At 60.0% G+C, this 115,343-nt stretch carries 81 protein-coding genes, 7 pseudogenes and 2 riboswitches (2 of these 90 cut by a window edge); of the genes and pseudogenes, 52 read left to right on the forward strand and 36 right to left on the reverse strand.

What is annotated here, in order from left to right:
• The 3 genes and pseudogenes from V5B59_RS26275 to V5B59_RS16535 form a co-directional block, all read right to left on the reverse strand.
• On the reverse strand, positions 1 to 517 hold the 5' portion of the coding sequence (locus V5B59_RS26275; RefSeq protein WP_434735630.1) for a transposase. The gene continues 44 nt to the left of window position 1, outside the view; only the first 517 of its 561 coding nucleotides appear in the window; it begins with the start codon at positions 515 to 517; its stop codon lies off the left edge, out of view.
• Positions 518 to 846: 329 nt separating this feature from the next.
• A pseudogene (locus V5B59_RS16530) lies at positions 847 to 1,947 on the reverse strand (DEAD/DEAH box helicase family protein); the annotation flags it as partial.
• 213 nt (positions 1,948 to 2,160) lie between these two features.
• Positions 2,161 to 2,535: pseudogene (locus tag V5B59_RS16535) on the reverse strand (DNA polymerase); the annotation flags it as partial.
• A gap of 221 nt (positions 2,536 to 2,756) precedes the next feature.
• On the opposite strand from V5B59_RS16535, the gene V5B59_RS16540 reads away from it, so the two are divergent.
• The 5 genes from V5B59_RS16540 to V5B59_RS16560 all read left to right on the forward strand — a co-directional run bounded on the left by V5B59_RS16540 (position 2,757) and on the right by V5B59_RS16560 (position 11,905).
• Positions 2,757 to 4,307 (forward strand): class I SAM-dependent DNA methyltransferase, encoded by a 1,551-nt coding sequence (locus tag V5B59_RS16540; protein ID WP_332352202.1) that lies wholly within the window; start codon positions 2,757 to 2,759, stop codon positions 4,305 to 4,307.
• Positions 4,304 to 5,503, forward strand: coding sequence for a restriction endonuclease subunit S (locus V5B59_RS16545; RefSeq protein ID WP_332352044.1), 1,200 nt, complete (start codon positions 4,304 to 4,306; stop codon positions 5,501 to 5,503). Before V5B59_RS16540 ends, V5B59_RS16545 begins: the two co-directional genes overlap by 4 nt.
• Positions 5,504 to 5,613: 110 nt before the next feature.
• Entirely contained in the window at positions 5,614 to 6,792 is a 1,179-nt protein-coding gene (locus V5B59_RS16550) for a Fic family protein (protein ID WP_332352045.1), read from the forward strand.
• Positions 6,789 to 10,205 (forward strand): DEAD/DEAH box helicase family protein, encoded by a 3,417-nt coding sequence (locus tag V5B59_RS16555; RefSeq protein WP_332352046.1) that lies wholly within the window; start codon positions 6,789 to 6,791, stop codon positions 10,203 to 10,205. The genes V5B59_RS16550 and V5B59_RS16555 overlap by 4 nt, the downstream gene beginning before the upstream one ends.
• Positions 10,206 to 10,600: 395 nt before the next feature.
• Positions 10,601 to 11,905, forward strand: a complete 1,305-nt coding sequence (locus tag V5B59_RS16560) for an IS701 family transposase (protein ID WP_332351419.1) — start codon at positions 10,601 to 10,603, stop codon at positions 11,903 to 11,905.
• A gap of 365 nt (positions 11,906 to 12,270) precedes the next feature.
• Here V5B59_RS16560 and V5B59_RS16570 read toward each other — a convergent pair.
• The 3 genes and pseudogenes from V5B59_RS16570 to V5B59_RS26490 form a co-directional block, all read right to left on the reverse strand.
• Positions 12,271 to 12,387 (reverse strand): annotated as a pseudogene (locus V5B59_RS16570) (recombinase family protein); the annotation flags it as partial.
• Entirely contained in the window at positions 12,341 to 12,562 is a 222-nt protein-coding gene (locus V5B59_RS26280; RefSeq protein ID WP_169070480.1) for a DUF5615 family PIN-like protein, read from the reverse strand. The gene V5B59_RS26280 and the pseudogene V5B59_RS16570, both read right to left, overlap by 47 nt.
• Positions 12,559 to 12,642, reverse strand: a pseudogene (locus tag V5B59_RS26490) (DUF433 domain-containing protein); the annotation flags it as partial. The pseudogene V5B59_RS26490 and the gene V5B59_RS26280, both read right to left, overlap by 4 nt.
• A 371-nt stretch (positions 12,643 to 13,013) precedes the next feature.
• On the opposite strand from V5B59_RS26490, the gene V5B59_RS16580 reads away from it, so the two are divergent.
• Complete coding sequence (locus V5B59_RS16580; protein ID WP_308240113.1) at positions 13,014 to 14,561, forward strand: Ppx/GppA phosphatase family protein; 1,548 nt, start codon at positions 13,014 to 13,016, stop codon at positions 14,559 to 14,561.
• Between the two features lie 169 nt (positions 14,562 to 14,730).
• Positions 14,731 to 15,939, forward strand: a complete 1,209-nt coding sequence (locus tag V5B59_RS16585; RefSeq protein ID WP_332352047.1) for a hypothetical protein — start codon at positions 14,731 to 14,733, stop codon at positions 15,937 to 15,939.
• Between the two features lie 84 nt (positions 15,940 to 16,023).
• Here V5B59_RS16585 and V5B59_RS16590 read toward each other — a convergent pair whose 3' ends face one another.
• Positions 16,024 to 17,223, reverse strand: coding sequence for an MFS transporter (locus V5B59_RS16590; RefSeq protein ID WP_169070476.1), 1,200 nt, complete (start codon positions 17,221 to 17,223; stop codon positions 16,024 to 16,026).
• 60 nt (positions 17,224 to 17,283) lie between these two features.
• Entirely contained in the window at positions 17,284 to 18,189 is a 906-nt protein-coding gene (locus V5B59_RS16595) for an ROK family protein (protein ID WP_169070475.1), read from the reverse strand.
• A 123-nt stretch (positions 18,190 to 18,312) separates the two neighbouring features.
• Here V5B59_RS16595 and V5B59_RS16600 point away from each other — a divergent pair, with 123 nt between their 5' ends.
• The 3 genes from V5B59_RS16600 (at position 18,313) to V5B59_RS16610 (ending at position 19,637) form a co-directional block, all read left to right on the forward strand.
• The gene (locus V5B59_RS16600; RefSeq protein ID WP_332352048.1) at positions 18,313 to 18,816 is read left to right on the forward strand and encodes a hypothetical protein; all 504 of its coding nucleotides are present in this window, start codon (positions 18,313 to 18,315) and stop codon (positions 18,814 to 18,816) included.
• 124 nt (positions 18,817 to 18,940) lie between these two features.
• Entirely contained in the window at positions 18,941 to 19,231 is a 291-nt protein-coding gene (locus V5B59_RS16605) for a type II toxin-antitoxin system Phd/YefM family antitoxin (RefSeq protein WP_169070473.1), read from the forward strand.
• 19 nt (positions 19,232 to 19,250) lie between these two features.
• Positions 19,251 to 19,637 carry a type II toxin-antitoxin system RelE/ParE family toxin gene (locus tag V5B59_RS16610; protein ID WP_169070472.1) on the forward strand — a complete coding sequence of 129 codons (387 nt, stop codon included), beginning with the start codon at positions 19,251 to 19,253 and terminating at the stop codon, positions 19,635 to 19,637.
• 129 nt (positions 19,638 to 19,766) lie between these two features.
• Here the strand turns inward: V5B59_RS16610 and V5B59_RS16615 are convergent, their stop codons facing one another.
• The 3 genes from V5B59_RS16615 to V5B59_RS16625 form a co-directional block, all read right to left on the reverse strand.
• Positions 19,767 to 21,686, reverse strand: coding sequence for a polysaccharide biosynthesis protein (locus V5B59_RS16615; protein WP_169070486.1), 1,920 nt, complete (start codon positions 21,684 to 21,686; stop codon positions 19,767 to 19,769).
• 55 nt (positions 21,687 to 21,741) lie between these two features.
• Positions 21,742 to 22,410 carry an NAD-dependent epimerase/dehydratase family protein gene (locus V5B59_RS16620; protein WP_308240112.1) on the reverse strand — a complete coding sequence of 223 codons (669 nt, stop codon included), beginning with the start codon at positions 22,408 to 22,410 and terminating at the stop codon, positions 21,742 to 21,744.
• A 226-nt stretch (positions 22,411 to 22,636) separates the two neighbouring features.
• Positions 22,637 to 23,551, reverse strand: a complete 915-nt coding sequence (locus V5B59_RS16625; RefSeq protein WP_211203390.1) for a glycosyltransferase family 2 protein — start codon at positions 23,549 to 23,551, stop codon at positions 22,637 to 22,639.
• Between the two features lie 265 nt (positions 23,552 to 23,816).
• On the opposite strand from V5B59_RS16625, the gene rfbA reads away from it, so the two are divergent.
• The 5 genes from rfbA (at position 23,817) to V5B59_RS16650 (ending at position 30,957) form a co-directional block, all read left to right on the forward strand.
• Complete coding sequence (gene rfbA, locus V5B59_RS16630) at positions 23,817 to 24,704, forward strand: glucose-1-phosphate thymidylyltransferase RfbA (protein ID WP_169070469.1); 888 nt, start codon at positions 23,817 to 23,819, stop codon at positions 24,702 to 24,704.
• A gap of 100 nt (positions 24,705 to 24,804) precedes the next feature.
• The gene (rfbC, locus tag V5B59_RS16635; RefSeq protein ID WP_034914710.1) at positions 24,805 to 25,350 is read left to right on the forward strand and encodes a dTDP-4-dehydrorhamnose 3,5-epimerase; all 546 of its coding nucleotides are present in this window, start codon (positions 24,805 to 24,807) and stop codon (positions 25,348 to 25,350) included.
• Between the two features lie 159 nt (positions 25,351 to 25,509).
• Positions 25,510 to 26,340: an ABC transporter permease gene (locus V5B59_RS16640; protein ID WP_034914714.1), complete on the forward strand. Its 831-nt coding sequence runs from the start codon at positions 25,510 to 25,512 to the stop codon at positions 26,338 to 26,340.
• On the forward strand, positions 26,330 to 27,775 hold the full coding sequence (locus tag V5B59_RS16645) for an ABC transporter ATP-binding protein (protein ID WP_169070468.1): 1,446 nt from the start codon (positions 26,330 to 26,332) through the stop codon (positions 27,773 to 27,775). The genes V5B59_RS16640 and V5B59_RS16645 overlap by 11 nt, the downstream gene beginning before the upstream one ends.
• Positions 27,772 to 30,957, forward strand: coding sequence for a methyltransferase domain-containing protein (locus tag V5B59_RS16650; protein WP_169070467.1), 3,186 nt, complete (start codon positions 27,772 to 27,774; stop codon positions 30,955 to 30,957). Before V5B59_RS16645 ends, V5B59_RS16650 begins: the two co-directional genes overlap by 4 nt.
• Before the next feature lie 33 nt (positions 30,958 to 30,990).
• On the opposite strand, the gene V5B59_RS16655 is transcribed toward V5B59_RS16650, so the two are convergent.
• Positions 30,991 to 32,016, reverse strand: a complete 1,026-nt coding sequence (locus V5B59_RS16655) for a glycosyltransferase family 2 protein (protein WP_248594849.1) — start codon at positions 32,014 to 32,016, stop codon at positions 30,991 to 30,993.
• Positions 32,017 to 32,238: 222 nt separating this feature from the next.
• On the opposite strand from V5B59_RS16655, the gene V5B59_RS16660 reads away from it, so the two are divergent.
• The 6 genes from V5B59_RS16660 to V5B59_RS16685 all read left to right on the forward strand — a co-directional run bounded on the left by V5B59_RS16660 (position 32,239) and on the right by V5B59_RS16685 (position 38,700).
• Positions 32,239 to 33,000, forward strand: coding sequence for a methyltransferase domain-containing protein (locus V5B59_RS16660; protein WP_169070466.1), 762 nt, complete (start codon positions 32,239 to 32,241; stop codon positions 32,998 to 33,000).
• Positions 33,001 to 33,006: 6 nt separating this feature from the next.
• Positions 33,007 to 33,780 (forward strand): sulfite exporter TauE/SafE family protein, encoded by a 774-nt coding sequence (locus V5B59_RS16665; protein WP_034908577.1) that lies wholly within the window; start codon positions 33,007 to 33,009, stop codon positions 33,778 to 33,780.
• 89 nt (positions 33,781 to 33,869) lie between these two features.
• A complete protein-coding gene (locus V5B59_RS16670; RefSeq protein WP_169070465.1) occupies positions 33,870 to 35,024 on the forward strand; it encodes an ABC transporter substrate-binding protein in 1,155 nt (384 codons plus the stop codon).
• 102 nt (positions 35,025 to 35,126) lie between these two features.
• Positions 35,127 to 36,161, forward strand: coding sequence for a branched-chain amino acid ABC transporter permease (locus tag V5B59_RS16675; protein WP_034914550.1), 1,035 nt, complete (start codon positions 35,127 to 35,129; stop codon positions 36,159 to 36,161).
• Positions 36,158 to 37,933 carry a branched-chain amino acid ABC transporter ATP-binding protein/permease gene (locus tag V5B59_RS16680; RefSeq protein ID WP_332352049.1) on the forward strand — a complete coding sequence of 592 codons (1,776 nt, stop codon included), beginning with the start codon at positions 36,158 to 36,160 and terminating at the stop codon, positions 37,931 to 37,933. The genes V5B59_RS16675 and V5B59_RS16680 overlap by 4 nt, the downstream gene beginning before the upstream one ends.
• Positions 37,930 to 38,700, forward strand: a complete 771-nt coding sequence (locus V5B59_RS16685) for an ABC transporter ATP-binding protein (RefSeq protein ID WP_169070464.1) — start codon at positions 37,930 to 37,932, stop codon at positions 38,698 to 38,700. The genes V5B59_RS16680 and V5B59_RS16685 overlap by 4 nt, the downstream gene beginning before the upstream one ends.
• On the opposite strand, the gene V5B59_RS16690 is transcribed toward V5B59_RS16685, so the two are convergent.
• Positions 38,651 to 39,211, reverse strand: coding sequence for a hypothetical protein (locus V5B59_RS16690; protein ID WP_332352050.1), 561 nt, complete (start codon positions 39,209 to 39,211; stop codon positions 38,651 to 38,653). The genes V5B59_RS16685 and V5B59_RS16690 overlap by 50 nt on opposite strands.
• Before the next feature lie 235 nt (positions 39,212 to 39,446).
• On the opposite strand from V5B59_RS16690, the gene V5B59_RS16695 reads away from it, so the two are divergent.
• Positions 39,447 to 40,358 (forward strand): LysR substrate-binding domain-containing protein, encoded by a 912-nt coding sequence (locus tag V5B59_RS16695; RefSeq protein ID WP_169070463.1) that lies wholly within the window; start codon positions 39,447 to 39,449, stop codon positions 40,356 to 40,358.
• Here the strand turns inward: V5B59_RS16695 and V5B59_RS16700 are convergent.
• The 3 genes from V5B59_RS16700 to ahpC form a co-directional block, all read right to left on the reverse strand.
• Complete coding sequence (locus V5B59_RS16700; RefSeq protein WP_034915190.1) at positions 40,355 to 42,076, reverse strand: response regulator; 1,722 nt, start codon at positions 42,074 to 42,076, stop codon at positions 40,355 to 40,357. The two genes, V5B59_RS16695 and V5B59_RS16700, sit on opposite strands and share 4 nt — an antisense overlap.
• Before the next feature lie 102 nt (positions 42,077 to 42,178).
• Positions 42,179 to 43,738 carry an alkyl hydroperoxide reductase subunit F gene (gene ahpF, locus V5B59_RS16705; RefSeq protein WP_169070462.1) on the reverse strand — a complete coding sequence of 520 codons (1,560 nt, stop codon included), beginning with the start codon at positions 43,736 to 43,738 and terminating at the stop codon, positions 42,179 to 42,181.
• A gap of 121 nt (positions 43,739 to 43,859) precedes the next feature.
• Entirely contained in the window at positions 43,860 to 44,423 is a 564-nt protein-coding gene (gene ahpC / locus V5B59_RS16710) for an alkyl hydroperoxide reductase subunit C (RefSeq protein ID WP_169070461.1), read from the reverse strand.
• A gap of 192 nt (positions 44,424 to 44,615) precedes the next feature.
• Between ahpC and mnmG the strand changes: the two genes are divergently transcribed.
• From mnmG to V5B59_RS16775, 13 genes are all read left to right on the forward strand, one after another.
• Positions 44,616 to 46,538, forward strand: coding sequence for a tRNA uridine-5-carboxymethylaminomethyl(34) synthesis enzyme MnmG (gene mnmG, locus V5B59_RS16715; protein WP_169070460.1), 1,923 nt, complete (start codon positions 44,616 to 44,618; stop codon positions 46,536 to 46,538).
• Positions 46,535 to 47,170, forward strand: coding sequence for a 16S rRNA (guanine(527)-N(7))-methyltransferase RsmG (gene rsmG / locus V5B59_RS16720; RefSeq protein ID WP_034911601.1), 636 nt, complete (start codon positions 46,535 to 46,537; stop codon positions 47,168 to 47,170). The genes mnmG and rsmG overlap by 4 nt, the downstream gene beginning before the upstream one ends.
• 13 nt (positions 47,171 to 47,183) lie before the next feature.
• On the forward strand, positions 47,184 to 47,996 hold the full coding sequence (locus V5B59_RS16725; RefSeq protein WP_034911604.1) for a ParA family protein: 813 nt from the start codon (positions 47,184 to 47,186) through the stop codon (positions 47,994 to 47,996).
• Positions 47,993 to 48,832, forward strand: a complete 840-nt coding sequence (locus V5B59_RS16730) for a ParB/RepB/Spo0J family partition protein (RefSeq protein ID WP_034911606.1) — start codon at positions 47,993 to 47,995, stop codon at positions 48,830 to 48,832. Before V5B59_RS16725 ends, V5B59_RS16730 begins: the two co-directional genes overlap by 4 nt.
• A 145-nt stretch (positions 48,833 to 48,977) precedes the next feature.
• Complete coding sequence (locus V5B59_RS16735) at positions 48,978 to 49,334, forward strand: ATP synthase subunit I (protein WP_169070459.1); 357 nt, start codon at positions 48,978 to 48,980, stop codon at positions 49,332 to 49,334.
• Between the two features lie 17 nt (positions 49,335 to 49,351).
• Positions 49,352 to 50,122, forward strand: coding sequence for a F0F1 ATP synthase subunit A (gene atpB, locus V5B59_RS16740; RefSeq protein ID WP_169070458.1), 771 nt, complete (start codon positions 49,352 to 49,354; stop codon positions 50,120 to 50,122).
• A 101-nt stretch (positions 50,123 to 50,223) separates the two neighbouring features.
• Positions 50,224 to 50,475: a F0F1 ATP synthase subunit C gene (gene atpE, locus V5B59_RS16745; protein ID WP_372703636.1), complete on the forward strand. Its 252-nt coding sequence runs from the start codon at positions 50,224 to 50,226 to the stop codon at positions 50,473 to 50,475.
• A gap of 35 nt (positions 50,476 to 50,510) precedes the next feature.
• Positions 50,511 to 50,981, forward strand: a complete 471-nt coding sequence (locus V5B59_RS16750; RefSeq protein ID WP_169070457.1) for a F0F1 ATP synthase subunit B — start codon at positions 50,511 to 50,513, stop codon at positions 50,979 to 50,981.
• A 4-nt stretch (positions 50,982 to 50,985) separates the two neighbouring features.
• A complete protein-coding gene (locus V5B59_RS16755; RefSeq protein ID WP_169070456.1) occupies positions 50,986 to 51,522 on the forward strand; it encodes a F0F1 ATP synthase subunit delta in 537 nt (178 codons plus the stop codon).
• A gap of 10 nt (positions 51,523 to 51,532) precedes the next feature.
• On the forward strand, positions 51,533 to 53,071 hold the full coding sequence (atpA, locus tag V5B59_RS16760) for a F0F1 ATP synthase subunit alpha (RefSeq protein WP_169070455.1): 1,539 nt from the start codon (positions 51,533 to 51,535) through the stop codon (positions 53,069 to 53,071).
• A gap of 18 nt (positions 53,072 to 53,089) precedes the next feature.
• Positions 53,090 to 53,953 (forward strand): F0F1 ATP synthase subunit gamma, encoded by an 864-nt coding sequence (atpG, locus tag V5B59_RS16765; protein WP_169070454.1) that lies wholly within the window; start codon positions 53,090 to 53,092, stop codon positions 53,951 to 53,953.
• A 37-nt stretch (positions 53,954 to 53,990) separates the two neighbouring features.
• Positions 53,991 to 55,391 (forward strand): F0F1 ATP synthase subunit beta, encoded by a 1,401-nt coding sequence (atpD, locus tag V5B59_RS16770; RefSeq protein WP_169070453.1) that lies wholly within the window; start codon positions 53,991 to 53,993, stop codon positions 55,389 to 55,391.
• Between the two features lie 68 nt (positions 55,392 to 55,459).
• Entirely contained in the window at positions 55,460 to 55,882 is a 423-nt protein-coding gene (locus V5B59_RS16775) for a F0F1 ATP synthase subunit epsilon (protein WP_034916659.1), read from the forward strand.
• A gap of 88 nt (positions 55,883 to 55,970) precedes the next feature.
• Here V5B59_RS16775 and V5B59_RS16780 read toward each other — a convergent pair whose 3' ends face one another.
• The 7 genes from V5B59_RS16780 to V5B59_RS16810 all read right to left on the reverse strand — a co-directional run bounded on the left by V5B59_RS16780 (position 55,971) and on the right by V5B59_RS16810 (position 64,866).
• Positions 55,971 to 56,543, reverse strand: a complete 573-nt coding sequence (locus V5B59_RS16780) for a ubiquinone biosynthesis accessory factor UbiJ (protein ID WP_169070452.1) — start codon at positions 56,541 to 56,543, stop codon at positions 55,971 to 55,973.
• A 7-nt stretch (positions 56,544 to 56,550) separates the two neighbouring features.
• Positions 56,551 to 57,429 (reverse strand): Tim44 domain-containing protein, encoded by an 879-nt coding sequence (locus tag V5B59_RS16785; protein WP_169070451.1) that lies wholly within the window; start codon positions 57,427 to 57,429, stop codon positions 56,551 to 56,553.
• A gap of 16 nt (positions 57,430 to 57,445) precedes the next feature.
• Positions 57,446 to 58,186: a bifunctional demethylmenaquinone methyltransferase/2-methoxy-6-polyprenyl-1,4-benzoquinol methylase UbiE gene (ubiE, locus tag V5B59_RS16790; protein WP_034916672.1), complete on the reverse strand. Its 741-nt coding sequence runs from the start codon at positions 58,184 to 58,186 to the stop codon at positions 57,446 to 57,448.
• Between the two features lie 30 nt (positions 58,187 to 58,216).
• Positions 58,217 to 58,642 carry a gamma-butyrobetaine hydroxylase-like domain-containing protein gene (locus V5B59_RS16795; RefSeq protein WP_169070450.1) on the reverse strand — a complete coding sequence of 142 codons (426 nt, stop codon included), beginning with the start codon at positions 58,640 to 58,642 and terminating at the stop codon, positions 58,217 to 58,219.
• A gap of 99 nt (positions 58,643 to 58,741) precedes the next feature.
• Positions 58,742 to 60,346, reverse strand: coding sequence for a hypothetical protein (locus tag V5B59_RS16800; protein ID WP_169070449.1), 1,605 nt, complete (start codon positions 60,344 to 60,346; stop codon positions 58,742 to 58,744).
• A 19-nt stretch (positions 60,347 to 60,365) separates the two neighbouring features.
• A complete protein-coding gene (locus V5B59_RS16805; RefSeq protein WP_308240111.1) occupies positions 60,366 to 60,797 on the reverse strand; it encodes an HIT family protein in 432 nt (143 codons plus the stop codon).
• A 193-nt stretch (positions 60,798 to 60,990) separates the two neighbouring features.
• Positions 60,991 to 64,866 (reverse strand): DUF3683 domain-containing protein, encoded by a 3,876-nt coding sequence (locus tag V5B59_RS16810; protein ID WP_169070448.1) that lies wholly within the window; start codon positions 64,864 to 64,866, stop codon positions 60,991 to 60,993.
• Positions 64,867 to 64,969: 103 nt separating this feature from the next.
• Between V5B59_RS16810 and ilvA the strand changes: the two genes are divergently transcribed.
• From ilvA to cphA (V5B59_RS16845), 7 genes and pseudogenes are all read left to right on the forward strand, one after another.
• On the forward strand, positions 64,970 to 66,481 hold the full coding sequence (gene ilvA, locus V5B59_RS16815; RefSeq protein WP_169070447.1) for a threonine ammonia-lyase, biosynthetic: 1,512 nt from the start codon (positions 64,970 to 64,972) through the stop codon (positions 66,479 to 66,481).
• A 30-nt stretch (positions 66,482 to 66,511) separates the two neighbouring features.
• Positions 66,512 to 67,444, forward strand: coding sequence for a cysteine synthase A (gene cysK / locus V5B59_RS16820; RefSeq protein WP_169070482.1), 933 nt, complete (start codon positions 66,512 to 66,514; stop codon positions 67,442 to 67,444).
• A gap of 4 nt (positions 67,445 to 67,448) precedes the next feature.
• Positions 67,449 to 68,591, forward strand: coding sequence for a MalY/PatB family protein (locus V5B59_RS16825; protein ID WP_248594847.1), 1,143 nt, complete (start codon positions 67,449 to 67,451; stop codon positions 68,589 to 68,591).
• 133 nt (positions 68,592 to 68,724) lie between these two features.
• On the forward strand, positions 68,725 to 71,037 hold the full coding sequence (locus V5B59_RS16830) for an ABC transporter ATP-binding protein (RefSeq protein ID WP_169070446.1): 2,313 nt from the start codon (positions 68,725 to 68,727) through the stop codon (positions 71,035 to 71,037).
• Positions 71,034 to 71,507, forward strand: coding sequence for a DUF1854 domain-containing protein (locus V5B59_RS16835; protein ID WP_034913575.1), 474 nt, complete (start codon positions 71,034 to 71,036; stop codon positions 71,505 to 71,507). The genes V5B59_RS16830 and V5B59_RS16835 overlap by 4 nt, the downstream gene beginning before the upstream one ends.
• A gap of 147 nt (positions 71,508 to 71,654) precedes the next feature.
• Positions 71,655 to 73,814: pseudogene (gene cphA, locus V5B59_RS16840) on the forward strand (cyanophycin synthetase); the annotation flags it as partial.
• An 82-nt stretch (positions 73,815 to 73,896) separates the two neighbouring features.
• Complete coding sequence (gene cphA / locus V5B59_RS16845; RefSeq protein WP_169070444.1) at positions 73,897 to 76,479, forward strand: cyanophycin synthetase; 2,583 nt, start codon at positions 73,897 to 73,899, stop codon at positions 76,477 to 76,479.
• Positions 76,480 to 77,105: 626 nt separating this feature from the next.
• On the opposite strand, the gene V5B59_RS26285 is transcribed toward cphA (V5B59_RS16845), so the two are convergent.
• Both V5B59_RS26285 and V5B59_RS26290 read right to left on the reverse strand, forming a co-directional pair.
• Positions 77,106 to 77,297, reverse strand: a complete 192-nt coding sequence (locus V5B59_RS26285) for a hypothetical protein (RefSeq protein ID WP_408612939.1) — start codon at positions 77,295 to 77,297, stop codon at positions 77,106 to 77,108.
• Between the two features lie 166 nt (positions 77,298 to 77,463).
• Positions 77,464 to 77,865: pseudogene (locus tag V5B59_RS26290) on the reverse strand (ISNCY family transposase); the annotation flags it as partial.
• A gap of 440 nt (positions 77,866 to 78,305) precedes the next feature.
• Positions 78,306 to 78,392, forward strand: a riboswitch (cyclic di-GMP riboswitch).
• Between the two features lie 29 nt (positions 78,393 to 78,421).
• Between V5B59_RS26290 and V5B59_RS16855 the strand changes: the two are divergent.
• The 4 genes from V5B59_RS16855 (at position 78,422) to V5B59_RS16870 (ending at position 93,231) form a co-directional block, all read left to right on the forward strand.
• The gene (locus tag V5B59_RS16855) at positions 78,422 to 88,276 is read left to right on the forward strand and encodes a pre-peptidase C-terminal domain-containing protein (RefSeq protein WP_332352051.1); all 9,855 of its coding nucleotides are present in this window, start codon (positions 78,422 to 78,424) and stop codon (positions 88,274 to 88,276) included.
• A gap of 138 nt (positions 88,277 to 88,414) precedes the next feature.
• Positions 88,415 to 88,636 (forward strand): hypothetical protein, encoded by a 222-nt coding sequence (locus V5B59_RS16860; RefSeq protein ID WP_169070441.1) that lies wholly within the window; start codon positions 88,415 to 88,417, stop codon positions 88,634 to 88,636.
• A 36-nt stretch (positions 88,637 to 88,672) separates the two neighbouring features.
• A complete protein-coding gene (locus V5B59_RS16865; RefSeq protein ID WP_332351424.1) occupies positions 88,673 to 89,887 on the forward strand; it encodes an ISAzo13 family transposase in 1,215 nt (404 codons plus the stop codon).
• Positions 89,888 to 90,015: 128 nt separating this feature from the next.
• A complete protein-coding gene (locus V5B59_RS16870; protein ID WP_332352052.1) occupies positions 90,016 to 93,231 on the forward strand; it encodes an Ig-like domain-containing protein in 3,216 nt (1,071 codons plus the stop codon).
• A 237-nt stretch (positions 93,232 to 93,468) separates the two neighbouring features.
• Here V5B59_RS16870 and V5B59_RS16875 read toward each other — a convergent pair whose 3' ends face one another.
• Positions 93,469 to 94,128: a GNAT family N-acetyltransferase gene (locus V5B59_RS16875; RefSeq protein ID WP_332352053.1), complete on the reverse strand. Its 660-nt coding sequence runs from the start codon at positions 94,126 to 94,128 to the stop codon at positions 93,469 to 93,471.
• A gap of 132 nt (positions 94,129 to 94,260) precedes the next feature.
• Positions 94,261 to 95,205 (reverse strand): transposase, encoded by a 945-nt coding sequence (locus V5B59_RS16880; protein WP_332352054.1) that lies wholly within the window; start codon positions 95,203 to 95,205, stop codon positions 94,261 to 94,263.
• Positions 95,206 to 95,434: 229 nt separating this feature from the next.
• Here V5B59_RS16880 and V5B59_RS16885 point away from each other — a divergent pair.
• Positions 95,435 to 95,929, forward strand: a pseudogene (locus V5B59_RS16885) (IS4 family transposase); the annotation flags it as partial.
• 85 nt (positions 95,930 to 96,014) lie between these two features.
• Here the strand turns inward: V5B59_RS16885 and V5B59_RS16890 are convergent.
• The 9 genes from V5B59_RS16890 to V5B59_RS16930 all read right to left on the reverse strand — a co-directional run bounded on the left by V5B59_RS16890 (position 96,015) and on the right by V5B59_RS16930 (position 111,240).
• Positions 96,015 to 96,347 (reverse strand): hypothetical protein, encoded by a 333-nt coding sequence (locus tag V5B59_RS16890; RefSeq protein WP_332352055.1) that lies wholly within the window; start codon positions 96,345 to 96,347, stop codon positions 96,015 to 96,017.
• Positions 96,328 to 97,632 (reverse strand): IS701 family transposase, encoded by a 1,305-nt coding sequence (locus V5B59_RS16895; RefSeq protein WP_246149239.1) that lies wholly within the window; start codon positions 97,630 to 97,632, stop codon positions 96,328 to 96,330. Before V5B59_RS16895 ends, V5B59_RS16890 begins: the two co-directional genes overlap by 20 nt.
• A 202-nt stretch (positions 97,633 to 97,834) precedes the next feature.
• Entirely contained in the window at positions 97,835 to 102,085 is a 4,251-nt protein-coding gene (locus V5B59_RS16900) for a beta strand repeat-containing protein (RefSeq protein ID WP_332352056.1), read from the reverse strand.
• A gap of 217 nt (positions 102,086 to 102,302) precedes the next feature.
• Positions 102,303 to 106,661 carry a Calx-beta domain-containing protein gene (locus tag V5B59_RS16905; RefSeq protein WP_332352057.1) on the reverse strand — a complete coding sequence of 1,453 codons (4,359 nt, stop codon included), beginning with the start codon at positions 106,659 to 106,661 and terminating at the stop codon, positions 102,303 to 102,305.
• Positions 106,662 to 107,933: 1,272 nt separating this feature from the next.
• A complete protein-coding gene (locus V5B59_RS16910; protein WP_169072209.1) occupies positions 107,934 to 108,212 on the reverse strand; it encodes a hypothetical protein in 279 nt (92 codons plus the stop codon).
• Between the two features lie 75 nt (positions 108,213 to 108,287).
• A complete protein-coding gene (locus V5B59_RS16915) occupies positions 108,288 to 108,500 on the reverse strand; it encodes a hypothetical protein (protein WP_169072237.1) in 213 nt (70 codons plus the stop codon).
• A gap of 19 nt (positions 108,501 to 108,519) precedes the next feature.
• Positions 108,520 to 109,365: an ExeA family protein gene (locus V5B59_RS16920; protein ID WP_169072236.1), complete on the reverse strand. Its 846-nt coding sequence runs from the start codon at positions 109,363 to 109,365 to the stop codon at positions 108,520 to 108,522.
• Positions 109,362 to 110,804, reverse strand: a complete 1,443-nt coding sequence (locus tag V5B59_RS16925; RefSeq protein WP_169072235.1) for a DDE-type integrase/transposase/recombinase — start codon at positions 110,802 to 110,804, stop codon at positions 109,362 to 109,364. The genes V5B59_RS16920 and V5B59_RS16925 overlap by 4 nt, the downstream gene beginning before the upstream one ends.
• Positions 110,805 to 110,901: 97 nt before the next feature.
• Positions 110,902 to 111,240, reverse strand: coding sequence for a hypothetical protein (locus tag V5B59_RS16930; protein ID WP_308240219.1), 339 nt, complete (start codon positions 111,238 to 111,240; stop codon positions 110,902 to 110,904).
• A 757-nt stretch (positions 111,241 to 111,997) separates the two neighbouring features.
• Positions 111,998 to 112,070, forward strand: a riboswitch (S-adenosyl-L-homocysteine riboswitch).
• Between the two features lie 106 nt (positions 112,071 to 112,176).
• On the opposite strand from V5B59_RS16930, the gene ahcY reads away from it, so the two are divergent.
• The 5 genes in view from ahcY to V5B59_RS16955 are tightly spaced (at most 45 nt apart) and all read left to right on the forward strand, a layout consistent with a single transcriptional unit that may run on beyond the window.
• On the forward strand, positions 112,177 to 113,583 hold the full coding sequence (ahcY, locus tag V5B59_RS16935; RefSeq protein WP_169072033.1) for an adenosylhomocysteinase: 1,407 nt from the start codon (positions 112,177 to 112,179) through the stop codon (positions 113,581 to 113,583).
• A gap of 24 nt (positions 113,584 to 113,607) precedes the next feature.
• The gene (locus V5B59_RS16940; protein ID WP_034915577.1) at positions 113,608 to 113,967 is read left to right on the forward strand and encodes a phage holin family protein; all 360 of its coding nucleotides are present in this window, start codon (positions 113,608 to 113,610) and stop codon (positions 113,965 to 113,967) included.
• The gene (metF, locus tag V5B59_RS16945; RefSeq protein WP_169072034.1) at positions 113,964 to 114,821 is read left to right on the forward strand and encodes a methylenetetrahydrofolate reductase [NAD(P)H]; all 858 of its coding nucleotides are present in this window, start codon (positions 113,964 to 113,966) and stop codon (positions 114,819 to 114,821) included. The genes V5B59_RS16940 and metF overlap by 4 nt, the downstream gene beginning before the upstream one ends.
• Positions 114,822 to 114,866: 45 nt before the next feature.
• A complete protein-coding gene (locus V5B59_RS16950; protein ID WP_169072035.1) occupies positions 114,867 to 115,145 on the forward strand; it encodes a DnaJ domain-containing protein in 279 nt (92 codons plus the stop codon).
• Positions 115,142 to 115,343: the start of a hypothetical protein gene (locus V5B59_RS16955; RefSeq protein ID WP_169072036.1), read on the forward strand. The gene runs 362 nt beyond the window's last position; only the first 202 of its 564 coding nucleotides appear in the window; its start codon is at positions 115,142 to 115,144; its stop codon lies off the right edge, out of view. The genes V5B59_RS16950 and V5B59_RS16955 overlap by 4 nt, the downstream gene beginning before the upstream one ends.

Here is a 115,343-nt window from a genome sequence, read left to right on the forward strand (position 1 = left end):
GCAGGGGCATAATCGCCGCGGTCACGACAAACCGTCCCTCGCGGCAATGGGGACAGCGCGCCCACTCGGCGCGGCCGACGCGCTGCAGGAACTCCTCCACCGATGCGGTGATCACCGGATCGGGTTGGGGCGCCGACAAGGCCTGGCGGGCGAGAGCGAGGTGCGTCGCCTTCGCGGCCGGAGCGAGCAGGCCGTAATGGCGAATTCGCTTGAAACCGCTCGGCAAGACGTGCAGCAGGAAGCGATCGAGGAACTCCTCCGCCGGCAAGGCGACCACGCGTCTGCCCGACTTCGCGCGCACGCGCAAACGGACCGTCGTGTCGTCCCTGGCGACGAGACGCTCGTTCGAGATCGCGACGCGATGATAGATGGGTCGCGTCACCCCGCAACAGTCGCAGGTCTCGACGTGGCCACCGAGGAGGACCGTGCGACAGGCAACGATCGCCCGCCACACTTTGGCCTTGGCCGACGACAGGACGTGCTTCGCGAGGTACGCCGGCCCGTGCCGGCGGAAGATCTCGGCCAGCGTCACCCCTGGGGCTCAGGGACGCGGCGGGAGCCGGTCGAGCGGGGAGGTGTTTCCGGTGAGCGACGAACGCGCCAGATGCAGATACCGCGCGGTCGTCGACAGATGGCCATGGCCCAGGAGGCGGCCGATGCTGAACAGATCAACGCCGGCTTCGAGCAGGTGCGTGGCGGAGGCGTGGCGAAGACTGTGGATGCCGCCCTCGGCGGCAATGCCCGCCGCGTTGCGCGCAGCCTAGTAGCTCCGCTGAGCCGGTCTGGCTGGCCGGTGCCCTGCCGGGCCTTGAGGCGCCTGGCGGTTTCGAGATACGCGCCGCGGAAGGCTTTGAGCTGGTCTTCGGGCATCACGGCGGCAATGTTGGCCTGCTCGACCTCGGTGAGATCGGTGTACTGGTCGAGCCTGGTCTTGAGGCGCTGCACGTCCTTGTCGCCTTCGGCCGGTGGCGAGAATACGCAGGCGATATTGAGTGGGCGAAAGCTCGGGTCTGCCGCCAAGCGCCTGGCCTGGGTTTCCTTGAAAAGTTCGTGGTAGGCAATGGCGTGGTTGATGCTGGCGCAGGCCAGCAGGGCGTTGAACTTGCGCCCGGCGGTGGCGGTGTCATGCTTGGCTAGAATGGTGTCCGCCACGGCTTGCTGCTTGAGTTCGCCAGTGGCCTTGTCTTTGTCCTTGCCGTCGGCCTTGAAGTAGTCGACGTGAAATTGCAGCACGTTGCGGTCTGCAATGGCGTGGGTGATGGTGTAGGCGTGCAATTGCTTCTCGAAGACGTCTTCCGTGGTGATGTCGTTGGCTTGCTGGTCTTGCACCTTCACTTTGCTGGCGTTGTCGCCAAAGATGGGCGTGCCGGTGAAGCCGAAGAGCTGTGCATTCGGGAAGAAGTCTTTGATGGCCTTGTGGTTGTCGCCAAACTGGGAGCGGTGGCATTCGTCGAAGATGAAGACCACGCGCTTGTTGCGCAGCGCCTCCAGGCGTTCCTTGTATTTGCGCTTTTGGGTGCCGTCGAGCGCGATACCCAGCTTCTGGATGGTGGTGACGATCACCTTGTCGGTGTAGTCGGTGGATAGCAGCCGTCGGACCAGGGTCTCGGTGTGGGTGTTTGCTTCGACGCAACCGGCCTGGAAGGTGTTTTTGCACCAGTCCTTGATATTGACCAGTGTGTAGAACAGCGGCGTGCCATCGTCGCGCTCGAAGCTGTTGATCTCGCGCAGACGGCGGGATGCGGCAAAGACATCGGCCGTAACCAGATCGTCCTTCAGCCGTTCAAATTCGCTGTTGCTCAGGCTAACGCGGTTCAGTTTCTGGAATTTTTCGCGGAAATTTGCCTCCAGCGATGCCCGATCACAAATCTCCGGTCGATAGTCGTATTTCAGCGCTTCAAGCTTGGCGATCAGATCCTGCTCAATCTGGCTTTCTGTCGTTGTCATTGGGATTCACTGATGAGTTCGCTGCCGTTCGTCCGGCTCGATTTCTTGGGCTGCTACGGCCGGCTCTGGCCGATAGTAGCCGTTGAGAGCGTTTTCCGCAAAGCAGCCACACGGCGTCGTCGGGGGGCGCACCGTACGACCGTCGGCCACGGGCCGATTGGCGGGGGTGATCTTTCTCGTGCGGAGATCTCCGGTCCAACCAACAGCCGACGACGGCAGTTCCCCGCGCACACGCGCCAGTTCGTCGTCCGGCACTTCGAGGATGAGTTCGTCGTGCGCCTGCATCAAGAGGCGTGTCTGCAGGCGCTCGGCGTCGAGCCAGCCCTGCACGGCGATCATCGCCGACTTGATGAGATCGGCCGCCGAACCCTGCATCGGGGCGTTGATCGCCGCCCGCTCGGCGCCTTGGCGGCGACCGGCCTGGCTCGAGCGGATTTCCGGCAGTCACAGCCGGCGGCCGAAAACCGTTTCGACATAGCCCTGCGTCCTGGCGGCCTCGCGCGTCGTCGCCATGTAGCGCGCCACCCCAGGGTAACGCGCGAAATAACGCTCGATGTAGGCCTGCGCGGCGCCGCGTTCGAGATCGAGCTCGCGCCGCCCGGCGAACGCGGGATGCCGGTCAATCTGTACTACAATCGCTGCTCCTCCTGTACAAGCAGTGGACCACGGCACCCGTGATGCTCCGGATCTACAGGACCCTGGCGACCACGGTATGGATGCTGATCACCTCGGCTGGCGCGTTTGGGTACCTCGGCGAAGGCGAGCATGCCGCCAAGGCTCAACGAGACCACCATTCGGAGCATCTCCTCATGATCACCGGCAACATCAAGAGCCAGATCGACCAGATCTGGAACGCCTTCTGGTCGGGCGGCATCTCCAACCCGCTCGAGGTGATCGAGCAGATCACCTATCTGCTCTTCCTGCGCCGGCTGGACGACCTGCACACGCTGGAAGAGAACCGCTCCGCCCGGCTCGGAACGCCGATGACGCGCCGGATCTTCCCCGCGGGCAACGACGGCATCGGCAGGAACGGCGGCCACTCCTTCGAAAACCTGCGCTGGTCGCGCTTCAAGCACTTCGCCGCGAGCGAGATGTACGCCGTGGTCAGCGAGCACGTCTTTCCCTTCCTGCGCACGCTCGGCGGCGACGGCTCCACCTACGCGCAGCACATGCAGGATGCACGCTTCACCATTCCGTCGGCGGCGCTGCTGGCCAAGGTGGTGGACCTGCTCGACGCCGTGCCGATGGAGGATCGCGACACCAAGGGCGACGTCTACGAATACATGCTCGGCAAGATCGCCAGCGCCGGGCAGAACGGCCAGTTCCGCACGCCGCGCCACATCATCCGGCTGATGGTCGAACTGACCGCACCGCAGCCGACCGACGTGATCTGCGACCCGGCCTGCGGCACGGCCGGTTTCCTGGTCACGGCGGGCGAGGTCCTGCGCCAGCGCCACCCGAACCTCCTGCACGACGCCAGGCGGCGCGAGCATTTTCATCATCACATGTTCCACGGCTTCGACTTCGACAACACCATGCTGCGCATCGGCAGCATGAACATGCTGCTGCACGGCGTCGAGAATCCCGACATCCGTTACCGCGACTCGCTGGCGCAGGACCATGCCGGAGAGGAAGAAAAATACACACTGCTGCTCGCCAATCCCCCCTTCGCCGGCAGTCTCGACTACGAGAACACCGCGAAGGACCTGCTGCAGATCGTCAAGACGAAGAAGACCGAGCTGCTCTTCCTCGCGCTTTTCCTGCGCCTGCTCAAACCCGGCGGCCGCGCCGCGGTGATCGTTCCCGACGGCGTGCTGTTCGGCTCCAGCACCGCGCACAAGCAACTGCGCCGGATGCTGGTCGAAGACCAGAAGCTCGACGCCGTCGTCAAGCTGCCCGGCGGCGTCTTCAAGCCCTATGCCGGTGTGTCCACCGCCATCCTGCTGTTCACCAAGACCAACTCGGGCGGCACCGACCAGGTCTGGTTCTACGACGTCGCCGCCGACGGCTGGAGCCTCGACGACAAGCGCACGCCGCTGCTGCCGGAAGACAAGCTTGGCTCCGTGCCGCGCAGCGCGCTGGTCGCGGAGGAGCACGGCAAGAACAACCTGCCCGACGTGCTGGCGCGCTGGGCCGAGCGCAATGGCGCCGAACGCGAACGCCCGCGCACCGCGCAGAGCTTCTGCGTGCCGAAGGCCGACATCGCCGCACAGGGCTACGACCTCTCGCTCAACCGCTACAAGGAAGTGGTGCATGAGACGGTCGAGCACCGGGCGCCGAAGGAGATCCTTGCGGATCTGGCGAAGCTGGAGGAGGAGATCCTGCGGGGGATGAAGGAGTTGGAGGGGATGCTCGGATGAGTGACTGGCCCCTTGTAGCCCTCCGTGACGTTTTCGAGATCAATCGTGGCGGCTCTCCGCGACCGATTGACGACTTCATCACAGACGACCCATCCGGTATCAACTGGATCATGATCGGTGACGCGACTGAAGGTTCGAAGTACATCACCGGGACCAAGAAACGCATCCGACCAGAGGGGGCGCAGCGCTCGCGCGCAGTGAAGCCGGGGGACTTCCTTTTGACCAACTCCATGAGCTTCGGAAAGCCGTACATCATGCGCACCTCGGGGTGCATTCACGACGGCTGGCTTGTGCTCTCGCCTCGCCGGCACGACGCCGATGCCGACTTCTTCTACCATCTGCTGGGTTCGAAGGCTGTCTATTCCGAGTTCCAGCGTCGAGCGGCTGGAGCGACGGTTAAGAACCTGAACATAGATCTCGTCAGCGGGGTGAAGATTCCTCTCCCACCCCTCCCCGAACAACGGCGGATTGCGGAGATCCTCGACAAAGCGGACGCGCTGCGGGTCAAGCGCCGCGCCGCCCTCGCACAACTCGACACCCTCACCCAATCCATCTTCCTCGACATGTTTGGTGACCCTGCCTCACACACGCAGCGTTTTCCAGTTCAACCGCTGGAAGCTGTGCTGAAGCGGCTCTTGCAGAACGGTGCGTATTTCCCAAAGGAGTCTTACACCGAACTGGGCGGAGTGGAGATGGTGCATATGAGCGACGCTTTTTGTGAGGTTGTCCGTCGCGGCCAACTCAAACGCGTTGTCTGCGCAAAGTCTGACGTGGAGAAGTATGCACTCTCGGAAAACGACATTTTGCTTGCACGACGCTCTCTCACATTGGAAGGTGCCGCCAAACCGTGCCTAATTCCAAAATCGAGCGAGCCACTAATTTTCGAATCCTCGTTCATCAGAGTTACGCCTCACCCCAACAAGCTTACGGCCCTGTACCTGTACCACTACCTTGGCAATGAACGGGTGAAGCAGAAGTGCGTTAAGCCGTTCATTACCCAGTCAACAATCTCCGGCATCAACCAATCAAACTTGGCGCGAGTTCCGGTGACGGTTCCTCCGCTCCCGTTGCAGCGAGAATTTGGCTGCCGAGTGGCAGCGGTAGACGCGCTGAAGGCGGAGCATCACAGGTCGCTGGCAAACTTCGACGCCCTCTTCGCCTCCCTCCAGCACGTCGCCTTCCGAGAGGATCTATAGCCGTGCGCCGTGAGTTCATTCGCGCCTGTCCGGTCGCCGGTATTGTTTTACGAAGTGCTTCCAACCTAAAATAGCGCTTGCCGCTATTTTAGTCTCCCCTCCCGCCACCGATGAAGCGCCCGCTGCAAGGCCGTTACCTCAAGGTTGCCACCGCTGGCGAGTCGTTCCAGGCCTTCGTCCCGGCGCCGTTGCCGCCGCGGCCGGCGATCGACTGGACGCCGGCGCTGCGCGGCCGCTTCGACGCCGCACTGGTGGCGCTGGGCCGGCTCGACGCGGTGACCGACCTGCTGCCGAACGCAGCGCTGCTGCTCTACAGCTTCGTGCGCAAGGAGGCGGTGCTGTCGTCGATGATCGAGGGCACGCAGTCTTCGCTCGCCGACCTGATGTTGTTCGAACTCGACGAGCAGCCGGGCGTGCCGCTGGAAGATGCGCGCGAGGTGAGCCGCTACGTGGCGGCGCTGGAGCACGGCCTGCAGCGGCTGCGTGGCGGTTTTCCGCTGTCGCTGCGGCTGCTCCGCGAAGTGCATGCCATGCTGATCGGCGACTCCGGGCGCGGCGCCACGCTCACGCCTGGCGAGTTTCGCACCAGTCAGGTCTGGATCGGCGGCACGCGGCCCGGCAACGCGGTGTTCGTGCCGCCTCCAGTCAACGAAATCGATGACTGCCTGCGGCTCTTCGAGCGCTTCCTGCACAACCTGCCCGAGCCGACACCACCGCTGGTGAAGGCGGCGCTGGCGCACGTGCAGTTCGAGACCATTCACCCCTTCCTCGACGGCAACGGGCGGCTCGGTCGATTGCTGATCGCGCTGCAGCTCTCGGCGGACGGGCTGATGCGCGAGCCGATGCTGTACTTGAGTCTGCATTTCAAGGAGCACCGGCAGACGTATTACGAGCTGCTCAACTCGGTGCGGCTGACGGGCGACTGGGAGACCTGGCTCGAGTTCTTCGCCGATGCCGTGCTGGCGAGCGCCACCGAGGCCACGACATCGGCCAGGCGTCTGCTGGAACTGGCCGCCGCCGATGGGCAGCGGATCGCCGCGCTGGGGCGCGCCGCGGCGTCGGCACTGGCGATTCACCAGGCCTTGCAGAGCCAACCGATCGCTACCGCCGCGTCGCTCGCCGCGACGACCGGACTGACGCCAGCCACCGTGAACAAGGCGCTGGTTCATCTGGAGCGCCTCGGCGTCGTCGCCGAACTGACGCGCAAGCAACGCGGCCGGGTGTTCAGCTACGCGCGCCATGTCGAGATACTCAACGAGGGCATGGCCCCGCCGGACGGGCGACGATGAGCCAATTCTCTTTCCTGGAACGTGAGTGGCCCGCCGTGCTGGAAGCGGCAAGCCGAGCCGAGGTGGCGGCGCACGCCGACCCGCGCAGCGCCTGCTTCTACGCACGCCGGGCGCTGGAACTGGCGGTCGCCTGGGCGTACAAGCACGACGCGGCGCTCAAGCTGCCGTATCAGGACAATCTCTCGGCGCTGATCCACGAGCCGAGTTTCAAGCAGGCGGCGGGCGAAGCGGTGTTCAGCAAGGCACGCGTCATCAACACGCTCGGCAACCGCGCCGTGCACGGCCAGCGCGCGATCCCGCACGACGACGCGCTGGTCGCCGTACGCGAGCTGTTCCATGTGGCCTATTGGCTCGCCCGCACCTATGGCCGCGTCGGGCGCCCGGCGCCGGGAGTGGTGTTCGACGCCGCCGCACTGCCCAGGGCCGCGCCCGCGCCGGGGCAGAGCGCCGAGCAATTGCAGCAGCTCGAAGCCGGCCTGCGCGAGCGCGACGAGAAGCTCACCGCCTTGCTGGCGGACAGGACGGCGCTCGACGAGGAACTGCAACGCCTGCGCGCCGAGGTGGCGGCGGCGAAGCTGGCGGCCACGGCGCAACCGGATACGCACGACTACTCCGAGGCGGAAACCCGCGACTACTTCATCGACCTCCTGCTCAAGGAAGCCGGCTGGCCGCTGGACCAGACGCGCGACCGGGAATTCGCGGTCGCCGGCATGCCGAACAACGACGGCAGGGGCTTCGTCGACTACGTGCTCTGGGGCGACGACGGCAAGCCGCTCGGGCTGGTCGAGGCCAAGCGCACACGCCGCGACGCGCGCGCGGGCCAGCAGCAGGCCAGGCTCTACGCCGACTGCCTGCAGCGCCAGTTCGGCCAGCGCCCGTTGATCTTCTTTTCCAACGGCTACGAGCACTGGCTCTGGGACGATACGAACTACCCGCCGCGCGCCGTGCAGGGCTTCTACAAGAAGGCGGAGCTGGAACTCGCCATCCAGCGGCGCGCAAGTCGCAAGTCACTCGCCACGGCCGAGCTGAACAAGGACATCGTCGAGCGCTATTATCAGTGGCGTGGTATCCGCCGCATCGCCGAATCCTTCGAGCGCGACCATGACCGGAAGGCCTTGCTGGTGCAGGCCACCGGCGCCGGCAAGACGCGCACGGTGATCGCGCTGTGCGATCTGCTGATGCGCTGCAACCGCGTCAAGCGCGTGCTGTTCCTCGCCGACCGCGTGGCACTCGTGAACCAGGCGGTGAATGCCTTCAAGCGCCACCTGCCGGATGCCTCCCCGGTGAACCTGGTGAGCGAGAAGGACGCCGAGGGGCGGGTCTTCGTCTCGACCTATCCGACGATGATGGGGCTGATCGACGAGACGAGGAATGGTCAGCGGCGCTTCGGCGTCGGGCACTTCGATCTCGTCATCATCGACGAGGCGCACCGTTCGGTCTTTCAGAAGTACCGTGCCATCTTCGATTACTTCGATGCCCTGCTGGTGGGGCTCACGGCAACACCCAAGGACGAGCTGGACCGCAACACCTACAGCCTGTTCGACCTCGAGAACGGCGTGCCGACCGACGCCTACTCGCTCGCCGAGGCGGTGCACGACGGCTTCCTCGTGCCGCCGCAGGCCGTGTCGGTACCGCTCAAGTTCCAGCGCGAGGGGATCCGCTACGACGAGCTGTCGGAGGACGACAAGGAGCAATGGGACGCACTGGAGTGGGATGAAGAAGGCAGCGTTCCCGATCGGGTCGAAGCCGAAGCCGTCAACCGGTGGCTGTTCAACAAGGACACGGTGGACAAGGTGCTGCAACACCTGATGACGCGCGGCGTGACCGTGGCCGGCGGCGACCGGCTCGGCAAGACCATCCTGTTCGCCAAGAATCAGCGCCATGCCGAGTTTATCGCCGAGCGTTTCAACGCCAACTACCCGCATTACAAGGGCGAGTTCGCGCGCGTCATCACCTTCAGGACCGAGTATGCGCAGAGCCTGATCGACAGCTTCGCGGCGAGGGACAAGACGCCGCACATCGCCATCTCGGTGGACATGCTCGATACCGGAATCGACATCCCCGAGGTCGTGAATCTGGTCTTCTTCAAGCTGGTGCGCTCGAAAACCAAGTTCTGGCAGATGCTCGGTCGCGGCACGCGCCTCTGCCTGGACCTGTTCGGGCCGGGCCAGCACAAGACCTTCTTCTACGTCTTCGACTACTGCCAGAACCTGGAGTACTTCAGCCAGGACATCCCGGCCAGCGAGGGCGCGCTCGCCGAAGCGCTCGGCAAACGGCTGTTCAATGCGCGGCTGGAGTTGATCGGCGAACTGGACAGGAAGCTGGCGGCTGCCGACCGTCATGCGGCGCATGAGCAGCGGGCCATACCGCACGGGCATCCGGAAACCGACGGCGAAGTGCGCGCGCAGCTTGCCGTCTTGCTGCAGCGGGAAGTCGTCGCCATGAACCTGGACAACTTTGTCGTGCGGCCGAAGCGGCGCATCGTCGAGCCATACGCCAGACCCGAGGCCTGGGCGACCCTGTCGCCGGAGTCGCTCTCCGAGCTCTCGCGCGAAGTGGCTGGACTGCCGTCGGCGCTGGACCCCGAGGGCGAAGAGGCCAAGCGCTTCGACCTGCTGGTGCTCAAGCTGCAGCTTGCCATGTTGCGCTGCGAGCCCGGCTTCGTTCGCCTGCGCGAGCAGGTGAAGGGTCTTGCCGGCCTGCTCGAGGAGAAGTCCGCGATTCCGATGGTGCGCGATCGGATGGCGTTCATCCAGGACGTGCAGACGCAGGCGTGGTGGCAGGACGTGACCGTGCCGATGCTCGAAGGCATGCGCCGGCGCCTGCGTGATCTGATCAAGTTCATCGACAAGCAGAAGCGCAAGCCCATCTACACCGACTTCGCGGATGCGATGGGCGAGGAAATGGCGGTCGCCCTGCCGGGGTTCGGCGAGGGCACGGACTACGCGAGGTTCCGTGCCAAGGCGCAGGCATTCCTGCGCGCGCATCAGGACCACGTCGCGATCCACAAACTGCGGATGAACAAGGCCCTGACGGCGGCCGACCTGGCCGAGCTGGAGCGGATGCTTGCCGAAAGCGGAGCCGGAGGGGCGGATGCGATCGAATTGGCCAGGACGGCGTGTCACGGGCTCGGGCTTTTTGTGCGCTCGCTGGTCGGCATGGACCGTGAAGCCACCAAGGAGGCGTTCACCGGCTTCCTTGCCGGCAAGACGCTGACCGCGAACCAGATCGAATTCGTCAACCTGATCCTCGACCACCTGACCGAGCAAGGAGTGATGGACCCCGCACTCCTCTACGAATCGCCGTTCACCGATCTGACGCCACAGGGGCCCGACGGTCTCTTCAGTTCCGCACAGATTGACGAACTGGTCGCGGCGCTCGAACAGGTGCGTGCTACCGCCATGGCGGCGTGAAAACTGATAGGTGCCAAGCACCGACAACACGGAAGCCGCCGTTCGATACTCAGCAGTGCTATCATCCTCCGACCGGCAACTTTGAAGCGGCAGCGGTGAGTAGGTTGCGGATGATGTCGGTCGGCAGCCGGCCTAGAACGGACGCTAACGGTCATGACTTTTCCAGGCACCCCCGATCATGAAAGTCATGACCGTTTCCCTCTCCCCCGACCCCTCCCCCGCGAGAGGGGAGGGGAGATTCGTGAGTCACATACGCGACTTTCACATTAATTCTACTTTGCCACATTTCTAAAATGGTTGAAATACAGGCTATTGAGCTACATATCTAATGCTCTACCACATAAGGAGTATGACGATGAAATCGCCAAATTTATTTATTTGGGATCGGGCGTGCGGTGGCCAGCTGCTGCGAGAATCTGACCAGCCATTTTCAGTCGTTCCGGGAGTGTTTCCGCAGTAAAACGCGAAGCACGGCCGAGCAAGCTGAACAGTACTTGCGGGGCCTTTTTCAAAGCCCTCGTGCGAACCTGGAACAGATGAGCGAGACGGTGGCGGAGACCGAGTATTACAGCCTCCACCACATGTTGAGCGATGCTGCATGGGACTTTGAGAATGTGCGTCGGGAGACGGCGCGACAAGCGGACGAGTGGATCGGTGGGCCAGAGACGGGACTGTTGCTCGATGAGTCTGGGGTCCAAAAGAAGGGCGACCATTCAGCGGGCGTGGCCAGGCAGTACAACGGTCGCCTGGGTAAGGTCGAGAACTCGCAGGTTGGAGTGTATGCCGCCTTGGCACGAGGGTCGCAGGCGGCGATCATCGACTTCGAATTGTTCCTTCCAGAGCGTTGGGTTGAAGACGCCAAGCGTTGCCAGGAAGCGGGGATTCCGGAATCGGCACGGGTCTTTCGGACTAAGCCGCAGATGGCTGCCGAGATGGTCAAGCGGGCACGAGCCGCCGGGGTGCGCTTTGGCTTCATCGGTGCCGACGGCCTCTATGGCCACGCGACTTGGCTGCTGTTTGATTGGGACGATGCAGGTGAGGTATTCGCCACCGAGGTGCACAGCGACCAGCAGTTTTACTTTACCGATCCGGGAAAGGCGTGGGTACCGGCCTGGGAAGCCCGCGAATGGGCCGCGCGCCTGAAACGAAAGGAGTGGCACCCGGTGATCCTGCGCGACGGGGAGAAGGGTGAAGTGCGCGCGATGTTTGCCCATACCCGCGTGTGGATCAGTCATCCGAACAGCGCACAGGCCCGCCAATGGCATCTCCTGGCACGCCGCGATGGCAAGGAGGTGAAGTTCATGCTCTCCAACGCGGCGCCCGACACGCCACTTCGCGAGCTGGCACGCATGCAGGCACAGCGCCACTTCATCGAGCGCGCCTTCGAGAATGCGAAAGGTTGCTGTGGGATGGCCGACTACCAGGTACGCAAGTGGCGGGCTTGGTACAACCACATGGCGCTCGTCTGCGTTGCACTACTCTTTCTCGTCAAGGAGCGGCGGCAACACTCACCCTACGCCGAGTTACTGTCCTGTGCCGATGTCGTCGACATGCTCGTGGCGCAGCTCCCGGTGAAGATTCACGGTCGCGAAGACCTCGTGCGAATCATCGCCGAGCGTCATGCACGGCGACAAAGCGCCCGCGACAGCGCCTACCGAAGGCAGCCGCCAGCACCCAAAAATGCCATTAGAATCTGTTAATGTAGAATTAAAGAAGTCTGCCCAAACAAGTGATTGGAGTGGTCTGGGCGGAAGCTGACGTTCCGTATCGCGACCAGCCGCTTTTCGCTTTTTTTCGATTTTTGAAGGAGTTTGTGATGAACCGAATAATTCTATCTGCAGGGCTAGCCTTTGGCCTGGCTTTCACTGCCATACCCGCGAGCGCCGTCGTCTATTGCAAGACCGTCGGCGTACCGAAAGGTTGTGTGGCTCGGCCCACGGCTGCTGTCGTTCGGCCCGCCGCGGCTGTGGCTCCGAACGTAAGTGCAACCAATCGGAACGGCGGAGTGAACCGCGCCGGTGTTCGGCGCTAGATAGTGGGTGAAGTGCGTTTGTATAGTGAGTAGTTGGCTAGACTCACACTCATCATCGAAGGCCTTCTTGCAGCCAGTCTTGGTCAAGGCTTCGATCTGAAGGTCAAGGTTCTGATCCTGCGTCGAGACGCGGGCGTAGCCGATCAACATGGCACGTCAGCCTCTCCACTGCAATGGCAACATTGTTCGCGCTAGCGTAGTCCATGATCGCCGAGTCCGGGGCGTCCTTCGCCCCGAGCGTTGACCAGTGAGCCGCCTCGAAGCCGACGCCAGCCAATACGCTCACCCAGCGCGGCGACCGGTTCATATCGACGATCAGCTTCATGCACCGACCAGAATGACCTCACGTTCTTCGGATCGCCATGCGGCATAGCGAAGCGCCTGCATGATGTCCTCGCGTTCAAGTTAGAAAATATGCTTTCAGAATTATTTGTGAGGACCTTAACGCCTTGATTCTGTGTGTCACATGGGGGTGAGTGTGATCAGTCGATTTGACTGCGGGCGCTGATGATTGATCAAGGGGCCGGGCGCAGGGATACTCCTGAAGGGATCAGCGATATACCTCTTGCGTGTGCAGAATTTCACGGCGCGGCGAGAGTCGAACCGCTATTCTCGTGCCAGGGGATTGATCCTTCGTCAGGCTGCGGCATGAGGAAGGCGGGGGGCGTCTTCTGGTGCCGGGCATCCCGCTGCGGCGCAGCAGCCGTCTGACCGTACGCCTGGCAGCGCCGGAGCCGAATGGCGGTTTTACTTGAGTCCTGTTGAGGAGAGCGAATGTGTCTTCCGATTTCGTAGCGGCGATCGACCTGGGTTCGAACAGTTTTCACATGATCGTCGCCCGCATCAGTAATGGGCATGTGCAGATTCTCGACCGTTTGCGCGAGATGGTTCAGCTTGCTGCCGGTCTGGACAGACACAACCGGCTATCCGCCGAATCGCAACAGCGGGCGCTGGATTGCCTGGCGCGGTTCGGTCAGCGACTGCGGCACATTCCGGCGGCACGCCTGCGCATCGTTGGTACCAACACCCTGCGGCAGGCACGCAACAGCGCCGAATTCGTCGCCCGCGCGGAACAACTCCTCGGCCACCGGGTAGAGATTGTCAGCGGCCAGGAAGAGGCGCGGCTGATCTATCTGGGCGTCGCCCACAGCGTCGGCGACGTCGCCGGTCAGCGCCTGGTCGTCGATATTGGGGGCGGCAGCACGGAACTGATCATCGGCGAACAGTTCGACCCGCTGCACCTGGCGAGCCTGCGCATGGGTTGCGTCAGCCTGACCCGTGCCTGCTTCGCCGATGGTCGTGTCACTGCGGCACGCCTGCGCGATGCCGAACTGCTCGTCCAACTGAACCTCGAACCCGTTCGCGAAGAGTATCTGGTGCGCGGTTTGGAGACGGTCACCGGCGCTTCCGGATCGATCAAGGCCATTCAGGATGTGATCATCAGCGAAGGCTGGAGTCGTGAGGGAATCACGCTCGAAGGATTGCGGCGGCTGCGTATGGCTTTGCTCGAAGTGCGCGACAGTGCGGGAGTGGCACGTCGTTGGCAACTGGAGCCGGCGCGTGCGCGCGTCTTCGTGGGCGGTTTCGTGGTCTTGCATGGGCTATGTGAGGCGCTTGGTGTTGCCCGGATGGAGGTTTCGGAAGGCGCGCTGCGTGAAGGCCTGATCTATGATCTTCTCGGCCGCATCCGCCATGAAGACGTCCGTGACCGTACCATTGCCGACGTCATTCGGCGCTTCGATCTGGATGAAACGCAGGCGGAGCGCGTGAGCGCGTCTGCGCTCGAGCTGCTGCGGCAGGTTCGCACACCATGGAAGTTGGCTGGGAGGGAAGCACGGAGCGTTCTCGAACGAGCGGCCCGCCTGCACGAGATTGGTTTGCTGCTGACCCATGACCAGTACCACAAGCACGGCGCCTATGTCCTGCAACATTCCGAGTTGCCGGGCTACTCGCGTAACGACCAGCAGTTGCTGGCTGCGCTGGTCAGGCGCCACCGCCGCTCATTCCCCGCCGACGCCTTTGCCGATCTGCCCAGGGACTGGGCGCGCCCTGCCCGTCGCCTGTGCGCCCTGCTGCGCCTGGCAGTGGTGCTGCATCGCGGTCGCAGCAACGAGCCGCTGCCAGCGATCAGTCTGCGCGTGGAGGGGCAGCGAATGTTCCTGTCCTTTCCGCCAGCCTGGCTGGTCGAGCATCCGCTGACCCGTGCCGACCTGCAGATGGAAGCCCGCGTGCTCCGCAAGGCCGGCTTCGAATTGCGGATTGGCAGCGCCACCCTTGCTGCGACGCCGACGAGCTCAAGATCCTCGTCAGAACCCTCGCCATGAGCGCCCGCTGCGCGCTGACTCAGCTACCTACCCTGCGCGTGCCAGCGTACCGATCGCCTCATCCATGCCATGCGCTTCCTGCTCCGGGCGAGGGCCACTACGGCTTTCGCCGGAGATGACGTCGCTTCTTCGATCGCCGGCCATATCGCTGATGCGTCGCCGGTGCTGGATGCTTGCGCTGCTGCCGCTGCTCATAGCGCTGATCTTCCTTTTCGCCGCCAGCGATCCGGCGCCAATGGTCAGCCGCGACGAAACGATCTCGCCAACATCGATTGCCGAGGCCAGGCGGCTGTTGGTCAGCAACGATCCGCGCCGGCTTCGGCGTGGCGATGAACGAACGGTTGTCATTCCCTCGGCATTGATTGACACCGCCATCAACCATTTTGCGAGCCGCAGCCTGGGGGGGCGCGGCACCTTCGTCCTGAGCGATGATACTGCCGAAATCCAGCTGACCATCCGCGCCCCCGGAATCCCTGGACCCCGCTATTGCAATCTGCGCGCAGTATTTCAGGAAGCGGAGGGCGAACCGCATATCGTTGCCGCATCGATGGGCTCCCTCCCGATCCCGTCTGCTCTGGCCGAATGGCTGATCGCCTCGGCGATCAGCATCGCCGGCTTTTCGGAGGAGTGGAAAATTGCCCGGCAGGCCATCCGGCGCCTGGCCTTCGAGCCCGCTCGCGACAGTGTCGAGCTGACCTACGTTTGGGAACCGCACCTGCTCGACCGTGCCAGGTCGATGGCGTTCACGCCGCAGGACCTCGTTCACATGCACGCTGCCCAGAAGGCTCTGGCGGGCCTTCTCGACCACTACGCTGCACGCGCTCGCGTTCCCTTGAGCCAAATCCTGGCTCCGCTGCTGGCACCCGCAAGCGACCAGACCCTCTCGGCGAATCGCGCGGCACTGCTGGTTCTGGCAAGCTATCTGGCGGAAAAGAACCTGGCGATGCTGTTGCCGGAAGCAAAAGGGTGGCCGCGTGCGCGCCGGGTGAAACTGACTCTGCTCGGCCGTGAGGACAGCGCTCAGCATTTCGGAATTTCGGCTGCCCTGGCTGCCTGGGCCGGCGAGCCGGCAGCGAATGCGATCGGTGTATACAAGGAAATTGACGACTCCCGGGGAGGTAGCGGTTTTTCGTTTGCCGATCTGGCGGCAGATCGTGCAGGAACACGCTTTGGCGAGCTTGTGGTCGACGACTATCCGCGCCTGTACAAGGTGCTACGCGGGAGCGTGACTGACGCGGACCTGCTCCCCTCTCTCGCCGGGCTCCCCGAGTACCTGTCGGAAGCCGAGTTCAAGCGCCGCTTTAGCGACCTGAATATCTATGCGCAACAAACGGACGAGATCGAGCGCCGCCTGGCCATGCTGCCTCTGTATCGCTGACTGAACTGCCGCGCTGCCCCGCTTCGGGGCTGTCGCAAGGCGCTCGGAGTCTCGGAGTCGATCCACGCCCCTTGCCGCTCCTGCTCAGCGCGGCCGGCGGCTGGCAATGCAGAACCAGGCATAGGCAGTCAATTGTATTCCGAGCAGGATCAGAAAAGCGCTGCGGTGAGCCAGGGCCGGACTCTGCCCCTGCTGTTGCAGCAGGTCGATCAGCAGACCGAGTCCCCATTGCACCCCGAAGGCGCCAATGAAAACCATCAGGTTCAAGGCAGTATTGACGCGACCCGAGAGCGCTACCGGGAAACCGGCCGCCGCCTGCGAATAGACCAGGGTGCCAAAGCTCGAGAAAGTGCCGTAGGCGATCCAGAGCAGGTGCGTTTGGGAAAGCGCCTCGGTGGCGATCAGGGCGAGCATCAGCAAGGAAAGGCCGAGTCCGGCAGCGAGCAGCATCACCGGCTGGATGCCACGCCGGGCCAGACCGGTCGCCAGCAGGCCAATCAGGATGTAGGCGGTCAACATGGCGACGCTCATGCCGGCCATGTGGTCGGCGGCGGCTGCGCGGCTGTAGCCGTTCACCTGCATCAGCCAGGAAATCGACCACAAGCTTTGCACGGCCATGAAGCCACCGGTCAGCGTCAGGCCGAGGGGCACGAAACGCCAGAAGTGTGCGCTGCCGAACACCGCCTTGACGCCGGCGAACTGGGCAGCAAGGGGTTCAGGTTTGCTCTGGTTGTGCTGTTCCGGAACGCTGAAGAACAGCCAGATGGCGACGGCGAGAGTCAGGCCGGCCAAGGCGAGGAAGATCTCACGCCAGCCGGAAACCTGCAGGGCAATTTCAAGCGGCGCCGTGGCCGCCAGTGCCCCAAGGCCGCCCGAAGTCATGATCCAGCCGGTCAGCGAAGCCTGTCGAGAGGGCGGAAACCACAGGGAAAACGCCTTGAACGCGGCCATCAGGCATGCCGAAACGCCGAGTCCGATCAGACCGCGGCCGATCGCCAGTTCAGCAATACTCTGACCGAGGGCAAAAGCCGTGGCGCCAGCGGCGGCAATCAACAACAGCCCGGATTCGACACGGCGCGCGCCAAAACGGTCGAGAAGCATGCCGAGCGGCAGTTGTGCGGCAGCGAAAGAGAGGAAGTAGGCGCTCGTCAGCAGGCCCAGTCCACCCGCGTCAAGGGTGAGTTCCTGCGTCAGTACCGGACCGATGACCGCATTGGCCGTCCGGTAGAGATACGAAAGAAAGTAGGCGCCTGCGAAGGGCAGGAACAGCTTCAGCCACAGCATGCTAGAGATCCTGCGTAGATCCTCGTCAGCCTGCCGGCAAACCACTGGACGGTCGCCACCTCAACGCTCGTTCCAGAGCCAGGCGGCACCACGCACGCCTGAGGAATCGCCATGCACGTTGCGCAACAGGCGTGTGTGCACCATATCGGAAAAGACATGCATGGCCCACAGTGCCGGAACCGTGCGGTAGAGGCGATCGATGTTCGACAGACCGCCGCCGAGCACGATCACGTCCGGGTCGATGATGTTGACCACCTGCGCGAGTGCCTTGGCCAGGCGCCGTTCGTAGCGACCGAGCGTGGCATCACTGGCGGGGTCCCCGGCACTGGCACGCGCCGCGATTTCTTCCGCTGCCAGCAATTGCCCGCCATGACGCAGGTGGTCAGCGCAGATTCCCGGACCCGAGAGCCAGGTTTCGATGCAACCGTAGCGCCCACAGTAACACTGTGGCGGCATCAGGTTTTCCTCTTCGAGCCGCGGCAGCGGATTATGACCCCATTCGCCGGCAATGCGATTGGCACCAGTGAGTACGCGCTGGTGAACGACAATGCCGCCGCCCACACCGGTCCCGAGGATGACCCCGAAAACAACTTCGGCGCCATGTCCGGCACCATCGATGGCCTCCGAGAGGGTGAAACAGTTGGCATCGTTGGCCAGGCGGATCTCGCGTTGCAGGCGATCTTCCAGGTCTTGCCGCAGCGTTTTGCCGATCAGGCAGGTGGAATTGGCATTCTTGATTCTGCCGTCAAGCGCGGACTCGGCGCCGGGGATGCCCACGCCGACACGACTATCCCTTTGCGCATGTTCGCTTTCGACCGCTTCAACCATTTCCGCAACTGCTTCGACGGTCCCTTGGTAATCGCCCTGCGGCGTTGCTCGGCGTCGACGTAGCAGCATGCGACCCGACTCATCGAGAGCCATCAGTTCGATCTTTGTGCCGCCGAGGTCGATGCCAATACGTAACATATTATTTATTAACAAATTCGGCTATAGCCATAATCGAATGGCTACGCAATTGGCTACACGTCTGGCGTTGATGAACGTTCATAGCGTTAGCGGGCTGATCGTAACACCAATGAAGGAATGAGCATGGTTGATCGACGGAGATTCTTGATCGGACTCGGCGCCGGTGTTGCGAGCCTGAGACTTTCAGCCTTCGCGTCTCCTGCCCCCTCATGCAAGATCATCGGTATCGGCGCAACTGGCTGCAACCTTGCCGTTGCGTTACGGGAGAGCAATATTCTGGATCGAGCGGGCGCGCTGCTGAGCTCTGTTTGCGTCGACCTTGGCTCGCTCACGTTGTACTTTGTCGAAGGTACCAACGATGCCGATCCTGCGTTGACACCGATCAAGACGTTGATGCGCGCACCGTTCCGTGCTGGCGGACGAGTCAACGCCGCACGCGCAGCCTGTTTGCGCCATCGGGCCACCTGGACGGAACTGCTCAGCGGTTCCGACATGGTCGTTCTTGTCGCCGGACTTGGCGGTGGAACGGGCAGCGGCCTTTCGCCGATCATGGCCCGGTTAGCGCGTGCTGCCGGGGCGGTGACGGTTGCCGCCGTGGTAACGCCCTTCTCACCATATCGCGAGTAGTCTGCAATCGGTCATTTCCCGGCCAAACACTCCGAAGAGCCGCGCAGGTTCCACTTTCGCCTCTGACCGCCTAAGCGTATGATGTACAAAATACTGCACATCTTGTGCGGTTCAGGAGGCCATCATGGGTATTTCAGCAAGCGACGTTATCCCCCTCTCGCACGCCCGAGCGAACTTCTCCGAACTGGCTGAAGAGGTCAAAGGCGGTGCCGAGAAGATCATCACCAAGAATGGTGAGAGCTACATCGCGCTGATTGATGCGCAGCGGCTGGACTACTACCACCAGCTTGAGCGCGAACGCATCCATCTGCTACTGATCGACGAGGCCGGTAAAGGACTCGACGACGTTGCCGCTGGCAAAGTGAAGGACGCCCGCAGTGTGATCCAGTCCATCAAGCGCCGCCGCAGCGCCTGAGTTACGGCGGGGTCTGCTTGTGGCAAGAAAACCTGTCGTCAAATTCACCGCAAATTTCGAGCGCAACCTCGAAGGCATCGAACTTTTCCTGACCGAAGTGGAAGCGCCGCAGGCCTTCGATGGCTTGCTGGATGAACTGCTCGAAACGGTGATTCCGAACATTGAGCGCTTCCCCGAAATCGGTAGGCCATTCTTGGCCCGGCAGCCGCGCTCGGTTGAGGCCACCAATGCTCAGGCAGCGCTTCGCGCAAAGTTGTCGGCGCTGACGCCAGACACGGATGCCTTGCGCGAATATGTGATCAAAGATTACCTGCTGCTCTACGCGCCGCTTGGCGGAACAATTTACCTCCTCGCCATCAGGCATCAGCGACAACTTTCGTTCGACTTTGAAGGTAACTGGGGATGATAGACCAACGCCATAGTACTATCTGGATTTTGACCACGGATTCAGGTGAATGATATGGCTAATGAAAACTCTGTTGTGGCCTGGCTAGACGTTTGCCTTCAAGGCTTGGTCGGGATGATGAGCTCGCGATCATGACCCTGAGAAACCCGTGGCCGGGCGACGACGGCCGGAGCGATCGCCGGCCACCCGCATCAATACCTGGCGCACTGCTGCCTCATCGCGTGTCTCCAGCGCCACGCCGAGCTGCCCAATCAGCCCGCTCAGCACCTCCGCATCGAGACCAGGCTCGTCGCCTTTCATGATTTTGGGGTGCAAGGTGCCCTCGGCGTTACTGCTGGCGATGAGCAGCTCCTCGTAGAGTTTTTCGCCGGGACGCAGACCGGTGATGGCAATCTCGATGTCGCCTTCGGGGTTGTCGTCATCACGCACCGAATGGCCAGCCAGCCGGATCATGTTGTGAGCCAGATCGAAGATTTTGACCGGCTCGCCCATGTCAAGCAGGAAGACCTCACCGCCAAGCGCCAGGCTGCCGGCCTGGATGACCAGTTCCACGGCTTCATGAATCGACATGAAATAGCGCGTCACTTCGGCGTGCGTGACGGTCACCGGACCGCCCTGGGCAATCTGGTCCTTGAACAGCGGAATCACCGAGCCGCTGGAACCCAGGACGTTGCCGAAACGTACCGCACAGAATTGCTGACCGCTGCCTTGCGTGCTGGCCTGCCGGGCGATGCCCTGGACGACCAGCTCTGCCCAGCGTTTGCTGGCCCCCATGATGTTGGTTGGGCGGACGGCCTTGTCGGTCGAAATCAGCACAAAAGTTTGTACGCCGGCAGCAAATGCCGCCTGCGCCAGGGTCAAGGTGCCGAGCACGTTGTTGCGGGCACCTTCGAAGGGATTTGCCTCGACCAGCGGTACATGCTTGTAAGCGGCGGCATGGTAAATGGTTTGCACTCGATGCTCGGCCAGCAGCCCCGACACGAGTGCGGCATCGCCGACCGATCCCAGGCTGGCGATGATCCTGCAATCCGCGATGGAACGTAGCAGGCGGTCGATCTGGTACAGGGCATGCTCGCTCGTTTCCAGCAGAACCATCCGGGCCGGGGCGAGAGCGGCGATCTGCAGACACAGCTCCGAGCCGATCGAGCCTCCGGCACCAGTCACCAGCACACTCTTGCCGGTGATGCAACGACCGAGCAGGCTTGGATCGGCGCCGACCGGGTCGCGGCCCAGCAGGTCGCCAATATCCACTTCGCGAACCATGTTCACCAGGTGCCGCCCCGCGGCAATGTCGGTCAGTGCAGGAAGAATGCGTACCCGTACCGGATGCTCCTCAAGAAACGACACGACCTCACGCCGCCGGGCACTGGAGGCAGAAGGCAGGGTAACGATCACATCGCGAATATCGAAACGCTCGATCAGTGCCGGCAGGTGCTCGGGTGGATACACCCGCAGACCGCCCATGTCCTTGCCTTGCAGGGTGGCATCGTCATCCAGGAATCCGGCGGGGAAGAGATCCCGCCCACGTCGCAGTGATGCGGCCAGTTGCCGACCGGCTTCGCCAGCACCGTAGATCAGCACCTGTCGGCCGGAAAAACGATTGCGCAGCGGAAACCAGAGCAACCAGCGTGCGGAAAACCGTGAACCACCGACCAGCACCATGCCAATCAGCCAGTACAACAGCGGCACTGCCCGGGGTACGCCTTCGAGTCCGGTCATCTGGGTCATGAACGCCAGCACCGCCCACGACAGCGCTGCCAGCGACATCCCCTTGAACACCGACCACAGCGCTTGTTCGCCCAGGTAGCGAATCACCGAGCGATACAACCCCATCTTGAGGAAGACGGGCATCGCCAGCAGTGGTGCGACGGCCATCAATACCAGTTGTGAACGGTTGGGGACGAACCATTCGCCCAAACGCAAGGCATACGACGCCCATACAGCGAATATCAGCAGCACCGCATCGGCAAGCAGCATCAAACCCTGTTTGCCCTGGCGTGGCAAGAGTATCAGCGCGCTCGAAATATGCTCGGGAACGAGTCTATGCATCATTCATCCTGACTGGCTGCGAAGGCCAGGACGGTGACCCACGCAGCCTGCGGCTTCATCTCGGCAGATCCTTCTGCCCGAGCAGAAAAGGGCGTGGGGAGAATCCGAGATCACGCGCTGCATCGGTGTGATCGAACACCAGATCCCGATTCATTCGTTCAGCCATGCCGCCTGACCAGTGCCGGTATCTGGGCAAGCATCTCAAGAGTGCCAGCATCGACTTGAATGCCGCCAGTGGGATTGCAAACAGCCGCGGTCGAAGATGAAGTGCGGCAAAGACGCGCCTCACCATCTCCCGGTAAGGCAGAGTTTCACCGCCGGAAATGTTATATGCCCGGTTTGCCGCGGCCGCACAGTGCAATCCCGCCAGGCACGCCAACGCGACATCTTCGGCATGAACGGGCTGCCGAGCCCCCATTGCCTCACCCAGCAGTGGAAAGAAACCGAAACGTTGGATGAAGCGGGCCATTTCCGCAATGTTCTTGTCCTGCCCGCGACCGTAGATCAAGGTTGGACGCAGGATCACCCATTCCACGCAGTGATCTTCAGCCCATGCTTGCAGGTGTGCCTCGGCGTCGGCCAGGCGATGGGCCACGGCGCGTTCCTGCAGATCGGAGGAATCATCCTTGGTGAAGCGACTGGTCGAAGACAGTGCGACCACGCGCCGCGCTCCATGCGCTGACAGCAAGGCGAAATACTCGGGCAATACCCAGATGGGCGCCACGCAAATCCACAAGGGTAAACTCCCTGCTGCAGATAGAGGTTTGGGACTTGCTGATGAGGGAAAATCCGGGTTCGACAAGCGTCTCCACTCCACCCCTTCAGACACTTGTCCAACTTGTCGAGTCTGCCGCCGCGAGAAGGCGGCCACGCGCCAACCGGCCTGCGTCAGCAGGGGCAACAAGCATTCACCTACTAGGCTAGTGGCGCCGAGGACGCCCAACTGGCACTCAGCCACGGCCCATTCCCATCCTGACCAGAGCGTAGCGGATGCCATGATAGCTGGCAACCACGATGAACCGCATCCATACCCCCACCACGACCAGCCCCCAGAGGAGGCCGGGGTACTGATGATGATAAAACTTGCGATAAAACCGCAACATTCCATGATGCTTGTGCCATTCCACAAACAGGGGACGGTTGCGGCCACACGCGCCCCGGACATGAACGACTTTTGCATCGGGAACGAACATCACTTTCCAACCCCGTTGTGCAAAGCGCATGCACCAGTCGAGATCCTCGCAATGGAGAAAGTATCCTTCGTCCCACAGACCCACATCATTCATTGCCGCACGTTTGACCAGCATGCAGGCACCGGAAATCGCCTCGACAACCGCCGGCTGAGCAGGCAATGGCTCTGCGTGTTGCAGAAAATCCGAAAACACATCAGGGAAGAAGCGGGCCAGGCGAGACAGGCCAAAAGCCCGCAGGAAAGCTCGTCGGGGGGTGGGGAAGGAACGTCGGCCCCCTGCCTGTTCAGATCCATCGGGATTGCACAGCAATCCGCCGACCATTCCTATCGTCTGTGAAGAATCCAGCACCTCGATCATGCGTGCCAATCCGCTCTCGGTCAGAACACTGTCTGGATTCAGGAACAGCAAGCGGCTGGCCGATGATGCTCTTGCGCCAATATTGCAGGCAAAGGCAAATCCCAGATTCTGGTTGTTGCGGAGTAGCGAAAGTTTCTTGCTCGGGATGACACGTTCGAGATATTCCAGGCTGCCATCCATTGAACCGTTATCCACGACGATCACCCGTGTGGCATCCGCGCGGAGCACGGAGGAAACGCAGTCAGTCAACAGTTCGCCTGCGTTGTAATTGACGATGACCACATCACAATCAGGAGGGGATGCCGTTGGCGTCAAGATGCCCCCTGTAGGTTGCTTTCCCAGTGTTGTTATTATTATTCATCTATTGCAGATTTCCAGGTGATTGCCGAGTGGACCAGTCTGGCCAGTGAGGATGAATTCTATCTTGATCACCTCGCTGTGGTGAGATTGCCAGCTTTCCCTTGTGGTCCGACCGCCAATTTTGGCAACTTCTCCGCTTCGCGTACTGTGTCTGGAAGCTCCCAAGTGGTAGACTCGCAGGCCACTCCACTGATGATCTGTCTCGACTGGAAATATCTGCATGAAACGCAAAGGCATCATTCTTGCTGGTGGCTCTGGCACCCGGCTTCACCCAGCCACCCTGGCAATCAGCAAGCAGTTGCTCCCGGTGTTCGACAAGCCGATGATCTATTATCCGCTCAGCACCCTCATGCTGGCGGGAATACGTGACATCCTGATCATCTCGACGCCACAGGACACGCCGCGCTTCGAGCAACTGCTCGGTGACGGTTCGCGCTGGGGGATCAGTCTTCACTATGCCGTTCAGTTCAGTCCCGACGGCCTGGCGCAAGCGTTCATCATCGGCGAGTCGTTCGTTGGCGATGATCTGTCGGCCCTGGTGCTGGGCGACAACATCTTCTACGGCCATGACTTCCACCACCTCCTGGCGAATGCAATGGCTCGTGACGAGGGAGCAAGCGTCTTCGCCTACCATGTGAAAGACCCCGAGCGTTACGGAGTGGCCGAGTTTGATTCCTGCGGCAAGGTGCTGTCGCTGGAAGAAAAACCCAGGCAAGCAAAGTCCAATTACGCTGTTACCGGTTTGTATTTCTACGATCGACAAGTGGTAGAGCTGGCCAAGAACCTGCAACCCTCCGCGCGTGGCGAACTCGAGATCACCGACCTCAACCGCCTGTATCTGGAACAGGGGAAGCTCAAGGTCGAAATCATGGGACGGGGCTACGCCTGGCTAGACACCGGTACCCACGAATCGCTGCTCGATGCCAGCCAGTTTATTGCCACGCTGGAAAACCGCCAGGGACTCAAGGTTGCCTGCCCGGAAGAAATCGCTTATCGACAGCGATGGATCGATGCCGAGCAACTGGTCCACCTGGCGCAACCAATGGCCAGGAACGGCTACGGGCAATACCTGCTGCGCCTACTGAACGAAAGAAGTCTGGCCGGTTGAAGCGGATTGTTTCGGTCGCCTCCACCACAGCATCTTGTCGCGGCACCGCCGACCCATAAGAACTTGCCACATACACACCACGAAAGGCAGTCCAGACGCAATGAAAGCAACCGCTTTGGCCATCCCCGATGTCATGTTGCTCGAACCCAAGGTATTCGGAGACGACCGAGGCTTCTTCTTCGAGAGCTTCAACCAGGCACAAATCGAAACCGCACTTGGCAGGAAAGTCCATTTCGTGCAAGACAATCACTCCCGCTCCGCAAAGAACGTACTGCGTGGTCTGCATTACCAGATCAGACAGCCTCAAGCCAAACTGGTACGCGTTGTGCTTGGCGAGGTCTTTGACGTGGCGGTGGATATCCGCAAGTCCTCGCACACCTTTGGTCGATGGGTGGGCCAAATCCTGAGTGCAGAAAACAAGAGACAGATGTGGATCCCCGAGGGCTTTGCCCACGGCTTCGTTGTGCTCAGCGATGCAGCCGAATTCCTATATAAGACCACTGACTACTGGGCGCCGGAGCACGAGCGTTGCATCGTCTGGAATGACACAACTCTGGCGATCGACTGGCACCTCCAGGGTGAACCGGTGCTTTCCACGAAAGACGCGCAAGGAGCGACACTACAGCAAGCTGAACTCTTTGCGTGAAAGAGCACTTCGCCGTCTCTCCACCCGTTGGCACGGCCAAGCAATCGCCGGGATAGTTCATCGAATTACGATGCGCATCATGCGTCGCCGGTCCTCGCCAGGGAACCCGTCTCTCACCAGGAATGCCGCCCTTGAGAGCCGAAAACCATTGTATAGATCATGAATCCTCATCAAAGACATCCTGCTACGCCCTTGGCGATGGTACTGAGCCTGTGGCGCAACCGGCAACTCGTTATCCAGATGACTCGTCGAGAAGTAATTGGCCGGTATCGTGGCTCGATCATGGGCCTGGCTTGGTCTTTCTTCAATCCGGTGTTGCTGCTGCTCGTCTACACTTTTGTCTTTTCCTTTGTTTTCAAAGCCCGTTGGGGAATTGGCGCGGATGAAAGCCGAGCGGATTTCGCCATCCTGCTGTTCATCGGGATGATCATCCATGGTGTGTTCTCGGAATGTGTCAATCGGGCTCCGTCTCTGATTGTCGGCAATGTAAGTTATGTCAAGAAAGTGGTCTTCCCTCTGCAAATACTACCTTTGGTGGCACTGGGCTCAGCCCTTTTCCATGCAGGTGTCAGTATTGTGGTGTTGCTCGTTGCAAAGTTGATCGTCCATGGTTCTGTACCCTGGACGCTGGTCTTTCTACCGATGACCCTGCTACCTCTGCTGATCGGCACCTTGGGCATCGCCTGGGTGCTTGCGGCGCTTGGCGTCTTCATTCGTGATATTGGGCAGATTACCGCATTATTGACCACCGTACTGCTGTTCATCTCGCCGGTGTTCTACCCGATTTCCAGTCTGCCTGCGCAGTATCAGAAAATTCTGTTGCTCAACCCTCTGACTTTCGTGATCGAGGAAAGTCGCAGGATCATGTTTTTCGGTACCGTTCCAGATTTCCAGGGGTTCCTGCTGGCCACCGGTGTTTCTCTACTGCTGTCCTGGGCAGGGTTCTGGTGGTTTCAGCGAACACGGAAAGGCTTCGCTGATGTCCTTTGACGATCCCGTCATTCGGGTCAATAATCTGTCCAAGTGCTATCAGATCTACGATAAACCACAGGACAGACTCAAGCAGGCCATTATGCCTCGTTTGTGGCGCCTGACCGGGAGGACGGAGCGGCCCTATTACCGGGAGTTCTGGGCGCTGAACAATGTTTCCTTTGAGGTCCGGCGCGGCGAGACCATGGGGGTAATTGGCCGTAATGGTTCAGGAAAATCGACGCTGCTGCAGATACTGTGCGGCATCCTGACGCCTAGTTCGGGTTCGGTAGAGATTGCCGGTCGAGTAGCCGCCCTGCTTGAACTGGGCTCTGGCTTCAATCCGGAATTCACCGGACGGGAAAATGTTTTTCTCAACGCATCCGTACTGGGTCTTGCTGACGAGGAGATACGCGCCCGCCTTGATGACATTGTCGAATTCTCGGAGGTTGGCGATTTCATCGATCAACCAGTGAAAACCTACTCAAGTGGAATGTACGTTCGTCTGGCCTTCGCAGTCATTGCGCATGTCGATGCCGACATACTCATCATCGACGAGGCGCTGTCGGTCGGGGATGTCTTCTTCGTCCAGAAATGCATGCGCTTCCTGCGCAAGTTCATGGAGCGGGGAACCGTCCTGTTTGTCAGTCACGATTCAGGGGCCGTAATTAACCTGTGCCACACCGCCCTCTGGCTGAACCACGGCGAAGTGGTGAGCCATGGGGAACCCAAAGCGGTTTCGGAAAAATACCTGGAAAACCTGGCCAGATCAGCCATTGGCATTGACCATCAGCCGGGTTCACGGTCTGTGCAGCCGGCCGCGACATTGCAGCAAGTGCGGCGGGGCATCCCCAGGGACATGCGCCAGGATTTCCTGAATAGCTCAAGCCTGCGCAACGATATCCAAATTTTTGCGTTCGTCGAAGACGCACACAGCTTTGGTGCCGGTGGCGCCACGATTACCGGAGTCTGTCTGACGGACAGGGATACGCAGCCGCTGAATTGGGTGGTGGGTGGAGAGGACGTCTGTCTGATCATTTCTGGTGTGGCACATCAGGGAATTGTCGGTGCGATTGCCGGTTTCCATTTGAAGGACAGGCTGGGACAGGTTCTGTTTGGCGACAATACTTTTTTACGTTACCTGGATACGCCTGTGAGGCTTCACGGCGGGCAATGTTTCGAGGCACGATTTGCCTTCCGTATGCCCATTCTGCCCGCTGGTGACTACACGGTCGGTGTCGCTTTTGCCGAAGGCAGCCAGGCCCAGCATGTGCAGCATCACTGGATACACGACGCTCTGGCGGTTCACTCCATCAGTTCCAGCGTAGCAACCGGTCTGATCGGCATTCCTATGGAAGAGATTGTTCTGGAGGTATCGGCATGCGCCGTTTCCGGATTGCCTGGCAAGGATGATGAATATTCGGTGCATGCGGCAGGAAATGGGGAAGGCAAATGAAATTTACCGGTGAACGCTTCATCCCTACGGAACACGGTGAAATCTCGCTGGAACACTATCATCGCTATGCGGCTACCAGCGAGTATGTGAAGGGCAAGGTGGTTCTCGATGTCGCTTGCGGTGAAGGCTATGGCTCGGATCTGATGGCATTGGGGGCGGCAAGCGTCGTTGGCGTAGACCTGTCTACCGAGGCTGTGGAGCACGCCAGACAGACTTATGCTGATCGGGGAAATCTGAGATTTCTGCAGGCCAGTGCTATTGCCCTGCCATTTCCCGACAGCAGTTTCGACGTCGTTGTCTCGTTTGAGACCATCGAGCATCTGGCCGAACAGGAGCAGATGCTGTGTGAACTGCGCAGGGTGCTTCGCCCGGCAGGGATTCTGATGATCTCGTCACCCAACAGACCGGTCTATTCGGAAGAAAGTGGGCGGCACAACGAATTCCACGTCAAGGAACTGGATTTTTCCGAGTTCGACAGCCTGTTACGCAGCAAATTTTCACGCATTCGCTACTTTGGTCAGCGTTTCATGATGGGCTCGGTTCTTCAACCGCTTGAGGGTGGTGGCAACCGTTTTGACGCGCTATGCGAACACAACGATGGGATAAGGAACGGCATTTCGCCCCTGCAGCATCCCGTCTATTTCGTCGCAGTCTGTGGTGACGAGGCATCAGTTTTCCCGGAGGCACGTTCATCCTTCCTGCTTCCCAGGGAACTCGACCTCTTGCGGCAGTATCAGGGTTACGCGCAATGGGCTGCGCGTGTAGATGCAGAACTTGCTACTTGCCGGGATCTGTATAGCAATCTTGACGATGAGCATCATCGCGTCGCCAATTGGGCGAAGAGCCTGCATCAGAGATGTGAACTTCTTGAGCGCGAGCTGGCCGAGACCGAGGCGAAGCTCAGCGCGACCCAAGAGAAACTCACTCAATCCATTGGTTCCAGTTCCGGTGGAGCTGCCAGGCTCTCACCATTCGCTGCAGGTCTTGCCCATGGACAATGGACTACGGTCATGAAACCGCTGCGCACCTGGCTGCGCTCCAACGGGCGGCGGCTATACCACCAACTGCCGCTATCGCAAACATACAAACTCAAGCTTGTTGGCGGTATGTACAAGTTCGCAGGTCCCCTTTTTGCAGGCATGGGCCATTACGAATCGTGGAAACGCCAACGGGATGGAGTGCTCCTCCCCATGGCAACGCAAGGTGCCGTGCAACCGGAGGAGATTGATTCCGCGCTTCAGGAACTACGCTTCGAGCAGCCAGAGCATCCGCTGGTTTCGATCGTCATTCCAGCTTATGGCAATCTGCCCGTTACCCTTGGCTGTCTTCGCTCCATCGCGAGGAATCTGCCGGCTGTCCCGGTGGAAGTCATTCTTATGGAGGACTGTTCGGGAGATCCGGAAATCGATCGTTTATCGGAAGTGCCAGGATTGCGCTACCTGCGAAACTCGCAGAACCTGGGATTCTTGCGCTCCGCCAACCGGGCTGCCGATTTCGCCAAAGGGAGCTATTTCTATCTCCTCAATAGCGATACCGAGGTCACCGAAGGCTGGCTGGATGCGATGCTTGCCGTATTTGCATCCCGCCCCGACTGTGGGTTGGTAGGTTCCAAACTGGTATATCCGGACGGGCGCCTGCAGGAAGCTGGTGGCATAGTCTGGAACGACGCATCTGCCTGGAATTACGGCAGGTTCCAGGATCCGTCGCTACCCGAATTCAATTACCTGCGCGAAACGGACTACTGTTCCGGCGCCTCAATCATGATTCCACTGGAACTGTACAAGAATCTCGGTGGATTCGACGAACGCTATGTACCAGCTTATTTCGAGGATACCGACTTGGCTTTTGCGGTTCGTTCTACTGGAAGCAAGGTGTATTACCAACCTGCTTCCGTCGTCATCCATTACGAGGGGGTTTCGCATGGCACGGATACTGGTGAAGGTATCAAGGCCTATCAGGTGCAAAATCAGCAAAAATTCAGGGAGAAATGGCGAAGCGTACTCGAAAGAGAGCATTTCCCAAATGCGCATGACCTATTTCAGGCACGTGACCGTTCCCGTGCCAAAAAAACCGTTCTGGTGATTGATCATTATGTACCGCAACCGGATAGGGATGCCGGTTCCCGATCCATGCTGGCGATCATGCAGGAATTGCTCACCATGGGTTTCAATGTCAAGTTCTGGCCTCACAACCATTGGCAGGATCCTGTCTATACCCCGCGCTTGCAAGCCCTGGGCATCGAGGTTGAATATGGTTCCCGTTACTGGGGGCGTTTCGCGGCCTGGATCGAGGAGAATGGTAAATATCTTGATTATGTTCTGCTCTCGCGTCCAGACGTCGCCGCGGATTTCGTACAGGCTTTGAGGAAACATACAAAAATACCACTCATTTACTATGGACACGATATCCATCACCTCCGGTTGAAGGAGCAATTGAAACTGGAGCCGGAGAATCATACCGTCCGCAATGAGATGAAGCGCATCGAAAAGATCGAAAAGCAACACTGGCGACAAATGGATGCCATTTATTATCCGTCCAACCTGGAGACCGAGGAAGTGGCCAAATTCCTCAGGACTGAAGGACTCGATGATAAATCGGCAACGCTACCGGTTTATGCGTTCGACTCATTTTCAGATAATGCAGCCGAAAATCTGGCCGATCGCCAAGATATCCTTTTCGTGGCAGGATTCGGTCATCCGCCGAATGCTACTGCCGCCCGCTGGTTTGTGCACGAAGTCTTGCCGCTGGTACGGGAAAGCTTCCCTGATGTGCGGCTCACGCTGGTGGGTTCGAATCCAACGCCAGAGGTGGCTGCTCTGGCTTGCGAGCATATCGCTGTAACCGGCTTCGTTACTGACGAGCAACTTGCTGGCTATTATCTTAATGCTCGTGTTGCGGTTGCCCCTCTCCTGTTTGGTGCCGGCATGAAAGGCAAGGTGGTTGAAGCGATGCGCTTCGGTATTCCGATGGTGACCACACCGATCGGGGCGCAGGGGTTGGTGGAGGCAGGAAGTGCACTGGGGGTTTTCGAAGATCCCTCGGCCTATGCCAGAGATGTAATGCGCTTGCTGTCCGACGATGAGGAGTGGCGAATTCGATCAGCAGCTGAACTTGCTTATGTCCAGGAGCACTTCTCTTTGGCAGCGATGCGTTGTTCATTGGAAAGATGGTTTGTTCCGTAAGCTTGCCGGGCATGGCCGACCTGCTTTCGCAGATTATCTCCTGCACTTGTTTCGATAATCGCATATATTGATTCGCCTAATCGGAATGATGCTCTTATCCATCAAGCGCCAGATTTCACGCACCGTTGCAATGCGGGATGATTGAATCGACCGCCGTTTCCACCACATTTTCGGAATGCCCTTGAGCGCATCCCGCTTGGCGCGCAGCATCGTTAGTCCCTGGCCGCGCCAGGTGAACACCGTCAGGGTGACCAGATTCATCGCCAGATGCAAGGGCAGAAACGCCCAGAACAACAGCCAGGGCATGTTTTTCACATAGGTCCACACCAGATTGCGATGCCCGTGATACACGGCAAAATCGCTATGCTGTCCACTGGTCGTTCCCGAGCCAACATGATGGGCCACCGATGCGGACACATAAAGGCAGCGGTATCCGGCCAGTCGTAAACGGAAACCGAGGTCCAGATCTTCCAGGTAGCAAAAGTAGTCCTCATCGAAACCACCGGCCTCAACCAATATGCGCCGCTGATACAGCGCCGCTGCCGCACAGGGCGAGAATTCCTCCCGTACCTGCTCGGAAACAGACGCGACGGGTGCTCCATGTCCCCGCCGCCAGACCAGGCCACTGACGTGATAGGCATCACCTGCCCCATCCAGCACGGCCGGGTCAGCGGCAGAGACCAGCTTGCTGGCGAATACCTCAAAGGCGGGATAGTCGCGCGTTGCCGACAGTAATGCTTCCAGCCAGCGCGGCTCGACGAATGCATCCGGATTGAGCAAAGCGATCCATTCAGACTCGGCTGTGGCCTCTTCGATCGCCAGATTGTTCCCGCGCGCAAAGCCGAGGTTTCGATCCTGCGCCAGCAAACGCACCGAGGGAAATCTGCGTACGAGGTCGAGCGAACCGTCGGAACTCGCGTTATCCACAACAATGATCTCATGCGGTGCCACCGTTTGAGCCAGCAGCGCCGATAGACAACGGTCAAGGAATCGTTCGCCGTTCCAGTTGACAATGATCACCGTCACCTTCGGCCATTTCTCATTCAGCAGATCACTCAATGTGTTCCTTACAATAGATGAAACTTTGGGGGAGTCGTGTGCCTCTGTGGCCGCATGTTAACGCAGAGGCACGATCCTGGACATTCTCGAGGCCATCGTCAATGGGAAGCATCACATCAGCAGCTTCGGGAAGTACAATCGTCCCTGTCTGATCCAGCCATTGCGCTGGTATCCATCGCTCTTCTGATCGCTGCCGGCAGGCCGGTGCAAGGTGACTGCCAGATGAACTGGAACCCCGAGCAATACCTGAAATTCGCTGACGCCAGGCAAAGACCCGCGCTGGATCTCCTGGCCCGGCTGGACGGCAGGTCGGCAAGCCGCATCGTCGATCTCGGCTGTGGGGCCGGCAACATCACGCAGTTATTGGCCGAACGTTGGCCGGGCGCGCAGATCATTGGCGTCGACAGCGATTCAGCGATGCTTGCCAAAGCCGCTGCCAGGGTGCCGACGATCGACTGGCGCTTGGCGGAAATCGCTCACTGGCAGGCAGAGGCCCCGCCCGACCTGATCTTCTCGAACGCAGTACTGCACTGGCTGGACAATCACCCGCGTCTGCTGCCGCAGTTGCTCGTTCAACTCGCTGCCGGTGGCGTGCTGGCGGTTCAGATGCCGGCCAACTTCACTGCACCGTCCCATCGAATCCTGCGCGAACTGGCCGCCGAGGCCGACTGGCACGAGGCGCTCGGCGGTGTCCGCATGGGGAGCATCTGCTCGGCTGCCGAATACTGGCGGCTGTTGATGCTGCATTGTCGACACCTGGAACTCTGGGAGACCACGTACTGGCAACTGCTCAGCGGCGACGATGCCGTTTTCGAGTGGATGAAGGGAACCACATTGCTGCCTTACCTGGCGTGCCTCGGCACGGTATCCGCCGGGCACTTTCTGACGGTCTATCGAGAGCGGCTGCGCCGTGCCTATCCGCGGCAGCCTGACGGACACACGCTTTTCCCGTTCAAGCGCATTTTCTTCGTGGCACAGCGCTGAGCAGCGATGTCGGCGCTGGATGATTCGCTGCTGGCCGGCCTGGCCGTGGCTGCCCTGTTTGCCGGCTTCATCGATGCAGTGGTCGGAGGCGGTGGTCTGATCCAGATTCCGGCCTTGTTCAACGCGCTGCCGCAGGAAATTCCGGCGACCCTTTTCGGGACCAACAAGTTTTCGAGCGTTTTCGGCACCAGCAATGCGGCCTGGCGCTACGCCCGGCGTGTCGAGATGCCCTGGCGAACGACACTGCCGGCAGCACTGGCGGCGTTTGCCTGTTCCTATGCCGGTGCGATGGTCGTCGCCTGGCTACCAACGGCGATGCTGCGGCCGCTGATCCTGGTGTTGCTCGTAGGCGCTGCGGCTTACACCTTCAGTCGTCGAGACTTCGGGGCGATTCATCAGCCCCGGCACGAAGGTCGGCAGGAGTTCGCCTATGCCTTGATTCTGGGAGGTGCGATCGGCTTTTACGATGGTTTTTTCGGACCCGGAACCGGCAGTTTCCTGATCTTTCTGTTTGTCCGCTTTTTCGGATTTGATTTCCTGCATGCTTCGGCCGCCTCGAAAGTGGTCAATGTCGCCACCAACATCGCCGCGCTGGGCTTTTTCATTCCGCACGGTCACTTCCTGCCCTTGCTCGCATTGCTGATGGCCGGCTGCAACGTGCTCGGTTCACTTCTTGGCACGCATCTTGCGATCCGCCATGGCAGTGGCTTCGTCAGGAAGGGGTTTTTGTGTGTGGTCAGCGTCTTTATTATCAAGTTCGCGCACGATACCTTCGTTTAGACTTGTCTCATAATTCCTGCGGCGGCACAATGGTCGTTCGCTGCAAGTCGGTAGGCGGCGTCATCACACCGAACAATCGTGCTAGGACCATGAGAAATAAAACATCAATTGCCAGGCTTGTCGCTCTTCTGGGAGCGGCATTTGTTACCTGTGTCCATGCCGAGGTCAACGTCGGCGTGACGCTTTCCGCAACCGGGCCGGCAGCATCGCTGGGGATTCCCGAGAAGAACACCGTGGCCTTGTTGCCCACAAGCATCGCCGGCCAGAAGGTCAACTACCTCATCCTCGACGATGCTTCCGATACCACCACTGCGGTCAAGAACACCCGCAAGCTGCTGGCCGAAAACAAGGTCGACGTCCTCATCGGTTCGACGATTACTCCCAACTCGCTGGCGATGATCGACGTGGCCGCAGAAGCCGAGACGCCAATGATCGCCATGGCCGCTTCGGCACGCATCATCGAGCCGATGGACGGCAAACGTTACTGGGTGTTCAAGACGCCACAGAATGACGCGCAGATGGCGACGGCCATCGTCGAACACATGCTCAACAACAACGTCCGGACGGTCGCTTACATTGGCTTTGCCGACGCCTATGGCGAAGGCTGGTGGAACGAGTTCTCGAAGATTGCCGAGGCGCGCAAGATCCAGATCGTCGCCAACGAACGCTTCAATCGCTCCGACACCTCGGTGACCGGTCAGGTTCTGAAGGTGCTCGCAGCCAGGCCGGATGCGGTGCTGATCGGCGGCGCCGGCACGCCGGCGGCTTTGCCACAAAAGTCGCTCAAGGAAAAAGGCTACAAGGGAATCATGTATCAGACGCACGGAGTGGCCAACACCGACTTCCTGCGGGTGTGCGGCAAGGACTGTGAAGGTACTTTCCTGCCGGCTGGTCCGGTGCTGGTGGCCGCGCAGTTGCCCGACAGCAACCCGATCAAGAAGGCAGCGCTCGAATACGTCAACAAATACGAGGAAGCGCATGGCAGGGGCAGCGTGTCGACCTTCGGGGCGCATGCCTGGGACGCCGGTAAGCTGCTGGGCAATGCCATTCCCGAAGCACTGAAGAAGGCGCAGCCGGGGACGCCAGAGTTCCGCAAGGCGCTGCGCGACGCGCTTGAAAAAACCCGGAACCTGACCGCTGCGCATGGGGTATTCAATATGAGTCCACAGGATCATCTCGGTTTTGACCAACGCGCGCGTGTGATGGTCAAGATCGAAGGCGGCAACTGGAAACTCGTGCAATAGGATTGCCGGCGCACCGCGCGCTGGTGCATGGCAGTCACTCAGCGTCGCCCCGCATTCGGGTAGCGCCGCGGCCGACCCTGGGTATCGACTGGAATCGTCTTGATGGACTTGCAGATTGCATTGCTGCTGGGCCAGGATGGCATCACCAATGGCGCCATCTATGCCCTGCTGGCGTTGGCGCTGGTACTGGTTTTTGCGGTCACACGCGTGATTTTCATCCCGCAAGGCGAGTTTGTCGCCTTCGGCGCCCTGACTCTCGCCAGCCTGCAGGCAGGCAAGCTGCCAGGGACGGTCTGGCTGTTACTGGCAATGGGCACGCTGATTGCTGTGATCGAGAGCTCCCTGGCGCTGCGCGAACGGCGCTTTCGCGAGATTCCCCTGCTCCTGATGGTCAATTGCGGCGCACCGCTGCTGCTCGCCGGCACGCTATTCGCCATTTCGCCGGCCAGTCTGCCGTTGCCGGTGCAGGTGCTGCTGGCGTTGATGCTGGTAGTTCCACTGGGGCCGATGATCTACCGTCTCGCCTACCAGCCAGTCGCAGAAGCGTCGGTGCTGGTGCTGCTGATCGTTTCCGTGGCAATGCATGTCACTTTGATCGGTATCGGTCTGCTTTTCTTCGGTGCCGAGGGTTCGCGGACGCCGCCTTTCACCGACGTGACCTTCGAAATCGGCGATGCACTGTTGCAGGGGCAGACGATACTGGTGATGGTCGCCAGCGTGCTGCTGATTGTCGCGCTGTATTTCTTTTTTGAACGCACAATCTACGGCAAGGCCCTGCGCGCGACCGCGATGAATCGCACTGGTGCCCGTCTGATGGGTATTTCGGGGAACCTCGCCGGCATGCTGTCGTTTACCCTGGCAGCAGCGATTGGCGCCTTTTCGGGAATACTGATTTCGCCGTTGACCACGATCTACTATGACTCTGGTTTCCTGATTGGTCTGAAAGGGTTTGTCGGCGCGATCATTGGCGGTCTCGCCAGTTATCCGGTGGCTGCTGCCGGTGCCATTCTGGTCGGACTCCTCGAATCGTATTCGTCTTTCCATGCCAGCGCCTTCAAGGAAGTGATCGTATTTACCCTGATCATTCCGGTCCTGCTCTGGCGTTCGCTGACGACGCGGCACGTGGAGGAGGGATGAAACGCAGTTTGCATTCGACGCTCCTGCTGCTGCTCTTCATCGCCGCGCTGGCGATCGCGCCATTGCTGCTGCCCGAGTTCTACGTCACGCTGCTCAACTACATCGGTCTCTACGCCATCGTTGCCCTGGGTCTGGTGATGCTCACCGGCGTCGGTGGCCTGACGTCCTTCGGACAGGCTGCTTTCGTCGGCCTGGGCGCCTACACTTCGGCCTACCTGACGACCGTACACGGCGTTTCACCCTGGCTGACGCTGCCTGCCGGCCTGCTGGTCACGGCGGTGGTGGCTCTCTCGCTTGGTCTGGTCACTCTGCGGCTTTCCGGCCACTTTCTGCCGCTGGGCACGATTGCCTGGGGAATGAGCCTTTACTATCTGTTTGGCAATCTCGATGCGCTCGGCGGGCACACCGGAATCAGTGGCATTCCCCCGTTGCGGCTGCTTGATCTGGAACTCAAATCGGGGCGCGAGTTCTTCTATCTGATCTGGACGGTGCTGCTGGTTCTCGTTCTCGCCACACGCAATCTGCTCGATTCGCGTGAGGGCCGCGCCATCCGTGCGCTCAAGGGTGGCTCGGTGATGGCCGAAGCGATGGGGGTCAACACGCCGCGCTCGAAGATCGTGGTGTTCACGGTGGCCGCACTCTACGCCAGCGTCTCGGGTTGGCTTTATGCGCACCTGCAGCGCTTCGTCAATCCGACGCCGTTCTCGCTGACGCAAGGCATCGAGTACCTGTTCATGGCAGTGGTCGGCGGTGTCTCGCACGTCTGGGGAGCGATCCTCGGCGCCGGCTTGATTACCGTGCTCAAACAATGGTTGCAGGATTGGTTGCCGAGATTACTCGGGCAAAGCGGCAACTTCGAGATCATCGTTTTCGGTCTGCTGATGATCTTCGTTCTGCATCGCGCACGTGACGGCCTGTGGCCGATGCTGCAGCGTTTTTTTCCACAGCAGGTGTTGTTGCGCATGCAGGCCGAAGGCGCGGCGCCGCTGGCGCGGCGGGTACAGCCCGAGGTGGGTTCAGTGCTGCTGGAGGTCCAGGATGCCAGCAAGCACTTTGGTGGCCTGGTGGCCAATGACCGGGTGAGTTTCAAGGTCAGGGCCGGTGAGGTGATGGCCTTGATCGGGCCGAACGGTGCCGGCAAGAGCACCCTGTTCAATGGCATTTCCGGCGTTGACCCGCTGACTTCCGGGAGCGTCAGCTTTCGCGGCGAACGCGTCGAGTACTTGCCGGCGCGCGAAATTGCACGCCGTGGCATGAGCCGGACCTTTCAGCATGTGCGTTTGCTGCCGGCAATGAGCGTCATCGAGAATGTCGCCATCGGCGCCCACTTGCGCGGCCGCAAGAGCTTTGTCGCCGCTGCCTGTCGCAGCGAACGTGCAGAGGAGGCGCGACTGCTGCACGAAGCTGCCTTGCAGATCGAGCGCTGTGGCTTGGCCGAGCAGATGTACGAAGCTGCCGGCAGCCTGCCGCTTGGCAAGCAGCGCATCGTCGAGATTGCCCGTGCATTGGCTGCCGATCCCTGTCTGTTGCTCCTCGACGAGCCGGCTGCTGGCCTGCGCTACCTGGAAAAGCAGTCGCTCGCCGGTCTGCTGCGGCGCTTGCGAGCTGAAGGTATCGGCATCCTGCTAGTCGAGCATGACATGGATTTCGTGATGGGTCTGGCCGATCGAGTGTTGGTCATGGAGTTCGGCCAGAAGCTGGCTAGCGGCCTGCCCGAAGAGGTGCAGCGCAATCCGGCGGTGATTGAAGCCTACCTTGGGGGGGTCGAGTGAACGCACTGCCGGAAGAGAGTGAAAGAAACCTCGTACTCGAGGTGCGAGGTCTGTCGGTCAGCTACGGCAAGGTGGAAGCGTTGCATGGTCTGGCGCTGCAGGTGCACCGGGGCGAGATTGTCACCGTCATTGGCCCCAACGGTGCCGGCAAAACTACCTTGCTATCGGCGCTGATTGGCCTGTTGCCGGCGCGCGGCGAAATCATCTATCTCGGTGAGTCGCAGGGCGCAGGGCGCAGGGTAGAGCAGCTGGTACGGCAGGGGATGACCCTGGTACCCGAGAAACGCGAGCTTTTTGCCGAAATGAGTGTCGCAGACAACCTCCTGCTGGGGGCATTCGACCGCTATCGTGCCGGACACCGCGATGAACTGGAGACCATGGATCAGGTGTTCGACATCTTCCCGCGCCTGATGGAGCGACGAGCGCAGATGGCCGGAACCCTTTCCGGCGGCGAACGCCAGATGCTGGCCATGGGTCGCGCGCTGATGGCCAAGCCAAGACTGTTACTGCTCGACGAACCCAGCCTGGGACTGGCGCCGCTGATCATCAGGGAAATTTTCCGTACCGTTGCGCAATTGAAGAAAACCGGGGTGGCCATCCTGCTCGTCGAACAAAACGCTCGTGCAGCGCTACAGCTTGCCGATTACGGCTATGTCCTCGAAACCGGAGAGCTTTGTCTGGAAGGACCCAGCCGCGAACTGGCCACCGATCCGAGGGTCATTGAAAGCTACCTTGGCCTGGGAGGCCGGCATTTGGAGCCGCGTTGAGCAATAGCACCAGACGCTGGATGTGCAATGGGCTATCCGATCCTTCGCTAGGAGGGCTCTCCTGGCTTTCGATCTGAAAGGGCAGGCGGATGTCTGCTGCTTTTCCGGAAGGTGGCAGCTGGTGGAGTTCAAGTCCCCAGCGGCTCATGGCCTGAGATACGAGGACCGCTTCGGCACCGCTGATGCACCAGTCGGCATTGACGATATCGAGCATCGCGCGCAGCACCTTTTTTTGCAGTGCCGGTGAGCGAATGTCGCCGAGAAGGTGAGTGATCACCTCAGGATCAATCTCGATCTGCCCGATGTTGGGGGAACGCGCCGATTGCAGTACGTCGTTGCAGAATTCGTGCATCACCCGATCGAAGGTATCCGGGGTGATGCCGAGCTGATCAAGAATCGAGTGTTTTTCGAGTGAGTCCAGTTCGCTATTGTCCAGCCCACCATCGGCGAGCAGTGCGAGAGATATCAGGCGAGCCGTGGCTTCGGCGCTGTCGGTGGTGTAATTGCGCATGCTTTTCTCCTTGATTGGTTAATGTGAAAGTCGCGTCAGCGACTCACGAATCTCCCCTCCCCCTCGCGGGGGAGAGGGAAACGGTCATGACTTTCATGATCGGGGGTGTCTGGAAAAGTCATGACCGTTAGTCCGGTAGGGTTCGTAGCTCTTTCCGGTCGAGTGCACTGTGCCTGCACCGCAGCATCATGTCCAATGAGATAAAATGTGATTTTCCATTTACTATGGTTTATAAATGCCGCGTCGCCGAATCACTTTTCATCAGCTCGATATCTTCGCCGCTGTAGCACGCCATCGCAGTTTTTCGAAAGCAGCCGATTCTCTACATCTGACTCAGCCAGCCGTCTCGCTGCAGATCAAGCATATCGCCGATATCCTGGGCCTGCCCTTGTTCGAGCAGGAAGGCCGCGCGGTGGTCCTGACCGCAGCGGGTGAGGAGGTGTTGAAAACGGTACGGGAACTCGATGACGTCTGGGCCCGCCTTGAATCGGCGATCGATGAGCTGAAGGGTTTGAAGCGCGGCCGCCTGCGCGTCGCGCTGGTTCCTACCGCCAAGTATTTTTTGCCGCGCATGCTGGGGGATTTCTCACGTCGTTATCCGGAAGTCAGCATCGAACTCGAGATCGCCGACCGTGAACGCATTGTTTCCCGCATGCGTGGCAATCAGGACGACCTGTACATCATGGTTTATCCACCGGAAGACCTGGAGGTGGTCAGCTATCCGTTTCTTGACAACGAACTGGTGGTCATCGCGCCAGTGGACCATTGGGCTGCAGCACAGCAAATCGAATTCGGCGCGCTGCTTGGTGAGCGTTTCATTCTCCGCGAAGTGGGTTCCGGCTCCCGCCGGACGATCGATGCGCATCTGCTGCTGATCGGGGAAAAACTGGACGTCAAGCTGGCGGTCAGCAGCAACGAAGCGATCCGCGAACTGGTGGCCAGTGGTATGGGGCTGGCAGTGCTTTCTCGCCACGCGCTACCGGCGAATCCGGCGAGCGATGGCCTGTGCATTCTCGACGTGCAGGGATTCCCGCTGCGTAAGCCCTGGCGGGCAGTGCACCTCAAATCGAAGCTCCTGTCGTTGCCGGCGAGGGCATTTCTTGACGAACTGCTGGCCTCGCGATCGTCGCCTACAGCCGTTGCTTAGAAGCCGCCCTTGCTGCGAAACATCCCGGAAGCGGTGAACGGAACCACGGCAACACCGTATTTGCGCGCGACGCGATGGTACAAGTCGCGCGCCGAAATCACCCTCGCGTTGCGCATGTCCCTGGCTTGTGCCAGTTGCAGGAAACGAATTCCTCGCCTGGCCAGGGAAGGATCCCAGCCCTTCCGTTCGAGCAGAGTGAAAATCGCCTTCGTCGCATTGACCAGAAACTGCAGATTGGGTACCCGTTCCGCAGCCTCCATCAACAATCTCACCGAGCCTTCGACATCGCCGCGGCGGGCAGCCAGCACACCGCGGTTGTTGAGTTCAACGATTTCCCGACCAACCTGCGCGAGCAGCGCCTGGCCCTCCGCTTCCTTGCCGGTTTTGGCGTAGATGCTCTGGACTTGGGCGATCATGGTGCGGTCTTCATGGTTTTCGGCGGCGATCTTGCGGATGATGTCGCGCGCGTTTTCCTCATCGCCCGTGACGAGGCATGCGTGCGCCAGGTCGAGCGCCAGTTTCTCGGAGACCGTTCCGCTGCGGCCTTCGTTCTTCAAGGCCTCGTGCAAAACGAGTGCCTTCTCCACTGCCTGCCTGGCCTTGGCAGGTTCACCTTCCTGGTTTGCACACAGGCTTTCCATGACCAGCACAGCAAATTCGCCTTGCTGGTTGCCTCGCCAGTCACGGCGAAGTTCTTCGGTGACCAGTCGGGCAGCAGCGGTATGTCCGCGGTCGAGCATCACCCGCGAGAGATTGGTGTAGTCGTCGATGTCCCGCAGGGACGAGTTGCGGCGACGCTGCAGCACCTTGCCGTAGGCCTTCTCGGCGGTCGGGAGATCCTGGTTACGTGCCGCCACGTCGCCAACCATGCGTTGTCGTGTCGAGTTGTTGGGCGAGATCATTGCTGCGCGTTGCAACACTTCCTGGGCTTCCGTGAGCTTGCCCACTTCTTCACGCACCTCGGCGAGAAAATCGTAGGCAGCGATGAATTCCGGGAAGTCGTCGATCAGCGATTGCCCGAATGCTTCGGCTTCGGACATTTGTTGCTGTCCACGCAGCGCAATCGCCAGGCCCATCCGTGCCCAGGGCACGACCCGCTGTGCCAGTACCTGCTGGAAGACGCGTTGCGCTTCCGCATGCCGGCCCAGCGCATTGAGCGTCTCCCCCTTGAGACGCAAGGCGTCAAAACGAAAGCCGCTGTCCTGTCTGATCAGACGTTCACAAGTCGCCAGCGCATCAACGTAGGCACCGTTGTCGAGTTGTTCGTAGAATTGCGCGAAGAAGCGTTTCCTGTAGAGTGCGCGCGCCAGACGTGCGTTCAATTCATGGGCCGTAAAGGGCTTGATCAGATAGTCATCAGGCGCCAGCTCGGCCACCGAGACGACGTTGTGATAGGCACGCTCACTGGTGATCACGAAGAATACGGTAGACCGCGGCAGCAGGTGTTGTTCGCGCAGCTCTTCGAGCAGTTGCTGGCTGTCGCGTCCGTCTTCGAGCAGGTAGTCGGAGAGGATGATGTCAAAACGGTGCGCCCTGAGTTGCCGGAAGACGTCGGCTGAAGTGCCGGCGTTGTCTATGGCGCCAACACCCATCGCCGAAAGCATCATGCGCAGCGAAGTGCGGGCGTTCGGGTAGCGATCAATCAGCAGGGCCCGCTTGCTCGACATTTCCTTGCCGAGCGTGTGCAGCAGATCCGCCGTCGTCTCGGGGTTCTTCATGGCTTGAACCTTACCTGACTGCGGTCTGGCGATCAAGCCGTCAGTGGAATCACTGCTGCCGGAGCCGAGCGCCAGCGCCCGCAGGCGCTGGCGGCAGAGCCTTCAGGAGACCGAGTTGCGGATCAGGTGGTCGAAGGCGCTGAGTGCGGCTTTCGAGCCTTCACCCATGGCGATGACGATCTGCTTGTAGGGAACCGTGGTGACGTCGCCCGCAGCGAAGACGCCCGGCAGCGAGGTCTCGCAACGCGCATCGATCTCGATCTCGCCGCGCGGCGAGAGGGCGATGGTGCCTTTGAGCCACTCGCTGTTGGGGAGCAGGCCGATCTGAACAAACACTCCTTCGAGGTCGATGCGCAGCGACACCCCGCTGGCACGATCGGTGTACAAGAGGCCGTTGACCTTCTGGCCATCGCCGGTGACTTCGGTGCTCAGGGCCTGGGTGATCACCTTCACGTTGGGCAGACTGAAGAGTTTCTTCTGCAAGATGGCATCGGCACGCAGGATGCCTTCGAATTCGAGGAGGGTGACCTGACCGACAACGCCGGCCAGGTCGATCGCCGCTTCGACGCCGGAGTTGCCGCCACCGATCACGGCTACCCGCTTGCCCTTGAAAAGCGGCCCGTCGCAGTGCGGGCAGTAGGCGACGCCATGGCCACGATACCGCTTCTCGCCGGGAACATTCATTTCGCGCCAGCGTGCCCCGGTGGCGATGATCACCGCCTTGCTCCTGAGCCTGGCGCCGCTGGCCAGACGGACCTCGGTCAGGCCGCCGTCCGTTCCCGGCAGCAGCGCCTCGGCGCGCTGCAGATTGATAATGTCTACGTCATATTCCCTGACATGTTCCTCGAACCCGGCTGCGAGTCGCGGACCGTCGGTCTCCTTCACCGAGATGAAGTTCTCGATTGCCAGGGTATCGAGCACCTGCCCACCGAAACGCTCGCTGACCACGCCAGTACGAATGCCCTTGCGGGCTGCATAAATTGCTGCAGCGGCGCCGGCCGGTCCGCCGCCGACGATCAGTACGTCGAAGGGTGCGCGCGCCGAGACTTTTTCCGCCTCGCGCTGCAAGGCGCCGGTATCGATCTTGCCGATGATTTCCTCGAGCGTCATGCGGCCCTGTCCGAAGGGTTCGCCGTTCAGGAAGACGGTTGGCACGCCCATGATCTGGCGCGCGGTCACTTCGTCCTGGTACAGTGCGCCATCGATCATCTGGTGGCTGATGCCGGGGTTCTGAACCGCCATCAGGTTGAGCGCCTGCACGACATCCGGACAGTTATGGCAGGACAGCGAAATGAAGGTTTCGAAATGGAACTGCCCAGGGATGGAGCGAATCTCCTCGATCACACTGGCTTCGACTTTGGGTGGATGGCCACCGGTTTGCAGCAGTGCCAGGATCAGCGAGGTGAATTCGTGTCCCATCGGGATGCCGGCGAAGCTGATACGCGCCGGTTCGCCAAGCCGACCGACCGAAAAGGAAGGTTTGCGCACGGAATTGCCATCTTGCCGGACGCCGACCTTGTCTGACAAGGCGGCGATGTCCTGCAGCAGGGCCAGCATCTCTTGTGCCTTGTTGCTACCATCGAGCGTGCCGACCAGTTCGATCGGGTGCTGGATTTTTTCGAGGTAGGCCCGCAGTTGAGCCTGGATGTTTGCATCTAACATGGGTCTTGTTCCTGGTGAGTTGCATTGAAAAAGGGCCGCCAAGCAGCAGCGGCCCCTTTGCACTGAGACCCGCCATCACGCTGCAGGGAAAGCCGCCTGCAGCGTGGGTTACACGGTTCTCTTAAATCTTGCCGACCAGGTCCAGCGAGGGGGCCAGCGTTGCGTCACCCGGCGTCCACTTGGCCGGGCAGACTTCCCCAGGGTGGCTGGCGACGTACTGGGCAGCCTGAACCTTGCGCAGCAGTTCCTTGGCGTCACGACCGATACCGAGGTCGTGGATTTCGCAGACCTTGATGACGCCTTCCGGGTTGATCACGAAGGTACCGCGCAGCGCCAGGCCTTCCTCTTCGATCATCACGTCGAAATTGCGGGTGATGGTGCCGGTCGGATCGCCGAGCATCGGATACCGGATCTTCTTGATGGTGTCGGAAGCATCGTGCCAGGCCTTGTGTGTAAAATGCGTATCCGTGGATACCGCGTACACTTCCACGCCGATCTTCTTGAACGACTCGTATTCGTCAGCCAGGTCGCCCAGTTCGGTCGGGCAGACGAAGGTGAAGTCAGCCGGGTAGAAGACGACGACAGACCATTTGCCCTTCAGGTCGGCGTCGGATACGGGACCAAACTTGCCGTTGTGAAAAGCGGTGGTTTTGAACGGTTTGATTTCGGTGTTGATCAGTGACATCTTGAGCTCTCCTTCGAGTTCGGTGAATGAAAACAAGCGACGGATGGATCATAGTAGAGTCGCCAGAATTGTTCCAATTGATTCTGGTAATTCAAGTCATAGTCCAACGCTATTTGCCTGGCCTTTCAGCAAATTGCCGTAGAATGCCGGTCTTTTCCGGAGCCTCTCCCTTGTCACAATTGCCGACTGCCCATGCTATTTCCTGACCGTTTCGACGTCATTGTGGTCGGTGGCGGTCATGCCGGCACCGAAGCGGCGCTCGCCGCAGCGCGGATGGGAGTCAGGACGCTGCTGCTGACGCACAACCTGGAGACACTCGGCGCAATGAGCTGCAACCCGTCGATTGGCGGTATCGGCAAGGGGCATCTGGTCAAGGAAATCGATGCCCTGGGCGGGGCGATGGCGGAAGCGATCGATGCAGCAGGCATCCAGTTCCGGATTCTCAATGCAAGCAAGGGGCCGGCCGTGCGCGCGACGCGTGCGCAGGCAGATCGCGTGCTGTATCGACAGGCGATCCGCTGTCGCATCGAGAACCAGCCCAATCTGATGATCTTCGCGCAGGCATGTAACGACCTGATGCTCGATGGCGACCATGTCGCCGGTGTCGTGACCCAGTTGGGAGTGCGCTTTGCTGCGCGTGCGGTGGTTCTGACTGCCGGCACCTTCCTCAACGGCCTGATTCATGTGGGTTTGTCCAAGCATAGCGGCGGCCGCATGGGGGATCCGCCGTCGGTCTCGCTGGCCGCACGTCTGCGCGAATTGCAGTTGCCGGTCGGCCGTCTCAAGACCGGCACGCCGCCTCGGCTGGACGGCAAGACCATCGATTTCTCGAAGCTGCCCGAGCAATGTTCGGACGATCCATTGCCGGTGTTCTCGTTTCTTGGTGATGCTGCCCAACATCCACCACAGCGGCCGTGCTGGATCACCAGCACCAACCCCCAGACGCACGCCATCATCCGGGCCAACCTCGATCGCTCGCCGATGTACACCGGGGTGATCGAAGGTGTCGGGCCGCGCTATTGCCCGTCGATCGAAGACAAGATTCATCGCTTCGCGGGCAAGGACAGCCATAACGTCTTTCTTGAGCCGGAAGGTCTGACAACCCACGAGATCTACCCGAACGGGATTTCAACCAGCCTGCCTTTCGATGTCCAGCTGGCCATCGTCCGCTCGATGCGCGGCCTCGAGAACTGCCATATCCTGCGCCCCGGCTACGCCATCGAATACGATTACTTTGATCCGCGCGGCCTGCGCAGCTCACTGGAAACGAAGGCGTTGCGTGGTCTTTTCTTCGCCGGTCAGATCAACGGCACCACCGGCTACGAGGAGGCCGCTGCGCAGGGCTTGCTGGCCGGTGTCAACGCTGCCCTGCAGGTGCAGGCAAAAGAACCCTGGACGCCACGCCGCGACCAAGCCTACCTGGGGGTTCTGGCCGACGATCTGATTACGCGCGGCGTCTCGGAGCCTTACCGGATGTTTACCAGCCGCGCCGAGTATCGCCTGTCCTTGCGTGAGGATAATGCCGATCTGCGTCTGACCGAGGAGGGCCGCCAATTGGGACTGGTGGGCGAGCAGCGCTGGACGGCCTTCTGCGAGAAGCGGGAAGCGATTGCCCGCGAACAGGAACGTTTGAAGTCGACCTGGGTACAGCCGGCAATGCTTGCGGATGAGGAAGCGACGAGAATCTTCGGCAAGCCTCTGGAGCACGAATACAGCCTGTATGAGCTGCTGCGCCGACCGGACGTGAGTTACCTCGCCTTGATGACGCTGCGCCTGGGAGAAATGTCGGTCAACGCTGGCCTGCGCGATCCACAGGTCATCGAGCAGGTCGAGATCCAGGCCAAGTATCAGGGTTATATCGAACGTCAACAGGATGAAGTCAGCAAGAACCTGGCCAACGAAGAGACGCGCTTTCCTGACGATTTCGACTTCTGCAGCATCAGCGGCCTGTCCAGGGAAGTGCAGCAGAAACTCGTTCTGCATCGGCCACAGACCCTGGGCCAGGCGTCCCGCATTCAGGGCGTGACTCCGGCGGCCATCTCGATCCTGCTGGTGCATTTGAAGCGTGCGCAAGCCGTCGCACCATGCCAGCGTAGCACCGGCTTGGGTTCATGACGCTGGCGGCGCAGCTTGAACAGGGCCTGCTTGTTCTGGGGATCGATCTTCCGAACCTCGCACGGAACCAGCTGCTCGCCTACGCAGCCCTGCTCGACAAGTGGAACAAGACCTATCGTTTGACCGGCCAGAAAGATCCCTCACTGACGGTCAGCCATCACCTGCTCGATTCGCTGGCGATCCTGCCCTTTGTCGATGGGACGACACTGCTCGACGTGGGCAGCGGTGGCGGCATGCCCGGCATCCCGCTGGCCATCGCTCGTCCGGATCTGCGGGTAGTCCTGCTGGACAGCAATTCGAAAAAGACGGCATTCCTGCAACAGGTGGCTATTGAGCTGGGTCTGGCGAATGTTGCCGTACATTGTGGCCGTGTCGAGGCGTACAGGCCGACGGCCAGGTTCTCGGTGATCAGCGCGCGGGCTTTTGCCGATCTCGCCGAGCTGGTGACCCTGTCGCGTCACTTATTGCAAAGGGACGGTCATTGGCTGGCCATGAAAGGCCTTCGGCCACTGGGCGAGATGGCAAATTTGTCGGTGGATGTGGTGGTGGATGCGGTGCATCGTCTGAACGTGCCGGGCGTCACCGGTGAGCGGCATCTGGTAGTCATGAGCAGCGATCAAGCACGGCATTGAGGAGAAAGTCGATTTGGCAAGAATACTCGCGGTAACCAATCAAAAAGGTGGCGTCGGCAAAACGACGACGGCCGTCAATCTCGCGGCCTGTCTCGCCGAGGTCGGCCAGCGCGTGTTGCTGATCGACCTGGATCCGCAGGGCAACGCCACGACCGGCTGCGGCGTCGTCAAGAGCGAAGCGCTGTCGACGGTCTACCAGATTCTGATTGGCCGATCGACGATGCGAAGCGCCTGCCTGCGAACCGCATTCGGCTTCGACCTGATGCCTGCGAATCGCGAACTGGCGGGTGCCGAGATCGATCTGATCGATCTCGGACAGCGCGAATATCGGTTGCGCGACGCGCTCGCCGACATCCGTGGCGACTTTGACTTCATTATCATGGATTGCCCGCCGGCGTTGAATCTGCTGACGGTCAACGGGCTGGTCGCTGCCGATACCGTGATGATTCCGATGCAGTGCGAGTACTACGCTCTGGAAGGCCTGACAGACCTGGTTGCGACACTGAAGAAGGTGCGTGCCAAACTGAATCCGGTGCTCGAGATCGAGGGTCTGCTACGGACCATGTACGACCCGCGATCGACGCTGACCCTGCAGGTCTCCCGCGAACTGGAAGGACACTTCGGTCCGAAGGTCTATCGGACGATCATTCCACGCAATGTACGTCTGGCCGAGGCACCGTCCTACGGCAAGCCGGTGATTGCTTTCGACCGCGGATCGAAAGGTGCGCAAGCGTATCTCTTGCTGGCGCGGGAGATTCTCGATCGGCAAGCCGGCAGCGTAGGTGCTGTGACCGCGGCGCTTGCAGGGGCTGGAGTGGGGCCATGAAACTGAAAGGTCTGGGGCGTGGCCTCGACGCCCTGTTGGCGGATAACGACGTTCAGAGCAGGGAACAGCAAAGAACGCTGCCGGTCGGTCATCTCCAGCCGGGCAAGTATCAGCCGCGTACGCGCATGGACAGCGCTTCGCTCGAAGAACTGGCGGCCTCGATCCGGGTGCAGGGACTGATGCAGCCGATTCTCGTACGGCCAGTCAGCGACGATCGCTACGAGATCATTGCCGGCGAAAGGCGCTGGCGAGCGGCGCAGATGGCCGGACTGACCGAGGTGTCCACCCTGATCCGGGACATTCCGGACGAAGCCGCGCTGGCCATGGCGTTGATCGAGAATATTCAGCGCGAAGATCTCAACCCGCTCGAGGAAGCGCTTGGCCTGCAGCGATTGATCGATGAGTTCTCGATGACTCACCAGCAGGCAGCCGATGCCGTTGGACGATCACGACCGGCGGCATCGAATCTGCTGCGTTTGCTGCAGTTGGCAGCACCAGCACAGGAACTCCTGATGCGCGGGGAAATCGACATGGGGCATGCGCGCGCCCTCCTCCCGCTGGCGGGTGCGCAACAGATCCAGTTGGCGCAACGGGTAGTACAGAAGGGTTTGTCGGTACGCGAAACCGAACGCCTGGTTCAGTTCGCCCTCAAAGCACCGAAAGAGGCGACGCCGAACAGGCCGGATCGCGATGTGCTGCGCCTGCAGGAGGAACTGGCTGACCTGCTCGGTGCGCAGGTGGCAATACGTTCGAATAAACGAGGGGCTGGAAAGGTGCTGATCGAGTTCGGCGATCTCGATCAACTCGAAGGCATCTTACAGCGCCTGCGCCATTGATGCGCCGCACCATGAAAGCCTGTCCAGGACTCGCCGATCCTGGCTGCAGGGCAGATGCTGTCGAGGAATTCAAACTTTTTTGCAGTTGCGGTTTGATTCCTCAATGTGAGTCTGGTATCCTGCTCGTGTTTTGGAGGGGCTAGCCGTGCATCCGCAGGTCCGCTGGGTTCTGGCCTGCCAGTTGCTGGTCACACTGGCGGCGGGGCTGCTAGCGGGGCTTGCTCTGGGAGTTGATGCGGCGGTTTCTGCTGGACTCGGTGGCGGAATCGCAATGGCAAGTGCTTTTGCTTATGTATGGCGGGCGTTGCGGCTATCGGGGCAGGTGGATGCGAAAAGAGCGTTTCAGGCCCAGGTGGCAGGTGAAGGTTACAAGTTTGCCGTAACCCTTTTGCTGTTTACCGTGGTCTTCAAGAGCTACGAACAACTCGCAGCCTTGCCGCTCTTCCTGGCCTATGCTGCAACGGTTGTCGTTTATTGGATGGCGCTGCTCAGGCAGCAATAGTCGAACAGGGGAAAAATATGGCTTCGGGCGAGGCATTGACGACGAGTGGATACATTGTCCACCACCTGACCAACCTGACCGTCGGTCACGGATTCTGGACTTTTCACCTGGACTCCCTGATCGTATCCGGCCTCCTGGGCCTGTTCGCTTTCATCGGTATGGCCAGGCTTGCCAGCAAGGCTGCCATCAAAGAGCCGGGCAAGATGCAGACCTTCGTCGAAATGCTGGTCTCCTTTATCGATCAACAGGTCAAGGACACCTACCACGGCAAGAGTGCGCTGATTACGCCGCTCGCGGTCACCATCTTTGTCTGGGTTTTTCTGATGAACGCGATGGATCTGATCCCGGTGGATTTCATCCCCTTGATCCTCGGCATGGGCGGCGTACATTATTTCAAAGCGGTACCGACCACCGATCCGAACCTGACCTTCGGCATGTCGCTGACGGTGTTCGCGATGATGCTGATCATGGGTGTCAAGGTGAAGGGTGTCGGTGGCTTCCTGCATGAAGTGTTCACCGTACCGTTTGGCGCGAAGCTGGCACCACTGAATCTTCTCTTCCGTGTGATTGAAGATGTCGCCAAACCGATCTCTCTCGCGCTGCGTCTGTTCGGCAACATGTACGCTGGCGAGATGGTGTTCATCCTGATTGCCTTGCTGGGCTTGTGGCAGTTGCCACTGGCTCTGCCCTGGGCGCTGTTCCATATCCTGATCATCACCTTGCAGGCCTTCGTGTTCATGATGCTGACCATCGTGTACATGTCGATGGCCAGTGAGTCCCACGGCTAGTGGCCGACAGCCCTTCTTTGTTGCAGGTTTGATTCACGTTGTCTTCGTTTAACCCATTTAGCATGTTTTACTAGGAGAAAGTAATGGAAGCCGCTCTGTCTATGTTGCTTGGTAATACCGCCATCGCCGTCGCCATCCTGATCGGTGCGGGTGCTCTCGGTACCGCTATCGGTTTTGGTTTGCTCGGTGGCCGTTTCCTCGAGGGCGCCGCTCGCCAGCCAGAAATGATTCCGACTCTCCAGGTAAAGATGTTCATCGTTGCTGGTCTTCTCGACGCGGTCACCATGATCGGTGTCGGTATCGCGCTGTTCATGCTTTTTGCGAATCCCTTCATTGCCATTGTCAAGGGCTGATCGCTTTTCGGACTAACTCTTAACAGGAGGTTAGCGTGAATATCAACGCAACGTTGATTGGCGAAGCGATCTGGTTTGGCGTCTTCATCTGGATCACCATGAAATACGTCTGGCCACCGCTGGCCAAGGCCATGGCTGATCGCCAAAAACTGATCGCTGACGGGCTTGCCGCTGGCGAGCGCGGGAAGCATGAACTGGAGCTTGCCGGCAAACGTTCCGCAGATGCCCTGCGCGACGCCAAGGCAAAGGCTGCCGAAATCATTGCTGCTGCCGAAAAGCGCGGCGCACAGATGGTCGAAGAGGCGAAGCTGGTGGCCAAGGTGGAAGCCGACAAGGTGGTCGCGTCGGGCAGGGCCGAGATTGCCCAGCAAGTGGAGCAAGCCAGGGCCGAGCTGCGTGGCCGTGTCGCCGACCTTGCCGTCGCCGGTGCCGAGCGCATCCTGAAGCGCGAGGTCGATGCCAGGGCGCATGCCGAAATGCTGGTCGCGCTCAAGCAGGAACTCTAACATCATGGCTGAACTCGTTACCATCGCGCGCCCTTACGCTGAAGCGGTTTTTCGCATCGCACTGGAAAACAAGGCGCTTGCGGCCTGGTCCGAGCGCTTGTCGCTACTTTCTGCCATCGCCACGGACGAGCAGATGCGTTCCTGCATCGGCAACCCCGAGCTGTCCGCCACGCAGAAGAGTGCGCTCTTCAAGTCGCTGGTTGGCAAGGCGCTGGAAGGCGGCGAGGCCAATCTGATCGAGGTCCTCGCCAGCAATGAGCGGCTTGCCGCCTTGCCGGAAATCGCCGGTCTCTTCGAGGAGCTGAAAGCTGCCCAGGAAGGCGTCAGGGAAGCCACGATCTACAGCGCCTTTCCTGTTGACGATGCGCAGCGCAAGGCGCTGATCGAGGACCTGGAAGCGCGCTTCAAGACCCGGCTGACTGCCGAAGTGGTCGTCGATCAATCGCTGATCGGCGGCGTCAAGATTGTGGTTGGCGACCAGGTTCTCGATACCTCCGTACGCGGAAAATTGGAGAGCCTGCGGTTGGCGCTCAAGAACTAGGAGAATTTCCATGCAGTTGAATCCTTCCGAAATCAGCGAACTGATCAAGAGCAAGATCGAAAATCTTGCAATCAGCGCCGATCTGCGCACCCAGGGCACCGTCGTTTCGGTGACCGATGGTATCTGCCGTGTTTACGGCCTGACCGACGTCATGCAGGGAGAAATGCTCGAGTTTCCGGGCAATACTTTCGGCATGGCCCTGAACCTTGACCGCGACTCGGTTGGCGCGGTGGTTCTCGGTGAATACGAGCAAATCAGCGAAGGCGATACCGTCCAGACCACCGGTCGCATTCTCGAGGTTCCGGTGGGTCCGGAGCTTCTCGGCCGGGTGGTGAATTCACTGGGCCAGCCGATCGACGGCAAAGGTCCCGTAAACAACAAGCTGACCGACAAGATCGAAAAAGTCGCACCTGGGGTCATCTGGCGCAAGTCGGTTTCACAGCCAGTCCAGACGGGGCTCAAATCGATCGATGCAATGGTGCCAATCGGGCGCGGTCAGCGCGAGTTGATCATTGGCGACCGGCAGACCGGCAAGACCGCGGTGGCCGTAGACACGATCATCAACCAGAAAGGCCAGAACCTGATCTGCATCTACGTCGCGATCGGTCAAAAAGCTTCAACGGTGGCCAACGTCGTACGCAAGCTCGAAGAAAACGGCGCGATGGAATATACCATCATCGTTGCCGCTACTGCTTCCGAATCTGCTGCCTTGCAGTACATCGCTCCCTACTCTGGTTGCACCATGGGCGAGTACTTCCGTGACCGCGGACAGGACGCGCTCATCATCTATGACGATTTGACCAAGCAGGCGTGGGCTTACCGTCAGGTTTCCCTGCTTCTGCGCCGCCCACCAGGACGTGAAGCCTACCCCGGCGACGTGTTCTACCTGCACTCCCGTCTGCTTGAGCGCGCAGCCCGTGTTTCCGAAGAATGGGTTGAGAAGTTTACCAATGGTGAAGTGAAGGGCAAGACCGGATCGCTGACGGCCTTGCCGGTCATCGAGACACAGGCGGGTGACGTCTCTGCCTTCGTTCCGACCAACGTCATCTCGATTACCGACGGCCAGATCTTCCTGGACACCGATCTCTTCAATGCCGGCGTCCGGCCGGCCATCGATGCCGGTATCTCGGTTTCGCGCGTCGGTGGTGCGGCCCAGACCAAGGTCATCAAAAAACTTGGCGGTGGTGTCCGTCTGGCGCTTGCCCAGTATCGTGAACTGGCAGCCTTTGCGCAGTTTGCCTCGGATCTCGACGAAGCGACCCGCAAGCAGCTGGACCGTGGCCGTTTGGTCACCGAACTGATGAAACAGCCGCAGTATTCGCCCTTGTCCATTTCCGAGATGGCGATTACCCTGCAAGCGGTGAACAAGGGTCTTTTCGACGATGTTGAAGTGAAGAAGGCGCTTGCTACCGAGAAGCAGATGCACGGCTTCATCAAACAGAAGTACGCCGACCTCGTCACCAGGATCGAAACTACCAAGGATCTTGACGCTGATACTGAGCAGAAGCTCACCAAGGCGATTGAGGAATTCAAGGCCACGCTGGCCTGATCGATCGAGGAGATTGCCATGCCTAGCGGCAAGGAAATCCGAAACAAGATCAAGAGCGTAGAGAGTACGCGCAAGATCACCAAGGCCATGGAAATGGTGGCCGCATCGAAGATGCGCAAGGCGCAGGACAGGATGCGAGCTGCCCGTCCCTACGGTGAGAAGATTCGCCTGGTGGCCGGTAACCTCTCGCATGCCTTGACGGATTATCGCCATCCTTTTCTGACCGTACGCGAGCAGGTAAAGACTATAGGACTGATCACGGTCACCTCAGACAAGGGGCTCTGCGGTGGCCTGAACACCAACGTTCTGCGTCTTGCCCTGACGAAGATGAAGGAGTGGGACGCCGAAGGCAAGAAGCTTCGGGTGACCACAATTGGAAACAAGGGCCTGGGCTTCATGCAGCGCGCGGGCGCGAACATCGTCTCACAGCTCACCGGATTGGGGGATACGCCGCACCTGGAGAAGCTGATCGGTCCGGTCAAGGTTCAGCTTGACGCCTACATGAAGGGCGAAATCGACGTTCTCTACATCGCCTTTACCCGTTTCATCAATACGATGAAGCAGGAGCCGACTCTCTATCAGTTACTACCGCTCTCCGGGGATCTCGTAGGCGGCGAAAGCAATCGCTGGGACTACCTCTATGAGCCGGACGCCAAGGCGGTCATTGATGACCTGCTGGTGCGTTATGTGGAGGCGATGATTTACCAGTCGGTTGCCGAGAACATGGCTTCCGAGCAGAGTGCACGCATGGTCGCCATGAAATCGGCGTCGGATAACGCGAAGAATGTGATCGGCGAACTCAAGCTGGTTTACAACAAGGCTCGCCAGGCAGCGATCACCAAAGAGCTTTCGGAAATCGTTGGCGGCGCAGCGGCTGTCTGACCACGCGATAGTTGATTTATTGATTAGGGATACGACGATGAGTCAAGGAAACATTGTTCAGTGTATCGGCGCCGTGGTGGACATCCAGTTCCCGCGTGACGCCATGCCTCACATTTACAACGCACTCCAGCTCGACAAGGCCGAAGAATCGGAGATGTGCGAGGCCGACCTGATGTTCGAGGTTCAGCAGCAGCTGGGGGACGGCGTCGTGCGCACCATCGCCATGGGATCTTCCGACGGACTGCGGCGTGGCATGAAAGTCAACGACACAGGTGCGGGAATTTCGGTACCCGTCGGCAATGCGACGATTGGCCGCATCATGAACGTTCTCGGCAGGCCGATCGATGAGGCCGGACCGATTGCCACCGAGGAGCGGCGTGAGATTCACCAGCTCGCGCCGAAATTCGACGAGCTGTCGCCATCGGTGGATCTGCTGGAAACCGGGATCAAGGTGATCGACCTCGTCTGTCCTTTCGCCAAGGGCGGTAAAGTCGGTCTGTTCGGTGGTGCCGGTGTTGGCAAGACAGTGAACATGATGGAGCTGATCAACAACATCGCCAAACAGCACTCGGGACTTTCGGTGTTTGCCGGCGTCGGAGAGCGGACTCGTGAGGGCAACGACTTCTACCACGAGATGAAGGACTCCAACGTTCTCGACAAGGTCGCGATGGTCTTCGGTCAGATGAACGAACCACCGGGCAACCGCCTGCGCGTCGCATTGACCGGCCTGACCATGGCCGAGCGTTTTCGTGATGACGGTCGCGACATCCTGTTCTTCGTCGACAACATCTATCGCTACACGCTTGCCGGTACCGAAGTTTCGGCGCTGCTCGGCCGGATGCCGTCTGCCGTGGGCTATCAGCCGACTTTGGCAGAAGAAATGGGCCGTCTGCAGGAGCGTATCACCTCGACCAAGGTGGGCTCGATCACCTCGATCCAGGCCGTCTACGTGCCTGCCGACGACCTGACCGACCCGTCGCCGGCGACAACCTTCCTTCACCTCGATTCGACCGTGGTGCTGTCGCGTGACATCGCCTCGCTCGGCATCTATCCGGCCGTCGACCCGCTCGATTCCACTTCGCGGCAGCTCGATCCCCAGGTCGTCGGCGAAGAACACTACAACGTCGCCCGCGCAGTTCAGATGACTCTCCAGAAATACAAGGAGCTGCGCGATATCATCGCCATTCTCGGCATGGACGAGTTGTCACCGGAAGACAAACTTGCGGTTTATCGGGCCCGCAAGATTCAGCGCTTCCTGTCGCAGCCGTTCAACGTCGCAGAAGTCTTTACCGGCTCGCCGGGTAAGTACGTTCCACTCAAGGAAACGATCAAGGGCTTCAAAATGATCGTCGAGGGTGAATGCGACAATATTCCCGAGCAGGCGTTCTACATGGTTGGCGGCATCGAGGAAGTGTTCGAAAAGGCCAAGACACTCTAGTCTAGCAGGAGCAAATGTCGTTTCCGGGCGCCCTACGCGCCTGGGATACGGCCCAGCAAGGAAAAACCATGGCAATCAGAGTACATGTTGACGTCGTCAGCGCCGAGGAATTGATCTTTTCCGGCGAAACGGACTTCGCGGTCTTTCCGGGTGAGGCCGGCGAACTCGGAATCTATCCGCGGCACACGCCGCTGTTGACCCGCATCAGGCCGGGGACCGTTCGTCTGAAAGTTCCGGATCGCGACGAGTACGAAATGGTTTACGTCTCGGGCGGGATGTTGGAAGTGCAGCCAGCGTTGATTACGGTCCTGGCAGACACGGCGATCCGTGCGCACGACCTCGACGAAGCCAAGGCAATGGAATCCAAGCGTCGCGCCGAAGAAGCACTCAAGAATCGCTCTTCAGAGGTTGGGCTGGCTACCGCCGAAGCGGAGCTGGCGCAAGCGGTTGCTCAGTTGCAGGCAATCAAGAGACTACGCAAACGTCACTAAGTGACCCACTTGTGACTCGTGAAAAAAGCAGCCGGACGGCTGCTTTTTTTCTGTCCACGACCTGGAGCGCGGCCAGAGTATTCTAGTTCTAACCCAGTTCCACATGCGCCAGCCTTTTTTCCAGGCGCAAACAGTCATCATGCAACACGTCCACCTCCAGAGAAAACTTTTCGATTTCTCTGCGGCGCACGATGGCTGCGTCCTCTTCAGTCAGGTACTCGGACACACCGATCGCCAACCTCCTGGCAGCGACCAGCTGCCATTGTCCCAAATGCTTCGCAAACTGGAGGCTGCGACGAGCCAGCACATCGCCCAGCATTTGCGACAAATCATGCTCGATATCCCAGCGCAGGTTGCGAAAAACGAAGCCCAGGGTCTCTGCCAGATCCGCAGAGCCAGAAATGGTCGCTGAAGAGAGCAAAGAGGCCTTGTCGGTCAAGGCCAGCGCGGGCGCGTCACCGGGGAGAGTGATGCTGACCGTCGCCGGTGTGCCTGCTGCCCCGGCTTCGAGCAAGCCCTCATCGCCGATCCTGACCAGCAGGGTGCCGCTACCGAATTGCAGGAGAGCGGTTTTTCCAGCAAAGCCGATCAGTCGATCGCGCGCCCAGGCCTCTCCCCGCAACAGGTGATTGACGAGTGCGAGCGCAGGCCGGGCCAGCATAATTCGATCAGGACAGTTGCTGGATACCGGCGATAACCCAGCCCGTCGAACCGTCAAGGGCTTTCGTAAGGTTCCAGACCTCATCGAAAGGTGCAGCTACCGCACCCGCTTCTTCGCGGATCATGCCGTTGAAGCGCACGCTGGCGACGTGCCGGTTGGCATCGGTGACGACCTCCAGTAGCTCGGCGTTGAGCGTTACGACATCCGTTTGCTGCTGCGTTGCCTTCCCTCTTTCGTCGAACTGCAACTTGATTTCTGCAAACATCTCGGGAGTCACGAACTCTCGTATGTCGTCGAGATTTCCTGCGTCGTTGGCAGCCTGCAGGCGAATGAAATTCAGCCTGGCCACCCGCAGGAAGCCGTCCACGTCAAAGCCCGCCGGAATGTTGGCCGACGTCGGCGGGACAGAGCTGACCGGAGGCATGCCCACAGCCGGAAAGCCTTGCTGAGAGTGGCTCGGTAGCGTGGGCGGCATGCCTGCACCTGCCCCGGCATACTGTAGTGGTTGAGAATCCGGGAGCGTCCCCTTGCGACGAAACAGCAATTTGAAGACGAGAACCGCCCCCAGCAACAATAAGGCGATCATCAGGAAATTGGCCATGCCCTCACCCATACCGAAGTGAGATAAGAGTGCGGCAATGCCGAGGCCGGCTGCCAGACCCGCCAATGGACCCATCCAGTTACGCTTGGGTGCTGCTGCTGGTGCAGTCGCGGCAGCAGGTGCTGCCGGCGCTGCATTCTGAGGCGGCGTTGCCTGCCGCTGGGTCACGGTATCGCGCTGCATCCCGGTCGAACGGCCGCCCCCCAGTCTCTTCGCTTCAGCATCTCCGGCCGCAAGACCAAGGCTCAATACACCGACAGCCAGGGCCAACAGAATATTTTTCATCCGTTCATCTCTCCACTCAAAACTTGAAACCAAGGTGCAGGGCGACAACACCCAGCGCCAGATTGTAATATTCGACCTGCTCCAGTCCGGCTTGTTCCATCAACAACTTCAGCGCCTCCTGATCCGGATGCACGCGAATCGACTCTGCCAGGTAGCGGTAGCTCGCCTCGTCGTGGGTAATCATCTGCCCTAGACGCGGGATCACATGGAACGAATAAAAATCGTACGCGGCTGCCAGAGGTTTCCATATCTGCGAAAACTCGAGCACCAGCAAGCGCCCTCCCGGCCTGAGTACGCGTCGCATTTCGGCCAGCGCCTGAGGCTTGTGCGTCATGTTGCGCAGGCCAAAGGCAACCGACACACAATCGAAATAATCATCGGGAAATGGCAGCCTCTCGGCATCGCACTGTACAACCGGGACGATCAATCCCTGGTCGCAGAGTCGATCTCGACCGCGAGCCAGCATGGCGTTGTTGATGTCCGTGAGCCAGATCTGTCCTCGGCCGCCGAGCTTCCTGGCGAAAGCCAGTGCCAGGTCGCCGGTACCGCCAGCCACATCGAGCACACGCCAGCCTTCGCGAACGCCACTCTTGGCGATCGCAAACGCTTTCCAGAAGCGGTGGAGGCCGCCCGACATCAGATCATTCATCAGGTCGTAACGCTCTGCGACAGAGTCGAAGACCCCGGCAACATGACGTGCCTTTTCCTCTTCAGCGACTTCCTGATAGCCAAAGTGGGTCGTATTTCGCTCGTTCATCATGATATGGAGAGGATGAATCGGGTTGGATCAATGCTTGCCGCAAGCGCCGTGGGTCTTGATAGCGAGCGCAGGGATTTCCCTGGGGTCACGGCTGCCGTTTTCCTGCTGCAGGCGCTTCAGATACGCCTGCCATAGCTGGTCGCGATTGACGCCCAGATGGTAGAGCAGATCCCATGAGTACAGCCCGCTGTCGTGGCCGTCCGAAAATACCGGTCTGATGGCATAGTTGCCAACCGCCTCGATCCGGTCAATACCGACGTCGCGCTTGCCAACCTGCAGAACCTCCTGCCCTGGTCCATGACCGCGTGCCTCGGCAGAAGGCGTAAACACCCGCAGGAATTCGTAACTCAGTTCGAAATGTTCACCGCCCTCGAAGCTCAATTCAATGATGCGGGACTTCTGGTGCAGTTTGATCTCGGTGGGGGTCTTCGTGGTTTCGTCCAGGCCGGCCATGGGTGCCTCTGCGTTGATTTGACGACACATCATAACGCAAAATCACTTTGATCACCTCGGCAGCCTGCCATGCCGCGCAGTGCTCGGCGGCGGTCACCCTCAAACAACGATAAAACTCACCCTCTCAAAGTCTGCGCCATCCGCCACCAGGCGTTGTAACCTCACTTGCATCAGGTTTTCCGTGTAGACCTCCAGCAGGCGCTCCGGTCGATACCACCCTGGCGGGAGAATCAGTGTCTGCTCCGAGCCGATGGCCGGAACTGCCGGCAGCAGGAACGCCCGGTGATAGGGATCTTGACGCCCTGGCTCGTAGGTCAGTCCTCGAGCAGCTACCGCCTGTGGTTTGCCAGGCAGAGCGGCGATACCAGCAATCAGACTGCCCCCTTCTTCCTGCATCAGCCACGCCACCTGTGCCAGCAGATGCGAGTTGCCGTCATGCGGGCAGATGGACAGCAGCTGCCCCGGCTCGACTTTCTTGCCGACGACCGAGCGTAGCAGGCGAAAGCCATTCGCGCACTGGTCAAGCACTTCCCAGGTGTCGAAGCCAAAGCCAAGCTGTACCTGGCGAACCTCCAGCATCTGTGTCGGGTCAAGCATGTGGCGGAAGGCAAACAAACTTTCGAATTCCTGGCGAGAATAGATGCTGGCAACCTCCGGCTGCTGGAACTCCTTTCCGGAGATGTGGTAGTGCATTGCCGAAAACCCCGTAGAGACTTTGGAAGTACCTGATGCATTGTGGCGGCGAAACCTGCGTGCAGCGCGCAACATGCACCACGGTTTGTAGAGACGATTGAGCAGTCGATGACACTGCGCAGCAGTGCAATCTTCACCGAGGCCGAGCTGTGCTGGCGGGATTCGTTGCTGCAACTGCCTTTTCACCTGATTGAGCTGGCTCACCAGGCGAGAGGTGTCGAGGCGACGCAGATGTTCTCGTTGCAGGCACTCGCTAGACGCCCGCAAACCACAATCCTGCATCAGGTCGACGACGAAAGGAGGAAGCGGCTCATCCGCCACGGCCGGGTGCATCCCCACCAGCGGCGACCAATTGCTTACCCAGCGACGCACCAGGCTGATGTCAGCAATCGACAGGCTGTAAGGACTTGCCAATTCTGCAAGGAGCAGGCTGATATAAGCGGCAGTACAGTGGCTGCTGCGACCGAGGGAATCGAGAGAATCCGGGACTGGGAGGGTCGCAATGCCCCATTCTTCAGCACTGGCGTAATACCCATGCAGGTTCAGCCACACCCCTGCCGGCAGCTCTTGACGGGCGCGATGGTGCTCGATGATCACCATCCCCGTGTAGAAAATGCAGCGGTGCAGGATCAAGGCGAGTCGTTCGGCATGCACGTCGCTGTCGCTGTCCAGCATCTGCGCACAATGTGAGTAGGCGCGGGCTGCCTTCAGCCAGGTGGCAACGACCTGATGAAAAGTGCTCGCCTCGAAGTCGCCAAGTGGCAGTGCCTTGTTGATGTAGCAGCGGGCGAGTTCCTCCTCGATGAAACAGAGTGAAATACGCGTCTGTTCGAGTAGTTGCAGATACACTTCGCCTTGTGGTGGCGTTTGCAGCAGGCTGTCGAGAAAGTAGTTGATTTCGAGCGCCGCCTGCCGCGAATTGGCCAATGGAAGTCGCGAGAGAATCTGGAAACCGCTCTGCAGGTTGGAAATCTTCATGGGAACCGGGCGTTTGTCAAGAACTGCATTCATGATCTTCTCTGTCTACAGGCTACCGGGTACGCAGGGCGGCGATGATCTGCTCACCCAGTTGCTGGCTATTCACCATGGGTCCAAGATGGCTCTTCGGCCGTTGCGGCATTGCCCAGACGGGCTGGGGAAAATGCCTGTCGTCGCGCCAGCGTGGAATCAGGTGCCAATGAACGTGCGGCGTCTGGTTGCCCAGGCTCGCGAGATTGATCTTGTCCGGCTGGAACAAGGTGCGAACAGCGCTCTCCACGGCAAATAGCACGTTCATGATCTGCATCCTTTCCTTCTGAGGCAGGTCGGTCATCTCGTGCAGGTGCTGGTGCGGAATGATGCGGCAATAGCCTGGGTAATCCGGGTCGTCAACCATGACGACTCGACATAGGTCGCTTTCCCACACCACTTCGCCTTCCGGCGGTTCGCATAGTTCGCAATCCTCAAACTCGTACTCAAGCACTTGTGGTCTCCTTGCTGATCCCAGGGCGCCGATGCGCCATCCAGGGCTCAACAATAAGTCAGGGCGACGGCGAGCATAAGGAACTAGGTCACGGAAGGGGTCAGGGGTTGCAGGGGCAAGGGGGTGAGGCGGAGGGAAAGGCGCACAACTCCTCCCTCCTGAGCTGAGACGGGGGTCTTCCTAAAACCCAGAATTACAGCAGGACGCGTTCGATACCGCCGTGGTTGGCCCTGGCCACGTATTGCGCCATCCAGTCTTCACCAAGCAGCCGCCTGACCATTTCGACGACGATGTAGTCCGCCTGTGTGCCGGTGTCGTCGTGGTAGCGGGACAGGCCTTGAAGGCACGATGGGCAGGAGGTGAGCACCTTGATCTCGCCGGTGAAATCATCGGAGCGCAGTCGGCTGGCGCCTTTCTCGATCTCCTCCTGCTTGCGAAAGCGCACCTGCGTAGACACGTCGGGGCGCGTGACCGCCAGCGTTCCCGATTCGCCGCAACAGCGCTCGGAGAGATCGACCGGCTGTCCCATCAGCTTGTTGACCACCTTGATGCCCGGTATCGTCCGCATCGGTGCGTGGCAGGGGTCATGGTACATATAGCGGGTACCGCTGACCCCATCGACCCGGACGCCCTTCTCCAGCAAATATTCGTGGATGTCCAGCAGGCGGCAGCCGGGAAAGATCTGCTCGAAGTGGTATTTTTCGAGCTGGTCCATGCAGGTGCCACAGGAGACGATGACCGTCCGGATGTCGAGATAGTTGAGCGTGTTGGCGACACGGTGGAAAAGCACCCGGTTGTCGGTGGTGATCCGCTGCCCCTGGTCGGCCTCGCCGGCGGCCGTCTGGGGATAGCCGCAGCACAGGTAGCCCGGCGGCAGAACCGTTTGTGCGCCGATGTCGTAGAGGATCGCCTGGGTGGCCAGGGCGACCTGCGAGAACAGCCGCTCCGAGCCGCAACCCGGAAAGTAGAACACCGCGTCGCCATCGTAATCCGGTGCGCTGACCTTGATGGGGTCGCGAATGATTGGCACGACCTTGTCGTCTTCGATATCGAGCAGGGCGCGGGCAGTCCGTTTGGGCAGTCCGCCCGGCATGGGTTTGTTGATGAAGTGGATGACCTGTGCTCTGAGCGTTGGCGAACCCAGCGTCGCTGGCGGTTGCCGGGTCTGGCTCTGGAGCAGGTGCAAGGATCTCGCCAGTCGGTAGGCCAGACGCTGCGCTCGGTAGCCCCAGTCGATCATCAGCTTGCGGACCAGCTTGATCGTCGCCGGATCCTTGATCGTCAGAAAGGCCATCGCTGCGGCTTTCGCCGGAACGAACTTTTTCTTGCCCTGTTCACGCAGCAGATTGCGCATCCTGATCGAAACATTGCCGAAATCGATGTCGACCGGGCAGGGAGTGAGGCACTTGTGGCAGATCGTGCAGTGATCGGCGACGTCGTTGAACTCGTCGAAATGCCTGAGCGAGACGCCGCGGCGAGTCTGTTCCTCGTAAAGGAAGGCCTCGATCAGCAGGGAAGTGGCCAGGATCTTGTTGCGTGGCGAATAAAGCAGATTGGCGCGCGGTACATGCGTTGAACAGACTGGCTTGCACTTGCCACAGCGCAGGCAGTCCTTGACCATCGTCGAGATGTTGCCGATCTCCGATTGCTCCATGATCAGCGACTCGGTGCCGAGCAGCGAGAACGAGGGCGTGTAGGCCTTTGCCAGATCGGCACCGGGAAGCAGCTTGCCCTGGTTGAAACGGCCGTCCGGGTCGATCCTCGCCTTGTAAGCGCGAAACGGCCGGATCTCTTCCTCACTCAGGAACTCGAGTTTGGTGATGCCGATTCCATGCTCGCCCGAGACGACGCCGTCGAGCGCCCGTGCCAGCGCCATGATGCGCCCGACCACCGCATAAGCCGCCTGCAGCATTTCGTAATGGTCGGAGTTGACCGGGATGTTGGTATGCACATTGCCGTCACCGGCGTGCATGTGCAACGCGACAAACAGGCGGCTGCGCAGAACCTCCTGGTGGATGGCGACGATACGTTCGCGTACCGGTCGATAGACAAGGCCATCGAAAATCGCTTCGAGCTGCGGCTTGAGTTCGCTTTTCCACGCAACGCGCAGCGAGTAATCCTGCAGGCGATGGAAGAGCGTCGGCATGGCAGCGCGGTTTTTCAGCGCATCGACGTGGATGCCCAGGGCGGCAAACTGCGCCTCGGCCTGCGGCAGGGGTAGATCGAGATTTTCGAGCAGCCACTGCCAGCGTGTCTGCACGCTGGCGACAGCGTCCAGCGCTGCCATTCGCCGATCGCCGATCAGCAGTTCCCTGTCGAAGTCGGCGTCACCGCGATGCAGGGGCAGGTCGCCACGCAGGAATTCCGTCAGCGCAGCGCACAGCGACAGCTTGTTCCTGATCGACAACTCGATATTGATGCGCTCGACTCCATCGCAATACTCGCCCATGCGCGGCAGTGGAATCACCACGTCTTCGTTCAACTTGAAGGCATTGGTATGGCGCGAAATGGCTGCGGTGCGCGAGCGATCGAGCCAGAATTTCTTGCGCGTCTCGGCATCGACGGCGATGAACCCCTCGGCACCACGCAGATTGCACAGACGCACCACTTCCGACGCGGCCGTCATCACCGCCGTCTCATCGTCACCGACGATGTCGCCGATCAAAACCATTTTCGGACGGCCTGCGGTTTCCGCCTTGCGTTTGGCCTTGGTCGCATAGCCGACGGCCCGCAGATAGCGCTCGTCGAGGTGTTCGAGGCCGGCGAGCAGCACTCCGGCCGCCCTGCCGGCACCCCCTGGCTTGAAGTAATCGGTGATATCGACAATCGCCGGCACCGCCTCGCGCACCTGTCCGAAGAACTCCAGGCAGACGGTGCGCGTGTGCGCCGGCATCCGGTGCAGGATCCAGCGGGCAGCGACAATCAGGCCATCGGTCCCTTCTTTCTGGACACCCGGCAGACCGGCCAGGAACTTGTCGGTCACGTCCTTGCCGAGGCCGGCCTTACGAAAACGGACGCCCGGGATTTCCAGGATTTCCGGCGTTCCGTAGAGTGTCCTGCCGTCCTTGCGAAAGCGTCTGACCTCGAAGCGCGCCAGTTCCTGTTCGTGAATCTTGCCGAAGTTGTGGTGCACGCGTGTCACTTCCAGTACGTGACCGCTCGGGTCGATCATCTTCCACCACGCCAGGTTGTCGAGGGCAGTTCCCCAGAGCACGGCTTTCTTGCCGCCGGCGTTCATCGCGATGTTGCCACCGATGCACGAAGCTTCCGCCGATGTCGGGTCGACGGCAAAGACGCTTCCGGCCGCTGCTGCAGCCTCCGAAACGCGCGCCGTGACGACGCCGGCACCGGTACGGATGGTCGCCACAGGGCGGTCACAGCCTACCAGCAGCAGTTCTTCGACGGCGCCGATGTCGATCAGTTTCTCGGTGTTGATCACAACCGACAGCGCCGTCAACGGGATGGCGCCACCGGTATAGCCGGTGCCGCCGCCGCGCGGGATGATCGTCAGCCCGAGTTCGATGCAGTCACGCACCAACGGAGCCATCTCCTCCTCGCTGTCCGGGTAGAGGACGACGAAAGGGTACTCGATTCGCCAGTCGGTCGCGTCGGTCACGTGCGAGACGCGAGCCAGACCGTCGAAGGCGATGTTGTCGCGGCGCGTATGCCGGCTCAGCACTCTCCGGACCTGTGTACGCAGTCGGGCGGTATCGTCGAAATGCTGTGCAAAACGATTGACTGCCGCCTCGGCAGCCAGGATCAACTGCAGCACCTTGGCATTGCCCTGCCGCCGCTTGCCGATTTCACGCAGGCGGTGGCGCAGCGCCTCGACCAGGGCGGTGCGGCGCTCGCGGCTGGCAAGCAGGTCGTCTTCCAGGTAGGGGTTGCGCTGCACCACCCAGATGTCGCCGAGTACCTCATAGAGCATCCGCGCCGAGCGGCCGGTGACACGTTCGGCACGCAACTCGTCAAGCAGCGCCCAGTTTTCCGGCCCGAGCAGGCGAATGACGATCTCGCGGTCGGAGAACGAAGTGTAGTTGTAAGGGATCTCGCGCAGACGTGCGTTCATGGGTACTTCGCCGCCAAAGAGCGCATTCTAACTGTTTGCCCATCAAACGCCGTTTCTGCTGCTAGAATCGGGCGCTTAGCCCAAGGATCTCTTCTCTGCTGCCATGCCCACGGATTACCTCGAAAGAATTCTCAACGCGCAGGTCTATGACGTAGCGATTGAAACCCCACTTGACTTCGCACCCAGCCTATCGGCGCGTCTGGGCAACCGGATCCTGTTGAAGCGCGAAGACCTGCAGCCGGTTTTTTCCTTCAAGTTGCGCGGCGCTTACAACAAGATCGCCCATCTCTCGGCCGAGCGACTCAAGCGCGGCGTGATCTGCGCCTCTGCCGGCAACCATGCCCAGGGGGTGGCGCTGGCGGCAGCCAGGCTGGGCTGCCGGGCGGTGATCGTGATGCCGACGACGACGCCACTGATCAAGGTACAGGCGGTACAGGCGAGAGGTGCGGAAGTCGTGCTCGCCGGCGAGGGCTATGATGACGCCTACACCCACGCTCTGGAACTCGAGAAAAGCGAGAAGCTGAGCTTCGTGCACCCGTTCGACGATCCCGAAGTGATCGCCGGGCAGGGCACGATCGGCATGGAAATCCTGCGCCAGCATGCGAAGCCGATCCATGCCATATTCTGCTGCGTCGGTGGGGGTGGTCTGATTTCCGGTGTCGCGGCCTACATCAAGCGGGTCAGACCGGAAACCCGGATCATCGGAGTCGAAGCCGTCGACGCCGATGCCATGACGCGCTCGCTGAAAGCCGGCAAGCGCGTCCGGCTCGATCACGTCGGCCTGTTTGCCGATGGCGCGGCGGTCAAGTATGTCGGCGAGGAGACCTTCCGCCTCTGTCAGATGTACGTCGATGAAATGGTGCTGGTGGATACCGACGCGATTTGTGCGGCGATCAAGGACGTTTTCGAAGATACCCGTGCCGTGCTCGAGCCGGCCGGCGCTCTGGCAGTTGCCGGGGCCAAGGCCTATGCCAAGGCGCACAGACTGAAGGACAGGACGCTGATCGCAACGGCATCCGGCGCCAACATGAACTTCGACCGCCTGCGTTTTGTCGCCGAGCGTGCCGAGATCGGCGAGCAGCGCGAAGCCGTCTTTGCCGTGACCTTGCCGGAGAAGCCTGGCGCCTACAAGCGCTTCGTTGCGCTGATCGGTGCCCGCAACATCACCGAGTTCAACTACCGTTACAACGACCAGCGTGATGCGCATGTCTTTGTCGGCATACAGGTCGCATCGCGCGCCGAATCGGTGCGGCTGCTCGAACATCTGCGCAAGCACGACTATCCGACGCTCGACCTGACCGATGACGAAATGGCCAAGGGTCACATCCGTCATCTGGTTGGCGGGCACTCGCCACAAATCCAGCACGAGCTCCTCTACCGATTCGAGTTTCCCGAGCGCCCTGGCGCGCTGATGAACTTTCTCAATCGCATGAGCGCCGGCTGGAACATCAGCCTTTTCCATTATCGCAACCACGGCGCCGACTACGGTCGCGTGCTGGTCGGCATGCAGGTGCCACCGAGCGAGATGGGTGATTTCGAGGACTTCCTGGCGAAACTCGGCTACGCGTACTGGAACGAAAGCAATAACCCGGCGTACAAACTGTTTCTCGCCTAGTCCCATTTCAGAGGAGATTTCATCATGCCAATGCACATCGCCGACAAGGTCACCGACCTGATCGGCAACACGCCACTGCTCAGACTCAACCGTCTAGGTGCCGGAATTGACGGCACCGTCGTCGTCAAACTCGAGTTCTACAGTCCCGCGCACAGCGTCAAGGATCGTATCGCTGCAGCGATGATCGATGCAGCGCAGGCCGCCGGCAAGATCAGCTCGGAAACCATCGTTCTCGAGCCGACTTCGGGGAATACCGGTATCGGCCTGGCGATGGTCTGTGCGGCGCGCGGCATCCGATGCTGCTTCGTGATGCCGGAAACCATGAGCCGCGAACGCCGCCTGCTGCTCAAGGCCTATGGTGCCGAACTGGTGCTGACCCCCGGGCCCGATGGCATGGGTGGCGCGATCCGCCGCGCCGAGGAACTCGCTGCCGCCGATGCCCGTTATTTCATCCCGCAGCAATTCGAGAACCCTGCCAATCCGGCGATCCACCGCGCAACGACGGCGGAAGAGATCTGGCGCGATACCGACGGACAGGTCGACATCTTCGTCTCCGGCGTCGGCACCGGTGGCACCATTACCGGCGTCGGCGAAGTGCTCAAAGCCAGAAGACCTGGTGTGCAGGTCATCGCCGTCGAACCCGACGCGTCGCCGGTGCTCTCGGGCGGGGTCAAGGGACCGCATCCGATTCAGGGGATCGGCGCCGGTTTCGTCCCCAAGGTCCTGAACACTGCGATCTACGACGAAGTGCTGCGCGTCAAGGCCGACGATGCTTTTGACATCGCTCGCCGGATGGCGCGCGAAGAAGGGCTATTGGTGGGAATTTCCTCGGGCGCGGCCGTCTGGGCCGCCCTCGAAGTCGCGCGGCGGCCGGAAAATGCCGGCAAGCTGAGTGTGGTGATCATTCCCTCGTTCGGCGAACGCTACCTATCGACCGCACTCTACGCCCACCTCGAAGTCTGAAATCTTGACCCTGGGCTTGCCGGTGAACGGTTTCGACTTTGCTCGTGTCATCGACCGCCGCGGCGGCGATTCGCTCAAGTGGAACAAATACGCCGGTCGCGACGTGCTGCCGCTATGGGTTGCGGACATGGATTTTGCCGCGCCGCCGGCGATCGTCGCGGCCATCGAGAAGCGTGTCGCGCAAGGCTGTTTCGGCTACGCCGTGCCATCGCCGGCGCTCTACGACGCCGTGCTCGGGCACTTGTGGAGCGCGTACGGCTGGCGGGTCGAGGCCGACTGGCTGGTGTGGTTGCCCGGTCTGGTCTGCGGCCTCAACGTCGCCTGCCGGAGCATCGAAGGCGATGTCCTGACGGCGACGCCCGTCTATCCTCCATTTCTCTCTGCGCCGCGATTGTCCGGCCGGCGGCTGGCTAGCGCCGCGCTGTGTCAGAGCGATGGCCGCTGGGGCTGGGATTTCGCGGCGCTGGAAGCCGCGCTGACGCCCAGCAGCCGCCTGTTGCTGCTTTGCCATCCGCACAACCCGGTTGGTCGGGCCTGGGAGCGTGAGGAACTCGAGGCCATCGCCGCATTCTGCCAGCGCCACGGCCTGCTCGTCTGCTCCGATGAAATCCACTGCGGCCTGATCCTCGACGAGGACCGGCAGCATCTGCCGCTGGCGATGCTCGATGCCGACCTTGCCGATCGCAGCATCACCCTGATGGCGCCTTCGAAAACCTATAACATTCCCGGTCTGGGCGCTGCTTTTGCGGTGATTCCCGACGCTGCCTTGCGCCGGCGCTTTGTCGCTGCCGCGCGCGGCATCGTACCGGACGTCAATGTCCTCGGCCTGGCGGCAACCGAAGCGGCATACCGCGACTGCGAGGACTGGCGCAGCGCCTTGCTGCAGGCGCTACGCAGCAATCGCGATCGTGTCGAAGCCGCCCTTGCCGGCATGCCCGGCCTGGCCGTGAGCCATACCGAAGCGACCTACCTGGCGTGGATCGATGCGCGTGGCCTTGGAGTTGCCGACCCCGCCGCCTTTTTCGAGGCCGCAGGCGTCGGTCTGTCGAGTGGCGTCGATTTCGGTCTGCCGGGTTGGGTACGGCTCAATTTCGGTTGTCCACAGACGACGCTCGACGCTGCGCTCGAACGGATGCGGCTCGCCTGACGAGAAAACAGTATCTTCACGATCGCTCCTTCGATAGGCAACGCCGCGGCACACAAAGGGGAAATCCAGATCCACCGGCGAGAGTATACTCCCGGATTCACTGCGCACACCTCGTCTGGAAACCGGCCAACCCATGAGTTCTGTTGCTTCGCCATTGCTCCTTGCCGCCCCCTGCTCGCCAACGACGCTGCCCGCCGCATGGGCGACGCAGCTCGATACGCAGCTCGCCGGCAGCGAGAGCGTCCTGGCCTGGCTTGAAATCGACCTCGACGCCAGCCTGCGTTTCGCGCGCGGCCTGGTGGTGGTGAGCAGTGAGCGCCTGCTGGTGATGCCACCCGGCGGCAGCCAGTGGCAGGGCTGGGCCTACCGGCCGGGACTGTCGCTGTCGCGCCGCGATCATTCCGGGGTGGGCACCCTGGAACTCTGCGACACCCATTCGCTGCTGGCGCACTGGCGCTACACGCTGGGCGCTGACATCGCCGCTGGCCGGCTGGTCGAGCACTTCACGCGCCAGCTCAGCTTTCGGGTCAGCGGTGAAGTGCCGCCTCCATCTTCCGTGGCCCTCTGCCCGAAGTGCGAAACCCCGCTGCTCGAGGGACAGGAAGAATGCCCGGCATGCAGCAAGGAAATCCATGAACCGCCTTCGACCTGGACGCTGTTGCGCCTGACACGCTTCGCCAGGCCCTACCGAGGACAACTGCTGACCGCCTTCGTGCTGTCCCTGCTGACCACAGCCGCAACCCTGGTGGCACCGTACCTGACGATGCCGATGATGGACAAGGTGCTGATCCCCTACCAGAACGGCCAGCCGATCGACCCCGCGCTGGTCGCACTCTATCTCTCGGGACTGCTCGGATCGTCACTGTTCGCCTGGGTGCTCGGCTGGGGACGCACCTATATCCTGGCGCTGGTTTCCGAACGGATCGGAGCCGACCTGCGCACCACCACCTACGAGCATCTGCTGAAACTCTCGCAGGAGTACTTCGGCGGCAAGCGAACCGGCGACCTGATGGCGCGCATCGGTTCCGAAACCGACCGCATCAACATCTTCATTTCGCTGCACCTCCTCGACTTCGCCACCGACGTGCTGATGATCGTCATGACCACGCTCATTCTGGTGTCGATCGATCCCTGGCTGGCGGCGGTGACCCTGTTGCCACTGCCGATCATCGGCTGGTTGATCCACGTCGTCCGCGAAAAGCTGCGCACCGGCTTCGAGCGCGTCGACCGCATCTGGGCGGAAGTCACCAACGTGCTCGCCGACACCATTCCCGGCATCCGGGTGGTCAAGGCCTTTGCCCAGGAAAGCCGCGAAGCGGCGCGTTTCCGGTCAGCCAATATGCACAACCTGGAAGTCAATGACCGGGTCAACAAGGTGTGGTCGCTGTTTTCGCCAACGGTCACCCTGCTCACCGAAATCGGCCTCCTGATCGTCTGGGCTTTCGGCATCTGGCAGATCGCCAAGGATCAGATCACCGTCGGTGTGCTCACTGCCTTCCTCGCCTACATCAGTCGCTTCTACCTGCGCCTCGATTCGATGAGCCGCATCGTTTCGGTGACCCAGAAGGCCGCGGCCGGCGCCAAGCGCATTTTCGACATTCTCGACCATGTCTCCAGCGTTCCCGAGCCGACGCATCCGGTGCACCTGCCGCAAGTCTCGGGACGCATCGAGTTGCGCAACGTCGGCTTCCGCTACGGGACGCGCAGCGTCACCCGCGACATCAATATCGCCATCGAACCCGGCGAAATGATCGGCCTGGTCGGACACAGCGGTTCCGGCAAGAGCACGCTGGTCAACCTGATCTGCCGTTTTTACGATGTCAGCGAAGGCGCCATCCTGATCGACGGCGTGGACATCCGTTCTGTACCGGTCGCCGAATACCGCAAGCACATCGGCCTGGTGCTGCAGGAACCCTTCCTGTTCTTCGGCACGATTGCCGAGAACATCGCCTATGGCAAGCCCGCGGCCACGCGCGCCGAGATCGTCGCGGCTGCACGCGCCGCGCACGCGCATGAATTCATCCTTCGCCTGCCACATGGTTACGACTCGCTGGTCGGCGAACGCGGGCAAGCGCTCTCCGGCGGCGAAAGGCAGCGCATCTCGATCGCGCGCGCGCTGCTGATCGACCCGCGCATCCTGATCCTCGACGAAGCCACTTCATCGGTGGATACCACCACCGAGAAGGAAATTCAGAAAGCGCTCGACAACCTCGTGCGTGGACGCACGACGATTGCCATCGCGCACCGCCTGTCCACCCTGCGCGACGCCAATCGCCTGGTCGTTCTCGACCGTGGCAGTGTCGTCGAGGTCGGCAGCCACGACCAGCTGATGGCTTGCGAAGGCCACTACTACCGCCTCTATCAGGCACAGGCGCGCAACGTCGACACCGAAGACGAGCTACGCAGGATGGAACTCGCTGCCAAGCGCGAGGAAGAACGCGAATGACCGACACGCCAGACTATCAGTTGCGCCGCAATGCTTTCGGCAAGCTCGAATTGATTTCGTCCGACGATGAAATCCATGCAGGCGTGGTGCCGGTGCGCGCTTTTCCGATCAGCGCGCCCGCTGACGGCATCGCCCTGGTCGACCCCTATGGCCACGAACTGGCCTGGATCGACGAACTCGGCGAGCTGCCCGAGGAACTGCGCACACTGCTTGAATCCGAACTCGCCCAGCGCGAGTTCATGCCCGTGATCACGCGCATCGTCAGCGTCGCGAGTTTCGCGACGCCGAGCACCTGGCAGGTCGAAACCGATCGTGGTGCGGCGACGCTGATCCTCAAGGGTGAGGAGGACATTCGCCGCCTCACCCCACCGGCGCTGCTGATCGCCGACAGCCATGGCATTCATTTCCTGATTCCTGACCGTTCTGCGCTCGATCAGCATAGCCGGCGCATTCTCGACCGCTTCCTGTGAGGCAGGCCAGTGTAATCGTTTCGCTGTTCGGTCAGCCAATTGACGCGCGCCACGTTATTCCGACAATGATTCCGATCTGGCTGTCTGCTTGCCTTCCGCCTGTTTCGCGCCGCCGCGCGCCAACCTCCCCGTGCCTGGACTGACGCCATGAAAACGAAAGACATCAAGTTCCTCGAGATCCGCTACCTGCGCGGTCCGAACATCTGGACTTACCGTCCGGTCATCGAAGCGGTCGTCGACATCGGCGAACTCGAAGACTTCCCGTCGAATACCATTCCTGGCTTCCATGACCGTCTGACGGCTCTTCTGCCCTCATTGATCGAGCACCGCTGCAGCTACGGCGAACGCGGCGGTTTTCTGCGGCGCGTCCAGGAAGGCACCTGGCCGGCGCACATCCTCGAACACGTCACGCTCGAACTGCAGAACCTGGCCGGCATGCCCGGCGGTTTCGGCAAGGCGCGCGAGACCTCGACGCGCAGCGTGTACAAGGTGGTGGTGCGCGCCTGGCACGAGGATGTCACGCGCGCGTGCCTCTATGCAGGACGCGATCTGCTGCTGGCGGCGATCAAGGACACGCCTTTCGACGTCGCCGCTACGGTCGCGCACCTCGCAGACATGGCCGAGCGCAAGTTGCTCGGGCCGAGCACCGGTTGCATCGTCGAAGCGGCGACCGCCAAGGACCGCCGCATTCCGGCGATCCGCCTGCTGGCCACCGGCAATCTCGTGCAACTCGGCTACGGTGCCCGTAGCCGACGCATCTGGACCGCTGAATCCGACCGTACCAGCGCAATTGCCGAGGGCATCTCGCGCGACAAGGATCTCACCAAGACCCTGATCAAATCCTGCGGTGTGCCGGTCCCCGAAGGGCGCCTGGTCGATAGTTCCGAAGATGCCTGCGAAGCCGCTGCAGAGATCGGTTTTCCGGTGGTCGTCAAGCCGTCGGATGGCAACCACGCGCGCGGCGTGTTTACCAATCTGATGGCCCGCGAAGAAGTCGAGGCCGCGTATGCCGCAGCAGTCGTTGAGGGCAGCGGCGTCATCGTCGAACGCTACGTGCGCGGCTCGGAGCATCGCCTGCTGATCGTCGGCGGCAAGCTCGCCGCCGCCGCCCGCGGCGAGGTCGCCAAAGTCATCGGTGATGGCCAATCAACGATCAACGAACTGATCGACAGCCAGATCAACTCCGACCCGCGCCGCGGCGCCGCCGAGGAATTCGTCCTCGACATCATCGACCTCTCCGACAATCCGGTTGCCCGGCTCGAAGTGTCGCGACAGGGATTTACCCCGGATGCCATCCCACCGGCGGGTCGCGAGGTCCTGATCGTGCGTAGCGGCAACCATACCGACGACGTCACCGACCTCGTACACCCGGAAACCGCGGCCACGGCTTCGCTCGCCGCCCGTATCGTCGGACTCGACATCGCCGGCGTCGACCTGGTCTGCGAAGATATTTCACGACCGCTCGATGCACAGCGGGGTGCGATTGTCGAGGTCAACGCCGGCCCCGGTCTGCTGATGCACCTCAAACCGGCAATCGGCCAGCCGCGCCCGGTCGGTCGCGCAATCGTCGATGAGTTGTTCCCCAATGGCGACGATGGCCGTATCCCGGTGGTCGGAGTCACCGGCAGTTTCGGCAAGACGACCGTTGCCCGCCTGATCGCACGTCTGCTCTGCCTGTCTGGAAAACACACCGGTCTGGCCTGCAGTGACGGCCTGTTCGTCGACCGGCGTTGTATCGACCAGGGTAATGGTGCGAACTGGGGATCCGCGCACCGCATCCTGATGAATCGCTCGGTCGAAGCAGCCGTCTTCGAAAACGGCAGCGACAGCATCCTCAGCGAAGGTCTCGCCTATGACCGCTGCCAGGTCGGCGTGATCACCAACGTCGAGGCCGCCAAGCATTGTGGCCGTTACTACATCGAGACCCCCGAGCAGGTATTCACCGTCCTGCGCACGCAGGTCGATCTGGTGCTGCCGGCGGGCGCCGCGGTCCTCAACGCCAGGCAGCCGATGCTGGTCGACATGGCGCCGCTCTGCGACGGTGAAGTGATCTTCTTTGCCGTCGACCCCGACCTGCCCAGCCTCGTCGAACACCGGGCGCAAGGCAGGAAAGCGGTATTCGTTCGCAATCGCCAGGTCATCCTTGCCAGCGGTCAGGACGAGAAAGCGATCGTCAGCCTGCAGGGTATTCCGATGACCGACGGTGGGCGTGACGACTTCCAGATCGAGAACGTCCTGGCCGCCAGCGGCGCTGCCTGGGCACTTGGCATCGGATCGGAAATCATCCGTACCGGGCTGGAAACCTTCACCCTTGCCTGAGCCGGAAACCAGCAGCAGACCGGGCATTGCCTGCCGGCCTGCGGACTGAACCAGAAAGAGGAAACTGTCCATGGAAGTATCGCGTATCCGCGCTCTGCGCGGTCCCAATCTCTGGAGCCGGCACACGGCGATTGAAGCGATTGTCTACTGCGAGGAAGAGGAGCGCAGCATCGACCAGATGCCGGGTTTCGAGACCCGTCTGCGCGAACGCTTCCCCGAACTGGCGATGCTCGGGCCGGCAGGTCATGATGAGGCGATATCGATGGCACAGGCCCTGGAGTTCGCGGCGCTTGGCCTGCAGGCACAGGCCGGCTGCCCGGTGACATTCAGCCGCAGTGCGCAGACCCTGGAACCGGGCATCTACCAGGTCGTCGTCGAATACAGCGAAGAGGCCGTTGGCCGCCTGGCATTCGAACTCGCGCAGGATCTCTGCAAGGCAGCGGTCACGGCCACGCCTTTCGACCTCACCGAAGCGCTCGATCGCTTGCGCGAACTCGACGAGGACGTCCGCCTGGGCCCCAGCACCGGTGCGATCGTTTATGCCGCAATGGCGCGCAACATCCCCTACCGCCGCCTGACCGAAGGCAGCATGGTGCAATTTGGCTGGGGCAGCCGGCAGCGGCGCATTCAGGCGGCAGAAACCGACCGCACCAGCGCCGTTGCTGAATCGATCGCCCAGGACAAGGAACTGAGCAAGGAACTGCTGCACGCTGCCGGCGTCCCGGTTCCCGTCGGCCGGCCGGTGCTGAGCGCCGAGGACGCCTGGGCGGCCGCCTGCGAGATTGGCGCCCCGGTCGTCGTCAAGCCGCAGGACGGCAACCAGGGCAAGGGTGTCGCAGTCAATCTCAGCACCCGCGAACAGATTGAAGCTGCCTACGTGATCGCATCCGAAGTGAGCGACGAAGTTCTCGTCGAACGTTACCTTCCAGGCCACGATTACCGCCTGCTGGTGGTGGGGGACAAGTTGATCGCCGCCGCCCGACGCGATCCCCCGCTGGTCATCGGTGACGGGGTGCACAACATTCGCCAGTTGGTCGAACGGGTGAACAGCGACCCGCGCCGCGGCGAAGGGCACGCCACCTCACTGACCAAAATCCGCCTCGATGAGGTGGCTCTGGCCCGCCTGGCCAATGCGCAACTGACTCCGGAATCGATCCCCGCCAGGGGCCAGCGCATCGTCCTGCGCGACAATGCAAATCTCTCGACCGGTGGTACGGCAACCGATGTCACCGCCGACGTTCATCCCGAGTTTGCCGCGCAGGCGATCGCTGCCGCACAAACCATCGGCCTCGATATCGCCGGCGTCGACGTCGTCTGTGACAGCGTCCTGCGCCCGCTCGAAGTCCAGGGCGGCGGCATCGTCGAAATCAACGCCGCACCGGGACTGCGCATGCATCTGCAGCCCTCGTTCGGCAAGGGTCGGCCGGTCGGCGAAGCAATCATCGCCAATATGTTTGCCGCCGGCGACGATGCACGCATTCCACTGGTTGCCGTCGCGGGAACGAATGGCAAGACCACCACCGTCCGCTTGATCGCCCACATCCTGGGTCAGCAGGGTCTGCGTGTCGGCATGACCACTACCGACGGCGTCTATGTCCAGGGCCGGCGTATCGATACCGGTGACTGCAGCGGCCCGAAGAGCGCCAAGAATGTCCTGCTCCACCCCGACGTCGACGCCGCCGTCCTCGAAACGGCGCGCGGCGGAGTGCTGCGGGAGGGACTCGGTTTCGACCGTTGCGACGTAGCCGTGGTCACCAACATCGGTCTCGGCGACCACCTCGGGCTTTCGTATATCAGCACCGTCGAAGACCTGTCGGTGGTCAAGCGCGTGATCGTCCAGAACGTCAGACCGGGAACCGGCGTCGCGGTGCTCAACGCCGCCGATCCGATGGTTGCCCGGATGGCCGATTCGTGCCCCGGCAACGTCACCTTCTTCGCCGGTGACCGGAATCATCCGGTGATGGCCATGCACCGCGCGCAACGCAAGCGCGTCGTCTATCGCGACGGCAATTCGATCGTCGCTTCCGGCGGCGGTGTCGAACACCGCATCGCCCTGGCCGAGATCCCGCTCACGCAAAACGGCGCCATCGGTTTCCAGGTCGAAAACGCAATGGCGGCGGTGGCCGCGGCCTGGGCTCTGGGGCTCGATTGGCCAACGATTCAGCGTGGCCTCGGCAGCTTCGTCAACGATACAAGAACGGCGCCTGGACGCTTCAATCTCTTCAGCTATCGCGGTGCAACGCTGATTGCCGACTATGGCCACAACCCGGACGCCATGCAGGCACTGGTCGACGCCATCGACAACCTGCCTTCGCCGCCGGGCAGCAAACGTTCGGTGGTCATCAGCGGTGCAGGTGACCGGCGCGATGAAGACCTCCGCCAGCAGACCGAGATTCTTGGCGATGCCTTCGATCGGGTTCTGCTTTATCAGGACCAGTGCCAGCGTGGTCGAGCGGATGGAGAGGTGCTGGCACTACTGCAGGAGGGTCTGAAAAATGCCCGGCGAACCTCCGAGGTCAGGGAAATTCGTGGCGAGTTCCTCGCCATCGACAGCGCTCTGGCCGAAGTGCAGGCGGGAGATCTTTGCCTGATCCTGATCGATCAGATCGAGGAAGCCCTGGAACACATCAGCAGGCGGGTTGCCGAGGGTTAGACTCAGATCACCTGCTCTCCCGGATGCTGCGATGCGTCCAGTTTCAGGATGGGTGCGGCTCTTTTGAGCCACGGTTTCTCTGCGATCACGCAGCCAATTTGATGGCATCGTTCTGCGGTGCCGACACATATAGAGCCGATAGCTGACTAGCAGACACTGACGGAGGCATATCCCGTGTCAGAACCCGCAGTGAGGGTCCGTTTCTTAATTAGTGTCTGAACGAAAAGTCTAAAAACGCCTTTACTACAAATGCTTAGGTGCTACTTTACAAAACGAAGATTTTGGCATTTGAAGTTCATATGCATAAATATGACAAAGTTTGAGCCGTTTAACCCCAAATATCTCTAGTGCATAAAATATTCGTTTCTGAAAAACCCACTCAAAGCCTTGCGCGGCAAGGCTCTTGGAATTTCCGTTCAGACACTAATTAGTGCCTGGCAGAAAATCCCCGTTTTGGCAAAAAAGTGGGGGTCTCGCGCCTCCGGAACGTGGCTGAGCGCCGCGAGATATCATTGATCGCGTTCGACTTTGCGCGCGAATCGAGCTTGACCGCCAAAAGGATGCATATGGCATTATCGATGGTCGAGCGGAGCGCCGCATCGTTCGTTTGACCCTCGTCAGCGGTGTCAGGCGGCTCGGGTTTGCGGCTCGGGCACCAGGGCTTTTGTACGGGCAGTCTGCTCGCGAACCACACCCCCCAGGCGATGGATGTGGCGCGCCAGGACAGCCAGCGCCACGTAGCGTTTGAAGCCGACGATTCCGTGATCCGGGCACAGATCGAGCCCGAAATGCTCCAGGCCATTGATCGCGGATTCCACCGCGGAATGCTTATGCCGCGCCTGGACAAATTCCGGTGCCGTTTCCCTCGCATCATCAGCGGCCGAGTGGCGGCCTTTTTTGGGGAGGGCGACCAAGTCCAGTCGCGCTTCGAGACACGATCGATTCGACGGACTGTGAAAGCCCTTGTCGAAGCTCACGACCCGCAAACAGTCGCAGGTTGTCTTTCAGGGTCTGTAATTCGTACCTGTGCGGATCGTACCAGTCGGCATGCCCCAACATTTGGCGCAACGTCTTGTGCTGATTGGCGAGTTCCTGTAACCGGTCGTAGTCCGCGTCAAGCCCGAGACGCACGACGCCCAGCACCAGGATCTTCCACTGCTCCATGCCGGGTCGCCCCAGTGCACTGCTGGCCAGCTTGCCATCAGCATGGCAGGGAAGCACTTCCTCGAGGATCGCAAAGACTTCGTCTCGCAGTTCGCGATGCGTATAAATGTGCTGCAGCCCGACGAGCAGTTTCGGGATGTCGTCCCGCGATTTGGGATCGAGCACGATGGCTTCGATCGGAAACTCGCCCAAACTCGCTTGCCGCTTCATGACTTCCCGCATCGCTCTTTCCTTCGACTGAAGTTCGTCCCACAAAACCCCAAGCGGTGGAGGAAAGTCGCCTTCCACAGCAATCACCACCAGAATATCAGCTAATAATCAGACATCTACGAATTCAACCCAAAAGTATATTGCTCTGGCATTGCCATCTTCGCTCGTCATCGCGTATTGTAACATACTGATAAAGCGTGTGTTTTCTGGTTTTCCACCAAACACTAACTACCGACTGGTGGAATGGGGTTCCAGTGGCACCCACCCGATGCTCGCGGTTCACCTCCCTCAAGGCACCCGCTCTGGCCGCCTGAAGGATGGTCAAGAATTCGCCAACAGTGTCACGGTTACGTTCTCCACCCGTTCCGGCGTAGCCGCCGGGAATTCAGCCAAAAAATGAGAATTGCTGATCCAGGTCAACAGAAGACCCTGATAGCGATGGTACATTTTTGGTGAGATCAAGGCAAATGGAGTGTAAGCTCCAGACGCAAAGCTTCAGACCCTAACCTGAAGTCCGGGAGGGTGGCTGGGTTTCCTCAGCCCAATCAACGAACTTTGGATCTGCGTCATGCCTGCCATCAAACTCTCGAGTACCGCCGCCGCGACCGGCGGCTTCGTTATCAACGGCGATAGCGCCGGTGACTTGAGCGGTGTCATTGTCGACGACGACATTCACGGTGATGGTCTGGCCAGCCCGATCGTCGAGGCACCTGGCGGCGACCCCGTAGCCGGCAGCGCTGCCGGGCGCCGGCCAACAGCAAACAGCCAAGCGACGGACCTAGGAGTTTACCTGACCCTGGCTCAGAGCACCCTCCGCCAATTCCTGCTCAATCCCGATTTCGAAAACGATATCCACCAGGTTTTCGGAAACGGCGTCGACCCCTTGCGGGCAAGAATGCTTGTTCAGGGCTTCGCCGAGCCGGATTTCATCTCCTGGCCAAGGCTGGAAATCTGCCCAGAAGTGGAAATCAATCGCGCCCAAGGCGCTTATGCGGCGGCAACCGACACGATTTATCTGGCGAGAGAATTTCTCTCTGAAAACGCCGATAAGCCCGAAGCGATCACATCTGTCCTGCTTGAGGAATTGGGGCACGCGCTGGACGTGCGCCTGAATGCTGCCGATTCACCGGGCGACGAAGGGGAGTTTTTTTCGGCTCTCGTCCGAAACCAGGTGCTGACTGCTTCCGACTTGGAACGAATGCGGGCCGAAGACGACAGGGTTGCACTCTTGCTCGATAGCCAATCCGTGCTTCTCGAACAATCGACCTCCAATCTGGGTTCCAGGCAGGGTTATGGCTATCTGACCGACTTCATATACTATGGCGACCCCAGCGACAATTGGGACTTCTCCACCGTCCTTACTGGTGGATCCGGCGACTATGTCCGCGTCTCGTCGAGTTCCACCTACGTCGATCTGGTGCTTCGCTTGTACGATCAATATGGTGTTTTTATCGAAGCGGATTACGACGATGATCCGACCAATGGGAACCTGGAGACTATATCGCTGGCAGATGTTCCGGCCGGCACCTACACAGCAACGGTATTTGATTACTATTCCGGCGATTACCTGGGTTGGAGCAATGCCTACTACACACTCGAAATCAATGCGCCGCAAATTCCCAAGGACCACTTCGAAGGCAACGATACACGTCCGACTGCGACGCCCGTTAACAGAGGGGTATCGCTGCCTGGCATTGGCTACTATTTTTCCGATCTATCCATCGACCGGCCGGGCTCCACCACTGGCGATGTCGACGTCTTCAAACTTACGACCACCCGCGTCGCGACGAATACTGACATTATCCTGAGCCTTGTCACCGGTACCGGCGATATCGATCTCGAACTCGAAGACAGCTCCGGGAATATCATTTATACGACCTACTGGGACGCCACAGGATACGACTGGAATGCAATTCCCTTGGCCGGACTGCAGCCGGGAACGTACTATTTGCGAGCCGGAAGTTATGAAGGGAACGTCACCTCATCCTACGATCTGCTTTTCTACCTGCCACAAGCACCCACACCTGATCACTATGATGCCACCGCGAGCAATAACACCCGGAATACGGCCACAAATTTGGGGGAGGTCAGTGGATTCCGGCAAGAAACCGATTTGTCTATCGATCGTGCTTCTGATGTCGACTGGTTCAAATTCCAGCTTTCCGGACAAGGGTCAAACCAGAATTATCTCCAGATTGATTTCGACGGTTTGCAGGAAGATCTGGATATCGAACTGTATAATTCCGCAAACCAGTTGATCGATTATTCAATCGGAATCGAAGGTGTGGAAGCCATTGCGCTGTCCGGGCTGACCGCTGGAACCTATTATTATTTGAAGGTGTATGGGTATAATCAGAGCACCAGCGATTACAGCCTGACGATCAATGCGCCTGGTACCAATAGCAACATTAGAACCGACTCTTTCGATAGCGTCGCCAGCAATAATACCCGTGCCACTGCAACAAATCTTGGCGCTCCTCAGTACGGCTGGCTTCAGAGTGCGGGGTTTTATGCATGGGAAAAGCTATCCATCACTTCGGGCGATCAGGACTGGTTCAAGTTTCAATTGAACGGCACCGGAAGTTACGGGAATTATGTTGCCGCCACATTTGATACCACCAAGGGTGATCTGGACCTGAAGCTTTATCGGGAAAGCGGAACAACTCCTGTGCTCCAGTCGACCGGTTTCCGGGATATGGAAAGAATCGATCTGAACGGTTTGACTCAAGGCACTTATTACATCCATGTGGCGGGGTATCAGGGCGCGACCAATCCCGATTACACCCTGGCCATCAATGCTCCCGGCAATGACTCCTATGAGGACAACGACCGCCAAGACGACGCGAAAACGCTCACCCGTGCGACGGCGCAGCAGACCTGGAATAATCTGTCGATCGACGACGCCGACTGGTTCAAGTTCAGCCTGCCGGGCAAGGGCACCAACAACGATTTTGTCCGGATTGATTTCTCGCATGCGCTCGGCGATCTGGATCTGAAGCTATGCAACAGCGCTGGGAATACCATCTCCGGACGTACTTCATCTGGCGTCGGTGACCACGAACAGATTTCTCTCGATGGGCTAAACCCAGGCGATTACAAGATTCAGGTTTACGGTTACAACAATGCGAAAAACCCCGCTTATTCGCTCACTATCGCTGCCCCTGTAGCCAACAGCCAGGATTGGGCAGAACCCAACAACAATCGCACACAGGCGACCGAACTGAACTCGCTGACCCATCCCGGTTCCGACCTGGTTCAACTCGGCATCGATGCGGCGCGCCCGCTGTCGATCAATAGCCAAACCGATGTCGATTGGTTCAAGTTCACTCTGGCGACGGCTGGACGCAGCGGCGATTTTGCGCAAATCAGTCTGGATCACACGGCGGGCGATCTCGATTTATATCTCTATGACGCCTCCAACCAACTCATCGGAAAATCGGAAGGCGTCGCCAATCTGCACGCCATTGACCTGAAGGACCTGAAGGCCGCGACCTACTATCTGGAAGTCAAGGGCTACAACGGGGCGACCAACTCCGCCTATGCACTGTCGGTTCAGGCGCCGTTCACCCAGACTGGCGGTGACTGGGCGGAAGGCAACAACGACGCAGTGCATGCCAAGGACCTGGGCGACGTCAGCAGTCCTTACAGTCAGGGCAACCTGTCCATTCAGGCGTCCGATGTGGATTGGTTCAAGTTCCATATCGGTGCAACCGGCGAATCCGGCGACGCGGTCGGCATCAGTTTCAATCACGGCCAGGGAGACCTGGATATCGCCCTCTATGCTGCCGACAGGACGACCTTGCTGGACAGTTCCACTGGCGTCACCGGCCTGGAGAGCATCTCCCTCAACGGCAAGACAGCCGGGGATTATTATCTCAAGGTCTACGGTTACCAGGAAGCTGCCAACCCCGACTACACCCTGTTCATCGACCCGCCCAAGGACACCCAGGGTGATTGGGCCGAAGGAACCTCGGGCAACAATACCGTTGCAAGCGCCTATAACCTCCGCAATGTGGAGGGTTTGCAGACTTGGGCCCCGCTCTCTTTGCATCAAGCCTCCGACGTGGACTGGTTCAGGTTCACCACGCTGAAAACGGATGCCAGTGACTTCGTGCGGATTCAGTTCGACCAGACTCAGGGTGACCTGGATTTGTATCTCTACGACTCGAGCGGCGCGACACTGTTGGGCAAGGCGGAAACCACCGACAACGTCGAGCAGATCAAGCTGGCCGATGCCAGCGGCGCATCGTTGCCCGCGGGAAGCTATCTGGTCAAGGTGGCGGGTTACCATGGCGCGGCCAATCCGAGTTATCAGCTTTCGATCAACGCCCCGGACAACAATCCCGCGGACTGGGCCGAAGGCAACGATACGCGGGCGGCAGCCAAAGCCTTGCAGACCGTCGAGGGGACTCAAGCCTTTTCCGGGCTTTCCTTGGATCACGCCGGCGATGTGGACTGGTTCAGTTTCTCCACCGTCGGAATGGGCGGCCCCGGTCATTCGGTGAGCATTCAATTCGATCACACGCAGGGCGATTTGCAGCTTCAACTGTTCGACAAGAACGGCGAGAAGTTGGGAGAATCGTTGTCCGACAGCGACCGGGAAGCCATTTCCCTGGAAAACCGGCCCACCGACGAATACCAATACTTCGTCAAGATTTACGGAGCCACCGGCAGCACCACAAGTCCGAGCTATTCCCTGGATTTCGACACTCCGCAGACGCTGAAGCCAGATTTCGCCGAGGGCAACGACGGCAACGACACCCGGCAAAAAGCCTACGACCTTCGCTCGGTTTCCGGCACCTTGCAGGTGGGGGGATTGTCGATCAGTCCGGCCGGCGACCAGGATTGGTTCAAGTTCACCCTCGACAAGGATGCCACGGCCGGCGACAAGGTCCGCATCGACTTCGACAAATGGGAAGGCGATCTCAGCCTGGAACTCTACGACGCCAGCGGCAGCCGTTTGGCCAGTTCGACGACGTCGGAAAACTTCGAGGAGATTTCCCTGGCGGGGAAAGCCAAGGGGACTTATTTCGCCAAGGTTACGGGAAACGACGGGGCGACGAATCCGGAATATAACCTGGCCGTGACTGGCACGTCGGCGCCGACATCCGATGCTGCAGAAGACAACAATCGCCCAATCGACGCCTACGATTTGCGGAATGCCACAGATATGAGCGTGGCGAGCTCGCAGACGCGCTCCTCCCCCCCCTATACATACCCTCCTGGATGGACTGGCATTTTGTCTACTATTCCTGCTTTAAATCTGAGCGCCCAATACTCATATAATCAGGCTTATCATCAGGCAAATGTTCCCACCTCGATTATTTCGCAACAGTTTGGTCAGAATGCTTCGTCGGATTTTGATTTTAGCCGTACTTGGTCTTTATTAGACCAGGGACAAAACCTTAGTAACTTTGGAAACGATTTTTTTTACCATGGCGGAACAGCACGTCCAAGTTATAATGGTAGCAATTTGAGCTTTGGCAACACATCTAGTTCTTTCCTCTCGCCGAGTTCATCCTACTGGAATACCTCCCTGCCCAGCCCATCGAATTACGGTGGTTCTGGGAATTATTCGCAGGGTAGCTTCACCCCGACTTACTATAGTAATTATGGACGTCCAAGTAACTTCTTCTTACCAACTTCTTCTTATTGGAATACCTCCCTGCCCAGTCCATTGAATTACGGTGGTTCTGGGAATTATTCGCAGGGTAGCTTCACCCCGACTTACTATGGTGGCAACGGGAACTATATTCTAGGCAGTGTCAACCCGATGGCCTATGGAGGTTTGGGAAATCTGGGGCGCGCGGAGACAGCCAGTTTGGCCATGCCGAACCTTTCAATAGATGCGCCTGGCGACCAGGACTGGTTCAAGTTCGAACTCAGCCGCGACGGCGCTGACGGGCAGTTCGTCGGTATCCGTCTCGATCACACCCAAGGTAGTCTGAAACTGGAACTTTTCGAAGCTTTCGATCCGACCACCAATACCACCGAAGCCCAATACCAAAGACACCTGATCGAACTCGCCGACGGCAACGGCGACAGCGAGCAGGTCAGCCTGGCGGGTCTCGCGAAGGGGAGCTATTACGTTCGGGTCACCGGCGTCGAAGGCGCGACCAACCCCAACTACAGCCTGGAACTCAGCGCGCCGCCCCAGGGCGACGCGGCTGGTGATTGGGCAGAAGGCAGCGCAGGCAACGATACCGCCGCCACGGCCTATGACCTGCGCGATGTTGAAGGTGGACGGGTTCTGACCGGCCTGTCTATCGATACCACTAGCGATCGAGACTGGTTCAGCTTCAATACCAGGGGTGTTGGCCATGAAGGTGACAGGGTCCGGATCGACTTCGACAATGCTTCCGGCGATCTGGATATGGTTCTCTACGATCAGAACGGGACCGTCGTGCGAGGGGAATCCAGAGGTACTGAAAATTTCGAGGAAATCAGCCTCAAAGACCTGGCTGCAGGCCCGTACAAGATTGAAGTCTCGGGTTATAACGGTGCCGTCAACCCGCAGTACACCTTGTCGATCATCGCGCCGGACACCTCGCTTTCTCCGGACAGCCTGGAACCGAACAACGGTTTCGAAACCGCTTTCAACCTTGATCTCACCAGTGGTGTCACCACCATCAACGCCACCATCCACGCTGCCGACCACGACTACTTCAAATTCACCACCACCACCAGGGGCACTGCCGGTAGCAGCCTCGGCATCCAGTTCGAAGCGGGCCGAGGCGATCTGCAACTGCAACTGTACGACCAGAACCACATACCCAAGGCCATGGCCACCGGCGTTGGTGGCAACGAATCGCTTTCGCTCGACGGACTGGCCGTCGGCACGTACTACGCCGAAGTCAAAGGGGCAAACACGGCTACCGCCAACGCCTACCAACTGCATCTCGATGCACCGACCAGCGGCGAGACCGCAAAACCGCAAAACGACTGGACCGTCCTGGTGTACGTCACCGCCAGCACTCTGGAGCCATTCTCCTTCGCGGACATCAACGAGATGGAAAAGGCCACGGCTGGGCTGCCGGGGAAGGTCAATTTCGCTGTCCTCTGGGATCAAAGCTCGCTGGGCGAGACCTACGCCACCGGCGGCAGCGCGGCCTGGGGCGACACCGGTCGGGCGGTCATTCTCGCCGATAGCCGCGACGACACCATAGCGACGCCCTTCGAACGTATCGGCGAGAAGGACACTGGCAATCCCTCGACGCTGGTGGACTTCGTCCAATGGGGCGCAACAGCCGCCCCGGCCAGCCATTACGCGCTGGTGATGTGGGATCATGGCGGCGGTTCCATTGGTGGCTTCAATCTCGATAACGAAGGCAACGAAGATGCGCAGTCGGCGACTCGCCTGTATACCTCGGAACTCGCCTCTGCACTGAGCACTCTTGAAGCCTCAGGCATCCACAACGTGGACCTGATTGCTTTCGATGCCTGTCTGATGGCGAACGTGGAAGTCGGATACGCGCTGCGCAGTCACACCGATGTGCTTGTTGCCTCGGAAGAGGTGGTGAATGGGAACGGGTTTGACTATACGCAGGCGTTTTCGACGCTGGGCATCGACTCGCAGGCGTCAGCGTCGACCCTGGCCGCTGGTCTGGTCGACAGCTTCCAGCAACAAAACCAGGGCCGACCCGAGGATACCCTCGCCGCTCTCGATGCCGGGAAGTTCGACAGCTTTGTCGGCAGGCTGAAAGCCTTTTGCGATGGCGCTGTCGCGCTGACCGACTCGGCCAACTGGAACGCCATTTATCAGGCACGCGCCGCTTCCACGCACTTCCAGGATCCGTCTTATTGCGATCTCGGCCAGTTCCTGCAAAACGTCGCCGGCAGCGTCAGCAGTCTCAAGGATGTCGCTGGCGCAGCTTATGATTCCCTGCAGGCCGTGGTGATCGATCAGACGGCCGATCATCGCCAGACGCAGGGCCTGTCCATCTATTTGCCGGGCAGCGGCACGGTGAATGCCAGTTATCCGGTCGAGAACCAGGCTTTTCTGGCGGCGACGGATTGGGGCAACTTCCTCAATGCCTTCCTCACCCGCCCCACCAGCCGTAGCACCGGCTTCCAGGGAGATTGGGCGGAATCCAACGACGTCGCCGCACGCGCTTACAACCTGCATGGATTGATCGGCGATGGTCATTCGTTCACCGGGCTGAGCCTCGACAGTGCTGCCGATGTGGACTGGTTCCGTTTCACCATTGAGCAGGCCGCGGTGACGGGCGATGGCGTGACGGTAAACTATGATCCGGCGGACGGGCAGAAACTCAAGCTTTCGCTCTACTACTACGACCAGACCACCACCGCCTATACCGCCCTTCCGACTTCGAATACCGGCACTGGCCATGAAACGGTCAGTCTGAGCGGGCAAGCGGCGCGCGAATATCTGGTCAAGATCGAGAGCACGGGGTCTGGCGGCGTCTCGCAGTATTCTCTCAATGTGAACGCTCCCGGAACCGTCGCCAACGGCAAAGACTGGCTCAATGGCAACAAGAGCGTTGGCAAGGCGCATGACCTGGGCGTGATCGCGGCGGACGCCTGGTTTGCCGGCCTACGGGTGGATCCCGCCAATCCCGACTGGTTCCAGTTCGAAGCGCCGAAAACTCAGGAGGCTCAACCGGGCACCGTGCACATTGAAATTCCCGGTAGTCAGGTGGTCACCGTTGAGTTATTCGCGGTACACGACGACGGAACAGCCGGGAGCCTGCTCGATTCCGTGACCGGCAGTACGTCTCTCGAAATCCACTATCCAGGCGATCCAGGAGACAAGTACTTCCTGAAACTCAGCCAGCAGAGTACGGCTTCCGCCGCTGGCTACACATTGGACTTTGCTCCTGCGGAAAACACTGCAACCTCAACCTATATCTTGGCTGCCAATGCCGCAAGTTACGATGAAGGATCGAGTGCAATGTTCACGCTCGCCACCACGGGTGTCTCGAACGGTACAGTTTTGCCGTATGTCCTGTCCGGCACGGGCATCACCGCGGCCGACCTGATAGGTGGTGCGCTAGCTGGCAATGTCACAGTGAACAACAATACGGCGACCATTACGGTACCACTCGCCAATGACGCCCAGACGGAAGGCGACGAGACGCTGACCGCCTCGATCAGCGGCACATCCGCCACGGCTTCCATCCGGATAAGGGACACCAGCACCGGTACCATACCCTCGCCGCCTCCCATCTCATACACCGTCCCCGGCACCTTGGGCAACGACTTCTTCCTTCCATCCGCCGGCAACAACTATCTGGGCGGTGGCGGCAACGACACCTACGTCATCAGCCCCCATACGCTGTCTGGTGCCGTCACCGCCAAGATCACCGACACGGAAGGCAACAATATCATCCAGCTCGTCGACGGCATGACGATCAGCGCCAGCAGCTTCTACGGCAATGCGGCGCAACTGACGCTCGCCAGTGGGGCCATCGTCCAGGTCCTCGGCGCCTCGACGTTCCGCTATCAGGTCGGCGCCAACGCACCCGCCGGTGACACCGCCACCACCCAGACCTATTCCCAGTTCGCCGCTACCCTGGGTGCTTCCGTACCTCCCGGCTCGACCCCGGTTCCCGGCACCGCGGGCTACGTCGTTCCCAGCGGTTTCACGCAGGCTCCAACGCTCACCCCGGCCGTTGCCGGAAGTACCTTCACGGTCCCCGGCACGCTCGGCAACGACTTCTTCATTCCCTCGGCGGGCGACAACTATCTGGGTGGCGGTGGCAACGATACCTACGTGATCAGCCCGATGACCTTGGCCGGTGCCGTTACCGCCAAGATCACCGACACCGAAGGCGCGAACGTCATCCAATGGGTCGACGGCATGACCCTCACCGCCAGCAGCTTCTACCACGACGCCGCGCAATTGACGCTCTCCACCGGCGCCAAGGTGCAGATCCTGGGTGCGTCGAAGTTCCACTTCCAGCTCGGCGCCAACGCGCCCGCCGGCGACACGGCCACCAGTCAGACCTATGCCGAGTTTGCAAACACCCTGGGAGTGACCCTTCCGGCAGCCGGTGCCGCTCCGGTCAGCGGCACCCCCAACTTCATCGTCCCGAGTAGCAGCGTCTCCGCCTTCACAGTGGTCGACCTCAGCTCCGGCACGGTGACGGCGAGCGCAGCGGCGGAAGAATTCCGCTACGACTTCCAGATCGTGGGCGGTCGAATCACCAAAGCAGGAGATGGCGAAGTGACCATCCACGGCTTCGACGTCGTCAAGGACAAGCTGGTGTTCGTCAATACGACCAATCATACGGTCTATAGTGAGGCCGAGTTCAAGGTGCTGCCAGGCGTGTCTGTCGCCGCGGATCCATTCGGTAACAATACCTCGATCTATTTCGACCCCGCCTCCGGCATCGCAGGGGGAGTGACCCTGACGGGCATCTCTGATGCATTGCTTTCCCAGATTGTGGTGGAAATGATGTAGGAGAAACCGTGATTCGTACAGTCCACTGGTGACGCTGAGAACTCTGAGCAAGGCTCAACTTCAGAGCCAGAAAAGCCGTGGCATGCTGCCCCACAGCCCGAAATTGCCTACAGTTCCTCTGAAACAAGGAAAAAGATCATGCCGCGCCAAATCCTCTCGGTCGATCGCAGCGTTCGGGATAGGGAGATTCCGCTCGCCAGCGCAACCCACAATGTCCCTGCCTCCGCCGATTTCAGCGCCACACGCATCGTCGGTGGCGATTGGTTACCAGAAGCCACTACAGAACGTGTTGAAGCGGTCACAGTGGCGAGCGAGTTGTTCGAGATCTACAGCAGCAACTTAGTATCTGTCCAGAAATAACTTGTACAACTTATACGAGTAGGCGACGATCTCGTCATGAGTAATGACGAGCTAGTTGAAACGATCCGTAAGAAGTTCGAGCGCGTGTCCACGGTTTTGGATGAGCGGGGGCGTCGTGTGTGGGCGTTGGCGGAAGCCGAGGCGCTCGGTTACGGCGGACAAAGCATCGTCGCTAAAGCCACGGGGCTATCGCGAATGACGCTGTATTCGGAAAAATGCGGTCATGCCCAGGACGACCCGGCGGGTTCTCGTAGACACGTCCGAAAAGCAGGGGGTGGACGCAAGAAGCTGATCGAGCACGAGCCGACATTGCTCTCGGCGCTGGAAAGATTGGTGGAACCGACCACCCGGGGAGACCCTGAGAATCCTTTACGGTGGACCTGTCTGAGTACCCGTCAACTGGCGGCGGCCCTTGAACAACAAGGCCACCGGATTGGTCGTCAGACCGTAGCGGTTTTGCTGGATAAGTTGGGCTATAGCCTTCAGGGAAATCAAAAGACCAAGGAAGGCACCGTCCATCCGGACCGGGATGCTCAATTCCGTTACATTCACGGTCGAGTCGAGGATTTCCAACGACGGGGACAGCCTGTGGTTTCAGTCGATACCAAGAAAAAGGAACTCGTCGGGGACTTCAAAAATGGAGGCCGAGAGTGGCGCCCCAAAGGAAACCCCGAACCGGTTCGCGTTCATGACTTTATCGACAAGACCCTAGGCAAAGTGAATCCCTATGGCGTCTATGATCCAACGGCAAACACCGGTTGGGTTAGCGTTGGGGTCGATCATGACACCGCCGAGTTTGCGGTGGAAACGTTACGACGGTGGTGGGAAAAGATGGGACGAATTCGTTATCCCGGGGCTACCGAACTGTTGGTGACTGCGGATGGTGGTGGCAGCAATGGGGCGAGAGTACGGTTATGGAAGGTCGCTTTACAGCGTCTGGCCGACCAAACCGGCCTATGCATCTCGATCTGCCATTTTCCACCGGGAACTAGCAAATGGAATAAGATCGAACATCGGATGTTCAGCTACATCAGTATGAATTGGCGAGGAAAGCCTCTGGTCAGCCATGAGGTCATCGTCAATTTGATTGCTGCCACCACCACACAAGCAGGCCTAAAAATTGAGGCGGAGATGGATACCAACACCTACGCGAAAGGCATACACGTGACTGATGATGAACTCGATAAAGTTCACATAGAACGCTCCGAGTTTCATGGTGAATGGAACTACACCATCCGGCCATCGGTTTGAACTTGTACAACTTATTTCTGGACAGATACTTAGTCGGCACGGGCTTTGGCGATGCACCGACTAAGGCGCCACCCATTCCTGGTTGCGGCCAAAGGCCGCGCTAAACGACGAGATAAGCGAAGAGCACAATGGCAACTTCTACCAAGTTCTTTGACGACCCGCAGAGTTTCGCCGCGGTGGCACAAGTACTCGCGGGAGTGATAGAGCCTGCAGTACCGGTGTATTGCGGAAGCGTGCCTCTGGGAAATTATCACGCAGTTGAAGTGTTCGACAGAACACCCAACGGATCGGGTTACCCGGGTAGCTTCGTCGATCTCGTGGCGAACATTTATCTGCGTGATACCTACCAGAAGCCGGACGGTACAGCGGGCTCTTATGGCACCTCATTTGCAGCGACGTTCTCGTATCGACCTGCTGCCGGCGACGAGAACCTTGCTTATGTCCCAACTGTTGACCGGGGAGACATCACGATTGGCGGTGGTGCCCGGTATACAGACGTTATTACCGGCCATTTCGGATCAGTTGCCAACGTCACGAGCACCCGAGCGTTTCCGGATCCGACTTTTGCGTTTACGACCATCGGCGTATCGAACGTCTTTGCCGTTCAGCAAGATGTCGAACTGGCAACTGGTGTTGTACGCACGGCAGGCGACGTGCTGCGTGCGGGAACGCTGTCGAGCATGTTCTCTTCGCAGCAAAGCTTCGATGCCTCGCTGATCCTGTGGGAGGACCGGGCTGGCAAGGTTCATAGTCTGCCGTTGAGTGATGCCACCCCTCGCGACGATCATCTCTTTGACCAAGCGCAGGAACTCGGCTCGTGGGTGGAATTGGTCAAAGGGGCGGGGTCGGCCTGGTATCTGGACAGTCCGACCATTCGTCTGGTGATCGACAACCCGCATGGGCTGCAACTCGGCCTGCAAGGCTTCCTGGCGAGCAGCCGGAATCCGAATGACGACTCGCTGAACCTATGGACCGAAGTACTCAACCCGCCGAGCGTGCTCGCAAAGGGCCTCACCTACAGGGTCGATTTCAAAATCATCGCCGTTGCTCCCCTCACCGATAACACGACCTACGTCACCCCATTCTCGGCCAAGCTCGCTGGTACACCGTTCAGCAATGTCACCTTGAGCGGGACAGCTGACGCAAATGCCATCGGCACCGGTGGAGACAATGTTATCGAGGGGAACAGCGGTGCCAACACCTTATCCGGTGACGCAGGCAACGATACACTCACCGGCGGAGCGGGCGACGATCTAATCGATGGAGGTTCTGGCAATGACACCGCCGTCTATGCCGGTAATTGGACCAATTATGTGATCACCTCCACAGCCAGTGGTTTCACGATCACCAGTGCAGCCGACGGCACCGATACGCTAACGGCTGTAGAGTTTGCCCAGTTTGCTGATCAAATAGTTCCCCTTGCAACCGACACCGCGCCTCCCACAGTGACCTCGCTCACGCCAATCGACGGCGCTACTGGCGTTGACACCAGCAACATCGTAGTGAGCTTCAGTGAGGCGATCGCCCGCGGCACCGGCAGCCTCGTTCTCAAGACTGCCGACGGCGCCACTTTAGAGACCTTCGACGCCGCGACCAGCAACCGGCTGACTCTCTCCGGCAGTACACTGACCATCGACCCGACCAGCACGCTGGCCAACGGCACGAACTACTACCTCACCTTCGCCGCCGGAACGATCAAGGACCTGGCGGGCAATGGCTATGCCGGAACCACGAGCTACGACTTCACAACGGCCACCGACACCGCGCCTCCCACAGTGACCTCGCTCACGCCAATCGACGGCGCCACTGGTGTTGACACCAGCAGCAACATCGTCGTGAGCTTCAGCGAGGCGATCGCCCGCGGCACCGGCAGCCTCGTTCTCAAGACCGCCGCCGGCGCCACCATCGAGACCTTCGACGCCGCGACCAGCAACCGGCTGACCTTCTCCGGCAGCACGCTGACCATCGACCCGACCAGCACGCTGGCCAACGGCACGAACTACTACCTCACCTTCGCCGCCGGAACCATCAAGGACTTGGCGGGCAACAGTTACGCCGGCACCAGCACCTACGACTTCACCACCGCCAGCGGCACGCCGCCCGCCACTTCATACACCGTCCCCGGCACCCTCGGCAACGACTTCTTCCTTCCATCCGCCGGCAACAACTATCTGGGTGGCGGCGGCAACGACACCTACGTCATCAGCCCCCATACGCTGTCCGGTGCCGTCACCGCCAAGATCACCGACACGGAAGGCAACAATATCATCCAGCTCGTCGACGGCATGACGATCAGCGCCAGCAGCTTCTACGGCAATGCGGCGCAACTGACGCTCGCCAGTGGTGCCATCGTCCAGATCCTCGGCGCCTCGGCGTTCAGCTATCAGGTCGGCGCCAACGCACCCGCCGGTGACACCGCCACCACCCAGACCTATTCCCAGTTCGCCGCTACCCTGGGTGCTTCCGTACCTACCGGCTCGACCCCGGTTCCCGGCAGCGCGGGCTACGTCGTTCCCAGCGGTTTCACTCAGGCTCCAACGCTCACACCGGCCGTTGCCGGAAGTACCTTCACGGTCCCCGGCACGCTCGGTAACGACTTCTTCATTCCCTCGGCGGGCAACAACTATCTGGGTGGCGGTGGCAACGACACCTACGTGATCAGCCCGATGACCTTGTCCGGTACCGTTACCGCCAAGATCACCGACACCGAAGGCGCGAACGTCATCCAATGGGTCGACGGCATGACCCTCACCGCCAGCAGCTTCTACAACGACGCCGCGCAATTGACTCTCTCCACCGGCGCCAAGGTGCAGATCCTGGGTGCGTCGAAGTTCTACTTCCAGCTCGGCGCCAACGCGCCCACCGGCGACACGGCCACCAGTCAGACCTATGCCGAGTTTGCAAACACCCTGGGGGTGACCCTTCCGGCAGCCGGTGGCGCTCCGGTCAGCGGCACCCCCAACTTCATCGTCCCGAGTAGCGGCGGCTCCGCCTTCACAGTGGTCGACCTCAGCTCCGGCACGGTGACGGCGAGCGCAGCGGCGGAAGAATTCCGCTACGACTTCCAGATCGTGGGCGGTCGAATCACCAAAGCAGGAGATGGCGAAGTGACCATCCACGGCTTCGACGCCACCAGGGACAAGCTGGTGTTCGTCAACACGACCAATCATACGGTCTATAGTGAGGCCGAGTTCAAGGTGCTGCCAGGCGTGTCTGTCGCCGCGGATCCATTCGGTAACAACACCTCGATCTATTTCGACCCGGCCTCCGGTGTCACAGGAGGAGTCACCCTGACGGGGATTTTCGATGCGTCGCTGTCGCTGATCGTGGTCGAGACGATGTAGAAAAAGCAGCCCGGTTCCACGGCGGATCCGAGGAACCCGAGGACTCGCAGCAAGGATCTTTAGGCGATTTCCGGGAATCAAGATCCCGAACAACGACCGCAGCGGCTTGTTTTTCTGGCCCTGAGTCCAGCCTAACGCCATGATTCTTGGTACGGTGTTTTGCGGAAATTACCTTAGCAGACGGATCCTTGCTGTTGCGACTCCTCAGAGTTCCGCTGCGCGTCGCTTTTCATGTGCTTAACCGCCGGCCTGCCCGGCTCCCTGTCGGGCATCAGTCTGATTCTTGAGCAATCGGTGCATCAACCTGGTGTTGCTCAGAGAAAATGCCTCATCGGCCAGCAGGCCCGTTTGAACCACATCGACATGACTACGAGTCAGCGGGTCAAACGTATGTTTTCTAAGCAAGCCTTCCTGTTTGAACCCCAAATGCAGAGTTCCTCTTAGAGAATGCCGATTGTCCGCAAATACCAGCGAATAGAGCTTGTTGAATTTCATCACTCTGAAATAGAACTGGAACAGCATCAACATCGCGGCGGTGGTCAGACCAAATGGAACTCCCGGCAAAACACCCAGCAAGACTTCTGCGCGTTTGTGCTGCAAGGATATGTCCGTCAAGCTCAACAAACCCCATGGTTCGCCATAGGGTGTTCTTACAATCCAATGCAAAGCCCGCGATTTATCGATCGTGCTGTGGTACTCCCTGTTCAAGACGGCCACCAGATCGTAGTCTGCTGCAGGCAGCGGCGGCGCCAGCCGATGAAATGCGTGCATGAAAGCCTGATCAGCCCATAGGGTCCGCATAAACGGCGCATCATGTGCCTGTCGCCGGGTCAATAGACACGAGTGACTCTGGATGTTCTGCCACCAGACGCTCTGATTCAACCATTGACTGTTCATCCTGGATTCCTCTTCAATAGATTGACCAAGCGCGCTGCCAGGTTCCGTAGCACGTCTTCCGTCAGTCGCCACCGTAGCGCGTTTCAGTTGGCGTAGATCATTGTCGGCAAGGCGCACTTGACACCAATCAGTTTAAGTTGGCACCCAAAACGGAGGCAGCGGCGATCCAGTTTCGACGAGTCGGTAGAGCTTTCTCAAACCGCGGGTGAACCAAGAGAGACGGCTACGGAGCATTTTCCGGACGCTCCAGTGATCATCCGAGGTCTGCTCCTGTGCTTTCTTTTCCAAGGGGGTTGGGCGCTCCAGTTGATCTTTCCAGCCGACGCGGACGCACCAGTGCAAGGCCAGGGCCATGATGAGAAGCATCTTATCCAGGCGTTTCGCCTGTTCCAGGTGGCTTTCGGCCAACTCGAAGCCGCGCGATTTGAGGTCGGAGAACATGGGTTCAATGCCCCAGCGCAACCCGTAGTCGAGTACGCGCGCTCGCGTAGGCGGACAATCCATGGCGATGATCCAGGGTTCTGGGTGGCCAGGCTCCTGCAAAATGCCGATTGCGGTCGGTACGCCTTCCGCAAACAGCGTGACTTGAGGCAGGTAGCGTTCGCGGCACCCTGCGGCCAATTCGCCTGTGGTGGTCAGTTCGCCTTGGCCGGTATCCACGGAGAAGTTGCTTTTGAGCCGAATTCGATACTGCCATCCCATCCTCTGGACATACCGCAGCAACTCCACCGTGCCGTAAAACCGGTCGGCCGACAGCAATACCGCCGCCCCAGTCGGGAGCCACTCCCGAATTTTATCCAGGAGTTCCCGTTGCGGTTCAAAACCCAGGTTGGCGGCGCCTTCTTCAACCCACCAAGCCAGTGGCAACGCCCGTTCTCCTATCCGCACACTGACCATGAGAATCGCAAATCGATCGGAGAGATCCGTTTGATCCATCGCGATCCCCACCGTTTGCCCACCGCTACTGGCCATCCGCAGGGCATCCCGAGCAAACGGCTCCAACTCCCGCTCGCTGCGCAACTGCTCGGTCGATAGCAGTCGCCGTAGCCACTGTTGCCGCATATCGTCGCGCTCCACTTGGCAACTTCGCCGCCAGAACGGCGGTATTGGGCGTACGCACTTCGATCATCGCTGCCACCGCCAACGGCAACTTCTTGAGTACCGTCTTCCGCAACCACGGCATCACCGCCTCCATTCCTTTACGGATCTCATTCGCTAACACCTGCACCGAGCCCACGTTCGACACCTCCTCAACATGTGTATGATCAACATGACCGAAGACAACGTTGAAACTGATAGGTGCTAAGGGGTCAAGCCCATTGAATGGCGCTTGCTGACCAATCGAGAGGCCGACCGCCTCGAAGCGGTCGCGGAACTGATCGACTGGTATCGCGCGCGCTGGGAAATTGAAATATTTTTCAATGTCCTCAAAAATGGCTGTCGGGTGGAAGCCCTGCAACTGGGGCATATCGACAAGATCGAACTGGCCTTGGCCGTTTATATGGTGGTGGCGTGGCGCCTGGCACACCTCGTGCGACTCGGGCGTACTCATCCAGACTTGTCCGCCTGCGAGTTGTTCAGCGAGGAGGAATGGAAGGGCGCGTATCTCTTGGCAGAGAAAGAGCCGCCCAGCACCCCGCCCAACCTCCGCGAGATGATCCGGCAGATCGCCATGCTCGGCGGCTTCCTCGGCCGCAAGTGCGACGGCGAACCCGGCGTCAAAACCCTCTGGCTGGGCTTCGCACGACTCCGCGACTTCGTCCGCGGAGTCGAGTTCATGCGATCTGTTCATGATGAATGAGTTGTGCGTAAGGGTATGCCGTTAAGGGTGTCGTTGCAAGACAGACCGAAAATCTGGTCGTCGCCATTTATTCCAGAGTAGGTTGTCATGACAAGCTCCTTTTACCGATGCGTGAGTGGTATTGCATTGGGGAAGACTGCGGGATGTCGAGTCGAATGATTTCGGTTGCCGGAGAAATCCCCGGCAACAGTGCCGAGACATCGGCAACAGCAGAGTCGATGAAGACGACTTCGCTGTGCGCGACGACGTGGTGGTCCGCCATCAAGCCTCTATTCAGGTCAGGTAAGCGCTCTGGGATAAGTTCTCCGACATTCCAAGGCAGATCTTCCTCATGGATTAGCGGTTGGAATGTCGGAAAGACTTTTTCACCATCGCTTGCCGCATTGATTAATTCTACATTAACAGATTCTAATGGCATTTTTTGGTGCTGGCGGCTGCCTTCGGTAGGCGCTGTCGCGGGCGCTTTGTCGCCGTGCATGACGCTCGGCGATGATTCGCACGAGGTCTTCGCGACCGTGAATCTTCACCGGGAGCTGCGCCACGAGCATGTCGACGACATCGGCACAGGACAGTAACTCGGCGTAGGGTGAGTGTTGCCGCCGCTCCTTGACGAGAAAGAGTAGTGCAACGCAGACGAGCGCCATGTGGTTGTACCAAGCCCGCCACTTGCGTACCTGGTAGTCGGCCATCCCACAGCAACCTTTCGCATTCTCGAAGGCGCGCTCGATGAAGTGGCGCTGTGCCTGCATGCGTGCCAGCTCGCGAAGTGGCGTGTCGGGCGCCGCGTTGGAGAGCATGAACTTCACCTCCTTGCCATCGCGGCGTGCCAGGAGATGCCATTGGCGGGCCTGTGCGCTGTTCGGATGACTGATCCACACGCGGGTATGGGCAAACATCGCGCGCACTTCACCCTTCTCCCCGTCGCGCAGGATCACCGGGTGCCACTCCTTTCGTTTCAGGCGCGCGGCCCATTCGCGGGCTTCCCAGGCCGGTACCCACGCCTTTCCCGGATCGGTAAAGTAAAACTGCTGGTCGCTGTGCACCTCGGTGGCGAATACCTCACCTGCATCGTCCCAATCAAACAGCAGCCAAGTCGCGTGGCCATAGAGGCCGTCGGCACCGATGAAGCCAAAGCGCACCCCGGCGGCTCGTGCCCGCTTGACCATCTCGGCAGCCATCTGCGGCTTAGTCCGAAAGACCCGTGCCGATTCCGGAATCCCCGCTTCCTGGCAACGCTTGGCGTCTTCAACCCAACGCTCTGGAAGGAACAATTCGAAGTCGATGATCGCCGCCTGCGACCCTCGTGCCAAGGCGGCATACACTCCAACCTGCGAGTTCTCGACCTTACCCAGGCGACCGTTGTACTGCCTGGCGACGCCCGCTGAATGGTCGCCCTTCTTTTGGACCCCAGACTCATCGAGCAACAGTCCCGTCTCTGGCCCACCGATCCACTCGTCCGCTTGTCGCGCCGTCTCCCGACGCACATTCTCAAAGTCCCATGCAGCATCGCTCAACAGGTGGTGGAGGCTGTAATACTCGGTCTCCGCCACCGTCTCGCTCATCTGTTCCAGGTTCGCACGAGGGCTTTGAAAAAGGCCCCGCAAGTACTGTTCAGCTTGCTCGGCCGTGCTTCGCGTTTTACTGCGGAAACACTCCCGGAACGACTGAAAATGGCTGGTCAGATTCTCGCAGCAGCTGGCCACCGCACGCCCGATCCCAAATAAATAAATTTGGCGATTTCATCGTCATACTCCTTATGTGGTAGAGCATTAGATATGTAGCTCAATAGCCTGTATTTCAACCATTTTAGAAATGTGGCAAAGTAGAATTAAGTCCGGCAATTTGTCAATTTTCATCATGCTCTCCCGCTAATATGACTTCAAGAAAGGTCTGCTTTTCTGTTTTCTACATCGTCTCGACTACGATCTGTGATAGCGACGCATCTTGAATCCCCGTCAGGGTGACTCCTCCTGCGATACCGGAGGCGGGGTCGAGATGGATCGAAGTGTTGTTGCTAAAGGGATCCGAAGAGATCTCTACGCCTGGCAGCACCTTGAACTCGGTCTCGCTATAGACCGTATGATTGGTCGTATTGACGAATACCAGCTTGTCCTTGACGACGTCAAAGCCGTGGATGGTCACTTCGCCATCCCCTGCTTTGGTGATTCGACCGCCCACGATCTGGAAGTCGTAGCGGAATTCTTCCGCGGCTGCTCTCGCCGTCACCGTGCCGGAGCTGAGGTCGACGACCGTGAAGGCGGAGCCGCCGCTTGGGACGACGAAGTTGGGGGTACCGCTGACCGGAGCGGCACCGGCTGCCGGAAGGGTCACTCCCAGCGTGCTTGCAAACTCGGCATAGGTTTGACTGGTGGCCGTGTCACCGGCGGGCGCGTTGGCGCCGAGCTGGAAGTGGAACTTCGACGCCCCCAGGACCTGCACCTTGGCGCCGGTGGAGAGGGTCAGTTGTACAGCGTCGTGGTAGAAGCTGCTGGCGGTGAGGGTCATGCCGTCGACCCACTGGACGACATTAACGCCTTCGGTGTCGGTGATCTTGGCGGTGACGGCACCGGCCAAGGTCATCGGGCTGATGATGTAGGTGTCGTTGCCGCCGCCGCCCAGATAATTGTTGCCCGCCGAGGGAATGAAGAAGTCGTTGCCGGGCGTTCCGGGGACCGTGAAGGCGGGGCCGGCAACGGCCGGGGTGAGCGCTGGCGCCTGCGTGAAGCCGGTGGGAACGACGTAGTCCGCGCTGCCGGAAACCGGGGTCGAGCCGGGAGGTACGGAAGCCCCCAGGGTGGCGGCGAACTGGGAATAGGTCTGGGTGGTGGCGGTGTCACCGGCGGGTGCGTTGGCGCCGACCTGATAGCGGAACGCCGAAGCGCCGAGGATCTGGACGATGGCCCCACTGGCGAGCGTCAGTTGCGCCGCATTGCCGTAGAAGCTGCTGGCGCTGATCGTCATGCCGTCGACGAGCTGGATGACATTGTTGCCTTCCGTGTCGGTGATCTTGGCGGTGACGGCACCGGATAGCGTATGGGGGCTGATGACGTAGGTATCGTTGCCACCGCCACCCAGATAGTTGTTGCCGGCGGACGGAAGGAAGAAGTCGTTGCTCAAGGTGCCAGGGACCGTATACGAGGTAGCGGGCGTGGGGCTGGTGCTGGTATCGGCAATACTCGTGGATGCCGTGGCGGCGGTGCCACTGATCGAGGCGGTCAGCGTCTCAACGCCTTCCGTCGTCAGATCATTGGCCAGTGCTACGGTAATAATCGCCGCGTTGTCGTTCACGGTGACATTGCCCGTCAGCGCACCACCCGTCACGTCGGCCGCAGTAATGCCCGTGCCGGACAGGACATACGACAAGACCGTACCGTTCGCGACACCCGTGGTCGTAAGGGTGAAAACTGCGCTCGATCCCTCGTTGCCAGTCGCCGCATTGGCAGCCAAGCTGTAGGTCGTCGTCCCCCCGGGGATGAAGCTTATGACGCCATTATTGAGAGAGGCCCTCCCATCAGAGAACTGTAAGAACTCGACGTCTGAACCAATCGTGTCTGAGCCTTCGAGCGTCGAATTGGATATCAAATGATACTGTAAAAAAGAAGACCCATCCTTGCCACCGTAAAGGCTCGTGATCGTGTAACTGGCAAACGACTGGTCGTAACTTGCCGTGTCGTTGCCTTTCCCACCATACAGTGCATCATCTCCCTTCCCACCATAGAGGAAATCATTTCCGTCGGAGCCGCTCAGCACGTTGTTTCCGGTATCGCCAGTCAGCGTGTCGTCGTAGTAACCACCAGTGACATTCTCGATACTGATGAGTGTGTCGTTGCCCTCACCGCCAGTCGCCGTTCCCAACGCCAGGTTGACCGTCACCCCGGACGCGGCCGAGTAGAACTCCGCGGAATCGAAATCTGCACCACCATCCAGAGTATCGTTACCGGCCCCTCCGTAAAGGTTGTCGTCGCCCTCACCACCGGCCAGGCTGTCGTTACCGCCGTTACCATAAAGAGAGTTGGAGTCAGCATTACCAATCAGCGTGTCGTCATGGTCACTGCCGCTGACACTCTCGATACTGATGAGTGTGTCGTTGCCCTCACCGCCAGTCGCCGTTCCCAACGCCAGGTTGACCGTCACCCCGGACGGGGCCGAGTAGTACGCCACGGAATCGTTATCTGCACCACCATCCAGAGTATCGTCACCGGCCCCTCCGTAAAGGTTGTCGTAGCCTTCACCACCGGCCAGGCTGTCGTTACCGCCGTTACCATAAAGAGAGTTGGAGTCAGCATTACCAATCAGCGTGTCGTCGTAGTTAGTGCCGCTGACACTCTCGACGCTGATGAGCGTGTCGTTGCCCTCGCCGCCAGTCGCCGTTCCCAACGCCAGGTTGACCGTCACCCCGGACGCGGCCGAGTAGAACTCCGCGGAATCGAAATCTGCACCACCATCCAGAGTATCGTTACCGGCCCCTCCGTAAAGGTTGTCGCCGCCCTCACCACCGGCCAGGCTGTCGTTACCGCCGTTACCATAAAGAGAGTTGGAGTCAGCATTACCAATCAGCGTGTCGTCATGGTCACTGCCGCTGACACTCTCGATACTGATGAGTGTGTCGTTGCCCTCACCGCCAGTCGCCGTTCCCAACGCCAGGTTGACCGTCACCCCGGACGGGGCCGAGTAGTACGCCACGGAATCGTTATCTGCACCACCATCCAGAGTATCGTCACCGGCCCCTCCGTAAAGGTTGTCGTAGCCTTCACCACCGGCCAGGCTGTCGTTACCGCCGTTACCATAAAGAGAGTTGGAGTCAGCATTACCAATCAGCGTGTCGTCGTAGTTAGTGCCGCTGACACTCTCGACGCTGATGAGCGTGTCGTTGCCCTCGCCGCCAGTCGCCGTTCCTAACGCCAGGTTGACCGTCACCCCAGACGGAGTCGTGATCGTGTAACTGGCAAACGACTGGTCGTAACTTGCCGTGTCGTTGCCTTTCCCACCATACAGTGCATCATCTCCCTTCCCACCATAGAGGAAATCATTTCCGTCGGAGCCGCTCAGCACGTTGTTTCCGGTATCGCCAGTCAGCGTGTCGTCGTAGTAACCACCAGTGACATTCTCGATACTGATGAGCGTGTCGTTGCCCTCACCGCCAGTCGCCGTTCCCAACGCCAGGTTGACCGTCACCCCGGACGCGGCCGAGTAGAACTCCGCGGAATCGAAATCTGCACCACCATCCAGAGTATCGTTACCGGCCCCTCCGTAAAGGTTGTCGTCGCCCTCACCACCGGCCAGGCTGTCGTTACCGCCGTTACCATAAAGAGAGTTGGAGTCAGCATTACCAATCAGCGTGTCGTCATGGTCACTGCCGCTGACACTCTCGATACTGATGAGTGTGTCGTTGCCCTCACCGCCAGTCGCCGTTCCCAACGCCAGGTTGACCGTCACCCCGGACGGGGCCGAGTAGTACGCCACGGAATCGTTATCTGCACCACCATCCAGAGTATCGTCACCGGCCCCTCCGTAAAGGTTGTCGTAGCCTTCACCACCGGCCAGGCTGTCGTTACCGCCGTTACCATAAAGAGAGTTGGAGTCAGCATTACCAATCAGCGTGTCGTCGTAGTTAGTGCCGCTGACACTCTCGACGCTGATGAGCGTGTCGTTGCCCTCGCCGCCAGTCGCCGTTCCCAACCCCAGGTTGACCGTCACCCCGGACGGGGCCGAGTAGTACGCCACGGAATCGTTATCTGCACCACCATCCAGAGTATCGTTACCGGCCCCTCCGTAAAGGTTGTCGTAGCCTTCACCACCGGCCAGGCTGTCGTTACCGCCGTTACCATAAAGAGAGTTGGAGTCAGCATTACCAATCAGCGTGTCGTCGTAGTTACTGCCGCTGACACTCTCGACGCTGATGAGCGTGTCGTTGCCCTCGCCGCCAGTCGCCGTTCCCAACGCCAGGTTAACCGTCACCCCGGACAGAGCCGAGGAGTACCCCACGGAATCGTAATCTGCACCACCATCCAAAGTATCGTTACCGACCCCTCCGTAAAGGTTGTCGTAGCCCTCAGCACCTGCCAGGCTGTCGCTGCCACCCTCGCCATAAAGATAGTCATCGCCCTTACCACCGGTAAGGATGTCGTTGCCATTTGTGCCAATCAAAGTAGTCATCGTTGCTCCCTTTCATAATCGTCATCGTTGCGTTAATTGCGAGAGCCCAGCAATTCCCGGCATAAGTTGTTCAAGCCATTGATTACAAATAGTTCCCAAATTGCATGCACAGATTTGGTGCGAAAAATACCGATATAAATCAATTTGTTATATCATGCCGGGAATTGCTGCTTAAAAACCAACGCCCCGCCCAACACTTTCATTCGCACCCTATTTTCTACATCGTCTCGACCACGATCAGCGACAGCGACGCATCGACAATCCCCGTCAGGGTGACTCCTCCTGTGACACCGGAGGCCGGGTCGAGATAGATCGAAGTGTTGTTACCGAATGGATCCACGGCGACAGACACGCCTGGCAGCACCTTGAACTCGGCCTCACTATAGACCGTATGATTGGTCGTATTGACGAACACCAGCTTGTCCTTGACGACGTCGAAGCCGTGGATGGTCACTTCGCCATCTCCTGCTTTGGTGATTCGACCGCCCACGATCTGGAAGTCGTAGCGGAATTCTTCCGCCGCTGCGCTCGCCGTCACCGTGCCGGAGCTGAGGTCGACCACTGTGAAGGCGGAGCCGCCGCTACTCGGGACGACGAAGTTGGGGGTACCGCTGACCGGAGCGCCACCGGCTGCCGGAAGGGTCACCCCCAGGGTGTTTGCAAACTCGGCATAGGTCTGACTGGTGGCCGTGTCACCGGCGGGCGCGTTGGCGCCGAGCTGGAAGTGGAACTTCGACGCCCCCAGGATCTGCACCTTGGCGCCGGTGGAGAGCGTCAATTGCGCGGCGTCGTTGTAGAAGCTGCTGGCGGTGAGGATCATGCCGTCGACCCACTGGACGACATTAACGCCTTCGGTGTCGGTGATCTTGGCGGTAACGGTACCGGACAAGGTCATCGGGCTGATCACGTAGGTATCGTTGCCGCCGCCGCCCAGATAGTTGTCGCCCGCCGAGGGAATGAAGAAGTCGTTGCCGAGCGTGCCGGGGACCGTGAAGGTACTTCCGGCAATGGCCGGGGTGAGCGTTGGAGCCTGCGTGAAACCGCTGGGAACGACGTAGCCCGCGGTGCCGGGAACCGGGGTCGGGCCGGTAGGTACGGAAGCCCCCAGGGTGGCGGCGAACTGGGAATAGGTCTGGGTGGTGGCGGTGTCACCGGCGGGCGCGTTGGCGCCGACCTGATAGCTGAACGCCGAGGCGCCGAGGATCTGGACGATGGCCCCACTGGCGAGCGTCAGTTGCGCCGCATTGCCGTAGAAGCTGCTGGCGCTGATCGTCATGCCGTCGACGAGCTGGATGACATTGTTGCCTTCCGTGTCGGTGATCTTGGCGGTGACGGCACCGGACAGCGTATGGGGGCTGAGGACGTAGGTGTCGTTGCCTCCGCCGCCCAGATAGTTGTTGCCGGCGGAGGGAATGAAGAAGTCGTTGCCGAGGGTGCCGGGGACGGTGTATGAAGGGGCGGGCGGCGTACCGGTGGCGGTGGTGAAGTCGTAGGTCGTGATGCCTGCATAGGCATTGCCCGCCAGGTCCTTGACCGTTCCGGCGGCGAAGGTGAGGTAATAGTTGGTGCCGTTGGCCAGATCGCTGGTCGGGTCGATGGTCAGCGTACTGCCAGAGAGGGTCAGCCGGTTGCTGGTCGCGGCGTCGAAGCTTTCGATCGTCGCACCGGCGGCGGTCTTGAGAACGATGCTGCCGGTGCCGCGGGCGATCGACTCGCTGAAAGTGAGGACGATATGGCTGCCGGGGGCCACTCCGGTGGCGCCGTCAGTCGGGTTAAAGCTCAAGACCGTTGGCGCCGTGGTATCCGTGACCCCCGTATTGGCAATGATCGTAGCCGAAGCACTGGGGGTTGCGATCACTGCATTCGTCGCATTGCTGAGGTTGAGTCGGAAGTTTTCCGCCAACTCGGTGAGGTTGTCGTCGACGAGATCCACCACCACGGTCTTGACCGAGTCCCCAGGGGCAAAGATCAGTGTTCCGTTGCTGGCCAGGTAGTCGCCGCCGGCGATCGCCGTACCATCAGCCGTTGTGTAATCGACCGTCACGGTGCTGTTCGACGAGCTTCCCTGCTTGTCCTGTGTGTCCCCCAGCCTCACGACGAAGCTGGCCGTACCGACCTTTTCGTCAGCCACCACGTCGCTGACGAAAATGCTCGGCGTGTCGAGCACGGTGTCGTCGTCGACGATCGACACCGTTGTCGAGCCTTGCCCAATGGCTGCGTTGGTCGCCGAACTCAGGTTGAATCTGAAGTACTCGAGGCCCTCGACACCCGAGTACTCCGACAGCGCGACTCGCACCACCTTGGTCGTTTCGCCGATTGCATAGTTCAGCGTGCCATTAGCCTTCTCATAGTCGAAGCCATTGTCATTCGCCGTACCACTGGCCGTCGTGTAGTCCACCGTCACCACGTTCTGCGCCGGAGCACTCAGACTGACGACGATATCGACGTAACCATCGGACTCGCCGACGACCAGATTTTCCGCTACGCTGATGCGCGGCTGCGACGAGGCCGCCGCATCGTTGGCGCCGATCTCGGCCAGCCCGTTATCATCGACGATCGTCGCTCCAAAGGCGTTACTCAGGTTGAGGCCGAAGCGCTCCCGCCCTTCGGCCACCGCGTCGTCGATGATATCCACCACGACGGTCTTCACCGAATCACCAGGCGCGAAGGTCAGCGTCCCGCTCTTCGCCACGTAATCGCTACCGGCGATCGCCGTACTGTCAGCGGTTGCATAGTCCACCGTTACGGTACTGTTGCTGCTCTGCCCCGTCGGACCACCCAGCATCACCACGAAGCCGGCCGTACCCGCCTTTTCATCGACGACCACGTCACGCACAAATACGTGCGGTGTGTCGACCACCGTGTCATCGTCGACGATCGACACCATCGCCGACCTCTGCCCAATGACCGCGTTGGTCGGCGAACTCAGGTTGAATCTGAAGTACTCGAGACCCTCGACGCCCGAGTACTCCGACAGCGCGACTCGCACCACCTTGGTCGTTTCGCCGATTGCATAGTTCAGCGTGCCATTAGCCTTCTCATAGTCGAAGCCATTGTCATTCGCCGTACCACTGGCCGTCGTGTAGTCCACCGTCACCACGTTCTGCGCCGGAGCACTCAGACTGACGACGATATCGACGTAACCATCGGACTCGCCGACGACCAGATTTTCCGCTACGCTGATGCGCGGCTGCGACGAGGCCGCCGCATCGTTGGCGCCGATCTCGGCCAGCCCGTTATCATCGACGATCGTCGCTCCAAAGGCGTTACTCAGGTTGAGGCCGAAGCGCTCCCGCCCTTCGGCCACCGCGTCGTCGATGATATCCACCACGACGGTCTTCACCGAATCACCAGGCGCGAAGGTCAGCGTCCCGCTCTTCGCCACGTAATCGCTACCGGCGATCGCCGTACTGTCAGCGGTTGCATAGTCCACCGTTACGGTACTGTTGCTGCTCTGCCCCGTCGGACCACCCAGCATCACCACGAAGCCGGCCGTACCCGCCTTTTCATCGACGACCACGTCACGCACAAATACGTGCGGTGTGTCGACCACCGTGTCATCGTCGACGATCGACACCATCGCCGACCTCTGCCCAATGACCGCGTTGGTCGGCGAACTCAGGTTGAATCTGAAGTACTCGAGACCCTCGACGCCCGAGTACTCCGACAGCGCGACTCGCACCACCTTGGTCGTTTCGCCGATTGCATAGTTCAGCGTGCCATTAGCCTTCTCATAGTCGAAGCCATTGTCATTCGCCGTACCACTGGCCGTCGTGTAGTCCACCGTCACCACGTTCTGCGCCGGAGCACTCAGACTGACGACGATATCGACGTAACCATCGGACTCGCCGACGACCAGATTTTCCGCTACGCTGATGCGCGGCTGCGACGAGGCCGCCGCATCGTTGGCGCCGATCTCGGCCAGCCCGTTATCATCGACGATCGTCGCTCCAAAGGCGTTACTCAGGTTGAGGCCGAAGCGCTCCCGCCCTTCGGCCACCGCGTCGTCGATGATATCCACCACGACGGTCTTCACCGAATCACCAGGCGCGAAGGTCAGCGTCCCGCTCTTCGCCACGTAATCGCTACCGGCGATCGCCGTACTGTCAGCGGTTGCATAGTCCACCGTTACGGTACTGTTGCTGCTCTGCCCCGTCGGACCACCCAGCATCACCACGAAGCCGGCCGTACCCGCCTTTTCATCGACGACCACGTCACGCACAAATACGTGCGGTGTGTCGACCACCGTGTCATCGTCGACGATCGACACCATCGCCGACCTCTGCCCAATGACCGCGTTCGTTGGTGAACTCAGGTTGAATCTGAAGTACTCGAGACCCTCGACGCCCGAGTACTCCGACAGCGCGACTCGCACCACCTTGGTCATTTCGCCCGCAGTAAAGTTCAGCGTGCCACTCGCCGTCTCATAGTCGAAGCCATTGTTGGTCGCCGTGCCATTGGCCGTCGCGTAGTTCACCGTCACCAGGCTCGGTGCTGGGGCGCTCAGGCTGACGACAATGTCGGCGTAACTGTCGGACTCGCCAACCACTATATCTTTGATGTTGATGGTTACCACGTTATATCTCCTTGAGTCTGGGTAGAGTGTTTACGTTTGTTAACCGGAGTTTAACATGCAAAAAATATCCTTACAATCAATGTGTTATAAGGCTATTTTGCACTACAAAAAAACTGCACCTTCGCAACTAGCTGATTAAATAGATGTTTCTATCCCGGATGTAGAGTCGAGATGTGGCGCGGTAGCCGTAGGTTCAGCTTGTCTGTTTCCGTCCCTTTCGTTTGCCGGTGCCCAAGTAGCCTGGCCATAGCCCCGTTTCCACATCCCGCTCATCGAACCGGACAGGCGGATCTCCCGCATCCGGCTCTCGGACAAGACATCACGCTTTCGCCCACGGAAGGTCATGGGTTCTTCTTGCCGGCAAATTGGCCAGTCCCAACCGCTTGTTGAAGAACTGATTGAGGTAACGCCTTCCCCTTGCCAAGAACCTTGCACAACCACTGTCGCAGCCGTAATCGGCCTGGGTATTGATCCCATGCCTTGCTGGCTCCGCCAGTTTCCCGAGCACCTGTTCAGTGCCTGAGTTCTTCCTTCGCTTCAGCATGTAACGCCATCCGCAGTCTCTGAACATTTCTGGAGTGTGTGTAGGTTTCCCAATCTCCTGTCCCTTCCCGCTTCTTGCGTTGGTCTTGAACTGAGGCCCCTTTCCTCCATCGGCATTACCCGACTTCAACGGTACTACGGGCCTCTCCGCCACCCCATCTCGCCCGGCCTGTCCCTCGCGGGCGTCCGGTTGGTCTTGCGCTTGACCACGGGATGGGGCTTCCCGTGTTGCGCCTGCCTTCCTCTTCCACACATGCCGTCACCAATCCCCCGGCGGAACCACAGACTGCGTTTCGCTCGCATTCGCCTGTGTGAGTGCGGTCAGCGGATTTGATGTTGCGATGTTCACGTACGGTGATGGTTGGTGGTAACGGTTTTTGGCCATTCCGATGCCCGGACGTCATCCCGATCGGCTGTTGGCGAGAATGAAGGAAGGTTACCGTATCTGCGCGTTAGCCAAGGAGGGGCGAGAACACACCCTGGGGCGCTGCCCCAGACCCCGCACTCGCCGTGTGGCAGCCGCCGGGGATGAAGAAACATCCCCGACCACTGCCTTGAGTGTTGGCGGCCTTCAGGGCATCAAGGGGCTTTCGCGGCATAAACGCCAGAAGCAGGCATTTATTCCACGGTCCCCTTGACTCCCTTCCGCCCGCGATTCACGGGGCTCGCCCCCCTGTCAAGCAACAGTCTCCAGCGAGTCTGCGCAAACTGGATGAGAGTACGCTAGCGTTACGGCGTAACGAATTCCTGGGCTAATCGTCGGTGTTTTTCGTAGTAGTCGCTCAGCCCATTGGGAAGCTGTGAGGCACGGTCCGCAACGTCGCCCTCTGCCTGACGAAGAAGACCGTCAAGAATCTCGCGTTGCGTTACGCCGTAACAGAATGCCAGGCGCTCCAGGGCACACTTGGCGTGGAGATCAAGAACGAGATTCAAGCGCTTACCTTTGCCTTCATCTTTGAAGTGACGTACTCGATAGTCCGCCTGTCGTTGTGCATTGCTCTTGGCCATACCTACCTTTCTGTGGATCGTTACGCCGTAACGTTCGGATAGAGCGATTGCAGCGCCGGACCTTCCTGAATTTCATCAGAAAGGGGGATCGTCGTCTGGAAGGCGGGAACGCGGACGGAGATCAGCGAGGTTGCCGAAGGATCGATCCTGGTAGAAACGGCGAATCTGATCCCCATAGTGGGATTCGAAGAGACCCAGGAAGTCGATGAGGAAGTCGTCCATCTCGACGGCGGCCTCATCGGAGAGGGGCGGCAGGCCAATTTCAACGGAGAATGAATCGGTTCGCATGAGCAGTTTCCTTCGGTCATCAGCGACCTGCCGCGACACGGCGCGGCGTGGGTCTCTCGGGTTGGGCAAAGACTTCCAGGTAAAGCTTCTCATCGAGTTGTGGGAGATCACGCTGCGCCGCAGCCGCCAGCAGCTCGGCGGCGAGGGTGGTCAGGATGCGGTAATTGCCTGCGGCGTGATCAACCAGCGTCTGCTGCAGCATCGGCGTCATCAGACTCGCGTGACCAGCGCCCGCCAGGAGGTGGTTTAAACAGGCCAGCAGCTCTTCACGACTTGCATGCTCGGTGGTGAGTCGGGTTCGGATGCGAGAGCCGAGCGGGATCAGTTCCTCACGCCGCAGTTTCTCGATCAGGCGTGCGTCACCCGCGAGCACCACACACAACAGCGGCTGCGAATCGAAGCGTGCGCTGGCCAGAAGACGGAGTTCGCAAAGCGCCGCCGGACTCATCTCCTGGGCCTCGTCGACCCACAGCACGGCTCGCCGACGGGTCGTCTCCAGATGGGCAAACCAGACCTCACGCAAGGACTTGAAGCCACCCCAGCGGTTGTGCGGGCGCAAGGGTACAGCAAAGATATCGCCCATTTCGCGATAGAAGTCCGCCAGGTTGCTCTGCGGATGATTGATCGCGCCAATCGTGACATCGGGCAAGCGCGCGAGACGTTCGGCCAGGAGGCGCAAAACGACGCTCTTCCCGGTACCGGGGTCGCCATGGATCATCGCGAAGCCCCCTTCCCGGATCTGAGCATGCTCGATCCGCCAGCAGAAGTTCTCGATCCTGGGCGGCACATAGATGGCCTCGATCGGCAATTCTGGGGAGAAAGGATTCCACTTCAGGCCGTATAGAGCGAGGAGTTTCTGGTTCATGCGGGGTCCTTGTCGAGGGGAGGTAAATACGCGGGCGGCAGGCCAGTGGCGGCGTATTCGGCAAGCAACTGGTGGAGCAAGGGGGCCCTGCCCGAAGGCGGTAGCGGCGACAGATCGAGGGTCACCGGGGTCAGGCGCCGACGCTGGCCATCGGCGTTGGCGGACTTGTCGAGCGGCTGGATCGGGCAAAGCACGGCGCCGGTCCGAGGATCGACCAGATCGACCCGGGTCAGATCCCAGCGGGCGTAACGCAGGTGCACCACAACGAGATGGCGATAGCGTGCCGGAATCTCGAAGCGCTCGCCGGCCAAGCTGACCGTGCCATCGGAGCGGCGTTGCCGGCGCGTCACCTCGACGCGAAACGCGGCAGAGAGTGCCGCGGAACTCGGGCAATCGCGCCGCACGTTGGGTCCGGCAAGATGGCGCTCCAACGGCGTCGTCTCGATCTCGGAATGGATCGTTCGGTGATATTCCTGTTCGACCCAGGCTTGGGTCGCCTGATTGAGAGACTCCAGGGTCAGGGACTCTTCACCTTCGAGCATGGCCATCAATCGCCCCTCGACACGCCCCCAGAACGACTCCTGCTTGGCGTTCTGATCAGGCGAATAAGGAAGCGTCGTCTGATGAACGATCCCCAGGGAAGCCAGGCCGGAAACGGTCTCATCCGCCAGCATGGCGGCGCCGTGGTCGGTCATCAGGGCGCGTGGCAATCCGCGCTTCATGAAGGCTTGCGACAGCCCGTGAATGAGGCTCTCGGCCGTCTCGTCGAGATACCACTGCAAGTGGCAGGCCAGGCGCGAGCGGTCGTCAAGAACCCCGAGCAGCAGGGGTTTGACCCAGATCCCGGTGCGCGTCAGCACCTTGCGTTTGGCGTGATGGAAATCGAGGTGCCAGAGTGCCGACACATGATCGACCTCGAAACTCCTGACCTCCAGCCGGTCGAGCCGGTCGCGAGCCAATAACGCGCCGTCAGTGGCGCGTATCGGACGAGCTTGGCGGAACATCCCCTGCGCCTTGAGGTAGCGTCGAACCGTGGGGTAGGACGGCAACGGCGTGTCGCTGCTGGCCAAGGCGACGCGCAGGTTGTCGAAGTGAAGTTGCGCTGTCCAGCCGGGATGCTCACGGTACTGGCGCGTCAGGCCCTCGACGGCCGCGGGCAGGAGGCTGGGGAAGCGACCGATGTTGCCGCGCAGCCGGTCTCTGAGACTGGCCACCGGATCGGCAGAACGTCGTGCCGCGTAGTACCAGCGCTCCAGCGTCGACAGACCAAAGCACACCTCGAGGCCGGAGATAGGATGTCGCCAGGATTTGACGGCGAGCGTGCTCAACGCGGCCTGTAGTTCGCCGACAGCGGGTGGTGCGGCCAGCAAGGACCCGATGATCGAGAAGCGCAAGCGCGCCCAGCGATCACGTTTCGGTGGATCGATAAAAGAACTCAAGAGAGTTTCCCAGTGAGGCGGCGCCGACGGCGCCAGAACCGGGAATGAAGGCTACAAAACCTCGACCAATCTGCCTATCGCCATCTTCTGCGGGTGATCACCGGCCCTCACGCAAGTTGATCGGCTTCACCGTCAGCGGGGACAGAAAGACCAGGAGTCGCATCAGCGCTTCTTCGGCAGACCCTGCAAACCGTTCGAGCAGACTGGCAGGGCATAAGTCGGTCGCTACCGGGGGCATGAACCGTGCACAGCTGGCTTGCCAAAGCTGGGTCAGTGGAAATTGCTTCTGCCACCACTCCCGCCAACGTTGCAGGGTGCGTACCGGAATGTCCAGCATCCCGGAAAGCCGCGCCGCCGCTGGGGTCTGCCCGGCATGCCGGGCAGACCCCAGCACCACCGCCAGCCCGAGATACACACGCCGGCCCAGGAAACGCACGGATCTTGACGTCGTACGCCGCCGACAGCGATTGCAGCAGAAGCTGAAGCGCGACTCGTAAGCCGATCGAACCTCTTTCGGACAAGCGCGTGGTTTGCGCGGGTAGTTGGCGCGGTGAAGAACACCTCCACACGCGCACCCTCCTGAGCGTGCCTCTTCGGCCAACTCTTCGTCAATGCGCAGTAAAAGGAGAAAAAACGGGGGCGATTGCACTAGGGCGTGGCACACTTGAATGGTCTCTTGGCTTAGGAGGCGAGCAATATTAACTTGAACATATTGATAAAAAAATATAGCAAAAACATATTGTTAGAGCGTTGCATTGTTCAAGTTATTTTTGCTTAATGCCTTAGTAACCGGAGACTCCCCCAAAGGGCACGTTTGTTCAAGTTCCCCGAGGGGGGTCACCTGCCGTCCATCACGCTACTTGACCAAAAAACCACCAAACGCCATCGCGATCAGTGACCGTACTCATGTGACATCGGCCTTCCCCGTATTCACGGCGGGTCGGCTTCCGCATTACCTTTTTCGAGGCCTGCTCAGTGTTCATTCACATTACGGCCTGCATGTTCGCCAAGTTCCTTACAGAACCCTCTACACCAGAGGCTTCAGCCGCTTCGTTACCTCCACGACTGCTCCAGTTGCTACCGGCCGGAGCGAAAGTTGCCGGGCGGGATTCGCACCCGCTGAAAGACAGCGCCTTGACACGGCGCACGTTAAACTTGGGCTAAGCTCCCCAAGCCGGGTTATAATTGCCAAATAATCCGAGGAGCGCTGCAGGGCTGTCGTCCGACAGTTTCAGGCTCGGATTCTTCAAACGGCGCTCATCCAACCAACCCGTGCCGGGCACGAGGAGATGGGTGGGCACAGGCTGAAGTCCCTCAGCAGGTATGCCCGACAGCTTCCGTCTCCCGGTCACCGTTCTCAAGGAGCCTTACCGTGTCGGATGCTGTTACCCAAGACTATGTGATTGCTGACCTCGGCCTCGCCGACTGGGGCCGCAAGGAAATCCGTATCGCCGAAACCGAAATGCCGGGCCTGATGGCGATTCGCGAAGAATTCGCTGCCGCCAGGCCACTCCAGGGCGCGCGCATTACCGGTTCGCTGCACATGACGATTCAGACCGCCGTACTGATCGAGACCCTGGTCACCCTCGGTGCCGAAGTGCGCTGGGCTTCGTGCAACATCTTTTCGACCCAGGATCACGCCGCTGCGGCCGTCGCGGCTTCCGGAGTGTCGGTTTTTGCCGTCAAGGGCGAGTCGCTGGAAGATTACTGGGACTACACCCACCGCATTTTTGAATGGCCGGATGCGGGTTACAGCAACATGATCCTCGACGATGGGGGGGATGCGACGCTGCTCCTGCACCTCGGTGCACGGGCCGAAAGCGACGCGTCGGTTCTCGCCAGTCCGACCTCCGAGGAAGAGACGATTCTCTTCGCTGCGATCCAGGCCAGACTGGCTAGCGACCCAACCTGGTACTCGCTGCGCCTGGCAGCGGTCAAGGGGGTGACCGAGGAAACCACCACCGGCGTGCATCGCCTGTACCAGATGCACGCCAGGGGTGAACTCAAATTCCCGGCGATCAATGTCAACGACTCGGTCACCAAGTCGAAGTTTGACAACCTCTACGGTTGCCGCGAGTCACTGGTCGATGGCATCAAACGCGCCACCGACGTGATGATCGCCGGCAAGGTTGCCCTGATCGCCGGCTATGGCGATGTCGGCAAGGGCTCGGCGCAGGCCATGCGCGCCCTGTCCGCGCAGGTGTGGGTCACCGAAATCGACCCGATCTGTGCCTTGCAGGCAGCCATGGAAGGCTACCGCGTGGTGACCATGGATTACGCGGCCGACAAGGCCGATATCTTCGTCACCTGCACCGGCAACTACCACGTGATCACCCATGCGCACATGGCCCGGATGAAGGATCAGGCGATCGTCTGCAACATCGGCCACTTCGACAACGAAATCGACGTCGCCTCGATCGAGGCTTACGTCTGGGAAGAGATCAAGCCGCAGGTCGATCATGTGATCTTCCCCGATGGCAAGCGCATCATCCTGCTGGCCAAGGGACGTCTGGTCAACCTCGGTTGCGGTACCGGCCATCCCTCGTACGTGATGAGTTCCTCGTTCGCCAACCAGACGATTGCCCAGATCGAACTGTTTACACGCAATGCCGACTATCCGGTCGGGGTGTATACGCTGCCCAAACACCTCGACGAGAAGGTGGCCCGCCTGCAGCTCAAGAAGCTCAATGCCGAGCTCTCCGAGCTGACGGATCAGCAGGCCGCCTACATCGGTGTGGCGAAGGAAGGCCCCTACAAGTCCGACCAATATCGCTACTGACATTCACCTCGACAGGGAGCCGCCATGCGACTGATCCTGCTCTGGCTGCTCAACGCCATTGCGCTGCTTGCCGTCGCCTACCTGATGCCATCGATAGAGGTGGCTTCTTTCGGATCGGCGATGATCGCCGCGCTGGTGCTCGGGTTGGTGAACGCCGTGTTGCGTCCTCTGTTGGTTTTGCTGACGTTGCCGGTCACGCTGCTGACGCTGGGGCTCTTCCTTTTCGTCGTGAACGGCCTGATGTTCTGGCTGGCCGGTTCGATGCTGGAGGGCTTCGTCGTCGGTGGCTTTTGGCCGGGAGTGTTTGGCGCAGTTCTCTACAGCATTTTCTCGTCCATTCTTTCCTCACTGTTGCCCACCGGCAAGAGCAGGAACTCGTCATGACACCGCAGACACCTGTCTTCAGCCTTGAACTTTTTCCGCCGCAAACCCCGGAGGGGGCGGAGAAGTTGCGGGCCGCGCGTGCCCGCCTGGCGCTCCTGAAACCCCGGTTTTTTTCGGTCACTTTTGGCGCTGGCGGTTCGACGCGGGACCGTACGCTCGACACCGTGCTCGAAATCCAGCGTGAAGGCCACCAGGCGGCTCCGCATCTGTCGTGCATCGGATCGACCCGAGACAGTATTCGCAGTATTCTCGAACAGTATCGGGCACATGGTATTCGCCACCTCGTCGCTCTACGTGGCGACCTGCCGTCGGGTATGGCCAGGCCGGGCACCTTTCGCTATGCCAACGAGCTCGTCGAGTTCATCCGTGCCGAAACGGGCGCCTGGTTCCATATCGAAGTCGCGGCCTATCCGGAGTATCACCCGCAGGCGAAAAGTCCGATGGACGACCTCCTGGCTTTCAAACGCAAGCTTGAAGCCGGTGCCGATTCGGCGATCACGCAGTACTTCTACAACTTCGACGCCTACGCGCACTTCATCGACGAATGCCAGGCAGTCGGTATCCATGTCCCGATCGTTCCCGGCATCATGCCGATTTCCAGCTACAGCAGCCTCGCCCGCTTCTCCGACAATTGTGGCGCGGAGATACCGCGCTGGGTCAGGAAAAGGCTCGAAAGCTACGGGGACGATACGCTGTCGATCCGCGCTTTCGGCCTGGATGTGGTCACTGCGCTCTGCGAAAAGTTGCTGGCTGGTGGTGCGCCCGGCCTGCATTTCTACACGCTCAACCAGGTGGAGCTGACCACTACCCTGTGGCAGCGTCTCGGCCTTTCCCGGGCGATGTCCGGTAGCTGAGGTGTCTGGAAACGACCGTCTCGATCAGAAAGCCGATCAGGAAGCATGAAGGACTATTACGCGATACTCGGAATCGCCAGCGATGCCTCAAGCGAAGAAGTCAGGATCGCCTACCGCAAGAAAGCCTTGCTGCTTCACCCTGACCGCAACAAGGCTCCCGAGGCGACCGATCGCTTTCGCGACGTTCAGGAAGCCTACGAAACACTTTCCGACACCAGGTGCCGGCATGTCTATGATGAGAACCGACGTCGCAATCTTCTTGAGAAGCCTTTGGAAACGGCGCGGGAGATCTGGAAAAATTATCTGGAAGGAGTATTGCAGTGAGGCTGTCGCTATTCTTTGAAGATCTGAAGTCCGCCTATGGCGCCGAGATCGACGACCTGATGACCGATTCGGCGGGGCACGATGTTCTGGCCAAGCGGCTCAAGGCAAAGCGCGGACAACTCGCGCAACTCCTGCCGATGATCGAGTGCAACCCGGAAATGGTTGCCGTCGCCTTCCACGGCGGCATGCGTTTCGCCA

This window comes from Candidatus Accumulibacter contiguus (assembly GCF_036625285.1).
Lineage (GTDB): Bacteria > Pseudomonadota > Gammaproteobacteria > Burkholderiales > Rhodocyclaceae > Accumulibacter > Accumulibacter contiguus.

What these genes read in the sequence shown, in the direction of transcription:
- cysK (WP_169070482.1), top strand. Translation starts at nt 66,512, where the DNA reads ATGCACATCGCCGACAAGGTCACCGACCTGATCGGCAACACGCCACTG.
- V5B59_RS16870 (WP_332352052.1), top strand. Translation starts at nt 90,016, where the DNA reads ATGGCAACTTCTACCAAGTTCTTTGACGACCCGCAGAGTTTCGCCGCG.
- V5B59_RS16675 (WP_034914550.1), top strand. Translation starts at nt 35,127, where the DNA reads ATGGACTTGCAGATTGCATTGCTGCTGGGCCAGGATGGCATCACCAAT.
- V5B59_RS16555 (WP_332352046.1), top strand. Translation starts at nt 6,789, where the DNA reads ATGAGCCAATTCTCTTTCCTGGAACGTGAGTGGCCCGCCGTGCTGGAA.
- V5B59_RS16860 (WP_169070441.1), top strand. Translation starts at nt 88,415, where the DNA reads ATGCCGCGCCAAATCCTCTCGGTCGATCGCAGCGTTCGGGATAGGGAG.
- V5B59_RS16920 (WP_169072236.1), bottom strand. Translation starts at nt 109,365, where the DNA reads ATGAACCAGAAACTCCTCGCTCTATACGGCCTGAAGTGGAATCCTTTC.
- V5B59_RS16615 (WP_169070486.1), bottom strand. Translation starts at nt 21,686, where the DNA reads ATGCATAGACTCGTTCCCGAGCATATTTCGAGCGCGCTGATACTCTTG.
- atpA (WP_169070455.1), top strand. Translation starts at nt 51,533, where the DNA reads ATGCAGTTGAATCCTTCCGAAATCAGCGAACTGATCAAGAGCAAGATC.
- atpE (WP_372703636.1), top strand. Translation starts at nt 50,224, where the DNA reads ATGTTGCTTGGTAATACCGCCATCGCCGTCGCCATCCTGATCGGTGCG.
- atpB (WP_169070458.1), top strand. Translation starts at nt 49,352, where the DNA reads ATGGCTTCGGGCGAGGCATTGACGACGAGTGGATACATTGTCCACCAC.
- mnmG (WP_169070460.1), top strand. Translation starts at nt 44,616, where the DNA reads ATGCTATTTCCTGACCGTTTCGACGTCATTGTGGTCGGTGGCGGTCAT.
- V5B59_RS16605 (WP_169070473.1), top strand. Translation starts at nt 18,941, where the DNA reads ATGGGTATTTCAGCAAGCGACGTTATCCCCCTCTCGCACGCCCGAGCG.
- V5B59_RS16810 (WP_169070448.1), bottom strand. Translation starts at nt 64,866, where the DNA reads ATGAACGCACGTCTGCGCGAGATCCCTTACAACTACACTTCGTTCTCC.
- ilvA (WP_169070447.1), top strand. Translation starts at nt 64,970, where the DNA reads ATGCCCACGGATTACCTCGAAAGAATTCTCAACGCGCAGGTCTATGAC.
- cphA (WP_169070444.1), top strand. Translation starts at nt 73,897, where the DNA reads ATGGAAGTATCGCGTATCCGCGCTCTGCGCGGTCCCAATCTCTGGAGC.
- V5B59_RS16865 (WP_332351424.1), top strand. Translation starts at nt 88,673, where the DNA reads ATGAGTAATGACGAGCTAGTTGAAACGATCCGTAAGAAGTTCGAGCGC.
- V5B59_RS16650 (WP_169070467.1), top strand. Translation starts at nt 27,772, where the DNA reads ATGAAATTTACCGGTGAACGCTTCATCCCTACGGAACACGGTGAAATC.
- metF (WP_169072034.1), top strand. Translation starts at nt 113,964, where the DNA reads ATGACACCGCAGACACCTGTCTTCAGCCTTGAACTTTTTCCGCCGCAA.
- V5B59_RS16690 (WP_332352050.1), bottom strand. Translation starts at nt 39,211, where the DNA reads ATGCGCAATTACACCACCGACAGCGCCGAAGCCACGGCTCGCCTGATA.
- V5B59_RS16800 (WP_169070449.1), bottom strand. Translation starts at nt 60,346, where the DNA reads ATGAATGCAGTTCTTGACAAACGCCCGGTTCCCATGAAGATTTCCAAC.
- V5B59_RS16755 (WP_169070456.1), top strand. Translation starts at nt 50,986, where the DNA reads ATGGCTGAACTCGTTACCATCGCGCGCCCTTACGCTGAAGCGGTTTTT.
- rfbA (WP_169070469.1), top strand. Translation starts at nt 23,817, where the DNA reads ATGAAACGCAAAGGCATCATTCTTGCTGGTGGCTCTGGCACCCGGCTT.
- V5B59_RS16585 (WP_332352047.1), top strand. Translation starts at nt 14,731, where the DNA reads ATGCTTGCGCTGCTGCCGCTGCTCATAGCGCTGATCTTCCTTTTCGCC.
- V5B59_RS16900 (WP_332352056.1), bottom strand. Translation starts at nt 102,085, where the DNA reads ATGACTACTTTGATTGGCACAAATGGCAACGACATCCTTACCGGTGGT.
- V5B59_RS16835 (WP_034913575.1), top strand. Translation starts at nt 71,034, where the DNA reads ATGACCGACACGCCAGACTATCAGTTGCGCCGCAATGCTTTCGGCAAG.
- V5B59_RS16540 (WP_332352202.1), top strand. Translation starts at nt 2,757, where the DNA reads ATGATCACCGGCAACATCAAGAGCCAGATCGACCAGATCTGGAACGCC.
- ahpC (WP_169070461.1), bottom strand. Translation starts at nt 44,423, where the DNA reads ATGTCACTGATCAACACCGAAATCAAACCGTTCAAAACCACCGCTTTT.
- V5B59_RS16645 (WP_169070468.1), top strand. Translation starts at nt 26,330, where the DNA reads ATGTCCTTTGACGATCCCGTCATTCGGGTCAATAATCTGTCCAAGTGC.
- atpD (WP_169070453.1), top strand. Translation starts at nt 53,991, where the DNA reads ATGAGTCAAGGAAACATTGTTCAGTGTATCGGCGCCGTGGTGGACATC.
- V5B59_RS16950 (WP_169072035.1), top strand. Translation starts at nt 114,867, where the DNA reads ATGAAGGACTATTACGCGATACTCGGAATCGCCAGCGATGCCTCAAGC.
- ahpF (WP_169070462.1), bottom strand. Translation starts at nt 43,738, where the DNA reads ATGTTAGATGCAAACATCCAGGCTCAACTGCGGGCCTACCTCGAAAAA.
- atpG (WP_169070454.1), top strand. Translation starts at nt 53,090, where the DNA reads ATGCCTAGCGGCAAGGAAATCCGAAACAAGATCAAGAGCGTAGAGAGT.
- V5B59_RS16785 (WP_169070451.1), bottom strand. Translation starts at nt 57,429, where the DNA reads ATGAAAAATATTCTGTTGGCCCTGGCTGTCGGTGTATTGAGCCTTGGT.
- V5B59_RS26280 (WP_169070480.1), bottom strand. Translation starts at nt 12,562, where the DNA reads ATGAAGCTGATCGTCGATATGAACCGGTCGCCGCGCTGGGTGAGCGTA.
- V5B59_RS16680 (WP_332352049.1), top strand. Translation starts at nt 36,158, where the DNA reads ATGAAACGCAGTTTGCATTCGACGCTCCTGCTGCTGCTCTTCATCGCC.
- V5B59_RS16590 (WP_169070476.1), bottom strand. Translation starts at nt 17,223, where the DNA reads ATGCTGTGGCTGAAGCTGTTCCTGCCCTTCGCAGGCGCCTACTTTCTT.
- V5B59_RS16915 (WP_169072237.1), bottom strand. Translation starts at nt 108,500, where the DNA reads ATGCGAACCGATTCATTCTCCGTTGAAATTGGCCTGCCGCCCCTCTCC.
- V5B59_RS16640 (WP_034914714.1), top strand. Translation starts at nt 25,510, where the DNA reads ATGAATCCTCATCAAAGACATCCTGCTACGCCCTTGGCGATGGTACTG.
- V5B59_RS16830 (WP_169070446.1), top strand. Translation starts at nt 68,725, where the DNA reads ATGAGTTCTGTTGCTTCGCCATTGCTCCTTGCCGCCCCCTGCTCGCCA.
- V5B59_RS16665 (WP_034908577.1), top strand. Translation starts at nt 33,007, where the DNA reads ATGTCGGCGCTGGATGATTCGCTGCTGGCCGGCCTGGCCGTGGCTGCC.
- V5B59_RS16670 (WP_169070465.1), top strand. Translation starts at nt 33,870, where the DNA reads ATGAGAAATAAAACATCAATTGCCAGGCTTGTCGCTCTTCTGGGAGCG.
- V5B59_RS16550 (WP_332352045.1), top strand. Translation starts at nt 5,614, where the DNA reads ATGAAGCGCCCGCTGCAAGGCCGTTACCTCAAGGTTGCCACCGCTGGC.
- V5B59_RS16795 (WP_169070450.1), bottom strand. Translation starts at nt 58,642, where the DNA reads ATGGCCGGCCTGGACGAAACCACGAAGACCCCCACCGAGATCAAACTG.
- V5B59_RS16595 (WP_169070475.1), bottom strand. Translation starts at nt 18,189, where the DNA reads ATGTTACGTATTGGCATCGACCTCGGCGGCACAAAGATCGAACTGATG.
- V5B59_RS16940 (WP_034915577.1), top strand. Translation starts at nt 113,608, where the DNA reads ATGCGACTGATCCTGCTCTGGCTGCTCAACGCCATTGCGCTGCTTGCC.
- V5B59_RS16545 (WP_332352044.1), top strand. Translation starts at nt 4,304, where the DNA reads ATGAGTGACTGGCCCCTTGTAGCCCTCCGTGACGTTTTCGAGATCAAT.
- V5B59_RS16695 (WP_169070463.1), top strand. Translation starts at nt 39,447, where the DNA reads ATGCCGCGTCGCCGAATCACTTTTCATCAGCTCGATATCTTCGCCGCT.
- V5B59_RS16875 (WP_332352053.1), bottom strand. Translation starts at nt 94,128, where the DNA reads ATGAACAGTCAATGGTTGAATCAGAGCGTCTGGTGGCAGAACATCCAG.
- V5B59_RS16890 (WP_332352055.1), bottom strand. Translation starts at nt 96,347, where the DNA reads ATGCCATTAGAATCTGTTAATGTAGAATTAATCAATGCGGCAAGCGAT.
- rfbC (WP_034914710.1), top strand. Translation starts at nt 24,805, where the DNA reads ATGAAAGCAACCGCTTTGGCCATCCCCGATGTCATGTTGCTCGAACCC.
- ubiE (WP_034916672.1), bottom strand. Translation starts at nt 58,186, where the DNA reads ATGAACGAGCGAAATACGACCCACTTTGGCTATCAGGAAGTCGCTGAA.
- V5B59_RS16780 (WP_169070452.1), bottom strand. Translation starts at nt 56,543, where the DNA reads ATGCTGGCCCGGCCTGCGCTCGCACTCGTCAATCACCTGTTGCGGGGA.
- V5B59_RS16855 (WP_332352051.1), top strand. Translation starts at nt 78,422, where the DNA reads ATGCCTGCCATCAAACTCTCGAGTACCGCCGCCGCGACCGGCGGCTTC.
- V5B59_RS16775 (WP_034916659.1), top strand. Translation starts at nt 55,460, where the DNA reads ATGGCAATCAGAGTACATGTTGACGTCGTCAGCGCCGAGGAATTGATC.
- V5B59_RS16660 (WP_169070466.1), top strand. Translation starts at nt 32,239, where the DNA reads ATGAACTGGAACCCCGAGCAATACCTGAAATTCGCTGACGCCAGGCAA.
- rsmG (WP_034911601.1), top strand. Translation starts at nt 46,535, where the DNA reads ATGACGCTGGCGGCGCAGCTTGAACAGGGCCTGCTTGTTCTGGGGATC.
- V5B59_RS16730 (WP_034911606.1), top strand. Translation starts at nt 47,993, where the DNA reads ATGAAACTGAAAGGTCTGGGGCGTGGCCTCGACGCCCTGTTGGCGGAT.
- V5B59_RS16600 (WP_332352048.1), top strand. Translation starts at nt 18,313, where the DNA reads ATGGTTGATCGACGGAGATTCTTGATCGGACTCGGCGCCGGTGTTGCG.
- V5B59_RS16910 (WP_169072209.1), bottom strand. Translation starts at nt 108,212, where the DNA reads ATGGCCAAGAGCAATGCACAACGACAGGCGGACTATCGAGTACGTCAC.
- V5B59_RS16700 (WP_034915190.1), bottom strand. Translation starts at nt 42,076, where the DNA reads ATGAAGAACCCCGAGACGACGGCGGATCTGCTGCACACGCTCGGCAAG.